We start from the raw sequence: 91,223 nt of genomic DNA, 5'->3' as shown, positions 1-91,223 counted from the left end.
AGATTATGCCTGAAAATGGTTATTGGTGAGATGGTATCACGGATCCAGGAATAACTTAACACAATTGAAAAATAAATTAACACATTATTTAATTTAACAAAAACCAAAGCAAATATAAGCTGTGTAAACTACTACTGGCTAAGGGATGTGGTGGAGGGATCCGGGATGACAGCAAGAAAGCGGCTTATCAACTCGCAGCGGGTGTTCAGGGGAATGGTACGTAACCGGCTCAAGTGGTATGAGTGGCGAACTGAACAACTGATCACCCACGCATTATCGGTCGTGCAATTAGAGGTTGATGCCTATTTTGCTCCCTTTAACTGGCAGTTACCCCGGGTGGTGGCAACATATTTAAAGCGGTGGGACTATCGTATATTGCAGCAGTTTGTCCAGCAGATGTATGACGGTGACGCCTGGGCAGCGGTGGGCCAGCAGGTGTGGCAGAAGACAGGTTTATTAGCATGGGACGTGGAGGGGGGCAGCTGCGCAGCGCCGGAGTTATCCCTGCCGGTTGAAAAACCTGAGATGGATCATTTGCGGGAGCTTTCCCAGCAGTATCACTTGGCCAGTCGCCTGGCTGCGCTGGTCCATCGCTGTGGTGAAATGGCCTGGTCCGCTTCGCTGAACAGGGTAGGCAGCGGCTTTCTGAAAGAGCTGCTAAAAGAGCAGGTGGATGTAAACAAGACAATTTTTCGGCTGATGTGCTGTGAGCAGCGCGTGGAAGACCGGCGTATTGCCCGGGCAATTATCGCTGTCCTGCAGGGCTATATTGGCCATGGACAGCACCGACTGGCGCAGGCCCTGCAGCGCCAGGTAATTTTCCGGATCTATGAGCGACACGACCAGTTGACCGGACGCCTGCAGGGCCGACTGGAGGATTCTTACCATTGTCAGGAGAATTGGCCGATGGAAAACACCAAAAAGCGAGCTTGCTAAAAATTATCTACGTTCCAGGGAGATTACCTACCAAGCTCTATGCAGTTTTAAGCGTAGTACACAACAGGGGGATCCGGAAGGGTCTCTTTTTTATTGTCTTTTCTCCGGGTAGCATTGATCACAGGTCTTCCGGTTCTTGCATTTCCGTGTTCTTGACCAGTGTCTCTATTGTTGTTGAAGGTAGTGGAGTACTCGGGGAAATAAAGGCGGGCCGGGTAACGCTCACCTGCCGGGCGGCCTGCTGCTCTATGTCGGGTTCTACTGTGTCTGGTTGCTCCGGGGGTCTGGCATGGGCAGCTCTTTGCTCCTGTACTTCCGCCCGGGCTTCCGCCAGCAGGTTCTGCCACCCCTGACGGATTGAGTCGGTAAATTCACTAACATGATCCGATAGGTTAAGTACACTGCGGGTAGTAGCTACGGCCAGCGGGCGCAGGCTCTTTCTGGTCTGCCGGTACAGCAACCAGGCCAGGCCAGCTCCTGCGGCAAGGTAAAAATTGCGCCGGTAAAGCATGGTATGAAGCAGTTCTTCCATAGCAAGTAACCACCTTTACTTGAAATTTCATTCACTTTTATTTTGTTTTGCTGGCATTTAACTATACATTAGAATTTAAATCTAAAATCTTTCCAACCAGAGTTGAATACTGATCTAAATATTGTGTTAATAATATTTGTTGATTTTTACATATTGTAGGAGGGTGGATTATGCATCAAGAAACCCAGGTAGAACAAATGTATGATGAATCCCGCCTGCAGGCCATCAAGGAGGAACTAAAGGCCGAACTGCTGGGTGCCCGGGCGGGTGGTCGCTGTCCCGACCGCTCCGGATTGGACTCGCGAACCAGGGAGACTTTGAAAGAAGAAATTCTGGCCGAGCTAAAACGACAGGCAGAAATGCCAGATTACGGGTCGGTGGCCCGGGGCAGGCAGCGTACCAGTCGGCGGGAGCTGCAACGCCTGAAGAATGAACTATTGGCCGAGTTGCGGCAGGAGCTGCGGGAAAACCGGGAATGGGAAGAGTACGAAGATTACGAATCCCGCCGCCCGTATCCTTGGCGGCCAGACGGGGTGGATCGGCGCCTGCTTAATTATCTGCGGGATGAACTGCAGGCTGAAGTGCAGGCCCAGCGCATCTACCAGGAACATTACCAGCGTCATCCTAACCGTCCACCCTACGCCCGGGAGCTGGTCCAGGATTTGCTGGAAGAGAGTCAGGAGCTGGGTTGCACTCCCACCGAACTGTTGCGGGCACTGAAACAGCTGCAGAATCGGGGCACGCTGCGCTATCGTTTGAGCCAGCTGCTCAACTCGAGGGAGGGAGTGGGCTTTAAGTGGGGGCTGAGCGCTTCATTGCTGGCACTTTTCCTCTTGCCTTCGCTAACCAGGAGCATGCGCCCGCTGGCCAAGTGGGTAGCCCGGGAAACCATGGAACTCACCGAGAAAGCACAGCGTGTAGCTGAAAATATTCGGGAAGAGTTTGAGGATATCCTGGCCGAAGCCCAGTTTGATCGGGCCAGGCAGACCATCGATGCCGATCTGGCCGGGGGCAGTGATGGTGCTGGTACAGTAAATACCGAGGACGGCCAGAAATAGGGGGTTGCCGGTTGGCCATTGAGGAACTGAAAAATAAACTGCAGCAGGCGGCCGGACTGCTCCGGGAGGCGGTGGACATCAGTGCCCGGTTGCGCTGCCAGGATTCCTTCAGTAAAGACGTGGGGGAAATCTGGGAAGCATTCCTGAGGGATTTCTGGAGTTATGTACGCCTGAAAAGCCGGGAATGTGGCCAGAATTTGCTGGCAGGTATATCCTTCTGGCGGATCAGCAAATGAACTTGTGGATTCCCGGTATAGCCTGGTTCGGTGCGGGATAAACTTTGCCTGTTGTCTTAAATAGTGGACTACGAGGTGTAGGCGAGTGACAGGAAAGAAAAGTATCTGGCGCTATTACGGCTTCCCCGGGCGGCTGCGGGTATCCATGCCCGAAATATATTACCAGCCGCTATTGGCTCGGGCGGTTACCCGGCGCTTGGAAGGAGTAGCCGGCATCAAGCTGGTAGCAGCCAACCCTCGCACTGGCCGCAGTCTGATACTATACGATCCGCGTCTGATATCTCTGGAAAAGATCCAGCGAGAACTGGCCAGATTGCGACGCGATCTACTGGAAAAACATCCCTCCCGGCTGCCTGGTGAGATAAAAGAGCATCTTCCCGAACCGGAAGATGACCCGCTGGCGACCCAGGCTCTGCGCCTCTGGGGCACAGGAGCGGTGCTGGCCGGCCTGACGGTGCGCCGGGCTGTCAGGGGGACAGCCGCTTATGCTGCCTCCCCCCTGTTGTTTAATTTAAGTACTGCGACTACGCTGATCAGTGCTTATCCCATGCTGTACAGCGGCTTCAGTCATGTAGCCAGAAAGCTGCGGATTAATCATGATTTGCTACTTGGCCTGGCCAGTTTTGCACTGCTGGTTTCCCGGGAAAGCTTACTGGGTCTAACCGTGCTCTGGCTCTCCCATCTCAGCGCATATATTCAGACCTGGGTGCTGCAAAACTCTCAAAACACCCTGAAAAAAATTGCCCGGGCTGCCCGGCGCAGTGCTGTTGACCGGGTGTCAGTACAACCCGGCAGTGGTCGCTTGATTACGGTACACAACGGACAGCGGGTATCGGTGAGCGGCCGGGTGATACAGGGTAAGGCTCTGGTGGATGAAGCGGCGGTGACCGGCAGTCCGCTCTTGATGATGAAACAAGCGGGGGACGGATTGCTGGCCGGATCCTTTATCCGTTTGGGCCAGCTGACCCTGGAACCCGATGCTGCTGCGCCTGATTTGGTTCCGCCCGAACTGGAAAGGGAGTTGCAGAAATCCAGCGTTATTACCCGGGAGCGGGCAGCTGCCAATGAGTATGCCGAGAAAATAACCCGCGTGGCCCTGGTGGCAGCCTCTGCTACATATTTGCTTTCCCGCAGCTTTTCCCAGGCCCTGGCGGTAATCATGGCGGCTACTCCTGCGGCTATCAGTCTGGCAGTGGTGACGGCGTACCGCGCAGGGTTAGTCAATGCTACCCGGCAGGGTATTCTGTTTAAAGACCTGCAGGCCCTGGAATTACTGACCGAAACCGATGCCGTGCTGCTGGACAAAACCGGTGTCCTGACCCATGGTCGTCCTTTGATTCAGGAAGCGGTACCGGTAGGCTGGCAATACACGTCTCATGATATTCTGGAGCTGGCCGCTGCCTGTACTCGTGAACTGGGTCACCCGGTGGCCCGGTCGCTGGTCGAGGCAGTGCCCGAGCAGGTGGTTCGCCGGCACCGGCGCAGTGGTATCCAGGTTATGGTCGGACAGGGAGTCAGTGCCAGTGTGGATGGTCGTACCGTGCTGGTGGGTAACCGCCAGCTGATGCAGGCGCAGCGGGTGGACATTGAACCGGGAGAATTCAAAGCCCGCCGGCTGCATCGGAGCGGCTGTTCTGTAACCTATGTAGCGCTGGATGGTAAACTGGTTGGTCTCATTGGTCTGCGGGACCGGTTACGGTCCAACAGCCGTCGCTTTGTAGAGCAGCTGCGCAACCAGGGCATAGCGGATATTGGTATTATTACCGGTGATGCCCGGGAGGCGGCGGTTGCGCTGGGCCGGGAGCTGAATATCGGTCAGATTTATGCTGAACTGTTGCCGCAGGATAAAGCAGGCATTGTGGCCCGCTTACAGGCCCGGGGTAAAATTGTCACCGTGGTGGGAGACGGATTGAACGACATTCCGGCCCTGGCCCACGCCGATATAGGCATAGTGCTGGGCAGCCAGCCCGAGGCGTTCATGTTGGATGCAGCGCGGGTGGTAATAACTGGACCCAATCTGAGCAAGATTAATCAGGCCATTCATATTGCCCGCCTTTGCTCTGAGGTGGTGCGGCAAAATCAAACCATAGCCGCTGGTGCCAACATTGTGGGCATGGGTTTGGCAGTAGGTAATTATCTCAGCCCAATTATGGCTACGGTGCTGAGCAATTTGAGTAGCCTGGCGGTGCTGCTTAATTCGGCCCGATTGCTAAACCGTCGTCCGGGCACTACTGCATCAAGCCACCATACGCAGTCCGTTTTTCCGGGCCCGTATGCCGGTTCAGTACCACATGGGGCAAAAGGGAGTGGTAGCAATGTAAATGCTCCATTAACCTCCCGGCCAGTGTCGAGTAGTCTTTCTGTAAGAAAACAGAATAATTTTTCAATTATACCTGATAGCCACGCTACTGTCCGCCGCATGTGGTATGAGATGGCTGAAGAGGAAGTAATTACATATTTAGGATCTCACCCGGCTTACGGGCTATCTCTAACCGAATGTCAGCGCCGCCTGCAGATCTGGGGTAGCAACCAAATAGGAGAAGCCCGGCGGCCGTCGGCTGTGGCCCTGTTTTGGGAGCAATTGCAAAACTTGATGAGCCGCCTTTTGCTGGGTGCCAGTTTGGGTTCATTTATTTTGGGCGAATTGACCGATGGCTTTAGCATCCTGCTGGTGGTATTCATGCAGGCTGTGGTAGGAGCTATTCAGGAGTACCGGGCGGAGAAAGCTTTGAATGCTTTAAAACAGTTGGCTGCACCTACCGCTCGGGTAGTGCGTGCTGGCCAGTTGAGGCAGATTCCGGCCGGCCAGCTGGTGCCCGGTGACATCATTCTTTTAGAAGCTGGAGATTTGGTACCAGCTGATTGTCGCCTGCTGGAAGTAGTGGATTTAGCTGTCCAGGAAGATATGCTCACCGGGGAATCTACCCCGGTGGTTAAACAAACGGGTATCTGCCGGGCGGGCGATCAAGGGTTGGCTGTATTAACCAATATGGTATTTATGGGTTCCCGGGTGGTTCGGGGTCGGGGGCGGGCGGTAGTCACGGACACTGGCCGGTACACTGAGATGGGGCAGATTGCAACTATGCTGGCACAGGTAGAAAATGAAACCACGCCCCTGCAAAAACAGCTGCACCGGCTGGGGCAGGAGCTTTCTCTGACCTGTATTGGTATCTGCGGCTTGATCACGGCGGCCGGCATTGCCCGGGGGCAACCCGGTTATGAAATGTTGCGTACCGGGATTAGCCTGGCAGTGGGAGCCATTCCGGAAGGATTGCCTGCCATTGTGACCATTGCGCTGGCCTTCGGAGTACAGCGCATGGTACGGCGCAACGCGGTGGTGCGGCGTCTGCCGGCAGTAGAGACTCTGGCTTATACCACGGTGATCTGCTCCGATAAAACCGGTACCCTGACCAGCAATCAAATGGCAGTTACCCACATTTATGCGAATAACCGGTTATATCTTGTCAAGGGTAATGGTTACAATCCCATCGGATCTTTCTGGCTGGGTGAACAGCGGATAGAGTTGGAAAATGTGGATGAACTGCAGCGAGTGCTGCTGGTAGCCGCGTTATGTAACAATGCCGCTTTGGTCTATCAGCCAGAGATTAAGGAATGGACTGTGCAGGGCGATCCCACAGAAGGTGCTCTGCTGGTGGCAGCCGCCCGGGGGGGTTACGACCCTGTTGTCCTGCAGCAAAAGTATCCCCGGCAACAGGAAATACCTTTTGATTCTGAAAGACGCATGATGGCGGTGGTGGTAGAAAACCAGCGTGGGCAGCGCTTGGTGCTGGTCAAGGGAGCACCCGATGAGGTACTGGAGCGGTGCCGTTACTATAGCTTCCGGCAGGCTGAACAATACTTCAGTCACCAGCATCGCCAGGTTGTCCACAACACTGTGGAACAGATGGCCCGAGATGCTTTGCGGGTGGTGGCCCTGGCCTATAAATTTATACCTGTACGCGAGACACCATACCGGGAGGACGAGTTGTTAAACGATTTGACATTTGCCGGCCTGATGGGCATGCAGGATCCTCCCCGGCCCGATGTGCAGGCAGCGGTGTCCAGCTGTAAGCAGGCCGGGATCAAGGTAGTAATGATCACTGGGGATCATTGTCAAACCGCGCTGGCGGTAGCCCGTCAGTTACGCATATTACAAAATGGTCTGGTGATGAGCGGCCAGGAGATCGATGGTCTTTCTGACAGGGAACTGCTGGACAGGCTGGATCGCTTAGAAGTGGTCTATCGTGCTTCGCCCAGGCAAAAATTGCGTCTGGTGAGGGTATACAAGCAGCGGGGCTATGTGGTAGCCATGACCGGTGACGGGGTGAACGATGCTCCAGCATTGAAGGAGGCCGATGTGGGCATTGCCATGGGCCGCTGTGGCACGGATGTTACCCGGGAGGCATCCTGCATCACTCTCACCGATGACTCCTTCAGCACAATTGTAGCAGCCATTGAAGAAGGGCGGGCCATTAAAGCAAATATTCGCAAGTTCGTTCGTTATGTGCTGGCGGGTAACCTGGGGGAAGTACTGGCCGTATCGGGAGCTGTGTTATTGGGGCTGCCGGTTTGTCTGGATCCTGCTCACATTCTCTGGGTGAATGTGGTTACTGAAAGCATTCCCGCGCTGGCTCTGGGTATGGACCCTCCCGCTGCCGATAGCATGCAGCAGCTACCATCTCCCCGGGAGGAAAACCTCTTCAGCCGGGATGTCAGACGAAAAGTTGTTGGCCGTGGTTTGGGTATTGGAACCACCACCCTGGGGATATATACAGCTAGCCTGGCCTTAAAACCAGGCCAGCTAACCAGGGCCAGGACTCTGGCTCTGGCCAACCTGGTTACCGGACAGCTGTTTAATGTTTTTGACAGCCGGGAATGTCGGGTGCCCAACCGGTTTCTGATGCCGGCGGTAGGCCTATCTGCTGGCCTGCTGCTGGGCGCCATTTATCTGCCGGGTCTGCAAACCATTATGCGTACTGCTCCGCTGAGTTTGTACGAATGGGGAGTGGTGCTTCTGGGAGGTGGTGTACTCAGCCGCTGGGATTGCAGGCTGTGATTACGGGTCGGCAGGTACTGCTGCTCGCCTATGCTTGTTCTGCAGTTGCCGGCCAAATGAATCAGTAGCGAATAATTAATTTTCCTGGATACTGGATACCAAGAACGAAAGGGTAAGTTGTTATGCCAGCGGATCCAACAATTAGTGGGTCCGCTGCTTACTTTTCTAAATATTCTTGACAGCAACTTGTTGAAGTGTTATTATGACAATAAATAATTACATAAATGACTAAATTTAATATTGGACAAGTGAGGTGCATGGCATTGTTTGATTTTATGCTCACATCCGAGCAGCTGGCGCTGCGCGATGAGGTGCGTCAATTTGTGAAAAGCGTACCCCGCCAGCTGGTCCTGGATATGGACGAGGAAAAAATCCAGTTTCCCCGCAGCTTTATTGAGGAGGCCGGAGCGCGCAACCTGCTGGGCCTGCGTTTTCCCCGCGAGTACGGCGGCCGGGGGCTGGACTGGGCCAGCGAGGTGGTGGCGCTGGAAGAGGTGGGTCTGCTCAGTATGTCGCTTTCCTGCCTATACTCCATGCCCAGCATTGTCGGGGAGGCCATCAACAAGTTCGGCACGCCGGCCCAGAAGGAAAAGTTTTTAAAGCCCACCCTGACGGGCCGGCTGGCTTCCGCCGAGGGTCTCACTGAACCGCGGGGCGGCTCGGACTTTTTCGGCGCCACCACGGTGGCGGTGAAAAAAGGGGACAAATACATTTTAAAGGGGCAGAAGCGTTTCATTGTGGGCGCCGAGGGCGCCGATTATTTCATGATTTACGCCAAAACCGATCCGGCCGCACCTTCGCACAAATCGCTGTCTGCCTTTCTGGTGGAAAGAGGGCCGGGCGTCAGAGTGGAGTACATTTATGGCCTGATGGGCACCCGGGGCGGGGGCGCCGGACGTTTGGTGCTGGATAACTGCGAAGTGCCGGCGGAAAACCTGCTGGGTAAAGAGAACGGCGCAGCGGAAATATTCTACCAGATGATGATTCCCGAGCGCATGACCAGCGCCGCCGGCTCCATCGGCATGGCCCGGGCGGCCCTGGAGGTGGCCACCCGCTACACTACCCGCCGCAAGGCTTTCGGTCAGACCATCAACAAGTTTCAGGCGGTCAGCTTCAAGATCGCCGAGAGCATTACCATGCTGGATGCCGCCCGGGCGCTGGTTTACACGGCGGCGCGGGCCGTAGATAACGGGGCGGATGCCGCTCTCTGCCGGCGGCTGGTTTCCGAGGCCAAGAAATGTGCCACCGAAACTGCCTGGGCTGTGGTTAACAATGCTATGCAGGTCATGGGGGGTATTGGCTACACCAGGGTTTATCCCATCGAGCGTCTCTTGCGGGATGCCCGTTTGGCCATGATCTGGACCGGCACCAGCGAAATCATGAACCTGATCATCCAGCACGAATATTACAAGGAACTGGGTGCCCAGGTGGGGAACCGGCGGGATGTGGAGGAAGATGCTCCCGACGCCCACCGCCTGGAGGAAAAAGTATACGAGTAAATGCTTAACATCAGGCGCCCCTGCGGGAGGGCGCCTTAAATATGCCCGCAGGCTGGATGGCCAACCGGTGGGCACAATACCGGAGCAGCGGTGGAACGATATGGGAAAATTCAAACCAATCCCAAATTAATGCAACTTATTATATATATTGTATACTTGGCCCGCAATTGGTTGCAAAAAACCTGTCTTTGTGTATAATTTACACTACGTGAGTAGCATTCGGTGTGTTTGCAAAATAACACCATACATGATCTTATAGCCAGGTTGTTGTAAAGCAACCTGCTTTGTTTTATCAGACTAATTGTATACAAAGACCACCGGTGTGAGGGGAGAAATAAATGGCAAAATTAAAGATTACTGACACCACCCTGCGGGATGGACACCAGAGCCTTTGGGCCACCCGCATGCGCCTGGAGCACATGCTGCCCATAGTAGAAAAAATAGATCAGGTGGGCTTTTACTCGGTGGAGGTCTGGGGGGGAGCCACCTTTGATGTCTGCCTGCGCTACCTGAATGAAGACCCCTGGGAAAGGCTGCGCGTGCTGAAAAAGCACTTTAAAAATACCCCGCTGCAGATGCTGCTGCGCGGCCAGTCGCTGGTCGGCTATCAGCACTACCCGGATGATGTGGTGGAAGCCTTTGTGTACAAAATGGTGGAAAACGGTATTGACATCATCCGGGTTTTTGATGCCTTGAACGACATCCGCAACCTGGCCACGGCCATCAAGGCGGGCAAAGCGGCCGGTGCCCATGTGCAGGCAGCGGTGGTCTACACGGTCAGCCCGGTGCACACCACCGAGCATTATTTGCATACGGCCCGGGAACTGGCCCAAATGGGAGCCGACTCCATTTGCATCAAGGATATGGCCGGCCTGCTGGTACCCTACAAAGCCTATGAACTGGTCAAACTGTTCAAGGAAAACCTGGGCCTGCCGGTGCAGTTGCACAGCCACTACATCGGCGGCCTGGCTGTGGGTGCTTACCTGAAGGCGGCCGAGGCCGGGGTGGATGTGGTGGATACTGCTTCGGTACCCCTGGCTTTTGGTGCCTCCCAGCCGCCGGTGGAAACCGTGGTGCGGGCCCTGAAAGATACTCCATACGACACCGGGCTGAGTTTAAAAGCGCTCTTTGAGGTTGCTAACTACTTTGAGCAACTGCGTAAGGATTTGGGCTACGAGCGGGGAGTTACCCGCATCAATGATATGCGCGTCTTTGAGCATCAGGTGCCCGGCGGCATGATCACCAACCTGGTCAGTCAGCTGGAGGAACAAAAGGCCCTGCACCGCCTGCCCGAAGTGCTGGAGGAGATCCCCCGGGTGCGCCGGGAACTGGGCTATCCACCTCTGGTTACCCCTACCAGCCAGATTGTGGGCACCCAGGCCGTGTTGAATGTGCTGGTGGGCGAACGCTACAAGCTGGTGCCCGGTGAAGTACGGGCCTATGTGCAGGGTTTGTACGGCCGGCCGCCGGCGCCTGTGGATGAGGAGGTAGCGAAAAAAATCCTGGCCGGCAAACCTTCCTACACCTGCCGGCCGGCCGATTTGCTGCCGCCCCGGCTGGAGAAAATGAGAGAAGAAGCGCGGGACATTGCTAAAACCGAAGAAGCCGTACTGTCCTACACTCTTTTTCCGCAGATTTACCGTCAGTTTATCCAGCAAAAGCGGGGTGGCGGGGCTGGACAGGATACTGCTGCCCGGCAGCCGGCCGGCGGACCGAAAGCAAAGAATAACAGTACCGGGGAGGCACGGGAGATGAACCTGCAGGAAGTCAAAGAACTGATCAATCTGGTGCATGAAACCTCCATCAGCGAGGTCAAACTGGAAAATAACGGGATGAAGGTGGTTATCCGCAAGAGCCTGCCGGCAGGCGCGGAATCCGAGGCGGGCAAAAGTGTCCCTCCTGTAGCCCAGCCTGTGCAGGCCCCGGCCGATTCCGCCGCTGCAGCAGTCGACGCAGCGCCTGCCGATACCAGCGGTCTGGTCGAGGTGCAGGCGCCCATGGTGGGTACATTTTACCGCGCTCCTGCTCCCGACGCCCCTCCTTTTGTCCGGGAAGGGGACCGGGTCAAACCCGGCCAGGTGCTGTGCATAGTAGAGGCCATGAAGCTGATGAACGAGATTACTGCCGAGGTGGGCGGCAGAGTGGAAAAAATTCTGGTGGAAAACGCCCAGCCGGTGGAGTATGGTCAGGTGCTATTCTTGATCAGACCGGAGGGGAACTAGGTGCTGGACAAAATACTGATTGCCAACCGGGGAGAAATTGCCGTACGGGTGATCCGGGCCTGTCGCGAACTGGGCCTGAAAACGGTAGCGATTTATTCCCGGGCCGACCGGGACAGCCTGCACGTGCGCCTGGCCGACCAGGCGGTGTGCATTGGACCGCCGCCGGTACAGGACAGCTATCTGAACATGCAGAACATCATCAGTGCGGCTCTGGTCACCGGTGCCCGGGCCATCCATCCCGGCTACGGTTTTCTGGCGGAAAACGCCCGCTTCGCCGCCCTGTGCCAGCAGCATGATCTGATCTTTATCGGTCCGGCACCGGCAGCTATTGCGGCCATGGGAGACAAAGCCGTGGCCCGGGAAACCGTGCAAAAGGCCGGGGTACCCGTGGTGCCCGGTTCGCCCGGCGTCGTGGAAGAACTGGCGCAGGCCCTGCAGGTGGCCCGGGAAATAGGTTACCCTGTTTTGATTAAGGCCGCTGCCGGGGGAGGCGGCCGGGGTATGCGCATTGCTGAAAACGAGGAGGAACTGCAGCGGGCCTGGCAGGCCGCCCGGGCTGAGGCCGGTACGGCATTTGGCAATGCTGCGGTTTATCTGGAAAAATATATCGAGCAGCCCCGGCATGTGGAAATCCAGGTGCTGGGCGACCAGCACGGCAACCTGCTTTATCTGGGGGAGCGGGACTGTACAGTGCAGCGGCGCAACCAGAAGCTGATTGAAGAAGCGCCCTCGCCGGTGGTCACACCTGAATTGCGCCGGGCCATGGGGCAGGCTGCCCTGGAGGCTGCGGCGGCGGTGGGTTATTTCAGCGCGGGTACGGTGGAATTCCTGGTGGACCGGCACCGTAATTTTTACTTCATTGAAATGAACACCCGCATCCAGGTCGAACACCCTGTTACCGAACTGATCACGGGTGTGGATCTGATCAAAGAACAGATTCTCGTGGCCGCAGGGGAAAAACTTTCTATCAGGCAGTCCGACGTGCAGATCAGGGGGCATGCCATCGAGTGCCGCATCAACGCCGAGGATCCGGCTGCCGGCTTTCGGCCCTGCCCGGGGCGCATCAACGCTTACCTGCCGCCCGGTGGTCCCGGAGTTCGGGTGGACAGCTTTATCTACCCCGGATACATCGTGCCACCCTTTTACGATTCACTGCTCGGCAAGGTGGTTGTTCTGGGCGCCGACCGGAGCGAGGCCGTCAGGCGTATGCTGCGCGCTCTGGATGAAATGCAGCTGGAAGGCGTGCCCACCACTATTCCTCTGCACCGGCAGGTCCTGCAGCATGAACTTTTCCAGGCCGGTGCCTACGACACTTCTTTTGTGCAGCAGGAACTGGGTCTTTAAATGTATCGTTGTACGAAAACTGATCATTGGCTATGGCGGCGGGTGTGGGGCAATACAACCACACTCGCCGCACTTTACATTGCCAGATGGCGGAAGGCAGTGATATAATAAACCGAACGCAAAAGGTAAAAAATACTAAATAAGGAGGGCCACGCATGGACAAGGTGGATACTGTGGTCAGGGAGGAGCAAACCCGGCTGGGCTCCATCCGCATTGCCGACGAGGTAGTCAAGATCATCGCCGGGCTGGCAGCCACCGAGGTGCCGGGAGTAGCCGGCATGAGCGGTGGTGTGGTGGGCGGTATTGCCGAGATGCTGGGGCGCAAAAATATGTCCAAGGGCGTTAAGGTGGAAGTAGGCGAAAAAGAAGCCGCTGTGGACATTTTTGTGGTGGTGGAGTACGGTGTGCGCATCCCCGACATGGCTGCCCAGATTCAGGAGAATGTCAAAAACGCCATTGAGAAAATGACCGGCCTGACCGTGGTCGAAGTGAACGTTAATGTGCAGGGAGTGGTGTTCAGCCAGGAAGCGCGGGAAGAAGAACACCGGGTGCGCTGAGGAGTGCGCAACATGGTTTTTTTCGACCGCTTATTGCTCACAGTCTACGTCCTGGTTAACAGCGCCCTGGTGGTAACCGGTCTGGGCAGCTTTTTCAACCGGCGTACCCTGTTGGAGTCGCTTTTTCTCTGGCAGCCCGGATATGTGGACAGCCAGATCCTGCTGGTGCTGTCCCTGGTCTACATACTGGCCGGGGTCAGGCTGGTTTACATCGCCCTGCCGCTGGCCGGGAAAAAAGCCGTGGTGCAGCAGGTGAGCCTGGGCCGGCTGCGCATTGCCCTCAGCGCCATTGAAAGTCTGGTGGTCCGGCACAGCCTGGCCTACAGCACCCAGATCCGGGCGGCGCGGGCAAAAGTGGAGGAACGCCGGGACGGAATTGGACTCAGCCTGAGGCTTTCGGTCACGCCGGAAGCCCGGGTTCCCGAACTGGTGGAGGGGCTGCAAAAAAGCCTCCAGGAGCAGTTGCAGCAAACTATGGGTATTGCGGTGCAGGATATTCAGGTACGAGTCGAAAGTATCGCCGTGAGCAAACCCCGGGTGGAATAATAAAGGAGAGCGAGCTCAATGAACTGGCAGGACATCTGGCATTTACTGAACGAACACCGTGGCAAGGCGCTGGGCATCTTGCTGGGTCTGCTTTTTGGCTGGTTCGCCATTACCTACGGTGTGCTCAAAGCGATTTTTGTGGCCCTCTGTGCGGGGGCGGGTTTTTATATCGGTCGCCAGTTTGATCAGCGCAGCCGGGAAAGCGGCTTTTTTTCCGGCTGGCTGAAAGACAAGTAAATCTGGGAGGTAGACCATGAGCCGCAGACAGGCCCGGGAAGTAGCCCTGCAGGCCCTTTACCAAATCGACATATCCGGTACCGATCCTCTCCTGGCCCTGGATTTGCTGTTGGAAATCTTGCAGCGCGGGCTGCCGGCCGATGATCTGAGCTTTGCCCGCCACAGCGGTTCGGCTGTTTTTCAGGAGCAGTTTACCCTGGAAGGTGAGGACAGGGATTTCGCCTTGGATCTGGTGACCGGTACAGTCAGGCACCTGGAGCAAATTGATGGTCTGCTGGGTCAGTATAGCAAGGACTGGGCCCTATCCCGTCTGGCCCGGGTGGATCACAACATCATGCGCCTGGCGGTTTACGAAATGTTGTACCGTTCCGATGTACCGGGCGGGGTGGCCATCAATGAGGCGGTAGAGTTGGCCAAGGTGTACGGCAACGATGATTCAGCCCGGTTTGTCAACGGTGTCCTGGGCAAAATCTGGCAGGAAAAAGTGCAGGGGCCGTAAGGCCCCGTGTGTTTTTCCGAGCTCGGCCCTGGCTGACGGATATTTCATATTAATTAAATAATCTAACTAATCTTATTGACAGACTATAAATAAAATTTTGTCCATTATCTAATTACCAGCAGGAATAATATCAAATTCCTAGAAATATAAAATCCAGGCGGATTATATACAAGCTTACAGGGAGGGGAAAAGGTTTTTATGTACAGGATAGTGGAAAAAGAAGTGTTTTCACCCATCATCAAATTAATGGTCATCGAAGCGCCCAAAGTTGCCAGATCGTGTAAAGCAGGACAGTTTGTCATCCTGCGCATTCACGAGGAAGGCGAGCGCATACCTCTGACCATTGCCGATTTTGACCGGGAAAAGGGCACTATCACCATTGTCTTCCAGGAAGTGGGCAAGACCACCAAACAGCTGGGCGCCCTGGAAGTGGGCGACTACATCAAGGACTTTGTCGGCCCGCTGGGCGAACCTTCCCACATTGAAAACTTCGGTACCGTGCTGGTAGTGGGCGGTGGCGTAGGTGTTGCCCCGGTGCATCCCATCGCCCGGGAACTCAAGGCGGCGGGCAACCATGTTATCGGCATCATTGGTGCCCGGAGCAAGGACCTGCTCTTCTGGGAAGACAAAATGCGCTTGGCCTGCAGTGAGCTGCATGTGACCACGGACGACGGTTCCTATGTGCGCCAGGGCTTTGTTACCGATGTGATGAAGGAGATCATTGAAGCCCGCGGCAAGGAAAACATCAGCCTGGTGCTGGCCATCGGACCCCAACCCATGATGCGGGCCTGCTCCAACCTGACCAAGGAATACGGCATCAAGACCATTGTCAGCCTGAACGCCCTGATGGTGGACGGAACCGGCATGTGCGGCTGCTGCCGGGTGTCGGTGGGCGGTAAGACCAAGTTTGTCTGTGTGGACGGACCCGAATTTGACGGTCACGAAGTGGACTGGCTGGAGCTGGGCCGTCGCGGCGCCTATTTCAAGGCTGAAGAAAATCTGGCCATGGAACGCTACAGTACCTGCCAGTGCACTTGCGGAGGTGAAAAGTAATGTCCGACGCCCCGAAAGCCAAAAAACAGATCATTCCCACCAAGCATCCCATGCCGGCCCAGGATCCGGTAGAACGGGCCCGCAATTTCAATGAGGTGGCCCTGGGTTATGACGAGGCCACGGCCATTGCCGAAGCCAAGCGTTGCCTGCAGTGCAAAAACGAACCCTGCCGCCAGGGCTGCCCGGTGGAAGTATATATTCCCCAGTTCATTAAGCTGCTGGCCGAAGGTGACTTTGCCGGCGCCATTGCCAAGATTAAGGAGAAAAACGCTCTGCCAGCCGTGTGCGGCCGGGTTTGCCCGCAGGAAAACCAGTGCGAGAAATATTGCACTCTGGGTAAAAAGCACGAGCCGGTGGCCATTGGCCGTCTGGAACGTTTCTGCGCCGACTGGGAGCTGAAGCACGGCGTGAAAATTCCGGAAGTGGCTCCGCCCACCGGGTTCAAAGTGGCCGTGATCGGTTCCGGTCCGGCCGGCCTTACCTGTGCCGCCGACCTGGCCAAGCTGGGGCACAAGGTCACAGTGTATGAAGCGCTGCACGTGGCCGGCGGCGTGCTCATGTACGGTATTCCCGAATTCCGTCTGCCCAAGGCAGTGGTGCAGGCCGAAGTGGAAAACCTGAAGAAGCTGGGCGTGGAAATTGAAGTTAACTCGGTAGTGGGCAAGTTCGCTACTGTGGACGAACTGATTGAAGAACACGGCTACGACGCCGTCTTCATCGGTACAGGTGCCGGTCTGCCCTATTTTATGAACATTCCGGGCGAAAACTCCTGCGGTGTGTATTCGGCCAACGAGTTCCTCACCCGCACCAACTTGATGAAGGCCTACAAATTCCCCGAGTGGGATACCCCGATCAAGATCGGCAAGAAGGTGGCCGTGCTGGGCGGCGGCAACGTAGCTATGGACGCGGCCCGTACCGCGCTGCGCCTGGGTGCCGAGGAGTCTTGGATTGTTTACCGCCGCTCCGAAAAAGAACTGCCGGCCCGGCATGAGGAAGTGGAGCATGCTCATGAAGAGGGCGTGAAGTTTGCCCTGCTCACCAACCCCACCCGCATCATTGCCGATGAAAACGGCTGGGTGAAGGCCATGGAATGCCTGCGCTACGAGCTGGGCGAGCCCGACGCTTCCGGTCGCCGCAGCCCGGTACCCATTCCGGGTTCCGAATTCATCATGGAAGTGGACACCGTGGTGGTAGCCATCGGCCAGGGCCCCAACCCGCTGGTACCCCGCACCACCAAAGGTCTGGAACTGGGCAAGAAGGGCAATATTGCCGCCGATCCGGCCACCGGCGCTACCTCCAAGCCCGGTGTCTACGCCGGTGGCGACGTGGTCACCGGTGCGGCCACGGTTATTCTGGCTATGGGTGCCGGCAAAACCGGAGCCAAATCCATCCATGAATATCTGATGGCCAAAAAAGGTTAAGCGGGGCCGAGTTCCCCTTATGGATCATAGCTGGTGATCTTTGCTGGTGTTGATTATGCCGCAGCAGGAGGCCCTGCAGCATGATTTATACCGTGACACAGCTTACAGTCCACCTCCAGCAATTGCTGGAAAACGACTCCCTGCTGGGTGACATTCAAATCAGCGGTGAGATCTCCAACTACCGGCCCGCCGCCAGCGGGCACCTGTACTTCACGCTCAAGGATGCCAGCAACTGTCTGAAAGCGGTTATGTTTCGTTCCCGGGCCGGCCGGCTAAGTTTCCGGCCGGCCGACGGCATGTCGGTGATTGCCCGGGGGTATGTATCGGTTTATGGACCCGGCGGGACATACCAGCTCTATGTGCAGGACATGCTGCCGGCCGGGCAGGGTGATCTTTACGCGGCTTTTCTGCAGTTGAAAGAAAAGCTGGCCCGGGAGGGCCTGTTTGATCCCCGGTACAAAAAACCTCTGCCGGCGGTGCCGGAGTGTGTGGCTCTGATCACTTCCCCCCGGGGGGCGGTGCTGCGGGACATGGTGCAGATCATGGGCCGGCGCTGGCCCCTGTGCCGGCTGGTGCTGGTTCCGGTTACCGTGCAGGGGCAGACCGCGCCGGACGAAATTGTGCGGGCCATCCGCCAGGTGGACAGCTGGGGCGGCGCACAGGTGATTGTGCTGGCCCGGGGTGGCGGCTCGCTGGAAGACCTGTGGGCCTTCAACAGTGAGGAGGTCGCCCGGGCCATCTTTGAGTGCCGCACACCGCTGGTTTCCGCCATCGGGCACGAGACCGACTATACCATAGCCGATTTTGTGGCCGACCTGCGGGCGCCCACGCCCTCGGCAGCGGCCGAAATGATCGTACCCGATCAGCAGGAGGTGCGGGCCAGGCTGCATACACTCCAGCACCGGACCGGGCGGGTGCTGCGGCAGCAATTGGATAGCTGGCAGTCCCGTCTGGAAGCCAGCCGCAGCAGGCCGGTCTTTCAGCGACCGGTCGATCTGATTTGTGGCCGGCGTGCCCTCCACCTGGACAAATTGCGCCACCGTCTGGGCACAGCCTGGGAAAGAAGGGAACAGGTCGTCCGGCGAAATCTGGGCGAACTGCTGGCCCGGCTGGAGGCCTTGAGCCCGCTGGGTACCCTGGCCCGGGGCTATGCCATTTGTCTGGACAGCGCGGGACAGACCATTCGCTGCAGCGATCAGGTGCAGCCCCGGGACAGGGTGGAAGTCCGGCTGCACCGCGGCCGGCTGTTCTGTCGGGTGGACAGGGTAGAATAGCGGTAACAGGGCACTATTAATATACAGATTTTTTCCACAACAATGCGGGGAGGTAAAACAATGTCCGCAATATTACTGGACGGCAAAAAGGTAGCTGCCACCATTCGGGAAGAAGTCAAAGCCGAAGTGGCCAGCTGGCGGGAACAGGGCGTAGCTCCCAAGCTGGCCGTGGTGCTGGTGGGCGATGACCCGGCCTCGGTGGTATATGCTCGCTCCAAGGAAAAGGCCTGTGGCAATGTGGGCATCGATTTCGAGCTGTTCACCATGCCGGCCAGCACTCCGGAAAGCGAAGTGCTGGCGCTGATTGAGCGCCTGAACGGCGATCCGGCGGTGCACGGGATCATGATCGAGCTGCCCCTGCCCAAGCATATCGACAAGAAAAAAGTGCTGGAAGCAGTGGCCCCGATCAAAGACGTGGACGGCGTGCATCCCATCAACCGCGGTTACATTCTGAGTGGCGGCGACGGGTTATTCCCGGCTACTCCCCAGAGTTGCATCGAGCTGATGCTGCGCAGCGGCATTGAGCTGAAGGGCAAAAACGCCGTGATCGTGGGCCGGGGCGAAACCGTGGGCAAACCGCTGGTTTTCATGCTCCTGAACCAGAACGCCACTGTGACCGTCTGCCATACCAGGACTGCCGATCTGGCCTACCACACCCGTCAGGCCGACGTACTGATTGCTGCTGTGGGTAAAGCCAAAATGATCACGGCCGATATGATCAAGCCCGGAGCCATTGTGGTGGATGCCGGCATTAACGAGATCGAAGGCGGTATTTGCGGTGATGTGGACTTTGAAGCAGCCAAAGAGGTAGCCGGTTATATTTCTCCGGTACCCGGTGGTGTGGGCAGCCTGACCACCGTGCTGATTCAAAAGAATGTGCTCAAGGCCGTGCGCCTGCAGCAGGGCAAATAGCAGCGGGGAGGAATGACTATGAGCGATATGTTTGACCGCTCCTTCCGCCAGATCCTGGCCGTGGCGGCATCGGATGCTCCCACGCCGGGCGGGGGCAGCGTTTCGGCGATGGTTGGGGCGCTGGGTGTAGCTATGACCGCCATGGTGGGCAACCTGACCGTGGGCAAGCCCAAGTATGCCGAAGTAGAAAGCCAGGTCAAAGAGATTACCGCCCGGGCCTACTACATCATCAACCGTTTGGAAAAACTGGTGGCTGCCGATATTGCCGCCTTCGGCAAATTTATGGATGTCTACCGGATGCCCAAAAACACTGATGAAGAGAAAGCCAAACGGGAAGAAATGATGCAAAAGGCCCTCAAGACGGCCACCAATGAGCCCATGGAGATCGCCCGCACGCTGCTGGAGGCGCTGGAGATTACCGAGCAGCTCTCTCACATCGGCAACAAGATGGCCATCAGCGATGCCGGCGTAGCGGCCTATGTCTGTGAAGCGGCCCTGAACGCCGTGCTGCTGAGCGCGGACATCAACATTCCCATGATCACCGATCAGGAATTTGTCCAGCAGGTGCTGGCGGAAAAAGAGCGCCTGGTGCAGCGGGCCCGTGAGCTGAAAGAGGCCGCGGTGGCTAGGGTAAATGAGCGCATGAAATAAAATCGTTATCTGTCCAGTACACCCCGGGGTGACGAGCCCGCGGGGTGTCTGCTTTTTTTCAGGTCAGGCAAAAATGTTCATTTTATGCTATAATATTACTTCAGTAATGAATTGCCAGCCGGCCAGGGGGAGCTATTTAGACCAGTGGTGGAACGATATAATACATATGCTGCATATTTACAAAAAACATATGGCAGCAAGGTTTACAAGCTGCCCGTCAATCTGCCCGGCACCTGTCCCAACCGGGATGGGACCCTGGGGCGGGGAGGCTGTATCTTTTGCGATGAGCAGGGGGCAGGTTTCCAGTGCCTGCCCGGCAGTTATCCGGTGATCGAGCAAATCAGCCGTAACCGGGCGTTTTTTCAGAAACGATTCGGGGCCCGGAAATTCATCGTCTACTTTCAGGCTTTTACCAACACCTATCTGCCCTGGGAAGATTTCTGCCGCAATCTGCAGCAGGCGGCTTCGGCCGGACCGGATATTGTGGCCATTTCTATCTCCACCCGGCCGGACTGTCTGAGCGAACAGCATCTGGCCTTTCTGGCCCGGCTGTCCGGTCAGTATGGCCTGGACATCAACATCGAACTGGGCCTGCAGACGGTGAACTACCATACCCTGCAATTCGTGCAGCGCGGACATACCTTGGCCGAGTACATAGATGCTGTACTGCGGGTGCATAAATATAATTTTGATGTCTGTACCCACCTCATCCTCAACCTGCCCGGCGATACCCTGCTGGACAGCATTGAGTGCGCCAAGGTGGTTTCCGCGCTGGGGGTAAAATTTGTTAAGCTGCACTCGCTCTACGTGGTGGAAGGTACCGTGCTGGGAGAGTTGTACCGGTCAGGGCGCGTGAGCATCATTTCTCTGGATGAGTATATCGAGAGGGTAATTGCTTTTCTGGAACACCTGCACCCGCAGGCCGTGGTGCAGCGCCTGGTAGGCAAGGGGCCGGTGGAAAAGCTGCTTTTTTCCAACTGGGGTATTAGCTGGTGGCGCATCAAACAGCGCCTGGAGGAAGAACTGGAACGGCGCGATACCTGGCAGGGTAAGAAGTGCAACTATTTGAACGGTGCAGTTGGGAAGGCGGGTGAAAACAATGCCGGAGAACCGGCCCAGTTTTGAAGAAGCGCTAAAGGAACTGGAGGAAGTGGTGGCCCGGCTGGAAAGCGGTAACCTGACGCTGGAGAAGTCGCTGGAACTGTATGCCCGGGGTCTGGAACTGGGAAAATACTGCCACGAAGTACTGCAAAATGCCGAACAACAGATCAGTATGCTGCATCTGCAGCAGCAAATTACTGGAAAAGAGCTGGGATATGATGAAGAATGAATATACACCCGGGGAGCAGCGAAACTTTCAAACCCACTTTGCCGCTCTGGCCGGGCGGGTGGACACCGCCCTGGAGCAGTTGCTGCCCGGGGAGGACACGCCGCCGCCCGTGCTTCATACCGCCATGCGTTACAGTACCCTGGCCGGCGGCAAACGGCTGCGCCCCGTGCTGGCCCTGGCAGCCTGTGAAGCAGTGGGCGGGGAGGTGGAGCAAATTCTGCCGGCTGCCTGCGCGCTGGAACTGATTCATACCTATTCGCTGATCCACGACGACCTGCCGGCCATGGATAACGATGATTTGCGGCGGGGGTTGCCCACCTGCCACATTAAATTCGGCGAGGCCATGGCCATTCTGGCCGGAGATGCCCTGCTGACCATGGCCTTTGAACTGCTCAGCGCTCCCGGCCTGCCAGTGCCGCCGCAGCGCCAGCTGGCCGTGCTGCACGAGGTGGCCGTGGCGGCCGGCAGCCAGGGACTGGTGGGAGGGCAGGTGCTGGATATACAGGCCACCGGCCGGGAGACCACGCCGGAGGAACTGGTGGACATCCACCGCCGCAAGACCGGGATGCTCATCCGCGCCGCAGTGCGTCTGGGGGCCATGCTGGGTGGAGCTTCCTCCTCCCAGCTGGCTGCCCTGACCACCTATGCGGAACATTTCGGCTTAACCTTTCAGATTATTGATGACATACTCGATATAACCGGCGACGAGCAAAAGCTGGGCAAGCCCGTGGGCAGCGACCAGAAGAACAACAAAGTGACCTATGTCAGCCTGTATGGACTGGAGGTGGCCCGGCAGAAAGCTCAGGAAAGCCGGCAGCAGGCCCGGGCGGCTCTGGCGGATTTAGGTGAACGGGCCTGGTTCTTGCGAGCACTGGTGGACTTTGTGATCAGCCGGGACCACTGACCGGCGGGCAGTGCCGGCCTGATTCTAGCTGGATGAGGTGGCATGTAATTGGCTGGTAAATCTTCGGCATCCACTGGGTACGCCCTGGGCGTTACCTTGGTATCCTTCAGTCTGGCCGTATTTTTTTTCTGGCTGTCCAACCTGCTGGCCGTTCACCTGCAGAGCATAGTCTTTTCTCTGGTCTTTCTGCTGGTGATCATCCTGATAGGTATTCTGGCCGATATTATGGGCGTGGCCGTGACGGCGGCCAGCGAGGTTCCCCTGCACGCCCGGGCGGCCAAAAAAATACCCGGAGCCACTGCCGGCGTCTATCTCATCCGCCATGCCGACCGGGTGGCCAATATTATGAATGATGTGGTGGGTGACATTGCTGGTACGGTGAGCGGTGCGCTGGGCATAGCCCTGGTAATGCAGATCATCGAACTGTGGCCGGCAGCCCGTCCCTCCCTGCTCAATATGTTCATGACAGCCATCATTGCCGCCCTGACCGTGGGCGGCAAAGCCATGGGCAAGCGGCTGGCTATAGAAAAGGCCGATGAGGTGGTGTTTGCCGCCGGCCGGATGATCGACCGGTTGGAAAGAATAACCGGGTTGTCGTTGACCGGCGGCAAAAAGAATGGTCGCAACGCTCGCTAACAAGGATTAGCGGGCTCTGTATCGAGGGAGAGTGACATATTTGTCCATTTTGCAGCAGATTGATTCTCCGGCCGATTTAAGAGCACTGCCCGCGGAAGATCTGCCTCGGCTGGCCGAGGAGATCCGCAGAGTGATTATTCAGACTGTGGCGCAGAACGGTGGGCACCTGGCTCCCAATCTGGGCGTGGTGGAACTCACTCTGGCCCTGCACCGGGTGTTTACCACCCCTCGGGACAAGATCATCTGGGATGTGGGGCACCAGTGCTATGTGCACAAACTGCTCACCGGAAGACGGGAGCAGTTTGCCTCGCTGCGCCAGTTCGGGGGCTTAAGCGGGTTCCCCCGCCCCCTGGAAAGCGCCCATGACGCCTTTGCCACCGGACACAGCAGCACTTCGGTCTCGGCCGCCCTGGGCATGGCTCTGGCCCGCGACCAGCAAAAAAAGCGGCACCATGTTGTTGCCGTCATTGGCGATGGTGCCCTTACCGGAGGCATGGCGCTGGAGGCTTTAAACCACGCCGGTCACCTGCAGTGCAACTTGATTGTGGTTTTAAACGACAATGAGATGTCCATTGCCCAGAATGTAGGGGGACTATCCCGCTATCTGAGTCGGCTGCGCAGCGATCCCAAATACACCCGGGGCAAGGAAGAGCTGGAAAACATTATTAAGCGCATCCCCAACATCGGCTCGGCCGTACTCAAGATGGCCGACCGGCTGAAGGATGCCTTCAAATACCTGGTGGTACCGGGCATGTTTTTCGAGGAGCTGGGGTTTACCTACCTGGGTCCGGTGGATGGTCACGACCTGCTCGAGCTGATGCGCATCCTGCAGCAGGCCAGGTCCCTGAAGGGTCCCGTACTGGTGCACGTGCTTACCCAAAAAGGGCGCGGCTATCAACCGGCTCTGGACGACCCGGATACCTTTCACGGGGTTGCTCCTTTTAATCCGGAGACGGGCCAGCCGCTCAAAACCTCTCCAATACCCAGCTATACCCAGGTTTTTGGCCAGTTCATGGTGGAAATGGGGCAGCGTATCCCCAACCTGGTGGCCATCACAGCGGCTATGCCCGGTGGTACAGGCCTGAAAGGCTTTGCTGCTCGCTATCCGGAGCGTTTTTTTGATGTGGGCATAGCCGAACAGCACGCGGTAACGCTGGCGGCGGGGCTGGCCAGCCAGGGCATACGGCCGGTGGTAGCCATCTATTCCACTTTTCTGCAAAGAGCTTACGATCAGATTGTGCATGATGTTTGCCTGAGCGGCCTGCCTGTGGTTTTCGCCATTGATCGGGGAGGCCTGGTGGGGGATGACGGTCCCACACACCACGGCGTGTTCGATTTTTCTTACCTGCGTCACCTGCCCAATATGATGATCATGGCACCGGCTGATGAAAACCAGCTGCGGCAGATGCTGTATACAGCACTTATGCATGACGGCCCGGTGGCGGTGCGCTATCCCCGCAGCAGCGGGACCGGTTGTCCGATGGAAGAGCTAAAGGCAATTCCACCCGGCAGCGCCCGGGTGCTGCAGGAGGGAGATCAGCTCACCCTGCTGGCAGTGGGCAGTATGGTCCAGCCGGCCCGGCAGGCGGCAGAGGAGCTGGCCCGGCAGGGCATTGCCACCGCCTGTATCGATGCCCGGTTTGTCAAACCTCTGGACGAAAAGCTGATCCTGCACTATGCCGTCCGCACGGGCCGGATAGTTACCGTGGAGGAAAATGTGCTGGCTGGCGGCTTTGGCAGCGCCGTACTGGAGCTGTTGCAGCAACGCGGTTTGCACCAGGTGCAGGTAATGCGGCTGGGTGTGCCCGATTGTTTCATCACCCACGGTAGCCGGGACATTTTGCTCAAGCAGTGCGGGTTGACCGGCGAGCAGATTGCCGCTGCTGCCCTGGAATTGCTGCAAAAGCGTTCGCACCGGGGTCGTCTTAAGCTGCTATGAACAGTACGGCAGGGGAGAGCGGTACGGCATGACCAAAGAAAAAAAACGTCTGGATCTGCTGTTGGTGGAGAAAGGCTTTTTCCCCAGCCGGGAGAAAGCCCGGGCGGCCATTATGGCCGGTCAGGTTCTGGTGGATGGCCAGAAAGTGAGCAAACCGGGGGCCGCTGTGGCGGCGGAAAGCAAACTGGAAGTGCTGGTCACCCTGCCCTACGTCAGCCGGGGAGGGCTGAAGCTGGCCCGGGCCCTGGAGTTTTTTCATATTAACGTTACCGGGTGTACGGCGCTGGATGTGGGAGCATCCACAGGCGGTTTTACCGACTGCCTGATCCAGGCCGGCGCCGCCAGGGTTTACGCTGTAGATGTGGGCTATGGACAGCTGGCCTGGAGCCTGCGCAATGACCCCCGGGTGGTGGTACTGGAGAGAACCAACATTCGTTATCTGAATCCGGAACAGCTTTTTCCGCCACCCGATTTTGTAACCGTGGATGTATCTTTCATTTCCCTGACCAAAGTTTTGCCCGTGCTGGCCAGTTTGCTGGCTCCCGGTGCGGCGGGGGTGCTGCTGGTCAAGCCCCAGTTTGAGGCCGGGCGTCAGCAGGTAGGCAAAAAGGGTGTGGTGCGCGACCCCCTGGTTCACGAGGCGGTACTGCACCAGATCTGGGAGGAAGTGAACCGGTTGGGCTGGGGGGTGCTTGGTCTGACCTACTCGCCCGTACGCGGACCGGAGGGCAACATCGAGTATCTGCTGTACTTTGCCACCGACCGGCCGGACGCTCTAGCTGCCCAAAATATTCAGCAGGTTGTCCGGGAGGCCCATGCCTGCCTGTAACAGCCTGAGCCGGGTTGGAGAGATAATTATGCAAAAACTGGGCATAATTGCCCATTTGGGAAAGCCGGGAATAGCCGATCTGGTCACTTCCCTGCTGCAGTGGCTGCAGAAACGCCAGGTACAGGTGCTGCTGGTGCAGGAGGCAGCCCGCCTGTTTCCCGGCGTGCGAGTGGTGGAAAACTTGAGCCAGTTGGCCCGGGAAGTGAACGCCCTGGTGGTACTGGGTGGTGACGGCACCATTCTGGGAGCGGCGCGCAGCGGCGCCTTCAACAATCTGCCGGTGCTGGGTGTCAATACGGGCCGCCTGGGCTTTCTGTCCGAGTTGGATCGTCAGGAGTTGTATGACGGACTGGAGGCCATGCTGGCCGGGCGCTACACTATTGATACCCGGATGATGCTGCAGGCCAGGGTGCTCAGGGGGGCAGATGAGGCCGGTTGCTGTGTAGCCCTGAACGACGCGGTGATCACCAAAGGAGCCTTTGCCCGCCTGATCACCATGAAAGTCAGCATTAACGGTCAGCCTGTGGGTACCTATCCGGCGGACGGTCTGATTGTGGCCAGCCCTACCGGTTCCACTGCCTATTCGCTCTCTGCCGGCGGGCCGGTGGTAACACCCGAACTGGAGCTGATGGTGGTTACCCCCATCTGTCCCCATGCCCTGTGGGCCAGACCCATGGTCATAGCGGCGCAGAGTGCGGTAGAAGTGGTCCTGGGTGCGGAGCTCAGCCAGGTCATGCTGACCATGGATGGTCAGCTGGGGCTGGCCCTGCAACCGGGCGACCGGGTGGTGATCACGCGCAGCGATCTGCGAGCCCGCTTCATCCGTCTGAAAAAGCATAATTTTTTTGCTGTAATGCGGCAAAAATTAAGCGAAGGGGAAAGATAAGCGCTATGATTGAACAAGTGGCCAGCGCCGTGCAGTGGGCCAGAATGTTTGTCAGCGGGGCCCTCTACGAGGGGGCGGTAGCAGTGGATGCTACAGCTGGCAACGGTCAGGATACTGTCTTTCTGGCCCGGCAGGTGGGAGATAGTGGTCTGGTATACGCTTTCGATGTGCAGGAACAGGCCATCCAGAATACGGCCGGCCGCCTGCAAGCAGCCGGCCTGGCCAATCGGGTGAAACTGCTGCAGGCCGATCATGCCCGTTTGAAAGAGCATGTCCACCGTCCGGTGCAGGCGGTGATGTTCAACCTGGGTTATCTGCCGGGCGGCGACCGCAACCTGGTGACCCGGCCGCCAACCACCGGACCGGCTCTGGAACAGGCCCTGTCCCTGCTGGCTCCCGGCGGACGCATGAGCGTGGTGGTGTATACGGGACATCGGGGTGCCGGGGGAGAAGCCCGGCTGGTTGCGGCCATATTAGCCGGGCTGGAGCAGAAGGATTATCTGGTGCTGCAGCTGAATTACTGGAATGGACCGCACGACGCACCGGTCATCTACCTCATTGCCAGGCAGGTGTAGCGCTTGAAAGTATTGCGCCAGAAAAAAATTATCGAGATCATCCAGCACCAGGCTATCGAGACACAGGAAGAGCTGGTGCAGGCGCTGAAAAACGCCGGTTTTGCTGTCACTCAGGCTACGGTGTCTCGCGATATCAAGGAACTGGGTTTGATCAAGCTGCCCGGCCAGAATAACAGCTCCTATTATGCCTATCCTACCGGCAATCTGGTTGTGCGCAATCAGGAGCGGTTGAAAAGGCTGTTCTTGAATTCGGTACAGAGCATCGACCACAGTGAAAATCTGGTGGTAATCAAAACCCTGCCCGGGGAAGCCCAGGGGGTGGCTTCGGCCATTGATAATGCCGGCTGGCAGGAAATAATCGGTACGGTGGCGGGGGATGATACCATTTTAATTATCATCAAGCCCAAACGGGCCACTCTGCAGGTCCTGGGCCGCTTTAAAGAGCTGGTCGGGGGGTAAGGAGAGATCGGGGCATGCTCTATTCTCTGGAAGTTGATAATTTCGGCATTATTGATCATCTGGAAGTGGAATTCAGCTCCGGCTTGAATGTACTGACCGGGGAAACCGGGGCCGGCAAGTCCATCATTCTGGAAGCCCTGCAGGCCGGACTGGGGCAGCGGGCGGCCAGTGAGGTGGTGCGCAGCGGAGCGCCTTACGCCCGTGTGCAGATTGCCTGTGCCCTGCCGGAGACTGCCGAAGTGCAGGAACTGCTGGCCGGGGCGGACATTGAACCCGATGAGGACCGCACTCTGCTTCTGCAGCGGGAAATCAAGGCCGGCGGCCGGCAGGTCTATAAAATTAACGGTCAGGCCGTAACCGCCCAGTTTTATCGTCAAATAGGCAGCCAGCTGGTTGACCTGCACGGGCAGCACGAGCAGCAGGCCCTGTTGCAGCCCGCCCGGCACAGCCGCATTCTGGATTTGTTTGCCGGGGAACCGCTGCCCGAATACCTGCAGGAGCTGCAAAGCTGCACCCGGGAATGGCAGCAGGTGCAGCAAAAAATAACCGATCTGCAGCAGCGGAGTGCCGAGGCGGCCCGCCAGCTGGATCTGCTGCAGTACCAGATCGCCGAAATAGATGCCGCCTCTCTGATGCCGGGGGAGGAAGAACAGCTGCAGCAGGAAAGAGACCGGCTTTTGCACGCTGGCAGGCTGGCGGAAGCTGCCACCCGGGCCTACCAGTATATTTATGGCGGCAGCCGGAGCGGCGGGGCGGCTGTAGACGCACTGGCGGCGGCCATCAGAGAGCTGGAAAGCGTCGCTGTTTATGATAGCGCACCGGGGCAGTGGCGGGATCTGCTGACCGGACATCTGTACACCCTGGAAGAAACAGCGCGCGAAATCCGGAAGTACAGTGAACAGCTGGAAAGTGATCCGGCACGGTTGGAGGAAGTGCAGAACCGGCTGGACCAGATCAAAAAGCTCCAGCGTAAATACGGCGCAACAGTGGAACAAATCCTGGACTACAGGCAACGGGTCGAGCAGGAACGGCAGGAATTGCAGAGCAGCGAGCAGCTGCTGGAGGAACTACAGGGGCGGTCCCGGGAACTGGAGGAACGCTGGCGGCAGGCTGCCGCCCGGGTTTCCGGGCTGCGCCGCCAGGCGGCCGGCCGTCTGGAAGACCTGGTGAGCAGTGAACTGGCCGGTTTGGAAATGGCCCATGTAGTGTTTCGAGTTTGCTTTCAGGAAATGGCGGAGATATCGCCGGCCGGCCGGGAGAAAGCCGAATTCTACCTGTCACCACACCCCGGTGAGGAGCTGCGACCCCTGCACCGGATTGCCTCCGGTGGAGAAATGTCCCGCATTTTTCTGGTGCTAAAGTCGGTTCTGGCCGAGGCGCTGGGTGTTCCTACCCTGGTTTTTGACGAAATTGATGCCGGTATCGGCGGGCGCACCCTGCAGGCCGTAGCTGAGAAGATTGCCGATCTGGCCCGGTACCGGCAGATCATCTGTGTCACCCATGCGGCAGCCATCGCGGCACTGGCGGATAAACACTTTTACATTTTTAAGCAGGAAAAGCAGGGCCGCCTGCAGACCATGGTCACGGTTCTGGACCGGGAACAGCGGGTGCAGGAACTGGCGCGCATGCTGGGGGGCAGAAACACTTCACCGGCGGTTTTGGAACATGCCCGGCAAATGTTGAAAAGCAAAATTAGCTAAAATAATAGTTAAATTTAAGCATCAGTTGCAAAACTGGTGCTTATTGTTTTAGATACATTTAACTCGTATATATATATTCAAAATAGCCACAATTAATATTAAATAGTTCCTGTCTTGTGGAGGTGAATAAAAGAACAGGAGGGATAATTTTGCATGGAGAAAAAAAGTCAGTCCGCTTTCATGTACTTATTATGCTCTTCATTGCATGGGCAGTTGTCCTGGGTTTGCAATTTAAGCCATTAAATTGTTTTTCAACACTGCTTAATGTCCAGCTGGGCGACCCTCTCCTGCCTCCCAACCTGCTGCCTCCCCTGCTCCAGAACAATCTCTCCATCTCGGTAGCCGAACAAAAGGTTTCAGCTTCTCCGCACCGCATCCCCCTGGCCAGCCAGGCCGGGCCAGCTACCCTGGAACTCAAGCTGTTTGGTTTCATCCCGCTACCCAGACTGGTGCTCAATGTAGTGCCTCCCGTTTATGTTGTCCCCGGCGGTCATTCCATCGGGGTGATGGTACAGCACCGGGGAATCATTGTGGTCGGAATTGCTCCGATTTTTGATTCGGCAGGCCGGAAAGAATCGCCGGCTCGATTGGCCGGTATTGGGCCGGGCGATGTAATTTTACAAATTAATGGGCAGAAACTGGACAACAGCCGGCAGATGCAGCAGCTGATTGCCCGGTCGGGACGGCAGCGCCTGTTCTTCACCGTGTTGCAGCAGGGCAAAATGAAGAAAATTGGCGTCCAGCCGCTGTATTGCCCGCAGAGCAAAAGCTATCGCATCGGGCTGTATGTGCGGGACGGAGCATCGGGTGTGGGTACACTGAGTTTTTATCACCCGGCATCGGGTACCTATGGCGCTCTGGGCCATATTATTGCCGACCAGGAAACAGGCATTCAAATTATGCCCGAGCGGGGATCGATATTTGAAGCCCGGGTGGTGAATATTAACATAGGGCGCAGTGGTCAGCCGGGGGAAAAAGTGGGCCGGTTTATTCCCAACGGGGCCATTGCCGGCAACATCACCAGCAATACCAACCTGGGCATTTTCGGCCGGTTGGAAAAACCGGTGTTTAATCCATATTTTGCTTCTCCTATCCCGGTGGCTATGAGCTATCAGGTAAAGAAAGGTCCGGCAGAAATGTATACCGTATTGTCCGGCCAGCAAATTCGCCGTTTTCGCGTAGAAGTGGTCGATGTGCTGCCACCTTTTATGCAGAAGCAGGGTAAAGGTATGATCATTCGAGTGACCGATCCGGAACTGCTGGCCACGGCCGGTGGTATTATTCAGGGCATGAGTGGTAGTCCCATCGTCCAGCAGGGAAAATTAATTGGCGTAGTCACCCATGTGTTTTTAAATAAACCAGAGCAGGGATATGCCGCTCTGGCCGAATGGATGGTGGAAAAAGCGGGCCTGTGGCCAAACGGAGTGACCGAAACAGCTGACAGGGCGGCACCGGCCGCCCTGTTTGTATGTAAAAATATGTTAATGATGGAAAAATATAATTATATTTTTTATTGAAGCAGGAATTTTCAAAACACCGTCGAATCAAACTGGATATAAATACCTGTGCAGAGAGAAAAAGATAAATTTTTTATTGCAGGAGGCGGGATTTGATGTTTAAGAAGACCATCAAGCTGCTGATCGCCGATGACAACAAGGATCTCTGCGAAGTGTTGAGAGAATTCATAAATCAACAGGATGACTTTGTGCTGGCGGGAATTGTGCATAACGGACTGGATGCTCTGGAGCAAATTGCCAGAATCAGTCCCGACGTGGTGGTGCTGGATGTGATCATGCCCCATCTGGACGGTATCGGGGTGCTGGAAAGGTTGGGCAGTTTCAGCCCGCGGCCCCGGGTAATCTTGCTCACCGCTTTTGGACAGGAGACCCTGACCCAGCGGGCGGTGCAGCTGGGTGCTGACTACTATCTGCTCAAACCCTTTGACTTTGGTGTGCTGGCCAGCCGTATTCGCCAGCTGGCCGACGTGAGCAGCAATGTCATACCGGCGGCCTACGTGAACCCGGCACCGGCCCGGCCCAAAAATCTGGATGTGGCGGTTACTAATATTATCCATGAGATGGGCGTACCGGCGCACATCAAAGGTTACCATTATTTGCGCGATGCCATACTCATGGTGGTAAACCAGGTCAGCCTGCTGGGGGCTATCACCAAGGAGCTCTATCCATCTATTGCGGAAAAGTACAAAACCACGCCCAGCCGGGTGGAGCGGGCTATCCGTCACGCCATTGAGCTGGCCTGGGATCGAGGCAATGTGGAGATGATGAACAAGTACTTCGGCTACACCATCAATCTGGAAAGGGGCAAGCCCACCAATTCCGAGTTCATAGCTATGGTGGCCGATAAGCTCAGAATTGAAGCCAAAGTTAGCTAAAATGATTCTAACCTGACTTCGGTCAGGTTTTTTTGTAAATAATCATTTCTTGACGGTTAAATTATTTAGTATATAAAATGTGGAGAGTGATCGGGAGGTGTAGCTTTTGTTCATCAGAGGGACGGCGAAACTGGATACCCGGACCAAGAATCTGACTCCGCGCCTGCGACCGGGCGACATAGCAATAATTGATCACGCCGAGCTGGATGATGTAGCCGCCCATGCACTGGTGCAGGCCAGGGTGAAGGCCGTCATCAATGCCGCCCCTTCCTTGAGTAACCGTTATCCCAACCCGGGGCCTCTCACCCTGGTGCAAAACGGCATCGTGCTGCTGGATAATGTGGGACGGGAGATTTTCCAGCTGGTCACTGAAGGACAAACCGTGGAAATTTCTGGTTCACAGATCCTGCTGGGCGGTCAGCCGGTGGCCAGCGGACGTATTTTGACCGAAGATGATATCAGAGCAGCCATGGCCAGCGTTAAATCCAACATGCAGGCCGTACTGGAGGATTTTGTAATCAACACTCTGGAATATGCCCGCCAGGAAATCGGCCTGATCAGCGGTCAGTATCCGCCGCCCCGCCTGAAGACGAATTTTCGGCGCCGGCAGGCCCTGATTGTGGTGCGGGGACAGAATTACCGGGAAGATCTGACTACCATTCGCTCATATATTGATGAAGTGCGGCCGGTGCTGATCGGGGTGGACGGGGGAGCTGACGCCCTGCTGGATTTTGGCCTGACTCCCGACCTGATTGTCGGTGACATGGATAGCGTTTCCGACCAGGCGCTGTGCTGTGGAGCTGAACTGGTGGTACACGCCTACCGGGATGGCCGGGCACCCGGCCTGGGACGAGTACAGCAACTGGGACGCAGCGCTCATATTTATGCCGCGCCGGGTACCAGCGAGGACATCGCCATGCTGCTGGCCTATGAGCACGGGGCGGAACTGCTGGTGGCCGTGGGCACCCATTCCAACGTGCTGGATTTTCTGGAAAAAGGCCGGCGGGGTATGGCCAGCACTTTCCTGGTGCGGCTGAAGGTGGGGTCCATCCTGGTGGATGCCAAAGGAGTGAGCAAGCTGTACCGGTCCCGGCTGACCGGCCGCCATGTGGCCCAGATTGCCCTGGCGGCGCTGATCCCGGTGCTGGCGGCCATTTTTGTTTCTCCTTCGGCCCGGGAGCTTTTGCGCCTTCTCTACATAAATGTGCGGGCGCTGATCGGTATTTAAAACAGGATTCAGACAGGAACCGGATCTTTTAATCAGGCACAAAAGGGGCTGTGCGAATTGATCATCAACCTGCGCTACCATATCGCCTCGCTGGTGGCTGTTTTTCTGGCCCTGGGCATTGGTATTGTTATTGGCGGGGCTATGCTGGGCAACAATACCATGGTGGAAAAGCAAAAGCAGCTTACCGATCGTCTGGAAGCCCAGTTGAGCTCCCTGCGCCAGAAAAACGATGTGCTGGCTGCTCGGGCCAGCACACTGGAAATGGACAAGAATACCTACCAGCAGTTTGCCCAGCAGGCCATGCCGGCTCTGATTGGCGGTCGCCTAAACGGGCGTCAGATGGCCATCATCGAGACTAACAGCTATGGCTTTGCTGAAGGTCTTTTACAGGCTTTGCAAGCTGCCGGCGCCCAGGTGGTATCGGTGACTACGGTTTTGAACGGATTGGAAGTCCGCGACAAAAAGAGCACCCTGGCTGCTCTGGACTGGCGGGACAGTCAGGAGGATCTTACCACTCGCCTGGCCTGGGAGATAGCCACATATATTGCCACCGGCAGGGGAGAAAAAACCATCAAGTATCTGCAGGAGCAGGATTTGCTGCGCACCAGCGGCAAATACGGCCAGTATATCACCGATGTGATTATTGTGGGCGGATCCATGGATGAAAAGCTGAACAAAGCGGCAACGCTGGATATTCCCCTGATCGAGTTTTTCCAGCAGCAAAAAATTGCGGTCTACGGGGTGGAGGAGAGTGTGGCCGCCATTTCTTATATGCGCGAGTACCAGAAAAAACGCATCAGCACGGTGGACAATATTGATACGGTGCCCGGTCAGGTGGCTCTGGTCATGGCCATGACCGGCAAACCCGGACATTACGGGGTCAAATCCACCGCGCAAAAACTGCTGCCCGCCCTGGAGGATACAGGGCCGGCCAATGTGGGGAGCGGAACCAGAAGTGGCAGGAAGTAAAGCAGTATCGGTATTGATTCCGGCCTACAACGAAGCCCGGTATATTGCCGCCACCGTGCGGGCTGCCTGGCAGATTCCCGGTGTACAACAGGTGGTGGTGGTTAACGATGCCTCTACCGACGACACCGGGACGCTGGCCGTGGCAGCCGGAGCACAGGTGGTCAATCTGCCGATGAATGGAGGAAAAGGCCATGCCCTGAATACCGGTTGCCCTGCCCTTGAGGGTGAACTGGTACTTCTCCTGGACGGTGACCTGGGGGAAAGCGCGGCCCAGGCCGACCGTTTACTGGAGCCACTGCAGCGGGGTCAGGCCGATTTAAGCATTGCCGTGTTCCCGGCGGTGGCGGGCAGCGGCGGCTTTGGTCTGGTGAAAGGACTGGCCCGTCTGGGCATTAAGGCGCTGGCCGGTATTGATGTTCAGGCACCGCTTTCCGGACAGAGAGCCCTGACCAGATCGGCACTGCAGTGCGTACTGCCCTTTGCCAGCGGCTACGGTGTGGAAGTGGCCATGACCATCAGAGCGGCCCGCTGCGGCCTGCGCATTGTAGAAGTGCCCGTACCCATGCACCATCGCTATACCGGGCGCAACCTGCCGGGATTTATCCACCGGGGCAGGCAATTTATACAGGTAGCGCGGGCGCTGGTGAACTGCCGGTGATGGTCAGGGCGTTTTTGTATTTGGTCACCGGTTTCCTGATCACCCGCCTGCTCCTGCCCGGGGTGCTGCAGGTGATCAGGCGGGCTGGCTTTTTGCGCCCCAACTACCGGCAGGAAAACATTCCGCTGGGGGCGGGCCTGGTTTTTCTCCTGACCATACTGCTGGCCGCACCGCTGCTGCTGCTCGGGTCTTTACTGAACCGATCGGACCCGGCAACAGTGGACTTCAGAACCTGGCTGCTATTTTTGTTTGGCGCGGCAGTTTTTACCGCCCTGGGTTTGCTGGACGATGTCTGGGGTAGCCGGGAGACAACCGGCCTCAAGGGTCACCTGGGCCGGCTGCTGGCCGGGCACCTGACCACCGGGGGGATCAAGTTCATTTTTGGCGGCAGCGCCGCTCTGACCGCCGCTCTGCTGCTGGGCGGCGGTATTGGAAACGTTGTTGTGAACACACTGATCATTGCCCTGTCAGTGAACCTGCTTAACCTGTTGGATTTGCGCCCCGGCCGGGCCGGCAAGGGCTACCTGCTGGTGGTTGCGCTGCTCCTGCCCCAGACCTGGCCCGGCCTGCCGGCATATTTGCTCCTGCTTCTCACCGGCAGCCTGCTGGCCTACCTGCCGACCGATTTAAAGGCCCGGGCCATGCTGGGCGATACCGGCGCCAATCTGCTGGGCTTTTTTCCGGGACTGGCCGCCGCCACATTGCCGCCGGGCAGCTTTAAATACGCCTTTCTGGCTGTATTGTTGCTGCTGCACCTGATTGCCGAAAAACATTCCTTCAGCCAGATCATTGCCCGCAGCCGCATCTTGAATTTTTTCGACCAACTGGGCAGGGGGTAGGGCTGCAGGGCTGTCCGGCTGCAGAGCGAACTTTTTTCAACACTGCTGTTTCCGGGTTGCCAAGCATAATTTACACCATTTTAACTCCAGGAGCAGGAATTGTGTGAATTGTGTCGAATATAGACTGGCAAAATGCCGGTGTTTACCGCACCGGTTTATTTATTGAGACGGGAGCGAAGAGCATGGCGTGGTTACGCCGGATTACCATATTTACCGGCAATCTGGGCAGTGGTAAAACCGAACTGGCGGCCAGTTATGCCCTGCATTTGCGGCAGGAACACGATCTGCCCACGGCTATAGTGGACCTGGACATAGTTAACCCCTACTTCCGTACCCGGATGATTGAAAGAGAGCTGGGCGCAGTCGGCATCCGGGTGATTTGCCCCCGGGGCCGCCTGGCGGCAGCTGACATTCCTTCACTGTCGGCCGAGATTAAAGCGGTTTTTATTGATCAGCAGTTATACGGAGTTTTTGACGTAGGTGGCGATGATGTGGGGGCCACCGCCCTGGGCCAGTACCGGGATGAACTGCCGGATGGCGAATACCGGCTGCTCTTTGTGATCAATGCCTGCCGTCCCTTCACCCGCCAGCCCGCTGCCATTGAAAAAATTATGGCTGAAATCAGCCAGGCCGCCCGCCTGCCGGTGGATGGCCTGGTCAGCAATACCAACCTGGGTGCTGCCACCGACCTGGACACTTTTCTGGCCGGCCATGCCGTGGTGCAAGAAGTGTCCGCCAGAACCGGCCTGCCCGTGGTTCTGGCCGGAGTGCTGCCGCATCTGCTGTCCGAAGCACGGGCTGCGTTGCCCGGTGTGAAGATATTACCTGTACGCCGCTTCATGGTACCGCCCTGGGCGGACAACTGTTAGGGGAGGGAATTTTTTGCCGCGCGTCACATTTCGCGAAGAAAGATGCAAGGGGTGCGAACTCTGCCGGGCTTTTTGTCCCCGGGGAATCATTAAGATGTCAGACCGGTTGAATGCCATGGGCTTTCACCCGGCCACAGTAGAAGAAGAGGATATGGCCAGGTGTACCGGTTGTGCCACCTGCGCCCGCATGTGCCCGGATATTGTTATTGAGGTGGAAAAGGAGGAGAAGAAGGTTGGCTAAAGTGCTCATGAAAGGCAACGAAGCCCTGGGAGAAGGGGCGGTGCGGGCCGGTTGCCGCTATTTCTTCGCCTACCCCATTACACCCCAGAGCGAACTGCCTCATTATCTGGCCAAACGCCTGCCGGAAGTGGGCGGTGTTTTTTTACAGGCTGAAAGTGAAGTAGCTTCCATCAACATGGTCTTCGGAGCGGCCGGCGCCGGCGCCCGGGTGATGACTTCCTCCTCCGGACCGGGCATCAGTTTGATGCAGGAAGGAATCTCCTATCTGGCCGGAGCCGAGCTGCCCTGTGTGATTGTCAACATGGTGCGGGGCGGTCCCGGTTTGGGCAACATTGCTCCCGCCCAGTCGGACTATTTTCAAGCTACCAAGGGGGGCGGACACGGCGATTACCGGCTGATAGTGCTGGCACCCTATTCGGTGCAGGAGATTATTGATATGATGCAGGATGCTTTTGACCTGGCGGAAAAATACCGCAACCCGGTTATGCTCATGGGCGACGGGGTGCTGGGGCAAATGATGGAGCCCGTGGAACTGCCCGATGTCGAGGTAGGACCAGTTTCCCCGCCACACCGCCCCTGGGCGGCCACCGGCCGGATGGGCCGCACCGTCAAGAATCTAATCAATTCACTGTATATTGTGCCAGAAAACTGCGAGGTGCACAACCAGAAGCTGTGGGAGAAATACCAGCAGATCAAGGACGCTGAACAGCGCTGGGAAGAGTACCACACCGCCGATGCCGAGCTGGTCTTGGTGGCTTACGGTACTTCGGCCCGGGTTTGCCAGGCTGTGGTGGATATGTACCGGGCAGAAGGACAAAAGGTGGGCTTGCTGCGCCCCATCACCCTCTGGCCCTTCCCGGAAAAGCCTTTTGCGGTACTCAGCCAGACCGCCCGGATGTTCCTTACTGTGGAAATGAGCACCGGGCAGATGGTGGAGGATGTGCGGCTGGCGGTGAACGGCCGGTGCCCGGTTTATTTCTACGGGCGCAGCGGCGGCATGCTGCCGGTTGCCCGCGATGTTTATCGGGAAGTGCAAAAACTCTACTGCGGGGGTGAGCAATAATGGCCAAAGTGTTCAGCCGGCCCCGGAGCCTGAAAGATATCCCCTTCCATTATTGTCCGGGCTGTACCCATGGCATCGTGCACCGGTTGGTGGCCGAAGTAATAGATGAAATGGACTGCTTTGACCGGGCTATTGCCGTCGCCCCGGTGGGTTGTGCGGTTTTCGCCTATGATTATTTCGACTGCGATGCCTTCCAGGCCGCGCACGGCCGGGCACCGGCCGTGGCTACAGGTATCAAACGGGTGCTGCCCGACCGCCTGGTTTTCACCTACCAGGGGGATGGCGACCTGGCGGCCATCGGTACCGGTGAGGTAGTACACGCCGCCGCCCGCGGGGAAAACTTCACGGTGATTTTTATCAACAACGCCATTTACGCTATGACTGGCGGCCAGATGGCCCCCACCACCCTGCTGGGTCAAAAGACTACCACCACGCCCTACGGGCGGGACCGGCAGGTGAACGGCTGTCCGGTGCGCATGAGCGAGATGCTGGCCGTCCTGGACGGCACCGCCTATGTGGCCCGAGTGAGCGTGCACAACCCGGCCAATGTGAACAGGGCCAAAAAGGCCATCCGGCGGGCTTTTGAAATACAGATGGCCGGTCAGGGCTTTTCCATTGTGGAAGTGCTCTCGGCCTGTCCCACCAACTGGGGTCTTGCCCCGCTGGAAGCGCTGAAGTGGCTGGAAGAGAACATGATCCCTTACTATCCGCTGGGCGAGTTCAAAGTCCCGGCCGGGGAAGGGGGAGAACAGCATGTTTGAAGCCATACTGATTGCCGGGTTTGGCGGCCAGGGGGTGCTGTCCATGGGCCAGCTGCTGGCCTATGCCGGGATGACCGACGGGCGCCACGTTTCCTGGATCCCCTCCTACGGGCCGGAAATGCGGGGCGGTACAGCCAACTGCGGGGTGACCATATCGAACAGGCCCATCAGCTCGCCCGTGGTCAGCGAGCCCACCGTGCTGATTGCCATGAACCGCCCTTCACTGGAAAAGTTTGAACCAGCGGTGGTACCGGGCGGCCTGATTCTGGTGAACAGTTCGCTGATTGATATCCGGGTACAGCGCAGCGATGTCCGGGCCTACTATATACCTGCCAACGAACTGGCCGAGGAGATTGGCAGCAGCAAGGTGGCCAACAACACCATTCTGGGGGCTCTGCTCAAACTGACCGGGGCAGTGAGCATCCCGGCCGTGGAAGAGTCTCTGAAAAAGGTGCTGCCGGCCCGCCGGCACAATCTGATCCCCATCAATTTGCAGGCTTTGCAGGCGGGTATGGATTTCATTGAGCAGCAAAATCAGCTATTGGCAACACAGGTTTAAAATTACAGCTTATCTGATAAAATATGGACAAACAGCTTTGCGGCCGTTGGAAATGTGTACCCCATCCCCTTCCGGCGGCTGTATTTTTTGCTGGATACCGCGAGAAAGAGGCGATCAACATGGTCAATACCAGACGGTTGTTGCAGCAGTTCCTCTCTCTGGTCAGAATTGACAGTGTGAGTGGTCAGGAAAAAATGCTGGCAGATTATTTGCGGGAGGAAATGGCCAGACTGGGCTTCAGTGTAGTGGAAGATGATGCCGGTAAAAAGATCGGTTATTCCTGCGGCAACCTGATCTGCCGCCTGCCCGGCCACCGCTGCGAGCGGGAGCCGCTGTTGCTGAGCGCTCACATGGACACCGTGGAGCCCGGACGGGGGGTGGAACCGGTTGTGGAGGACGGTCTTGTCCGCTCGCAGGGGGAAACCATCCTGGGTGCCGACGACAAGGCCGGGATAGCAATTATCCTGGAAGCCGTGCAAGTATTGCAGGAACAAAATCTGCCCCGACCGCCGCTGGAAGTGGTGTTCACGGTGGGGGAAGAGCAGGGGCTGCTGGGGGCTCGCCACCTAAATTTTTCGCTGCTGCAAGCCCGCCAGGGCTATGTGCTGGACTGCGATGGTTCACCGGGTACACTGATTGTACGCGCTCCTGCCCAGGACCGCCTCAGCGCGACCATTACCGGCCGCGCAGCTCACGCCGGGATCAACCCGGAGGACGGAGTCAACGCCATATATGTGGCCGCCCGGGCCATCAGCCGGATGAAACTGGGGCGGCTGGACCAGGAGACCACGGCCAATATTGGCACTATAGCCGGTGGTCAGGCGACCAACATCGTACCCGAAACCGTTACTCTGCAAGGGGAAGTGCGCAGTCTTACCGATGCTGTGCGCGAGCAGGTCACGAAGCAGATGGTGTACATACTGCAAAGTACCGCGCAGGAGATGGGGGCCCGGGCCGATGTGCAGGTGGAAACACTGTATTATTCCTTCCACTTGACTCCCGCCCAGCCGGTTGTGCAGCTGGCCGGGCGGGCGGCCCGCACTCTGGGCCTGGAGGTGGTGCACCGCTCTTCGGGCGGCGGCAGTGATGCCAATGTCTTCAACCGGCACGGGCTGGCGGTGGCCAACCTGGGCATTGCCATGCAAAAGGTGCACACCACCCGGGAATGCATTGCTGTGCGCGACCTGGAATTGTCTACCGCCTATCTGGTGGAGATCATCAAGCAGGCGGGGGAAAGCAATTTATGATCAGGTTGCGCCAGGGTATTGTTGAACAGATCAAAAGTGTCCGGCCGGGTGCCATAGAATTGCTGGTACTGCTGGAAGGACGCAGGGAAAAAGCCCTTAACTACGACCGGCTGACCGGTCCGGTCCAGGTCGGTGACCGGGTATTGCTCAATACCACTGCAGTACAGCTGGGGCTGGGTACGGGAGGCTACCATTATGTGCTGGCCAATTTAAGCCGGCCGGTGCCTGATCCACAGCCCGGCGGCCACATCATGAAGATGCGCTATACCCCGCAGCAGGTAAAAGTGCTGGCCATTGAAGAACCAGAACATCCTCTGCACGGTCTGTACCGCCAGACGGAACAGCTGGAGGGCCTGCCGGTGCTGGTGGCATCACTGCATTCGCTGCTGGCACCGCTGGCGGCCGTGTTCAAATACCTGACGCAGGAAAAGTACCGTCTGGCCTATATCATGACCGACGGGGCGGCCCTGCCGCTGGCCCTCAGCCGCAGCGTGGCCGAGCTCAAGGAAAAAGGGCTCCTGGATGTGACCGTCACCTGCGGACACGCCTTTGGCGGCGACCTGGAGGCCATCAACATTTACAGCGCTCTGCTGGCCGCCCGGGGGGCGGGGCGGGCCGATGCCGCGATTGTAGCCATGGGACCGGGTATTGTGGGCAGCAACAGCACCTATGGCTACACTGGCGTGGAGCAGGGAGAAATTGTTAATGCTGTCAACATTCTGGGGGGACAGGCTGTGGCTGTCCCCCGGATCAGTTTCGCAGATCAGCGGGAGCGCCATTACGGGCTCAGCCATCACACCCGTACCGCTCTGGGCCGGATTGCCCTCACGCCGGCCACGGTGGTTTTTCCGGATTTAAGCGGGCCCAAACTGGATCTGGTTCGGGAACAGATCAAAGCGGCCGGATTGGAGAGACGACACCGGGTGATCTTTAAAGATGGCAGTATGCTGGAAAGCGCCCTGGCCCATTATGAACTGCAGGTTTCCACTATGGGCCGGGGGCTGGAGGAAGAACCCGAATTCTTCCAGGCTGCCGCCGCCGCTGCCGCTCATACTGCCACTATGCTCCAGCTCTGATTCCCATTCGCGAACAGTTCGAGAACAGGTTCTACCCGCCGCGCACTTCCTGAAATGTGCTGGCGCAACAATTCCCGCCTGGAAAGAAGGTGTTCTTTTGGCCAATTTTACTGGCGTGTTGCTCACGACTGATGCCAGCGGTGCCGCCCTGGCCGCCCGGCAGGGTCTGGTGGTGGTAATTGTGGATCTAATCGATTTTTCCACTACCATGGAAGCCGCTCTGGATGCTGGTGCGGCTGCGGTCTGGGGCTGTGCCCCCGATACGGCCCGGCCGCCAGTGGAGGTAAACCCCTACCGCACAGCCGCCCTGGCCGCCCGGCAGGCTCTGGATGTCAGTGACGGCCGGCTGATTCTAGTCGCCGAGCCCCGCCTGGGCAGCGAGGAGCAGCGCCGCCGCACCATGCCGACCGTCCTGCGGGCTATTGCCGACAGCGGTGCCCGGGTGGAGTGTGTGCTGCCCAACCTGGGGGCGGAAACCGCCCGCCTGGTTGATTTTCAGGGCAGAGTGGTGCTGGGCGTAACCAGTACCGGGGGAGTAGCTTATGATGCGGCCGTAACCGCCGGAGCCCCCGCTGTTCTAACCGGTACGGTGGCGCGCACCCTGCATCATAAAGGCTTGCAGCCGGCCCGCAACAGTGCCCGGCGGGCTGTGGATGCCGCCCGGCAGCACCGCTGCGGTATTGCGGTGGTGGCCGCCAGTGCCAATTCGCAGGAAGACATCCTGGCCGCCCGGCTGATCATGCAGGAAATATTGGTATTGATCCGCTGAAGGGATATCTGGCGTTACATCTTCGGCAGGACAATGGTATAATTTAACCGGAAGCGATACTGCCGATCTGAGCAACAGATGATATCGGCAGTTTATTAACTGATCGACAGCTAGAAATACCCTTCAGCCAGAGGAGACGAATGCGATATGAGTTATGCTGTTATTTCAGCGGTTCTGGAGCGCATTCCCCAGCTGATCGGCCTGCCCGGCAAAGCGCTGGAAACAATTGTGCGCACGGGTAGCCTGCACAAAATCCCGGCCGGACAGGTAGTCTTTCGCCGGGGGGAGAGCGCGGAAGCCATCTACATTGTGTTGCTGGGCGGACTGACCCTGTACCGGAACGCCCTCTGTCTGGGTGAGGCGATCAGCCAGGCGGGGCCGGGCAGTGTGCTGGGTCCGGTGGCCTTTTTATCTGGCGGTCAGTGGCCGGTGAGCGGGAAATCCTCTGCGGAAACACTTCTATTCAGCTTTGGCTTGGCTACCATCAGCAGGGTGGAACAGGTTTCTGGCGCCGCCGCCAGTGAACTGCGTCTGCGGTTGCGCCAGGCCGATGCGCTGCTGAAAAACAGCGCAGCACAGGTGCCCGGCGATGAGGAGTTGCCCCCGGAACTGTTCTGGCGCAGTTATATCTGTCCCTGCTGTTCCTCAACGGTTTATTCCTGTGCCGTGCGCAGCCGGGCCCAGCGGGTGTCCGGAGTGGAACAGGATTTTTACATTCAGTACGAGGGGCACAATCCACTGTACTATGCGGCCATTGTCTGTGATGCCTGCGGTTATGCTTTTGACGAGGCCGATCGAGAGCCGCTGCGCCCGGCGGTGAAAGAGGTTGTACTCCCTCGTCTGGCCAATCAGTCCCGCTGTGGCTATGCGGGAGTGCGCACCCTGGAAAAAGCCATTGATGCCTATCACCGGGTGATCTACTGCCAGGGCATTGCCGAACGCAGTGCGGCCATTCGGGCCAACTCCTGCCTGAAGCTGGCCTGGATTTACCGGGGAGCGGGCGATCGAGAAATGGAAAACCTCTGGTTGAAACAGGCCCGCCATTTTTTTATGGAAGTTTACGAGAAGGGCCAGTCACTGGGAACCAAACAGGAATTGCGGCTGATGTACCTGCTGGGCGAAATTCACTACCGCCTGGAGGACTTCAAACAGGCCGTGGAATGGTTCAGCCAGATCACCCATCACCCCGGTCACCAGCAATTTCCCCAGTACGCCCGGTTGGCCCGGCAGCGCTGGCAGGAAATCCGCTACCAGCTGAGCGAAATAAACAAGCAAAATCCGGAAAGCAGTCCGTAAGGCCTGGGAGCATTGTCAGGAACCGAAAGGAGTGCTCGGACCATTGGCTATTATGATCGTAGAGGACCATTCGGACAACCAGCAGTTGCTCCTGGCCATCCTGAACCGGGCTGGCTACCGGGACATCGTACTAGCTGATACAGCAAAAAAAGCAATGGAAATACTGGCCGGGCAGCGCGGTGCTGTGGTTGAGGAAGCGGTTGATTTAATATTGCTGGACGTTTTGCTGCCGGATATGGACGGCATCCAGCTCTGCTATCGTTTAAAAGAAAATTCCCGACTGGCGGATATCCCGGTGATCATGGTTACTGGGGTAACCGAACTCAGTTATCTGCAGGCGGCTTTTGAAGCGGGAGCAGTGGATTATATCACCAAACCCTACCGGAAGGAGGAACTGCTGGCCAGATTGCGGGCGGCAATGCTTTTGAAAAAGGAGCGCGACCGCCGCCGGGCCCGGGAGCGGGAACTGGAGGAACTGACACAGGCCTTAAAACTGGCCAACCACCGCCTGCAAATTATGGTCCATCAGGACGGATTGACCGGTATTGCCAACCGACGTTATCTGGAGGAATATCTGACAGTCCTGGAACGGGAACAAAACACAGGGGAGCCTTTTTCCCTGATCATGCTGGATATTGATTATTTCAAGCTCTATAACGACACATGCGGGCACCTGGCTGGTGATGCCTGCCTTAAGCAGCTGGCCCAAAACCTGGCCCGCTTGCTACCTGGTCCCCGGGATTTGCTGGCCCGTTACGGGGGAGAAGAATTTGTCGCCGTCTTGCCCGGAATGCCGCCCGCTCGGGCGGAACAGCTGGCCGGCCAGATGCGAGAACTGGTAAGGGAGCTGGCCATTCCCCACCGGCAAAACCCCCGGGGAGGTATTGTTACCATCAGTCAGGGGGTGGCCGGAATGGAACAGCGCGGTGCACACAGCCTGAAGGTGCTGCTGGAAGCGGCCGATGCAGCCCTGTACCGGGCCAAAAATGCGGGCCGCAACCGGGTGTGCACCACGATAATCGCATAATTCTGGGGGAAGTGAGCAATGATGGAGGAACTGCTGGCTGAACTGCAGCAGGAGAAAATTCTGATCAAGGTTGATGAGGACATTAAAGAGCTCATTCCGGGCTACCTGGTCAACCGCTGGCAGGATGTGATCAGTTTACAGCAGGCCCTGGCCGCCAGGGACTACCGCAGCATTCAATTTATTGCCCATGGTCTCAAAGGTTCAGGAGGTGACTACGGTTTTGAATTCATCAGCCAGCTGGGGTATCGGCTGGAAGAAGCCGCCAAAAAGCGGCAGGCAGAGCCGGTCAGACAACTGATTGACTTGCTGACTGGATATTTGCATAAAATAGAGCTTTCCGATTAAGCAATGTGCCCTGGCGGTTACTTTACGGGGTGTGGGATACAGATGGCTATTTTAATTGTGGAAGATCTCTACGACGATCAGCAGATCCTGGGCGCATCCTTTACCTCACCCCGGGCGTTGCTTACAGCGGCCGACCGGGCCCTTTACCGGGCCAAGCGGGCCGGACGCAATCAGCTGGCTCTGGCCGACCCTGTGGAGAGCGATTGTTAGCAAGGAGGCCGTTGTAATTTGAATGCCCGCATCCCGGAATTTATCCCATGTTGGAAAAGCAGTTTGATGCGCAGTGGCATTGGCCGGACCATGCTGCTCTGGTCACTGCTCATCGCCCTGCTGCCTCTGCTGGCAGTTAGCCTGCTCAACTACTGGCAGATCAGCCGGGCCCTGCGCCAGGATCTGGACCAGAAACTGATTGCGGTGAGCAAGCTAAAAGCGCAGCAGGTGGAGCAGTTCTTTCAGTGCGCTCTGGCCGATGCCGGATTGCTGGCCGGCAACCCGGCGGTGCAGCAGTATCTGATGCAGCCGTCTTTCTCCGGAAAGGGCAGCACCCTGCCGGCCGGGGCACTGGAGCAGCAGGCCAAGGATTTACTGCAACGAACCGGTTATCAGGATCTGCTGCTTTTAGACAGTCGGGGCAACATTGTTTATGCCCGGCGGGAAAAAGGCTGGATCGGCCGCAACATTCTGGAAGAAAACAACAGCAGCCAGCTGGCCCGGGCCTGCCAGAGAGCACTGCGCAACCAGATCGCGGCCCTGGCCGATTTTGAAAAATTGCCTGTCTATAATGATACCGCTGCCGGATTTACCGTGCACCCGGTTGATCACCCGGACGGGCGGGTGCTGGGCTATGTGGCCTTACGTCTGGCTATAGCCCAGCTCAACCAGATCATGCATCAGGACGCCGGCCTGGGACAGGACAGTGAGGTGGGGCTCATTGGCAGCGACCTGCGCCTGCGCAATGACTCTCCTCTGGAAGAGGGCTCCACCGCTCTGGGAAAACCAATTAACACCCTGCAGCCCCGGCTGTGGTACAAAGAGCATGTGCAGGGCAATATGCCCGCCGAAATGGACGAGCAGACCTCAGCCTATACGGGCCGGCGGGGCGTGCCCATTGTGGCCGTGCACCGGCACCTGGAAGTGGACGGCGTCAAGATGGGTATTTTTGCCGTAGCTTCCCAGGCGGAAGCGCTGGGCGCGATCAGAAAGCAGCGCAATATTTGCATACTTCTGTTTTTTGCAGCCGGAGCGCTCATTGCACTGCTGGCCGGTCGACTGGTGCAGGGCCTGGTGCAGCCGCTGCGCCAGCTCAACCACTGGACCAGACAGGTGGCGGCAGGCGATCTGCAGCATATGGCCATAGCCGCGCCGGCCAATGAGCTGGGCCAGTTGCGGGACAGCTTTTCAGCCATGGTGGATTCCTTCAAAGCAGTGAGCGATACCTGTCAGGCGGTGGCCCGGGGAGATTTCAGCCACCAGATCGCCCCCCGCAGTGATCGTGATGTGCTGGCAGCCTCGGTCAATCAGATGATTGAAAAGCTGCGCGGTGTGGTTAGCCAGGCCCGGGCCATTGCCGGAGGAGATTATGCTACCAAGATTACGCCCCTGTCGGAAGATGATCAGCTGGGCCTGGCCATCCAGACCATGGTGGCCGATCTGCGCCGGGTCAGAGAGGAAAACCGGCAGCGCAACTGGCTGAAAAACGGCCTGATGGCGGTGAACGACCAGCTGCGGGGTGAGCTGGCCCCGGCCGAGCTGGCCCAACGGGCGCTCACTGCTCTGGCCACGCACCTGGAGGCCCGGGCTGCGGTTTTTTACTTGTATGATGATCAGAGCCGCCTCCTGCATTTGTTGGCCAGCTACGCTTTTTCCAGGCGAAAGAACATGGCCCTGCAACTATCTGAAGGGGAGGGCCTGGTAGGACAGTCCGTACTGGAGAAAAAGACCATAGTGCTCACCAATGTACCGGCAGATTACTATGTCAATGTTAACTCCGGTCTGGGTGAAACCGCTCCGCATCAGATTGTCATCACACCGTTAGTGTACAATGGTCAGGTAAAAGGAGTGGTGGAGATGGCCACTCTGAGTGAACTGGAGGATGTGCAGCTGGAGTTTTTAGAGCGGGCTGCCGAAAATATTGCCATCGCTCTGGAAACCGCCCGGGCCCGCCAGCGCATGGCCGAGCTGCTGGAAAAGACCCGGCAGCAGGCTGAGGAGCTGCAGGTACAGCAGGAAGAGCTGCGCCAGATGAACGAGGAGCTGGAGGAGCAGACCAGAATACTGAAAGAATCCCAGAGCAGACTGCAGGACCAGCAGGAAGAGCTGCGCCAGATCAATGAGGAGCTGGAAGAGCGCACCGAGATACTGGAAAAACAGCGCCGCATTTTGGAGCAGAAAAACCGTGAGCTGGAGGAAGCCCGCCAGGGGCTGCAACAAAAGGCCCGCGAACTGGAGCTGGCCAGCCGCTATAAGTCAGAATTTCTGGCCAACATGTCTCATGAGCTCCGTACCCCTCTCAACAGCGTGCTGATCCTGGCCAGATTGCTCAGTGAGAACAAGGAAGGAAACCTTACCTCCCGGCAGGTGGAGTATGCCCGCACCATTTACGCTGCCGGTTCTGACTTGCTCAATCTGATCAATGACATTCTGGATCTATCCAAAATAGAGTCGGGGCGGCTGGAATTGAACAGAGAAGCCGTACATCTCCCTAAACTGGCTGCCGATCTGGAAAGACAGTTCCGCTACCAGGCCCGGGAGAAAAACCTGGAATTTGCCGTGGTTGTAAACCCGGACGTGCCCAGTACCATATCGGCCGATCGACAGCGCCTGGAGCAGATTATCAAAAACCTGCTCTCCAACGCTTTTAAATTTACAGAACGGGGCCGGGTTCAACTGGAGTTTACCCTGTCGGATCGCCCTGCCGGAACCAGTGAGCTGCCGGACAGGCTGCTGGCCATTGCGGTCAGCGATACGGGCAAAGGTATTGCTCCCAGCAAGCAGCAATTAATCTTCGAAGCATTCCAGCAGGAAGATGGCACCATCAGCCGGCGTTATGGGGGTACCGGTCTGGGCCTGTCCATTTCCCGGGAACTGGCCCGCCTGATGGGAGGCGAGATCCATCTGGTCAGCCAGGAGGGGCAGGGCAGCACATTTACCCTGTATTTGCCCCTTGAGCCGGCCGGGCAGATGGAGCAGAGTAGCACACTGTCAGATAGTACTGCGGGTTTGCCGCAGCTGCCGGAGAAGACGGTTGAGCAGGTGGCTGCAGTTGCCGGTGCGGACCCACCGGTGGCTGTGAACCAGCATCCGGCGCATGCTCAGCAACCGGTAGAAACATTTGCGGATAACGGGCAGCGCCTGGTATTGATTATTGAGGACGATGCCCGCTTTGCCGGGCTGCTCGCGGATCTGGCCCGGCAGAAGGGATTTCAGACGGCCCGGGCGGAAAGCGGGGAGAATGGCCTGGCTCTGGCCCGGCAGCTGCGACCGGCGGCCATAATTCTGGATATCGGTCTGCCCGGCATTGACGGATGGAAAGTGCTGGAGATGCTGAAAAAAGATCATTTGACCAGACACATTCCGGTACACATCATCTCGGCCCATGATCATTCACTGGAAGCGCTGCGTCAGGGGGCCATCGGTTATTTGACCAAGCCGGTCAGTCCGGAGGATCTGGAGCGGGCTTTCCAGAAGATCCAGGATCTGATCAGCAAACAGGTGAAAAAGCTGCTGGTGGTGGAGGACGACCCGCAGCAGCGGCGCAGCATCCTGGAGCTTATCGGCAACGGCGATGTAGTGACCACCGCCGTGGGCAGCGGGGGAGAAGCATTTCGGTTGCTGAAGGAGAATAAATATGACTGCGTGGTGCTGGATCTGGGCCTGCAGGACATGTCGGGCTTTACACTGCTGGAAAAAATCAAGGCCGACCCGGAGCTCAGGCACATTCCGGTTATCGTTTACACTGGAAAGGAGCTGACCCGGGAAGAAGAAAGCATCCTGAACGCTCTGGCAGAAAGCATAATTGTGAAAGGAGCCAGGTCGCCGGAGCGCTTGCTTTACGAAACCACCCTGTTTTTGCACCGGGTAGAGGCCAATCTGCCTTCTGTGCAGCGTCAGGCGCTGCGAGTACTGCATGAGCAGGATCAGATCTTCCAGGGCAAAAAAATCTTGCTGGTAGATGATGATATGCGCAACGTTTTTGCCCTGCTGAGCATCCTGGAAGAGAAGGGCCTGGAAATTATGGTGGCCCGCAACGGCCGGGAGGCGCTGCAAAAGCTGGACGAGCATCCCGATACCGACCTGGTGCTGATGGACATTATGATGCCGGAAATGGATGGTTACCAGGCCATGCGGGCCATCAGGCAGCAGGAACGCTTCAAAGATCTGCCTATCATTGCCCTGACGGCCAAAGCCATGGTGGGCGATCGGGAAAAGAGCCTGGCCGCCGGAGCCAGTGATTACCTGTCCAAGCCGGTAGATCCGGACAAGTTGATTTCTCTGCTGCGCGTCTGGTTGTACCGCTGAGAACTGAGAAAGGAGGCCAGTCACTGTGGCCGGCAGGCATAATGTGGAAGACATTGAACTGCAGCTGCTGCTGGAAGCAATATATTTACAATATGGCTATGATTTCCGGGATTATGCCCGGGCTTCCGTAAAGCGGCGCCTGAGCCATCGTTTGGTTCTATCTGGCCTGCAGTCTTTTTCTCAGCTGCAACATGCTGTACTGCGCGACAGACAGCTTTTCGAGCAGATAACTCTGGACCTGTCCATCAGTGTAACCGAAATGTTCCGGGATCCTTCCTTTTACAGAGCCCTGCGCCAGGAAGTCGTTCCGGTACTGAAAACCTACCCCTTTGTCAAGATCTGGCATGCCGGCTGTGCCAGCGGGGAAGAGGTATACTCCATGGCCATTCTGCTAACTGAAGAAAATCTGTACAACCGCTGTCAGATCTACGCTACCGATTTCAACGAGTTGGTGCTGCAGCAGGCGCGAGAGGCCATCTACCCCGTGGAAAAAATGAAACAGTACAGCACCAACTACCTGCAGGCAGGAGGCCAATCTACCCTGGCGGACTACTATACCGCCAGTTATGATCTGGCGATTATCCACCAGGAGTTAAAAAAAAATATCCTGTTTGCCGCCCATAACCTGGTTACCGACGGAACCTTTGGTGAAATGCACCTGATTATGTGTCGAAATGTGCTGATTTACTTCAATAAGGAACTGCAGACCAGAGTGGTCAAACTGTTCGTGGACAGTCTCTGCCGGCAGGGATTTCTATGTCTGGGCAGCAAGGAGAGCCTGCGTTTTTCACCTTATTACGACCTTTTTGAAGAAGTGATCCCCCATGAAAAAATCTATCGCAAGAAGATATGAGGCTGTGGTCATCGGGGTATCGGCCGGCGGACTTAGCGCCCTGCGCCTGCTGCTGCCTGCGTTAAAACCTGATTTTTCCTTGCCCGTGGCCATAGTGCAGCACCAGTATCCGAGCGCCGATGACTTTCTGGCCCGATATTTAAACGACCTGTGCTCTCTGCCGGTGAAACAGGCGGAAGACAAGGAAGAATTTAGTCCGGGCACGGTCTATATCGCACCGCCGGATTATCACCTGCTGATAGAGCTGAACCGCACTCTCTCTCTGTCGCTCGATCCACCCGTAAACTATGCTCGTCCGTCCATAGATGTGCTTTTTACCTCGGCTGCCGATGCCTTTGGTCCGGCCCTGATCGGGGTAATTCTCACCGGGGCCAGCAGTGACGGCAGTGCCGGGCTGCAGCAGGTTAAGCACAGGGGTGGCCTGGCTGTTGTCCAGGATCCGGCAACTGCCGAAGTGGACTATATGCCCCGGTCGGCACTGGCCGTAACCAGAGTGGATTACATTCTACCGCTGGAGGAAATTGCCGCACTGCTCAATGATATAAGCAACGGTTTTGTAACCAGATAATGCTTTAAAGAGGGTTATCCGCATGGAAGAACAGGGCCAACAAAACATCTTGATTGTTGACGACCGACCGGAAAACCTGCTGGTGTTGGAAAGCATCCTGGAGGATACCGGAGTGCAAATTTTCAAAGCCACCACGGGCAATGAAGCTCTGGCCATTGTACTGGAACAGGAGCTGGCCCTGGTGCTTTTGGATGTGCAAATGCCCGACATGGATGGATTTGAAATAGCCGAGCTGATGCGGCGCAGTGAACGCTCCCGCCACATTCCCATAATTTTTGTTACCGCTATCAGCAAGGAGCAAAAGCATATCTTTCAGGGTTACGAGGCGGGAGCAGTGGACTACCTGTTCAAACCGCTGGAACCGGAGATTCTCAAGAGCAAGGTCAGGGTCTTTCTGGAGCTGGATAAACAGAAGAAACAGCTGAAAGCCCAGGCTGTGCAGCTGCGGGAGAAGATCAACGAGCTCAACCTGGCCAAAGAGGCCGCAGAAGCGGCCAGCCGGGCCAAGAGCGAGTTTCTGGCCAACATGAGTCACGAAATACGTACTCCCCTGAACTCGATCATCGGCATGGCCGATCTGCTGGCCGAAACCAATCTGAGCAGCGAACAGGCCGAGTATGTGCGCATATTGAAATCAGCCGGGGAGAACCTGCTGCGCTTGATTAACGACATTCTGGATCTCTCCAAAATAGAAGCCGGGCACCTGCAGCTAATCAGCACCGGCTTTCATCTGTCTGAAATTATCAGCCGGCCCTGCCAGATACTGGCAATGCGCGCCCGCCAGAAAGGACTGAGTCTGGAATATCGTATAGAACCAGATGTTCCGGACTACCTGCAGGGTGATCCGGACCGGCTGCAGCAGGTGCTGATCAACCTGCTGGGCAACGCCATCAAGTTCACCGAACAGGGTGGGGTTTCCCTGACGGTATCCCGTTACCAGCCGACCAGCGGGTGCAGCCGGGATGATGAAATTGTTCTGCTGTTCACTGTGTCTGACACGGGCATTGGTATCCCACTGGACAAGCAAGAAACTATATTTGACAGTTTTACCCAGGCCGACACCTCCACCACCCGCCGTTATGGCGGTACCGGGCTGGGTCTGACCATTTCCCGCCGTCTGGTGGAACTGATGGGCGGCCGTATCTGGCTAGAAAGTACACCCGGGCAGGGCAGCAGGTTTTATTTCCAAGTGCCTTTTCGGCCGGGGGAAGAAAAGGGCGCTGAGCTTGTCCGGCCGGCGGAGTCGGAAACCCCGGCCGCTGCAGGGGAGGGACAGGGCAGCGGCCGGCGGCGTATCCTGCTGGTGGAGGACAACCCGGACAACCTGCTGTTGTTCCGGACTTATCTCAAGGAAGCGCCATATGAAATTGAGACGGCCCGTAACGGTCAGGAGGCGGTGGAAAAGGTCAAGTCGCAGCAGTTTAATCTGGTGCTGATGGATATGCAGATGCCGGTGATGGACGGCTATACCGCCACTGCTCTAATTCGCCGCTGGGAAGCTGTCAGGGGGCGCCCGGCGGTGCCCATCATTGCCCTCACCGCCTACGCCCTTAAGGAAGATGAGCAGAAGAGCCGGCTGGCCGGTTGTGATGATCATATAACCAAACCGGTAAAGAAAAAAACCTTGCTGGAGACCATCGCCCGCTACATCTCCCTCTCCGCCCGGGAATAACCCACGTTGCCGGCAACACTGGTTTGCCGGCATAATTTTTCCACCCCGGCATAAGCATGATGTTAGTAAGAAACCGGCGAGGTGGGGGCAGTGCTGCGCTTACTGGCACTTAGGTGGCTCATTTGGCTGTTACTGGTGCTCATCTTTGCCGGTGGAGTATGGGCGGGATACCTTTACCTGGGCAGCATTCCTCCGGCCCGGCTGGATAACGTGGCGGCGTATCTGCTGGCCTTGTTCAAACAGGGGACCAGTGGCGAGGCCCGGGCTGTAGAGCTGCACCGCCTGGTGACCGGTCAAATTATTTTAACCCTGCTCATATATCTGCTAGGGGTTACCGTACTCGCGCTGCCGCTACTCCTGCTGCTGCTTTTCGGGCGGGGCTTTGCCCTGGGTTTTACAGTGGGCTACCTGCTCCAGCAGTATCCCCGGCAGGGCTTGCTGCTGGCCATATGCTCGCTGTTACCCCAGCATTTGTTTTACCTGACGGCACTGTTTCTGGCCGTAGGGGGCGCCGTATCCTTCAGCCTGGTGCTGACCCGGCGCTGGTTCGACAGCCGGCAGCCAGTACTACCCTACTGGTGGGGGTACAGCTGTTTAATGCTGCTGGTCCTGGGACTCAATTTACTGGGTGGGATAGCCGAGATCTATGTTACACCCTGGTGCATCAGCCTGGTGAGTAAATTGATCCTCTGAAAATATCTTTCCGGGAGGTAAAAATATGCTGTTGATTATTACGGCCTGGCGGCGCAAGGTAATGCTCCTGGCTCGCCTGCTGGTAGCTCTGGCCATTATCATTGCCACAATATGCCAGATTGCTGGCCTGATTAAGCAAAATCTTCCTGGCACCGGCTTTTAAAGAGCCGGCTTTGTTTTGTATAATAGATTATACTAAATAGACAGATATAACCAGGGGAGGTGAAGGCCGGAGGGCAGAACTGATCTGTTTTCCGGCACCGGATGCCGTCAAAAGTGTATTTCGCCAACATGCGTACCAGCCACAAGAATAATCTGCTGGATAAGGTGGACAAGCTGATCAAACGCTGTGGTATTGATCAGCTGGTGGCTCCCAGAGATCTGGTGGCCATCAAGGTGCATTTCGGAGAGCGGGGCAACACGGGGTATATTCGCCCGCAGTTCATCCGCCGGGTGGTGGACATGGTGCACCGCCAGCAGGGCAAGCCCTTTATTACCGATGCCAACACGCTTTATGTGGGTTCCCGGGCCAATGCGGTGGATCACCTGGTTACCGCCCTGGAGAACGGTTTTGCCTTTGCCGTGGTCAACGCGCCGCTGATCATTGCTGATGGCCTGAACGGCAAAGATTATATCAATGTGCCGGTGCATTTAAAGCACTTTTCGGAAGTGAAAATCGGCAGCGCTGTCGTTCATGCCGACGCCCTGATTGCGATCAGCCACTTTAAAGGACATGAAGCGGTTGGTTTTGGCGGCACACTGAAAAACCTGGGTATGGGTTGCGGCTGTCGCAGCGGCAAGCAGATGATGCACTCGGATGTGCTGCCCCAGGTCAGTGAAGAAAAATGCATCGGTTGTGCCCGTTGTACTCACTGGTGCCCGGGCGAGGCGATCGCTATTCAGGAGACCAGGAAAGCCCGCATTGACGAAAGCAAATGCATCGGTTGCGGTGAATGTACCGTCACCTGCCCCGAGCAGGCCATCGGCATTAACTGGCGTACCCAGCCCGACATCATCCAGGAAAAAATTGTGGAATATACAGCCGGCGTGCTGAAAAACAAGCAGGGCAAAGCCGGCTTTATAGCCTTCGTTACCAACGTTTCCCCCGATTGCGACTGTTTTTCCTGGACCGATGCGCCCATTGTCCGGGATATCGGTATCCTGGCTTCGCTGGATCCGGTAGCCCTGGATCAAGCCTGTGTGGATCTGGTCAACAGCGAACCCGGTCTGAGCAACTCCCGCCTGGCCGGTCATGAAAATACGGCGGACAAGTTTATGGCCATCCATCCCAATGTGGACTGGCGCCGCCAGCTGGCCTACGCGGAGGAAATCGGTTTGGGCACCCGGCAGTATGAACTGATTGCCATAGATTGAGTTTGTTATGCTGCCATACCTGGAAGAGTTTCTCCATTATCTGGCGGTGGAGCGTGGCATGTCCCGCAATACGGTGCTGGCCTACCGCTCCGACCTGCTGAGCTATCAGAGTTACTGTGCCGGGAAAAACCATCCCATCCTGAATGACGATGCCCGGCCGGCACTGCTGGACTACCTGCGCCATTTGAAGGAAATGGGCTGTCAGACGGCCACGCTGGCCCGCCGTCTGGCCGCCCTGAAATCCTACTACCGTTACCTGGTTCAGGAAAAGTACATAGCGTTCGACCCCACCCGCAACTTCAGCTCGCCCCGCAGCGGCCAGAAACTGCCCCGGGTGCTGACAGTGGAGCAGGTGGAAACGCTGCTGGCCCAGCCCCGCCTGGGACAGCCCACCGGCCTGCGGGACAAAGCCATGCTGGAGCTCATGTATGCCACGGGCATGCGGGTTTCCGAAGTGGTCAACCTGGATGTGGAACACCTGGATCTGGTCCACGGGCTGGTGCGCTGTCTGGGCAAAGGCTCTAAGGAACGCCTATTGCCTGTGGGCAGCGTGGCCAGCCGGTTTTTAACCATGTACCTCCAGCAGGCCCGGCCCAGACTGGCCGCGTCAAAAGATGGCGGACCGCTTTTTGTCAACCAGTACGGCCAGCGCCTTTCCCGCCAGAGCTTTTGGAAGGCCATAAAAAAATACGCGTTAAAGAGCGGTATTGGCAACCAGATCACCCCTCACACGCTCAGGCACAGCTTTGCCACCCACTTGCTGCAGGCTGGAGCCGGGTTGCGCTCGGTACAGGAACTGCTGGGCCATGCCGATATCGCCACCACCCAGATTTATACGCATCTGACCGGTGTTCACCTGCAGCAAGTTTACCGGGAGACCCATCCTCGCGCCCGGCGCCCGTCGGACGGTAAGGAGTGACCTGAATGTCCTTTATTGAACAAGTAGTGCTTTTGGTTATGGATAGCGCCGGAGTGGGCGCTCTGCCCGATGCCCACCTTTACGGCGATGGGGGAAGCAACACCCTGGGCAACCTGGCCCGGGCGGTGGGGGGATTAAACCTGCCGGCATTGAGCTCTCTGGGCCTGGGCCATATTGCCCCCATTGAAGGCGTTCCGCCCGTCAGTCATCCTGCAGCCTGCTATGGCAAAATGGCTGAAAAATCAGCGGGTAAGGATACCACCACGGGACACTGGGAAATAGCCGGGATAATCCTGGAAAAGCCTTTTCCCACTTACCCCCACGGCTTTCCCCCGGACGTGATCCAGGCTCTCACCGAGCGCATCGGTTCTCCGGTGCTGGGCAACAAACCGGCTTCGGGCACTGAGATCATTGCCGAACTGGGAGCCGAACACATGCGTACCGGCTATCCCATAGTCTACACCTCGGCGGATAGTGTGCTGCAAATTGCCGCCCACGAAGAGATTATACCGCTGCCCCGGCTCTATGAAATCTGCCAGATCGCCCGGGAAATCATGACCGGCGAGCATGCGGTGGGCCGGGTGATTGCCCGTCCCTTTACCGGCCAGCCCGGCAGTTTCCAGCGCACGCCGCACCGGCATGATTACTCCCTGCGGCCGCCCCGCCCTCATCTACTGCACCTCTTGAAGGAAGCCGGCCTGGCTGTGCAGGCAGTGGGCAAGATCAACGACATTTTTGCCGGAGATGGCATTACTGCCAGCCATCCCACCAAAAGCAACGCCGAGGGAATGGAAAAGACTCTGGCCTGCCTGCAGGAGCACCGCCGCGGTCTGGTGTTTACCAACCTGGTGGAATTTGATATGCTGTACGGTCACCGCAATGACCCGCCGGGTTATGCCCGGGCGCTGGAGGAGCTGGACCGGTTTTTGCCCCACCTGCTGGCGGCTCTGACGGAAAAGGAGCTGCTAATCATTACGGCCGACCATGGTTGCGATCCCACCACCCGCAGCACGGACCACAGCCGGGAGTATGTGCCGCTTTTGGTTTACGGGCCGGCGCTGCGCCGGGGAGTTGACCTGGGAACGCGGCAAAGCTTTGCGGACATTGCTGCCACGGTAGGTGAGATCTTCCAGATTAATTTGCCCGCCGGTACCAGCTTTGCGGCCAGCATCGGGGCGGTGTAAAGGATGTGAGCACAGTGCGCATGGTGGATTTGATTGTGTACAAGCGGGAAGGTTATGAACACAGTCCGGAGGAGATTGCTGCCATTGTTGACGGCTTTACTGCCGGTACCATCCCTGATTATCAAATGGCTGCCTGGCTGATGGCAGTCTGCTGGCGCGGCCTGACCCGGGCCGAAACCACTGCCCTGACCCGGGCCATGCTCCTGTCGGGTGAGCAGATCGACCTGGGTACCATCCCCGGACGCAAAGTTGATAAACACAGCACGGGCGGGGTGGGTGACAAGACTACACTGGTGCTAATACCTCTGGTGGCGGCGGCCGGTGTACCGGTGGCCAAAATGTCCGGCCGGGGACTGGGTCATACCGGTGGTACCGTGGATAAGCTCAGCGCCATTCCCGGATTTCAAGTCGAACTGCCGGCAGAACAGTTTTTCCAGCAGGTGGCCCGGGTGGGGGCGGCCGTGGCCGCCCAGACCGGCAACCTGGTGCCGGCCGACAAAAAAATGTACACCCTGCGCGATGTTACCGGTACGGTGGAGAGCATACCCCTCATTGCGGCCAGTGTCATGTCCAAAAAGCTGGCGGCGGGGGCCGATGTGATCCTGCTGGACGTAAAAGTGGGCCGGGGGGCTTTTATGAAAGACCGGGAAGCAGCCCGCCGGCTGGCTGACGTAATGGTCCAGATTGGCCGGGACATGGGCCGCACCACCGTGGCCTACCTGACTGCCATGCAAGAGCCCCTGGGTTACGCGGTGGGTAATGCCCTGGAAGTGGCGGAAGCCATCGACACCCTTAAGGGACGGGGCCCGGAAGACCTGCGAGAGCTCTGCCTGGTGCTGGGAGCGGAAATGGTCTACCGGGCGGGCAGGGCGGAGAGCCCGGAGCAGGGCAGGCAACTCCTGCAGGAGCTTCTGGACAGCGGCCGGGCGCTGGCCAAATTCCGGGAGATAATCCTGGCCCAGGGGGGTAATCCACAGGTGCTGGAAAACGCCACTCTGCTGCCCCGGGCGGTTGGGCAGGATGTGGTTCCAGCAACCCGTGCCGGCTGGCTGGAAATTGATGCCCTGCCGGTGGGGCGGGCGGCCATGCTGCTGGGCGCCGGAAGGGCTACCAGAGAGGATTCTGTTGATCTGGCCGCCGGCATTCAGCTGCTGGCCAAAACGGGCTGCCCTGTACAGGCCGGTCAGCCTCTGGCCGTACTGCACTACAATGATCCAGAACGACTGGGCCAGGCCCGGCCTGTGCTGGAACAGGGCATCAGGATAGTAGAGCAACCTCCCCCGCAGTGGCCGCTGGTCATGGAACGTATCTCTGCCGGAGAGTGAACCGGCCTCAATAATCTATGGGGGAAAATTAAGGCGAAGCCCCATTGCCAGATGGCAATGGGGCTTCGCTCTGCGGAGGGCAGGTGAGGGCTTCTTTTCCTTTTATGAGCAGCAGCAGGCAATACAGATAATCAGAATCAGGAGCAGGAAGAAGAAAAACAGACCGATGATCCACCACCAGTTGGACCAGGGTGTGCAGCTTAAATCAGCCATGACTTTGCCTCCTTTGCACAGGGAATTATTTTTAATATATGGTATGATGAGGCAGCAACCCTTGTTACAACCAGTCTTAACATTAAATAGCAGTACGGGAAGGTATATCTTTTTTGGCCACTTACAATACTATACCCGTACAATAAGCGCAAAGGAGGATGCCGGACAAGTGCGAAGGAAATGGCTGACCATTTCAGTTCTGATAGCCACACTGCTGGTAGGAGCCTGCGCCGGATATGCCCGCACCGCTCCCGCCCTGACGGTACCCCAATTGGAAACAACCGCTACCAGCGCCGTGCTCATGGAGGCGCACAGCGGGCAGATACTCTATGCCAAAAACCCGGAACAGCGCCTGCCCATGGCCAGCGTCACCAAGCTGATGACCCTGCTGCTGGCTCTGGAAGCAGTGGAAAACGGCCAGGTTAAACTGGACGACCAGGTTGTGGCCAGCGAACACGCCTGTTCTCTGGGAGGTTCTCAGATCTATCTGGAACCGGGCGAGAAATTCACATTCCAGGAAATGCTCATCGCTATTGCCGTGGGTTCGGCCAATGATGCCAGTGTGGCTGTGGCCGAGCATATTGCCGGCAGTGAAGAGGCCTTCGTACAAATGATGAATGAACGGGCTGCCCGGCTGGGACTCAAAAACACTCATTTTAGCAATCCTACCGGTTTACCCGCCCCCGACCACTACACCAGTGCGGCCGATCTGGCCACCATCCTGAGACAATGTCTGGAGCACGAGCTGTTCATCAAGATCTCCAGCATTTACGAGTATGACTTGCGCGGTGGTGAGTTCAAGCTCTGGAATACCAACAAATTGCTCAAGTGGTACCGGGGGGTGGATGCCGGCAAAACCGGCTGGACCACGGAAGCCAGGTACTGTTTAGCCTCCTCCTGCCTGCGCAACAATTTGCGTCTGATTGCTGTGGTGCTGGGATGCCCCGAACCCAAAAGCCATTTTCGAGAAAGCATCAAACTTTTCAATTACGGTTATGCCGCCTATAAAGCTCTGCCCCTGTTGGCGGCTGGCCAGACGGTAAAAGAGATACCCGTGCAGCGGGGGGCCCGGGACAGTGTGGGCGTAATCAGCTTTAAATCCATTACCCTGGTTTTACCCAAAGCCGATAAAGAATCCGCCTACCGAAAAGAGTGGCGGCTGCCCGCCTATGTGACTGCACCGGTGCGGAAGGGGCAGAAAGTGGGTGAGCTGGTTATTACCAGGGAAAGCAAAGAAGTGGCTCGCTATCCCCTGCTGGCAGCCTACGACGTACCATCCGCCAGCCTGCCGGACATTTTCCGGAAGGCCTGTCGGAAAATGCTGGGACAATAACACCAGTTTCGTTCCAGAATAAATTATTATCATCACCGCCGGCCTGCGGCCGGCGGATTTTTTATCCGGATTGACATGGTACAATTTGATTTAATATACAATATATGGTAATATGTTTAATGGACAAACGAGTTGAGGAGGTTGTAACCTTGGAGATAAATATGGATTATTTCCAGCACATATTAATTGTACGGCCGGCCGGAGAGCTGGATATAGCCGTGGCCGATCAGTGGCGCTACCTGCTTGACGAAGCACTGCGCCGGCACGGGGCCAAAAACTTGATCATCAATTTCAGCAAGGTCACATTCATAGATAGCTCTTGTCTGGGAGTCATTCTGGGGCGTTATAAAAAACTGGCCGCCAGTGGAGGACAGCTGCTGCTAACCGGAATACCGGACGCCATCCGCAGCACTCTGGAAGTATCGGGGCTGCTCAGGTTGATGAAAGAATTTCCCCATGAAAGTGAAGCAATATTTTATTTTGAACTGGGGGGAACATTAAGTGCAACCAATTAACAAAATGAGCATGGAATTTTCCAGTCAACCGGCCAATGTCGCTTTTGCCCGTGTGGCGGTGGCCGCCTTTGCCTCCCAGCTGGATTTCACCCTGGCCGAATTGGAAGAGCTGAAAGTAGCCATATCCGAAGCGGTTACCAACGCTATTGTCCACGGTTACGCCGGTTCCCGGATGGGCACAGTGTGCATCGCCACAGAACTGTATTATGATCGCATCGTGGTGACGATTGAAGATCGCGGCTGCGGAATCAACGATGTTCAGAAAGCTCTGCAGCCTGCCTTTACTACCGATCCGGAACGCATGGGCCTGGGTTTTACCTTTATGCAGTCTTTTGCCGACAGCCTGCAGGTTCACAGCCGGCCCGGACAGGGCACCAGAATAGTGCTGAGCAAAAAAACCTCCCGGGCCATACCGGCCATTGCCGGGCACTGAAGGTAGGGCGAGGATATGAGCAGGCTGGCCAGTATGCACCTGCCCCGTTTTCCCCTGCTGAAGGATGCGGAAATTAAAGAACTGCTGAAAAAAGCCCGTCAGGGGGACTCCAGGGCCCGGGAAAAATTGATCAACTGCAACTTGAAGCTGGTTTTCAACCTGGTACGCCGTTTTCAGAACAGGGGATATGAGCTGGAAGACCTTTTTCAAATCGGCTGTATCGGCTTAATGAAAGCCATTGACAAATTTGACTTGAATTACGATGTCAAGTTTTCCACCTACGCGGTACCCATGATTGTGGGAGAAATCCGCCGTTTTCTGCGGGATGACAATCCGGTGAAGGTAAGCCGTTCTCTGAAAGAGCTGGCCTATAAGATCCAGCAAACCAAAGACATGCTTACCGGCCGCCTGGGCCGGGAGCCTTCGGTCAGCGAAGTGGCCGAAAGCCTGGGAATTTCCCGGGAGGAAGTCATCCTGGCGCTGGAAGCAGCCCAGTCGCCGGCCTCGATTTACGAAACTCTGCACCAGGACGACGGTGACCCTATTTATCTGCTGGACCAGCTGGAGTACAGCGAACAGGGGGACATGCAGTGGCTGGACCGGCTGGCGGTGAAGGAGATCATCAACAATTTGCCCGAGCGGGACAGAAATATTTTGCTCTGGCGCTTTTATGAAGACCGCACCCAGGCCGACATAGCCAGCCGGCTGGGACTTTCCCAGGTACAGGTGTCCCGGCTGGAACGTCAGGCCCTGAAGAAGCTGCGCCAGATCCTCTCCGAGCCGGCCAGTTGCATGCATAATTGAGCGGCCAACGTAAAAAATAAGTATGTCCTAAATTATCCAAGCAGGAGGCGAAATTATGCACATCAAGGTATCAGAAATGGTGGGAGAGTCCACCATTGGCTGGAAGGACGCGGTCCAGTCGGCCATCAACGAAGCGTCCAGCTCCATGAGCGATATTGTCGGAGTGGAGGTAGTTAATTTTACCGCCCATGTGGAAAACGGCCGGGTGGTCAGGTACAAAGCCAACCTGAAGATTGCCCACAAATCTTGAAGCCGGGGGCGCTGTGCAGACAGCGCCCCTTTTGCATAAGCGAGGAATGCCGGGAAAAAATATACGGGAGAGGGGGAGCAATGTAATGCCCGTACTCAAATTGAGTCCTAAACAGTACCAGGATATGGTCAATGCAGTCAAGCCCGGCCCGGCCATCTGGCGCAATGTACTGGCAGCTTTTCTGGTGGGAGGAACCATCTGCGCCATCGGACAGGGGCTGGTGCTGCTCTATCAAAGTCTGGGGGCAGGAAAAACCGACGCTTCTACTCTGGCCTCACTGACCCTGGTTTTTTTATCCGCCCTGTTCACCGGCCTGGGGGTTTACGATGAAATCGGGCGCTTTGCCGGTGCCGGGGCCGTGGTGCCTATCACCGGTTTTGCCAATGCCATGGTGGCGCCGGCCATTGAGTTCCGGGCCGAGGGCCTGGTGCTGGGCGTGGGTGCACGTTTATTCACTGTGGCCGGGCCGGTGCTGGTCTATGGTATTGTCAGCGCCTGGCTGGTGGGGCTTTTTTACCTGATCGGTCAGCAATTGAGGTGATGATATGACCGCGCCCAAAAGAATGGGCCTGGCTACCGTGGCTTTTGCCTCTCCTCCGGTGATCATATCGGCGGCCGCCCTGGCCGGTCCCAAAGAGGGGCAGGGCCCACTGGCGAGTTACATGGATAAAATCATCCCGGACACCTACTACGGTGAAAAAACCTGGGAGAGGGCCGAGCGCAAGATGCTGGAGGAGGTGCTGCAGTTAGCTCTGGCCAAGGCCGGTTTGAGCCCGGAAAGCATTGATTTTATGCTGGCCGGAGACCTTTTAAACCAGCTGATCAGCGCCAATTTTACGGCGAGCAAACTAAATATCCCTTTTTTGGGACTGTACGGAGCCTGTTCCACCATGTACGAAGCTCTGGCCCTGGGCAGTATGTTGATTGATGGGGGTTTCGCCGATTTTGTACTGATCGGTGTTTCCAGCCACTATTGCACCGCCGAGCGGCAGTTCCGCTACCCCCTGGAACACGGCAACCAGCGCACCATGACCGCCCAGTGGACGGTTACCGGTGCGGGGGCCTGCGTTCTGGCCAGACAGGGTCAGGGACCGCGCATCACCCATGCCACCATTGGAACCGTGCTGGATCTGCAGCAGTCCGATCCCGCCGACATGGGCTCAGCCATGGCTCCGGCCGCTACCGAGACCATTCTGCGGCACCTGTTGGATACGGGCCGGTCTTTACAGTACTACGACCTGATTGCCACCGGCGATCTGGGACGTTACGGGCACCAGCTGGTCACCCAGCTTTTGGCCCGGGCCGGACACCAGGTGGGAGACCGCTACCGCGACTGCGGCATGCTGATCTTTTCTCCCACCCAGGATGTGCATGCCGGCGGCAGTGGCTGCGCCTGTTCGGCAGTAGTCACCTGCGGATATATCTACCGCCAGTTACAGTCCGGCATGCTGAAGAATTTTCTGGGTGTGGGGACGGGAGCGTTGCTCAGCACCACCTCCACCCAGCAGGGTGAACATATCCCGGCCATCGCCCACGGTGTGGCCATTACGGCCGGTTAAGAAGGTGAGAGAAAATGCTGCTGCTGTTGCTCAAGGCCTTTGTGATAGGCGGCTTGTTCTGTGTGGTGGGTCAACTGCTGATGGACCTGACCAGCTACCGGATCACACCGGCCCATGTGCTGGTGGGATTTGTTACCGCCGGAGTGTTCCTGAGCGCCCTGGGCTGGTACCAGCCCCTGGTGGATTATGCCGGCGCCGGCGCTTCAGTTCCCCTGACCGGGTTCGGGCACCTGCTGGCCAAAGGAGTGCTGGAAGGTGTGCGCGAGAAAGGAATAGTGGGTCTGTTCAGCGGTGGACTGGCCAGCACGGCCGGCGGCATCACGGCGGCGGTGGTTTTCGGCTACCTGACGGCACTGGCCTTTAAACCAAAGGGCTAGTACAATCACATAAATTTTTCAGCTGAACGTTGCGGGTGTATACCAGTTACCGTTCGGGTTTGGTTTCGAGGTGATAATATCAGCCGGGAGTGATTTTATTTTGGAAGACACAAAACACAAAACCCGCCTCAGCACCAAACTGGAGGAAAACCTGGCTTTTTTACAGGAAAAAATGGCCATCAAGGAAAATTTTGATGTGATCCTGCGGCAGATGACCGTGGGCCGGGTAAAAATCGCCCTGCTGTTTATCGACGGTCTGACCAACGACCAGATTGTCACATTGCTGCTGCGTCACCTGGTCACCCTGCAGCAGGAGGATATCACCCTCAATACTTTTGAAAAACTGTTTGCCGGCCACATTTCCTACACCGAAGTGGACCGGGCGCAGTACCTGGAAGACGTCGTGGAAAAAGTATTGATGGGACCCCAGGCCCTGCTGGTTGATGGACAGGATCAGGCCATTATCATCGATGCCCGCACCTATCCCGTGCGCAGTCCGGAAGAGCCCGACCTGGAGAAAGTGGTGCGAGGTTCCCGGGACGGATTTGTGGAAACCCTGGTCTTCAATACGGCGCTCATTCGCCGCCGCCTGCGCGACCCCAACTTGCGCATGGAAATCGTTACAGTGGGCGAAAGATCGCGCAGCGATGTGGTGGTCTGTTATCTGAAAGATGTGGCCAATCCCGATTTGGTACAGGAGATCAAAGAACGTCTTCAGCAGGTGCGGATTGACGGTATGCCCATGGCCGAAAAAACCCTGGAGGAGCTCATTTCACCCGGTTCTTACTGGAACCCCTATCCCCGGGTGCGCTACACCGAGCGACCCGATGTGGCGGCCGAACATCTGTTGGAAGGGCATGTTCTGCTGCTGGTGGATACCTCCCCCAGTGTGATGATCACTCCGGTAACCTTCTGGCATCACCTGCACCACGCCGAAGAGTACCGGCAAAACCCCACCATTGGGGTTTACCTGCGCTGGGTCAGGTTTGTCGGAGTGCTGATTTCAGTTTTCCTGCTGCCGCTCTGGTTGCTGGCCGTTCTGCAGCCCGAAATCCTGCCACCGGCTTTGAAGTTTATCGGACCGAACAAAGTGGGCAACGTGCCCATCGTCGTCCAGTTTTTGATTGCCGAAATTGCCATTGATATGGTGCGTTTGGCCACCATCCATACCCCCAGCTCGCTGGCTACCGCCACCGGTTTGATTGCCGCATTGTTGATCGGGCAGATAGCCACCACAGTGGGGCTGTTCTCGCCCGAAGTGATCATGTATGCCGCTACGGCCACCGTGGGCACATTCATGACTCCCAGTTACGAGCTGAGCTTTGCCAACCGCCTGGCCCGTCTGTTCCTGCTCTTCATGGTGGCGGCCTTTAAGCTGCCCGGTTTTCTTATAGGCTTTCTGCTCCTGTTCATTTATCTGGTGACCACCCGCTCTTTTGGGGTACCCTATCTCTGGCCGCTGATTCCTTTCAATTGGACGGCACTGAAGACCATCTTGATTCGCACCCCGGTGGCCATGCACAACACCCGTCCCAGCATATTAAAGCCGCAGCAGCCTGTGCGACAGGCGGTGGCGGTTGCCGCTCGCAAACCCGGCTCCCGGCGCTCCCGTTAGCACGTATAACCTCCCCCGGAAACGGTCAATAATACAGGGGGAGGTTTTGCATTTATGAGCACCAGAGTAGGCATACCCCGGTCCCTGCTTTACTATCATTACTACCCGCAATGGCAGGCATTTTTTTCTTTTCTGGGCATCAGCGTGGTGGTTTCTCCTCCGACCAATAAGCAAATTCTGGAGCAGGGTCTGGCTAACAGCCTGGATGAAGCCTGCCTGCCCGTCAAAGTAACTTTTGGTCACCTGGCCCGGCTGGCCGCTCAGGTAGACTTTATTTTTTTGCCCCGCCTGGTCAGCGTCCATCCGCGGGAGTACATTTGTCCCAAGTTCCTGGGGCTGCCCGAGATGGTTCGTCACAGCGGCCTGTCCCTGCCTCCGCTGCTCACACCGTCCATCAATACCTACCGCCGGCCGGATGATCTCATGGCTGCTTACCAACAAATGGGCCGGGCACTGGGGCGGACCGAAAAGCAGATCAGACAGGCGGCGCAGCAGGCCCGGCAGGTACAGCAGGAATATGAAAGGCTGCTGCTGGCCGGTTGGCTGCCCGAACAGGCCATATCTTTCCTGCAGGAAGGGCTATCACAAAAAGACAGGGCAACAGATGCTTTACCCCTGCCGGAGACAGGTGACCCGGGTCGGGGAATTATTGCCGTTATCGGGCATCCCTATCTGGTTTACGACAGCTATCTGAATTTGCAACTCCTGGACAAGCTGAGCCGGCGCGGGTGGCGGGTGGCTGTAGTGGAACAGGTGAACAGTGACCGGATCCAGCAAGAAACCGCCCATCTGCCCAAAAAAATCTTCTGGACACTGGGCCGGTTGCTGATCGGGGCGGGTTATTATTTCCTGGATGCTGCCCATATTACCGGACTGATCCATCTTTCCTCCTTTGCCTGCGGTCCCGATGCCCTGATTGGCGAACTGATTGCCAGCCGGGCCCGCAGCCGGCCGGGGAAACCTTTTATGAATATCGTTATTGATGAACACAGCGGTGAAGCCGGTCTGCTCACCAGACTGGAAGCCTTTCTGGATATGGTCGCCGTAGCAGGCAGCCGGACCGGGGCCAGCGCATGAACAGACAGGGGAGGCGATAAAAGATGCGGGTCACTTTTCCGCATATGGGTAATCTGTGGATCAGTCTGAAAGCCATGCTCACATATCTGGGGGTGCCGGTGGTAGTACCGCCACCGTGCAACAAACAGGCTCTCCAGGCAGGAGCCAAGTGGGCTCCTGAATTTGCCTGTCTGCCTCTCAAACTGAACCTGGGCAATTTCATCCAGGCCCGGGAGATGGGAGCGGACACCATTGTTATGGCCGGTGGCTGCGGTCCGTGCCGTTTTGGCTACTATGCCCAGGTGGAACATGTTATCCTGCGCGACCTGGGCTACGACTACCATCTGGTGGTCATGGAACCGCCGGAAAAACATATCGGAGAACTTCTCCAGAGAATCAAGTACATCACCGGTCAGAAATCCTGGTGGCAGGTCATGCAGGGCATCCGTTTTGGTTTTCGCAAAGCCTGCCTGGTTGATCGCCTGGAGAAAAAAGCTTTTTACCTGCGCCCGCGGGAAAAACGACGGGGAGCTACCGAACAGGCTCTACAGGCGGCCCTGAGCATACTGGATGCGGCCAGTAACTGGGAAGAACTGGAGGAGGCCCGGCAGCGAGCCTGGCAACTTTTGGAGGAGGTACCCACTGTACACCGGCCGGTGCTGCGGGTAGCCCTGATCGGGGAGATTTACACCCTGCTGGAGCCTTTTGCCAACCTGGAGCTGGAAAAAAGGCTGGGCGAGATGGGTGTAGAGGTGGACCGTTCCATCTACCTTTCGGAATGGATTAATGATCATCTCTTTCTGGGACTGGTGCGAGGCATGCGCAGCAGCAAGGCCTTTCATCAGGCTGCCCTGCCCTACCTGGCACATTTTGTGGGAGGGCACGGTCAGGAAAGTGTGGGCAGTGCGGTATACTACGCCGGCCAGGGTTATGACGGAGCTATTCATGTATTGCCATTTACCTGCATGCCGGAAATTGTGGCTATGGGCATACTGCCCCGGGTCAGTCAGGACACGGGTATGCCTGTAATGAGCCTGATTGTGGATGAACATTCGGGGGCTGCCGGTGTGCAAACCCGCCTGGAGGCCTTTGTGGATCTGCTGGCCAGGCAAAAAAGAAGTAAAGGAGCGTTAGCCTGAATGAAAGGGTTTCTGGGAATTGATGTGGGTTCGGTGAGTACCAACCTGGTATTCCTGGATGACGACCGGGTGGTGCGGCAGGTTCTGTACCTGCGCACCCAGGGGCGCCCTCTGAAAACTCTGCAGGAAGGGTTGCAGCAAATGGCCCGGTTGCTCCCGCCCAAAACTGTTGTGCGAGGTGTGGGAACGACGGGCAGCGGGCGGCATCTGGCCGGCGTGATGGTGGGTGCCGATGTGGTCAAGAACGAAATCACCGCCCACGCCGTGGCAGCCAGCGCTGCGGTCCCCGGTGTGCAGACCGTGCTGGAAATAGGTGGTCAGGATTCCAAACTGATTATTTTGCGTCACGGTCTGGTGATAGATTTTGCCATGAACACGGTCTGCGCCGCGGGAACAGGCTCTTTTTTGGATCAGCAGGCCGCCCGGCTTAACCTGCCCGTGGATCAGTTTGGTGAACTGGCTCTGCAAGCTGTTTCTCCCGTGCGCATAGCCGGCCGCTGTGCAGTCTTTGCCGAGTCGGACATGATCCATAAGCAGCAGATGGGACACAGCCTGGCCGATATTGTGGCCGGTCTCTGCCGGGCTCTGGTGCGCAACTATCTGAACAATGTGGCCAAGGGCAAACCGCTGCTGTCTCCCATTGTCTTTCAGGGAGGGGTGGCGGCCAATGCGGGCATGCGCCAGGCTTTTGCTGAAATTCTGGGTGAAAAAATCATCGTACCGCCCAACTATCACGTCATGGGAGCGGTGGGAGCGGCCCTGCTGGCGGCAGAACACGCTCTGACCGGCATACCCAGCCGGTTCAAAGGTTTCCAGGTGGCCCAGCACAGCTTTGCCACCGGCGGCTTTTCCTGCTCCGGCTGCCCCAATAGCTGCGAAATTGTCGAGATCCGGGAAGAAGGGCAGATCATCGCCCGCTGGGGTGATCGCTGCGGCCGCTGGTCCCAGGAACTGGATCAAACCGGCCAGGAACAAGAAATGGAAAAAATCAGCTGAAAAACAGCTGATTTTTTTGTACCCGGAGGAAAATCAAACTACAGGGAGAATGTTGTTTTAGGAAAATATTTTTCCGCTGAAAATAAGCAATCGAATCATCAGATGAGAGGTGAAGGTGATCATGTACCTTTTGCAGGATATACACAATCTGATTGCTGAACTGGTGCAAAGCAGCCCGCATCCGCTGTACAGTACGCCGCTGGTCGGAGTGGCTAGCGCAGATGACCCTTTGTTTGCCCGTCTCCGAGAACTGGTGGGACCGGGGCATCTGCTGCCCCGGGACATTCTGCCCGAAGCGCGCAGTGTGGTGGCCTTTTTTGTGCCTTTCCGCCGGGAACTGGTACTGGAAAATAAAAACCACCCGTATGTGGCGCGCAGCTGGGCGGAAGCCTACATTGTCACCAACCAGTTAATCGAACATATCTGCGCCATGCTGGCCGCTCACCTGGCCAACCGCGGCATCAGGGCCGCCTGGCAGAAACCCACCCACAACTTCGATCCGGAAAAGCTGGTCTCTTTCTGGTCGCACAAACACGTTGCCTATATTTGCGGCCTGGGTACCTTCGGACTGCACCATATGCTGATCACAGCCGCCGGCTGTGCCGGGCGACTGGGCAGTATAGTTCTGGATTGTGAACTGCCGGTTACCCAGCGCCCGGAGCAGGAATATTGCCAGTACAAAAGAAAGGGCACCTGCCAGGTATGTGTCAAAACCTGCCCCACCGGCGCACTAACCGCGCAGGGGTTGAACAAAAAACTCTGCTACATTCATCTTCTGGAGGTGGATGCCCACTACCGGGATTTAAGCCTCTGTGATGTTTGCGGCAAATGTGCCACCGGCCCCTGTGCCTGCTACCAGCACTGACTGTGCCGTGTTGATCACGGCAAATTTTATTGACTGATCGCAATTAATTAATTAGAATTATTTTATGTTTGTATTCACCATAGAAGATTTCCCAGAAGAGAGGAGAATCAGCCGAGATGAGTGAGAGAAAAATTCTGCTCACCGAAAGTGAAATGCCCCGGGCCTGGTACAATATCCAGGCCGACCTGCCCGAACTGCCCCCGCCACCCCTCAATCCAGCCACGCTGCAGCCGGTTACGCCGGAAGAACTGTCGGCTATCTTCCCACCCGATCTGATTGCTCAGGAAGTGAGCACCGAGCGCTGGATTGAAATACCGGAAGAAGTACAGGAAATATATAAAATCTGGCGGCCTTCGCCCCTCTATCGGGCTAAAAAGCTGGAGCAGGTGCTGGATACTCCGGCCAAAATCTTCTTCAAGTACGAAGGGGTCAGCCCGGCCGGTAGCCACAAGCTCAACACTTCGGTACCCCAGGCCTATTATAATAAAAAGGCCGGCATCAAGAGGCTGGCCACCGAGACCGGTGCCGGACAGTGGGGCATTGCCCTGTCCCAGGCCTGTACCTTCTTTGGCCTGGAGTGTACTGTATACATGGTAAAAGTAAGCTATAACCAGAAGCCTTACCGGCGCTCCCTGATGGAGATTTTCGGTTCCACTGTTATTGCTTCACCCAGCGAACACACTGACGCCGGCCGGCGCATTTTAGAGCAGGACCCGGACTCGCTGGGCAGCCTGGGTATTGCCATCAGCGAGGCGGTGGAAGATGCGGCCGGACGGTCCGACACCAACTACGCCCTGGGCAGTGTGCTCAACCACGTCTGCCTGCACCAGACCGTGATTGGCCTGGAAGCCAGAGTTCAGATGGCCAAGGCCGGTTACTACCCCGACGTAGTCATCGGCTGCTGCGGTGGCGGGAGCAACTTTGCCGGCCTGGCTTTTCCCTTTGCCCATGACAAACTGGTACACAACGCCCGGGTACGGCTATTAGCGGTAGAGCCGGTATCCTGTCCCACGCTCACCAGGGGTAAATTTGCCTACGACTACGGCGATGTGGCCGGCCTGGCGCCGGTGGTGCAGATGTATACCCTGGGGGCCAATTTCATGCCACCGGGCATCCATGCCGGCGGGCTGCGCTATCACGGAGACTCTCCTCTGGTCAGTTTGCTGGTACACCAGGGGCTGGCCGAAGCCCGCGCGCTGGGGCAGACAGCCATCTTCCAGGGGGCCACTCTCTTTGCCCGCTGCGAAGGGATCCTGCCCGCTCCCGAATCGGCTCACGCCGTGCAGGCGGCTATTGAAGAAGCCCTGGCGGCCCGGGAGGCGGGGGAGAGCCGGGTGATTCTGTTTAACATGAGCGGCCATGGACTGCTGGATCTGCCGTCCTACGACCTGTTTATGGCGGGCAAACTGGAAGACTACCCGCTGCCCGAAGAAGATCTGCAAAAGGCCTTGCACCGGTTGCCCCGGGTGGAGTAAAACTGCCGAAATGTTGGAAAGAAGCCGCGCCGGCATTTGATTGACACCTGGTTGCAGCACATGTTAAAATTATGACAAATTGCATAGGGTGTACCTCATCTCCGCAGGGGGGTGGGGTAGAGGCGCGGACCGGCAAGAGTACTGCGGGGGATGTCTGCAGGAGAATGAACCCGCGGGAAAGGGCCGTCCGCCGAAGTGCAACAGCTGTCCTGCTGCGGCTGTTGTACTGGGCCGGCATCGAACAGGTGTCGGACTGTCACCCCCGGCTGTCCCGGCCGGGAGTGGAGTGCTATCTCACCGCGGGGAGGAGGGGATTGGTATTGCCTGTTCCAGCGGCCATGCATATATTATTTGTTGGCCGCTTTTTGTTTGGAGCAGCAAGACCTGTGCCGGCATTCAAACGGGCGGGCTACGCTGCTCTTGGCCTGGTTTCTTCATGGTAACCAGTCCATGACACTACCATCCAGGAGGTAATACAAAGCGATGAAGCTGCAAGGTACCATGCAGGCAGGGGCCGACGGCCACCTGTATATTGGCGGTTGTGACGTGGTGGAACTGGCCCGCCAGTTTGGCACACCGCTTTATATAATAGACGAAGCCTGCTTTCGTGATAACTGCCGCCAGTATTACCGGGCCTTTACCGAACGCTATGGCGCCCGGGTCATTTATGCAGCCAAGACTCTGCTCACTCTGGCCATCTGTAAAATAGTCCAGGAAGAAGGCCTTGGCCTGGACGTGGTGTCCGGCGGTGAGCTGTACACAGCGCTCAAAGCTGGCTTTCCCATGGAAAGGGTCTACTTCCACGGCAACAACAAGTCGCCTGCCGAACTGCAGATGGCCCTGGAGGCCGGTGTGGGCCGCTTCATGGTAGATAATCTTTATGAGCTACACCTTTTGAACCAGCTGGCCGGAGAAAAGGACGTGCTGGCCAGGGTCATCCTGCGCATCACCCCGGGTATAGAGGCTCACACCCACGAGTACATCAAGACCGGCCAGATTGACAGCAAGTTCGGCCTGGCCATTCAAACCGGGCAGGCGGCAGCAGGCGTACGGGAAGCTCTGAACTGCCCGCATATCGACCTGGTGGGACTGCACTGCCATATCGGTTCACAGATCTTCGAGCTGGAATCTTATATCCACGCCGCCCGGGTAATGATGGACTTTGCTGGACAGATGAAAGGGGAAACCGGCTGGATGCCCGCCGAGCTGGATCTGGGCGGCGGCCTGGGCATATACTATGTAGCCGGCGATGCGCCCCAACCAGTGCAAGTTTACGCCGACAGTGTGATAGAGGCGCTCCAAGAAAAAGCCCATCAGTATGAGATGCCCGTTCCTACTCTACTGGTGGAGCCGGGGCGCTCCATCAGCGGCCCGGCCGGATCCACGGTTTACACCGTGGGGGCGATCAAGGACATTCCCGGCGTTCGCAAGTATGTGGCCGTGGATGGCGGAATGGGTGACAACCCTCGCCCGGCCCTGTACCAGTCCCGTTACGAAGCCTGCCTGGCCAATAAGATGGATTGGCCGGCCGAAGAGAAGGTATCTATAGCCGGGAAATGCTGCGAATCAGGAGACATGCTGATCTGGGACATCGAGCTGCCCCGGGTGGAAACCGGGGACATCCTGCTGGTCAGTTGTACCGGCGCCTATAACTACACCATGTCCATGAATTACAACCGCCTGCCCCGGCCGGCCATGGTGCTGGTACACAACGGGAAGGCCGACCTGATCCTGGAGCGAGAAACCTACGCCGATTTAATCCGCAACGACCGAATCCCGGAGCGATTGCAGCAGGGTAAATTGCTGCACATGGCCGCCTGGCGTTAAAACACAGCCTGTACCGCGTGGTACAGGCTGTTTGTCTGGGAGGCAATATTTACACTGCCCGGAGCAATCTGGTAGAATATATAAGTTAACAAATTTCGACTGGCGGCAAAGGGGGCAGCAGAACAGTTTGGAAATAATCACGGCCCACACCAACACCGATCTGGATGCACTGGCTTCCATGGTTGCCGCGCAAAAGTTGTACCCGGAAGCAGTGCTGGTTTTTCCGGGCAAGCTCTCCCGCAACGTGGAAGAGTTCATGTCTCTGCATAAAGACATCTTTGAGATCAAGGACATCAAAAGCATTCCTCTAAACAGGGTACAGCGCCTCATCCTGGTGGATACCAAAAACCCGCGCCGCATTGGCAAACTGGCCGAAATTCTGCAAAACAAAGCTTTGGAGATACATATCTACGACCACCATCCCTGGGCGGAGGGTGATGTGCGGGGCAGTGTGGAAGTAGTGGAAAGTGTGGGAGCCACTGTCACCCTGCTGGTGGAAAACATTCGCCGCCGTTCTCTCACCATCTCTCCGCTGGAGGCCACCATTTTTGCCCTGGGTATTTATGGCGATACCGGCTCGTTGCTCTTTACCAGCACCACGCCCCGCGATGTGCAGGCGGTGGCTTATCTGCTGGAAAATGGAGCCAACCTGTCTGTGGTAGCGGAATTTCTGGGGCGTCCCATGACTGACGAGCAGAAAGCCCTGCTGCGCCAGCTACTCATGTCGGCCGAGCGCCACGTGATCAACGGCTGCAAGGTGCTGATCGCCCGGGCCAGCTGTCCGGAGTTTGTGGTGGGTCTGGCTATGCTCACCCACACCATTTCGGAAATTGAACGCCTGGATGTAATTTTTACTGTTGTCCATATGGAAGACCGGGTGCATATTGTGGGTCGCAGCAATGTGAGCGAGGTCAATGTGGCGGAGATTCTGGCCCCTTTTATGGGCGGCGGACATCCCGGTGCTGCTTCGGCCACGGTGAAGAAGGGCGATATCAACGAAATTGCGGAAAAGATTGTGCGCATCATGCAGGAAAAAGTCCGCCCGCCCCTGGCGGCAGCCGATATCATGTCCGCACCGGTCAAAACGGTTTTCCCGGAAACCACCATTGCCGAAGCCAATCAGGTGATGATGCGCTATGGACACACCGGTTTGCCGGTAGTACAGGGACTGGAAGTGGTGGGGGTGATTTCCCGCCGCGATGTGGAGAAGGCCCACCGGCACGGTCTGGGTCACGCTCCGGTGAAGGGTTTTATGACTACCAATGTCATTACCGTGGGACCCAATATGCCGGTTTCCGAGTTGCGCGAATTAATGATTGAAAATGACATCGGACGGGTGCCGGTGGTGCAGGAAGGGCGGCTGCTGGGCATTGTCTCCCGTACCGATGTGCTGAAGACCCTGCACCACGCCGAGGTGAAAAAGCCGGTCAAAACCGTCTACGTTTCGCCCATCCGACCGCAGCTCAATGTTAGCGAGTACCTGCGCAAAGGTCTGGCTCCGGAAACCTGGGACCTTTTGCAGACCGCCGGGGAATTGGCTGAGGAACTGGGTTACCAGTTATATGCTGCCGGAGGTGTGGTGCGCGACCTGTTAATCGGATACGGCAATCTGGACATTGACCTGGTGGTGGAAGGGGACGGAATCACCTTTGCCCGCACGCTGGGTCATCAAATTGGTGTCAAAGTGCGAACACATGAAAAGTTTGGCACCGCCGAGCTGGTATTCAAAGACGGTTTTAAAATTGATGTGGCCACCGCCCGGGTGGAATACTACGAATATCCGGCCGCCCTGCCCCGGGTGGAAACTTCATCCATCAGGCAGGATCTGTACCGCCGCGACTTCACGATCAATGCCATGGCCGTCGCTCTGAATACCGAGCGTTTTGGCGAACTGATCGACTTTTTCGGCGGGCGGGAGGATCTGCAGTTTGGTCAGATCCGGGTGCTCTACAATCTGAGCTTCATTGAAGACCCCACGCGCATCCTGCGGGCAGTGCGTTTTGAACAGCGCTATGGCATGAACATCGAACCTCAAACCCTGAATCTATTAAAAGAAGCTGTGCGGCAAAACATGCTGGACCGGGTCTCCCGCGAGCGCATCTGGGATGAACTGTACCACATCATGCTGGAACCGGCCGCCGGCAAAATGCTGGCCCGTCTCAACTCGCTGCAGATCTGGCCCCAGGTTTTCCCCGGGGTTACCTACTGGGAAGTACAGCCCGTGTTGAACAATCTGCACCAGGCCATCGAGATGCTGGAGGAGTGGGACTGCCCCTTGCCGGCCGAGCAATGGCTGCCCTACATGATTGCCATTCTGCACTGGTCGGATGAGGAAACTGCCCTGCAGATCTGCCGCCGTTACAATTTAAACAAACGCCAGACCGAGAAAATACTGGTTACCCTGGACAGGTGGGGCGATGTGCTGTCCGAAGTTTGGCGCACACCCGAAGAAGGTAACCTGGGCCAGCTGGCCCAGTCGATTATGTCCCTGCCCCGGGAGTCCTACCCGCTCCTGCTGGCTGTGCTGGATGAAGAATGGATGCACCAGCGCCTGCGGCGCATTCTTACTGCCATTGAATACAATAAGCCCCGGCTGGACGGCAAGTATATCCGGCAGCTGGGCATAAAGCCCGGTCCAATCTACCGCCAGGCCCTGCAGGCCCTCTGGCAGGCCCGGCTGGATAACCGGGTAACCAGTGAGGAGGAAGAAAAACAGTTTTTAAAGCAGTTTTTGGGACTGGCCAGTACGGACTAGGGGGAGAAAAGATTGTTCAATATCCATTTTCCCAGCCTGAGCGAGCTGGCCGTCATGCTGCCGGCCATTGTGGTGGGTCTAACCATGCACGAATTCGCCCACGGCTGGGCTGCCTACATGCTGGGCGACAACACCGCCCGGCAGGCAGGCCGCCTGACGCTTAATCCGCTGGCCCACATTGATCCGGTGGGGCTGCTGCTTCTGTTCATAGCCGGCTTTGGGTGGGCCAAACCGGTACCTGTTAACCCCTTTCACATGTACGGCGACCGGCGGCGCGGCATGCTGCTGGTAGCGCTGGCCGGTCCGGCCACCAACCTGCTGGTGGCCCTGCTGGCAGCCGTACTGCTGGGGCTGGGCCTGTGGCGCTGGCCATATCTGCAGGACGTCATGCTCCAGATGGTCACCATCAATGTAGTGCTGGCCATATTCAACCTGCTGCCGGTACCACCCCTGGATGGCTCCAAAATTTTGGCCGGCCTGCTGCCCGGCCGGCAGGAGTGGCTGTGGCAGTTGGAACAGTACGGCACCATTGTCCTGCTCTTGTTACTGTTTACAGGTATACTGGGACGTGTGCTGCAAATCATCATTCTGCCGGTACTGCGGCTGATGATCAATTTCGCTCAGTACATTGCCGGCATGGTGACGTAATGACCACCGGTATGAATTTATTCCCATCAGGAAAGGAGCTAAAACATGCGTGTACTCTCCGGTATTCAACCTTCGGGCAATCTGCACATCGGCAATTATTTTGCCATGATGAAGCGGATGATCGAATACCAGGAAAACAATGAACTATTTTGTTTTCTGGTAAACTACCACGCCCTGACCTCGGTTTTTGACGGCGATGCCCTGCGCCAGCGCACCTTTGAGGCTGCCTGCGATTTTTTGGCCCTGGGGCTCGATCCTGAAAAGTCGGTCTTCTGGGTGCAGTCCGATGTGCCCGAAGTGACCGAACTGACCTGGCTGCTGTCCAATGTTACCGGCATGGGATTGCTGGAACGCTGTCATTCTTACAAGGACAAGCTGGCCAAGGGCATCCCGGCCAACCACGGCCTCTTTGCCTATCCCGTATTGATGGCCGCCGACATCCTGCTTTACGGCGCGGATAAAGTGCCGGTAGGCAAGGACCAGAAGCAGCATCTGGAGGTGGCCCGCGATATTGCCCTGCGCTTCAACCACACCTACGGTGAAACTTTTGTCATTCCCGAGCCCGATATTGAGGAAGATGTAGCCACTATTCCGGGAATCGACGGGCTGAAAATGTCCAAGTCCTATGATAACACCATAGAAATATTTGCCGACGAGCAAACCCTGCGGGAAAAGATCATGCGCATCAAGACCGACCCCACTCCGGTGGATCAGCCCAAACCCATTGAGGGTAATATCCTTTTTGATATATACTGCCTGTTCCTGGACCAGCAGGGGCGGGAGGAGTTGAAAGAACGCTTCCTGACCCCGGGCTTGAAGTACGGTGAGGTGAAAAAAGAACTGTTTGCCGTGATCTGGGAGTACTTTGCTCCTTACCGCCGGAAGCGGGAACAGCTGATCAAAGAAAGGGATACCGTTCTGGAGGTGTTGCGCCAGGGGGCACAAAAAGCCCGCCGGGTGGCTGCCGTTTATCTGGAAAAAGCCCGCCACAACGTGGGCCTGGATTACTGGAATTAAAGCTGTCAGGCTGCTCTGCTGTAAGGAGCAGCTTTTTTCTTTCCCCGGTATAGGGCCGGGCCGGGGTGGAAAACTATACCGGGAGTGTGAAATGTGGTGGTCAAAGCGGGGCTGCTCATCGCCGGGGCAGTACTGGTCATTATCGCCGGCTTGCTGTTTATCCCTTCTCGCTTTCAGATCCAACTCTTTCTGCAGGGCGTGCAGGCAGAGGTGGTTCTGCGCCTGCCGGGAGGGTGGAGAAAAAAAATCATCATCAACCTGCCATCCCGAACTGCCGGTCCTGAGGGAGACGGCAACCGCGGGAATGAACTGAACATAATGCACCGCCTGAGCCGCCAGCTCTGGACCACCGTCTATCCCCGGGTATCGATCAAAGAATTGCACGTCAGCTGTACTCTGGGCCTGGTAAATCATCCGGATCTGACCGGCTGGTTGTACGCCCTCTATTGCGCCGGTCACCAGACCATCAAACAGCTGGTGAGCAGCTGGACAGGACTGACCGGTTGCCGTTTCACCTTCTCCTTATACCCGGTATTTACTGTAAATTGCTTTACCCTGCAGGCCAGTTGCATATTCAAGGCCAGCCTGGCAAATATTATCCGTACAGGCTGGCAATGGCGTAAAACAACTGCCAGTATCCGGCAAACAACAGGAAGGAGGGGGTAACGAGGTGTCCGAACATCCCATAGAAAATTTGATGAAAACAGCCATGGAAAGCATCAAGCAGATGATTGATGTGAACACTGTGGTGGGTGATCCGGTGGAAACACCGGACGGAACCGTGATCATTCCGGTTTCCCGCGTGGCCTGCGGCTTCGGGGCGGGAGGCGGAGAGTACAACTGCCAGCCCGGACCGGGCCAGGAAAAGCAGAACCAGTCCGGAGAAGCTCCCGGTTTCGGGGGAGGCAGTGGTGGTGGAGTAGTGGTGCACCCGGTGGGTTTTCTGGTGGTGAACAAAGGACAGGTGCGGTTTTTATCCGTGGGTCACAACGCCATCTACGATCGCCTGCTGGATGTAGCTCCGCAGTTCATCAATCAGCTGCAGGGACTGTGCGGTTCCCGTCCGGCGCAACCCCAGCAGGAACAGCATCCGGCAATCACCTGAAAGGGTGTGTGCTAAATATTGACCATGGTTTATGGCGAGCGCTGGCGGAGCGTTCGCCTTTGATTTTTCCGACGTCTATAAAAAACCTTTACGGGAATATGTCGAGACAGAACCGCATACATATTCAACACAGCCAGTCCAACAGCTGGCAGAACCATCCTGACCTGGCGAGGGGGCAGGGACAATGGTGAACTTGATCTGGCTGGCCATGATCCTGATCGGCATTGCTGTGGCCGGCTGGCAGAACAACATTCAGGTGGTCACCCAGGCCGCCCTGGAAGGAGCAGCTCAGGGTGTCAAAACCTCTCTGGGGCTGATCGCCATCATTTCTTTCTGGCTGGGCCTGATGAAGGTAGCTGAAGCGGCCGGTTTGGTACAAGCCCTGGCCTGGTTGCTGTCACCGCTGATCCGTTGGCTTTTTCCGGAAATACCCCGCCGGCATCCGGCCATGGGGGCGATCATCCTCAATTTGAGTGCCAACATTCTGGGCCTGGGCAACGCGGCCACGCCCATGGGACTGGTTGCCATGCAGGAAATGCAGCGCTTAAACCACGGTGATCCCCGTACCGCCAGCAAATCCATGTGCACCTTCCTGGCATTGAACACCTCCTGCATCACCATCGTTCCCAGCACCATTATCGGCATTCGGGCCATGCACGGTTCGACCGATCCCACCGCCATAGTGGGCACCACCATTCTGGCCACGGCCTGCGGCATGACCGGTGCCATTATTCTGGATAAAATATTCCGGCGTATCTACAGACACACAGCCTAGGACAGGGAGTATCATCTATGTTTGAATTGCTCAATCAACTATCCCGCTGGGTGGTACCCGGCCTGATGGCCCTGGTACTGCTGGTGGCCTGGCTCAGGCGGGTTAACGTTTTCGAGGTGTTTGTGGCCGGTGCCGAGCAGGGCTTCAGTACAGCGGTACGTACCATCCCCTACCTGGTAGCCATGCTGGTGGCCATCCATATTTTCCGTGCCTCCGGAGCCATGCAACTTATGGCCCGGTCCCTGGCTCCCTGGCTATCCTGGATGGGTCTGCCTCCCGAACTGTTACCCCATGCCATTATGCGCCCTCTGTCCGGTGGCGCAGCCCTGGGCATTGCCACCGATATCATTGCTCGCTACGGTCCGGACAGTTTCCTGGGCCTGCTGGTTTCCACCATGCAGGGCACCTCGGATACTACTTTTTATGTGCTCACTCTCTATTTTGGGTCGGTGGGTATAGTGCGCTATCGCTACGCCGTTTACACCGGCCTGGCCGCCGACCTGATCACCCTGCTGGCCTCACTTCTGGTAGTAAGATTGACTTATACCGCCGCTGGATAAAGCCACTTTGCCGTCATAGTACCTTTCACCCGAAGGCATTATTTTGCTTTCGGGTGGTTTTGTTTTGGCTTCTTGCGGTAAAATATGTTAAAATGCTCAAGGATAAATGTCGCTTTGGAGTGACCGCATATGGAAGAAAGGCTGCAGAAATTCATGGCCCGCTGCGGGGTGGCTTCCCGCCGCCACTGTGAGCAATTGATCGCTGACGGGCAGGTGAAAGTCAATGGCCGGGTAGTCACCGAACCGGGCACCCGGATTAGACCGGGTAAGGACGTGGTGGTGGTCAACGGCCGCCTGCTTCGGCAACCGAAAAAAAAGGTTTACTACATGCTCTACAAGCCGCGCGGTTACCTGTCCGCCGTGGCCGATCCGGCCGGTCGCAAGCTGGTGACCGACCTGTTACCGGACGTAAAACAGCGGATCTACCCCGTGGGCCGACTGGATTACGATAGCGAAGGGCTGCTTCTCCTGACCAATGACGGGGCGCTGACCCGGGCGCTCACCCACCCGTCCAGCAAGGTTTCCAAGACTTACCGGGTCAGGGTGCAGGGCATACCGTCCTGGCGGTCTCTGGAACAGCTGGCCCAGGGCATTGAGCTGGCGGACGGTCTGACCGCACCGGCCACAGTCGGACTGATTGACGTTTTAAACGGCAACGCCCTGCTGGAAATCACCATACACGAAGGGCGCAACCGCCAGGTGCGGCGCATGTGCGAGGCCATCGGCCACCCGGTGCTGCGCCTGAAGCGAATCCGTTTTGGCCCCTTGAATCTGGGCAAGATGAAGGCCGGGGAGTTCCGGGAGTTGAAGAATCACGAAATTAGAGCATTGCTGGCTGCTGCGCGCTTATTATAGCAGGAAATGGTACTGCCAGAGCGAAATATGTACGGGTAACAGAAGTTAATTCTGCAGTGCATCGCGCTAAGTGCTTGGCGGCAGACAAATATCACGCTGCAGATTTTACGGAGGTGTAACTATTGTCCGATTACCAGGCTGTCGAAGGGCCGGCCAGCAGCAAGATTCGCGCCCGTATCCGGCTGGACTTTAAAGGAACTGCCCGGTCCCGCCGGATTTTCGGCGGCAAGTCCATTGAAAAGGCGGCTGAAGAAGCCCGGGAATACAATGTGGCCATGTTTCGCAATATTCCCATTCAAGGGCTGACCATCAACGATATCGATCTGGGCATGGAAGTGTATACGGTTTTTGATGATGTGAGTAATGCCGAGTGTGCCTACGCACCGGTCGTACTGGACGTATCGGCCGACAGTGTGGAGGAACTGCTCAAGCTGGTGACCCGGGAAGATTTTCGCAAAATCGAGATCCTGTCACCACCACAGTTAATGGTTTCCCGTTATGAACTGGAACGGCTTTTTTTCCGGCTATCGGAGGAAATGCGCCATTATCGAAATTACCTGGAACGCAAGTATAACTTGCGTTGAAATATACCGGCGGGAGGTTGTGAGTGTGGCCTTACAGGGCAGTAGAAAAGTGGCCCGGGTGGCGCTGGAGATGGCTCTGAGCGAGGATCGGGAACAGGAGAAGCAACTCAAAGCCATGTTTGCCCGGGAAGGGATCAAAACGGCTGCGGTGGATTACGGCGGGGATTTTGCTGCCTCCATTGCTAGAATCGTGGAGAGGGCGGTGGTGGCGGCCAAGCGGGAAGGGGTAATCCGCGATGTGCACGCCGAGGAGGGAGCGGTTGCCGGAGCAGCGCGTGAAGCCTTGAGCCAGGTACTGACCAAAGCCTTCGGCCTGAATGTGGGGGGTAAAATTGGCATCGCCCGGCAAAACGATCATGTTATTGTGGCCGTGTTTTTCGGTGTGGGCCTGTTACACCTGGACGAAGTGGCCGTTGGCCTGGGGCACCGGGCTGTTTCCTCCTGACAAAAAAGTTTGCTTCCCCGGAACAAATATGTAGTTAAAGGCGTCATTTAAAATAGCATATATGGTGGTAAAGGTTAGTTGCCACCAACCGGGGAGTGACAGGACCAAATGTGGCGCAGAAAACTCATCGGCCTGATGGGAGGTTTCTTCCTCCTTTCCGCCTGTTTCTGGCAGCCGGTGCCCGTCCGGGCGGACTGGGAAACCACCACCGCACGACACCAGACGGAAACTGGCGCGCCGGCTTTCTATTACCAGCAGGAAAAATACCAACCGCTCTGGCCAGTGGACAACCGGGATAAAGACAATCCCCTGATGGCTCTGCCCGATCTGGCCAGTCTGCTGGGTGTGGATTACCGCTTTTACAACGGCAGCAAGCAAATTGTTCTGGAGTGGCACGGCACCTGTTTAACCATGCAAATTAATTCCCGTCAGGCGGCGTATGACGGGAAGTCGGTCGCACTGGCCAGCGCTCCTGCTGATCAGAACGGCACCTTCTACGTACCCCTGGTGGATGTGGTACGCATCCTGGGCGGACAGGTTGCGGCAACGGCAGATGGCTTCACCATAAGCTTACTGCCCGGCGAAGCTGTGCATACAGATGGTCCTCCGGTAGAAGAACCGGTCCGGTTGCTTCCCGCTGCGGCCAGGCTGTACCAGCCAGTTTCGCTCATGCCTACCGACTATGAGCCCCGGGAGATCCAGCAGGGTGACCTGGACGGCGACGGACAACCGGAAGCGGTGCTCAGCTACCGCACCGGAGACGGCAATTACGGTGTGATCATTGCTCGCCGGGCGGACCAAAAGTGGCAGAAAATCTGGCAACAGGAAAACACCTTCCCGCTGGATACGGTGCGGCTGGTCAATCTAACCGGACAGGGCAACAATTTGCTGATCGGACGTACCATCGGCGTTTCCGCCGGGGCGGTGTTGCAGGTTTACAGTATGCAGGATGATCGGCTGGAACTGATCGGCAGTAACTTCTATCACCGGCTGGATACGGGCGACTTTAACGGTGATGGCCGTTCAGAACTGGCTACCTGGCAAAAAGACACCGGGCCCACTTTTATGGTCGAAGTCTGGAGCTGGGATGGCCGGCGTTTTGTACCACAGACTGACTGCCGGGATTATTTTGCCGACCAGGTGGTAGGCTATTACCGCAAGTTGCTCAAGACGCTGCCGGAAGCCCGCTATGTTCATTACTACCTGGCCGATGCCTACATCCGGGCCGGCCAGGAGGAAAGAGCACTGGAGGCCATTGATGGCGCCTTCCAGTTGCCCTACGGCTACCCCGGTAACGAACAGTTTTACATTCTGCGCGGCCACGCCCTGATGGCGGCCGGTGATTATGCCCGGGCCGTCAGCGCCTACCAGGCAGCGGAAAACCTGGTGCCAGAGATACTGCCGGCCGAAGCCCATTACCGGCTGGCCCTGTGCTACAAATATCTGGGGGAACTGAACAGGGCCAGAGAGGAGATGTACGCGGCCATTCGACAGGGCAACAGCTGGCCCGGTTTTAACCAGGCCTGGCAGCAACTGGCGGAGTGGAATAATCTGACCCAATAAATTAATTGACAGATGAACAGAAGTAGGTTATCATTTTAACAAGGTGTGAATTTTCTAATTTGTGCAATGTTGAAAACTGCATAGAGTACGAGCTGAGCTGAGACGAGTGGAGATGAGATTGCCGGCAAATGCCAGGAGTGGCAGGCCATTCCCCGTACCGGATTGAGCCGGTCGGGAGCTTGTTATGTAGAAAAAACCGGCACTCACAGGTGCCGGTTTTTTATTATTATTGGAGGGAACATATGTACTATAACGATTTAACCCACTATTTATCCAGTGCCGGGCGCTATCACTTCATTCCATTGCTCCAGGTAATTCCCCAACCCGCCATCAGCCCCCGCCAGGTGCTGTCGGCCCTGACCGGAACCGGGGAAATATGCCTGCTGGAGACTGTCCAACCCGGTCCGGATAGCTATTCCATCATCGCTGCATATCCCCTGCTCCAGTTGCGCGTATTGCCAGATGGAGTGGCCTGGCGGGAGCAGAGCAGCCCTCAGGAGTACCGGGCGGCAGGCAACCCCTGGACCATCCTGGAAGAGCTGAAACAGCGCTATCCGGTGGCTCCCCTGGACCTGCCGGTACCCTTCTACTGCGGTTTGCTGGGCTGGTGGGGCTATGAAATGGTCGCCCACCTGGAACCGGTGCCGGTACAGCCGGCCCATCCAGCGGAGGAACAGGGACGCTTCATCATGCCCGGTCTGGTCATTATTTTTGCCCATACGTCAAAGCAGCTCTACATTGTGGTCAACACGGTGACCCGGCCCGGTGCCCGGGAGGCCTATCAGCAGGGAATGCGGCGACTGGCAGAGGCATGCTCCCTGCTGAGCGGTGGCCTGCCGGACGTTTCAGGGGCAGGTGGGACAAAACACCTTCTCCGGCCAGTACCGGCTGCACCGCACAGCCCACCGCGGGAGCAGCTGATCCAGATGGTTCAAGCTGCGCGCCGCTACATTGCTGCCGGAGATATCTACCAGGTGGTGCTGTCCCAGCAGCAGGAATACTGCCCTGCAGCACCACCGCTCCAGGTATACGAACGGCTTTGCCGAATCAACCCCTCTCCCTACATGTACTACCTGGCCCTGGGTGACCAGACGATCACCGGAGCTTCACCCGAAATGCTGGTCAGGGTAAGAGGGAAAGACATCACCACCTGCCCCATTGCCGGCACCCGCCCGCGGGGAACCAGGCCCGGGGAGGATCAACGGCTGGCCCGGGAACTGCTTCATGATCCCAAGGAAAGGGCAGAGCATTTAATGCTGGTGGATCTGGGGCGGAACGATCTGGGCCGGGTGGCCTGTCCCGGCTCGGTGCAGGTGGAAAAATTTATGGAACTGGAACTGTACTCCCATGTCATCCATCTGGTCTCACGACTTAAGGCCAGATTGTTGCCCGGCGTATCCCCCCTGGCCGTGCTGCAGGCCTGTTTCCCGGCCGGAACCGTGACCGGTGCGCCCAAGGTGCGGGCCATGCAGATCATCGCGCAGCTGGAACCGCTCCCCCGGGGTGTTTATGCCGGCGCGGTGGGCTACTGGCAGTGGGCGACACCGGAAAACCTGGACACGGCCATTGCCATCCGCACCGCGGTTTTCAGCCGGGACCGGGTGATTGTACGGGCGGGAGCGGGAGTGGTCTATGATTCCCGTCCCGCTGCAGAGTACCGGGAAATCCAGAATAAACTGGGGGCCCTGCTGACCTGTCTGGGGGAGGAAGCAAACTGTGGTGCTGGTGATCGATAATTACGACTCTTTCACTTATAATCTGGTGCACTGTTTTTACCAGGCGGGAGTGGAAAGAGTAGCGGTATACCGCCGCGATGCACTGCCCGCCGACTGGCTGGAGCAGTTGCGGCCACGGGCTCTGGTGATCTCACCAGGCCCCGGCCACCCGGCCGGGGCGCCAGAAACGCTGGCGGCGCTGCGCATCGCCCTGAATAAAATCCCCATTCTGGGTGTCTGTCTGGGCCACCGATGATCGGTCACCTGCTTGGCGGAAAGGTAGTGCGGGCGGCCCGCCCGGTGCACGGCCAGACCTCAGCGGTTTTCCACGATGGCCGGGGGATATTCGCCGGACTGCCCCGGGTGGTCAGTGTGGTGCGCTACCATTCGCTGCTCATCGAACCATCCAGCCTGCCGGCAGCGCTGGAGGTTACCGCGGTCACCGGACGGGGTGAAATTATGGGCATTCGTCACCGCCATTATCCGGTGGAGGGGGTGCAGTTTCACCCCGAGTCGGTACTCACAAAATGCGGCAGGCAACTGATCCACAATTTTGTGCAGGCTTATCTCAGGTAGAATCTAAGGAGGGGATAACTTGCCGGAACTGATTGGCCAGCTGGTAGAAGGGCGAAATTTAGACCTGGAACAGGCCGAACAGCTGATGACAGGGCTGATGAGCGGCCAGTTCACCCCGGCCCAGGTGGGTGCCCTGCTGGTGGCCCTGCGCTGGAAGGGAGAAACCGTGGAGGAGATTGTAGGTTTTGCCCGGGCCATGCGCCGCCGGGCCATTGCCATAGCGCACAATTATGAGGTCCTGGTGGACACCTGTGGCACCGGCGGGGATGGAGCCGGAACCATGAATGTTTCCACGGCCGCCGCTCTGGTGGTAGCCGGGGCCGGCATTGCGGTGGCCAAACACGGCAACCGCTCGGTGAGCAGCCAATGCGGCTCAGCCGATGTGTTGGAGTACCTGGGAGTGGATCTGGAGCTTTCGGCGGAGCAGCTGGCGGCCTGCTTGCGCGAAGTGGGCCTGGTCTTTCTTTACGCTCCCCGGCTGCATCCGGCCATGGCCCACGTCAGCCAGCCACGGCGGGAGATTGGCGTGCGCACCGTATTTAATATTCTGGGACCGCTGTGCAACCCGGCCGGAGCCAATTGCCAGGTAATCGGTGTATATAGCGAAACCTTGCTGGAAAAAATGGCCCGGGCAGTCCAGCTGCTGGGTACCAGGCGCACTTTCCTGGTTTATGGCCAGGGCCAGCCGCGCGGTCTGGACGAAGTCTCGGTCTGTCACCCCACACTGGTTTACGAGGTCACACCCGACAGGCTGAACAGTTTTGTACTGCAGCCCCGTGAACTGGGCCTGGCCGCCCCATCCCTGGAAGGCCTGCGCTGCCACAGTGTGGAACAGTCCGCAGCCATGCTGCTGGATGTGCTGCAGGGCCGGCCCGGAGTGCACCGCCAGGCTGTTCTGCTCAACGCCGCTCTGGGCATACTGGTGGCCGGGGCAGCCGGGGACTACCGGGCAGCCCTGGAGCTGGCAGCGCACAGTATTGACAGCGGCCGGGCCCTGGAAAAGCTGCACAGTCTGGTGCAGTTCTGTCGGAGGGGCAAAAACGAAACTTGTGGGGGGGGAGACAATGCTGCCTCTGATTATTGAACGGATCAGGCAGTACCTGGCCTCTTCCCGCTACTGGCAGCAGCACCGGGAATGGCAACAGCTGTCCCGCCCGAGGCCGCCGCAATCGCTGAGCGCCGCACTGCGCCAGCCGGGGCAGGTGAGTTTGCTGGCCGAAATCAAATATGCTGCTCCGGCCCGGGGCCACCTGGGGCAAAAACGCTCCCCGGAAGAACTGGCCCGGCTGTACGAGCAGGGCGGAGCCAGGGGTATCTCGGTCCTGACCGAGGAACACTTCTTCCAGGGGGACCCGCTGTTTTTGCAGCGGGTGGCCCGGTCCAGCCATTTACCTCTCCTGCGTAAAGATTTTCTGCTGACCCCCGAACAGATTGAGGACAGCTACCACCTGGGAGCCGACGCCGTCCTGCTACTGGCCGGTGTGCTGGGTGCAGAAAGGCTGCCTTTACTCATGGCGGCCGCCGCCCGGTGGGGGATGGAAGCACTGGTGGAGGTGCACACGGCGGAAGAACTGCACCTCAGCCTGAGGGCCGGAGCAGAGTTCATCCTGATCAACAACCGCAACCTGCACAGTATGCAGGTGGATCCGACCACTGTTTTCAGGTTGCGCTCGCTCATCGTTGATCCGCTGGTTACTGTGGTCAGTGGCAGCGGCATCAGCAGCGCGGCAGATCTGGTCCGGCTGGGGCAGGTAACGGTACACGCGGCGCTGGTGGGCACGGCGCTCATGACAGCTGGGAATCCGGCCGGCTTTTTGAGCGATCTGCTGGGTCGGGCAGGAGGTGAGTCCAATGTGGGTGAAAATCTGCGGCCTGGTCGATGAAATGGCTGTGCAGGCGGTAGCCCGGGCCGGGGCCAGTGCCGCCGGGTTTGTGTTCGCCCCATCCCGGCGCCGGGTTACTTTACCGCAAGCCCTGGCCCTGGCGGCATTACTGCCGCCCGGCATTAGCAAAGTTGGCGTATTTGTCAATCAGCCCCTGCCTTTCATCCGGGCGGTGGCCCGAACGGTGGGACTGGACCTGGTGCAACTGCACGGGCAGGAGCCGCCGGAATTCTGCCGGCGGATAGGACTGCCGGTGATCAAGGCGTTCTCTCTTACCACGCCCCATTTTCCGGCCGCAGATATTGAACGTTATGTGCAGGCCGGAGCACGCATTCTACTGGACAGTGGCAGCGGGGGAAGCGGCCGGACCTTTGCCTGGGATATGATCCCGGCCGGCTTTTCCCATCCCTTCATTCTGGCTGGTGGGCTAACGGCACAAAATGTCTGTTCCGCCATCCTGGGCACTGGCGCCAGCGGAGTGGATGTGAGCAGCGGCGTGGAAAGCCGGGGCCGCAAGGACGCGAAGAAAATTGCGGAATTTATAAGGAGGGCTCGGAATTGTTTATAAATCAGCTACCCGATCAGCGGGGTTATTACGGCGCATACGGAGGAATGTTTGTCCCGGAAACCCTGGTTGCCGCCCTTACCGAACTGGCCACGGCCTTTGATCAAGCCTGGCTGGATGCCGGCTTTCAGCGGGAGCTGACCCATTATCTGCAAACATATGTGGGACGACCTTCCCTGCTGTACTATGCCGCCCGGCTGAGCGAACATCTGGGAGGAGCCAGCATCTACTTGAAGCGGGAAGATCTCAACCACACCGGCGCCCATAAAATTAACAATACCATTGGTCAGGCACTGCTGGCCCGGCGCATGGACAAAAAGAGAATCATCGCCGAAACCGGCGCCGGGCAACACGGTGTAGCCGCCGCTACGGCTGCCGCCCTTTTCGGTCTCCATTGCGTGGTTTATATGGGCCAGATCGATGTAGAGCGTCAGCAGCTCAACGTTTTCCGCATGCAACTGCTGGGTGCTGAGGTTCGACCGGTAAAAAGCGGCAGCTGTACGCTCAAGGATGCCATGAATGAAGCCATGCGTGATTGGGTAACCAATGTAGAAAACACCTTTTATATTGTTGGCTCCACGGCCGGACCCCATCCCTACCCATTGATTGTGCGCCGGCTGCAAAGCATCATTGGGCAGGAGGCCCGCCGGCAAATGCTGGAGCAGTGCGGCCGCCTGCCCGATGCGGTGGTGGCCTGTGTGGGGGGAGGCAGTAACGCCCTGGGCATATTTCATGCATTTTTGGATGATCCGGTACAACTGTATGGAGTGGAAGCGGCTGGCAGTGGCCTGGACAGCGCCCGGCACGCCGCCTCCTTGCAGCGGGGCCGCCCGGGAGTACTGCACGGCTCTTACAGCTACCTCCTGCAGGATGAGGACGGCCAGGTGCAGGAAGCCCATTCTATTGCCGCCGGACTGGATTACCCCGGAGTGGGGCCGGAGCACAGTTATTTAAAAGAGTGCGGCCGGGTGCAATATTTTGCCGTTACCGATCAACAGGCATTGGAGGCTTTGCGGTTGCTTTGCCGTACCGAAGGGATCATTCCAGCTCTGGAGAGCGCTCATGCTCTGGCGGCAGCCTGCCGGATGGCCCGGCAGATGGACCGCCGGCAGGCCATCCTGGTCAACCTCTCCGGGCGGGGCGATAAAGATGTAAACACAGTGGCCCGCCACTGCGGGGAGGTGTTATAATGAATCAAAAATTTCGCGTATTGCTGGAAGACCTGCAAAAAGGCAGGCGCAAAGGCTTTTTCCCCTTCCTGATGGCCGGTTACCCCAACCTGTATGCTACTGTTGAACTAGCCGGCATTCTGGCAGACGCTGGCGCCGACCTGCTGGAAATTGGTCTGCCCTTTTCCGATCCGATGGCTGACGGGCCTCTGCTGCAGGCAGCTGCCCGGCAGGCGCTGCAGCAGGGAACCAGAACAGCGGACGTGCTGCGGGTGGTGGATAAAATCGCCTCTCGCACCAACCTGCCGGTGCTGCTCATGAGCTACTACAACCCGGTGCTGCAGTACGGTCTGGAAGGGTTGGCCCGGGATGTCGGAGCCGCCGGAGCCAGTGGCCTGATTGTGCCCGACCTACCACCGGAGGAAGCCGCTCCGCTCAAAGAGCAGCTGCAAGGGCGGGGACTGGAGTTGATACACTTTCTGGCCCCCACCACCCCGCCGGAACGGTTGGAGTGTATTGTTAAGCAGAGTACCGGTTTTCTGTACTGCCTTTCTGTTAATGGAGTTACCGGCCTGAGGCAGGAAATTGATACAATAATGCCGAAAATTATTACTGCGGTGCGGCGGATTTCACCTATCCCGCTGGCCATCGGATTTGGCATCTCCTCACCCGACCAGGCTGCCAGCCTGACCCGTTCCTTTGAGGCGGTAATCGTGGGCAGCGCTCTGGCCAGAGTGATTGCTGACTGCGAGCAAAAGGCCGCGCCAGCAGCGCCGGCAATTTATCGGCTGGCCTGCCAGATGCGCCGGGCTATACAAGTGTGACACACGAGGGGGTAGTAGATTGGCTTCCTGCAAACTGGTCGCCCGCCGGCCGGGCCAGACCGATATGATCATTCAGGTTGCCGGTTGCTCGATTGGTGGTGGAAATGTAGTGGTGATCGCCGGGCCCTGCGCTGTGGAAAGCGAAATCCAGATGCTGGAATTGGGCCGACAGATGAAGGAATGCGGCGTGCACATGCTGCGCGGCGGCGCCTATAAACCCCGTACTTCACCCTATTCCTTTCAGGGACTGGGCGAGGAAGGCCTGCAAATTCTGGCCCGTACCCGCCAGCTGACCGGTTTGCCCGTGATTTCCGAGGTTACCGATGTGCGTGAACTGGATAAAGCGTATCAATATATAGATGTAATCCAAATAGGCAGCCGCAATATGCAGAATTTCGCTCTGCTCAGCGAAGTGGGCCGCCAGGACAAGCCCGTACTGCTCAAACGAGGCCTGGCGGCCACCCTGGAGGAATGGCTGTGGGCCGCCGAGTATATCGCTGCGGCCGGCAACCGGCAGATTATCCTCTGTGAGCGAGGTATCCGCAGTTTCGAGACCTACACCCGCAACACTTTCGACGTAAGCGCCATACCGGCCTTGAAAGAGCTCACCTGTCTGCCCGTAGTGGCCGATCCCAGCCACGGCACGGGACGCGCCTCCCTGGTGGGGCCAGTGGCCAGGGCCGCTCTGGCGGCAGGTGCCGACGGCCTGATGATTGAGGTACATCCCCATCCCGCACAGGCTCTGTCAGACGGGTTTCAATCGCTCACACCGCAGGAAATGCAGCGCCTGATGGAAGAACTGCGTCTAATTGCTGCGGCGGTGGGCAAAAACCTGCCTTAATCGCCACCGGGACCGTACCGGTTAAACCTGTTGCACGGTTTTGCCCGGCGTGATATGATGAATTAAGCAGTCTGGTAGTATGGTCAGTATGGCAGGACGGCAGGGGGAAAATATGACCTCCCGTTCAACACCCCTGACAGGGGTGTTTGTGTTTTTCCCGGGCCGGAAATAAACTGTTTGTAGAATGGAGGACTGGTAGTATTCTTTTCCAGCAATGTGCCATTATAGGTCTGGGACTGATTGGCGGCTCATTGGGAATGGCTCTGCGCCGGCAGGGTCTGGTGGGTACTGTGGCGGGCTATGATCAGGACCCCGTAACCTGCCAGATCGCCAAAGACAAGGGCGCAGTAGATGAGATTTTGTCCGGACTGCCGGGTATAGCTACTGCCGACCTGGTGCTGCTCTGCACTCCAGTCAGCACTACCCTGGCTATGCTGCCCGGAGTAGCCCGCTATGCTGCACCCCGTACTCTCATTATTGATACTGCCAGCACCAAGACCGATATTGTGCAGCAGGCGGCCCGTTACTTTCCACCCGGCGACGATAGAACATTTATCGGCGGTCATCCGCTGGCCGGTTCCGAGAAAAACGGTATCAATGCCGCCCGGCCCGATTTATTCCAACAGGCAGTCTTTGCCCTGGTACCACCCGGAGGGGGATCAAGTGTCCCGGCTCCTCTGCTCCAGCTGCTGGAAGCCCTCAGCTGTCGGCCGTTGTTGCTGGAAGCTGCGGAGCACGACCGGGCGGTAGCCCTGATCAGCCACCTGCCACACCTTGTGGCCTCCTGCCTGGCCGGTACAGCACGGGCCGGCGGAGAACAGGAGCTGCTGCACAGCCTGGCTGCCGGCGGCTGGCGCGACACCACACGAGTGGCCCGGGGCCGGTGCGACCTGTGGGTGGATATCCTGCTGAGCAACGCGGATTATCTGCTGCCTGCCATAGACCTGTTGCAGCAACATCTGACCAGGCTCAAGGAAATGTTGGATCAAAGAAAGAAAGAATCGCTGCAGGTTTATCTGGACGAAGCCAGGCAATTCCTGATGGAATACGACACAAAGACCATTGAGCCTGCGACCGGGTTATCAAGATAATATTTATCCTGAATCCGTGAAATAAATTTTTAAAAACCATTGATATTCTGCGATATTTA

The 91,223-nt window shown here is 57.3% G+C and carries 91 protein-coding genes and 1 riboswitch; of the genes, 90 read left to right on the top strand and 1 reads right to left on the bottom strand.

Annotated elements, in window-relative coordinates:
- Nucleotides 1-165 precede the first annotated feature (165 nt).
- Nucleotides 166-936 carry a hypothetical protein gene (locus tag ACUVTU_RS01745; protein ID WP_445888238.1) on the top strand — a complete coding sequence of 257 codons (771 nt, stop codon included), beginning with the start codon at nt 166-168 and terminating at the stop codon, nt 934-936.
- Between the two features lie 118 nt (nt 937-1,054).
- On the opposite strand, the gene ACUVTU_RS01740 is transcribed toward ACUVTU_RS01745, so the two are convergent.
- Nucleotides 1,055-1,468 carry a hypothetical protein gene (locus ACUVTU_RS01740; protein WP_445888237.1) on the bottom strand — a complete coding sequence of 138 codons (414 nt, stop codon included), beginning with the start codon at nt 1,466-1,468 and terminating at the stop codon, nt 1,055-1,057.
- Between the two features lie 170 nt (nt 1,469-1,638).
- On the opposite strand from ACUVTU_RS01740, the gene ACUVTU_RS01735 reads away from it, so the two are divergent.
- The 89 genes from ACUVTU_RS01735 (at nt 1,639) to ACUVTU_RS01295 (ending at nt 91,164) form a co-directional block, all read left to right on the top strand.
- The gene (locus ACUVTU_RS01735) at nt 1,639-2,526 is read left to right on the top strand and encodes a hypothetical protein (RefSeq protein ID WP_445888236.1); all 888 of its coding nucleotides are present in this window, start codon (nt 1,639-1,641) and stop codon (nt 2,524-2,526) included.
- A gap of 11 nt (nt 2,527-2,537) precedes the next feature.
- On the top strand, nt 2,538-2,762 hold the full coding sequence (locus ACUVTU_RS01730; RefSeq protein ID WP_445888235.1) for a hypothetical protein: 225 nt from the start codon (nt 2,538-2,540) through the stop codon (nt 2,760-2,762).
- An 85-nt stretch (nt 2,763-2,847) separates the two neighbouring features.
- Entirely contained in the window at nt 2,848-7,818 is a 4,971-nt protein-coding gene (locus ACUVTU_RS01725) for a heavy metal translocating P-type ATPase (protein WP_445888234.1), read from the top strand.
- A 263-nt stretch (nt 7,819-8,081) separates the two neighbouring features.
- On the top strand, nt 8,082-9,317 hold the full coding sequence (locus ACUVTU_RS01720) for an acyl-CoA dehydrogenase family protein (RefSeq protein WP_445888233.1): 1,236 nt from the start codon (nt 8,082-8,084) through the stop codon (nt 9,315-9,317).
- Nucleotides 9,318-9,655: 338 nt separating this feature from the next.
- Nucleotides 9,656-11,539 carry an acetyl-CoA carboxylase biotin carboxyl carrier protein gene (accB, locus tag ACUVTU_RS01715; RefSeq protein WP_445888232.1) on the top strand — a complete coding sequence of 628 codons (1,884 nt, stop codon included), beginning with the start codon at nt 9,656-9,658 and terminating at the stop codon, nt 11,537-11,539.
- Nucleotides 11,540-12,883, top strand: a complete 1,344-nt coding sequence (accC, locus tag ACUVTU_RS01710; protein WP_445888231.1) for an acetyl-CoA carboxylase biotin carboxylase subunit — start codon at nt 11,540-11,542, stop codon at nt 12,881-12,883.
- Nucleotides 12,884-13,038: 155 nt separating this feature from the next.
- Nucleotides 13,039-13,440 (top strand): Asp23/Gls24 family envelope stress response protein, encoded by a 402-nt coding sequence (locus tag ACUVTU_RS01705; RefSeq protein WP_445888230.1) that lies wholly within the window; start codon nt 13,039-13,041, stop codon nt 13,438-13,440.
- 12 nt (nt 13,441-13,452) lie between these two features.
- Entirely contained in the window at nt 13,453-13,986 is a 534-nt protein-coding gene (amaP, locus tag ACUVTU_RS01700; RefSeq protein WP_445888229.1) for an alkaline shock response membrane anchor protein AmaP, read from the top strand.
- A gap of 18 nt (nt 13,987-14,004) precedes the next feature.
- Entirely contained in the window at nt 14,005-14,223 is a 219-nt protein-coding gene (locus ACUVTU_RS01695) for a DUF2273 domain-containing protein (protein WP_445888228.1), read from the top strand.
- A gap of 16 nt (nt 14,224-14,239) precedes the next feature.
- The gene (nusB, locus tag ACUVTU_RS01690; RefSeq protein WP_445888227.1) at nt 14,240-14,722 is read left to right on the top strand and encodes a transcription antitermination factor NusB; all 483 of its coding nucleotides are present in this window, start codon (nt 14,240-14,242) and stop codon (nt 14,720-14,722) included.
- Nucleotides 14,723-14,920: 198 nt separating this feature from the next.
- Nucleotides 14,921-15,775, top strand: a complete 855-nt coding sequence (locus ACUVTU_RS01685) for a sulfide/dihydroorotate dehydrogenase-like FAD/NAD-binding protein (RefSeq protein WP_445888226.1) — start codon at nt 14,921-14,923, stop codon at nt 15,773-15,775.
- Nucleotides 15,775-17,196, top strand: a complete 1,422-nt coding sequence (gene gltA, locus ACUVTU_RS01680; RefSeq protein WP_445888225.1) for an NADPH-dependent glutamate synthase — start codon at nt 15,775-15,777, stop codon at nt 17,194-17,196. The genes ACUVTU_RS01685 and gltA overlap by 1 nt, the downstream gene beginning before the upstream one ends.
- Nucleotides 17,197-17,276: 80 nt before the next feature.
- Complete coding sequence (gene xseA, locus ACUVTU_RS01675) at nt 17,277-18,470, top strand: exodeoxyribonuclease VII large subunit (RefSeq protein ID WP_445888224.1); 1,194 nt, start codon at nt 17,277-17,279, stop codon at nt 18,468-18,470.
- A gap of 60 nt (nt 18,471-18,530) precedes the next feature.
- On the top strand, nt 18,531-19,382 hold the full coding sequence (locus ACUVTU_RS01670) for a bifunctional 5,10-methylenetetrahydrofolate dehydrogenase/5,10-methenyltetrahydrofolate cyclohydrolase (RefSeq protein ID WP_445888223.1): 852 nt from the start codon (nt 18,531-18,533) through the stop codon (nt 19,380-19,382).
- Nucleotides 19,383-19,400: 18 nt separating this feature from the next.
- On the top strand, nt 19,401-20,033 hold the full coding sequence (locus ACUVTU_RS01665; RefSeq protein ID WP_445888222.1) for a cyclodeaminase/cyclohydrolase family protein: 633 nt from the start codon (nt 19,401-19,403) through the stop codon (nt 20,031-20,033).
- Between the two features lie 144 nt (nt 20,034-20,177).
- The gene (locus ACUVTU_RS01660; RefSeq protein WP_445888221.1) at nt 20,178-21,158 is read left to right on the top strand and encodes a TIGR01212 family radical SAM protein; all 981 of its coding nucleotides are present in this window, start codon (nt 20,178-20,180) and stop codon (nt 21,156-21,158) included.
- On the top strand, nt 21,133-21,363 hold the full coding sequence (xseB, locus tag ACUVTU_RS01655) for an exodeoxyribonuclease VII small subunit (RefSeq protein ID WP_445888220.1): 231 nt from the start codon (nt 21,133-21,135) through the stop codon (nt 21,361-21,363). Before ACUVTU_RS01660 ends, xseB begins: the two co-directional genes overlap by 26 nt.
- The gene (locus ACUVTU_RS01650; protein ID WP_445888219.1) at nt 21,350-22,267 is read left to right on the top strand and encodes a polyprenyl synthetase family protein; all 918 of its coding nucleotides are present in this window, start codon (nt 21,350-21,352) and stop codon (nt 22,265-22,267) included. Before xseB ends, ACUVTU_RS01650 begins: the two co-directional genes overlap by 14 nt.
- A 48-nt stretch (nt 22,268-22,315) precedes the next feature.
- Nucleotides 22,316-22,903 (top strand): hypothetical protein, encoded by a 588-nt coding sequence (locus ACUVTU_RS01645; RefSeq protein ID WP_445888218.1) that lies wholly within the window; start codon nt 22,316-22,318, stop codon nt 22,901-22,903.
- 40 nt (nt 22,904-22,943) lie between these two features.
- Nucleotides 22,944-24,842: a 1-deoxy-D-xylulose-5-phosphate synthase gene (gene dxs, locus ACUVTU_RS01640; RefSeq protein ID WP_445888217.1), complete on the top strand. Its 1,899-nt coding sequence runs from the start codon at nt 22,944-22,946 to the stop codon at nt 24,840-24,842.
- Nucleotides 24,843-24,870: 28 nt separating this feature from the next.
- The gene (locus tag ACUVTU_RS01635; protein WP_445888216.1) at nt 24,871-25,671 is read left to right on the top strand and encodes a TlyA family RNA methyltransferase; all 801 of its coding nucleotides are present in this window, start codon (nt 24,871-24,873) and stop codon (nt 25,669-25,671) included.
- A gap of 28 nt (nt 25,672-25,699) precedes the next feature.
- Nucleotides 25,700-26,557, top strand: a complete 858-nt coding sequence (locus ACUVTU_RS01630) for an NAD(+)/NADH kinase (protein WP_445888215.1) — start codon at nt 25,700-25,702, stop codon at nt 26,555-26,557.
- 5 nt (nt 26,558-26,562) lie between these two features.
- Nucleotides 26,563-27,132 (top strand): tRNA (mnm(5)s(2)U34)-methyltransferase, encoded by a 570-nt coding sequence (locus ACUVTU_RS01625; protein WP_445888214.1) that lies wholly within the window; start codon nt 26,563-26,565, stop codon nt 27,130-27,132.
- Nucleotides 27,133-27,135: 3 nt separating this feature from the next.
- On the top strand, nt 27,136-27,591 hold the full coding sequence (gene argR / locus ACUVTU_RS01620; RefSeq protein WP_445888213.1) for an arginine repressor: 456 nt from the start codon (nt 27,136-27,138) through the stop codon (nt 27,589-27,591).
- A gap of 14 nt (nt 27,592-27,605) precedes the next feature.
- Nucleotides 27,606-29,291 carry a DNA repair protein RecN gene (recN, locus tag ACUVTU_RS01615; protein WP_445888212.1) on the top strand — a complete coding sequence of 562 codons (1,686 nt, stop codon included), beginning with the start codon at nt 27,606-27,608 and terminating at the stop codon, nt 29,289-29,291.
- A 149-nt stretch (nt 29,292-29,440) separates the two neighbouring features.
- Nucleotides 29,441-30,808 carry a SpoIVB peptidase gene (gene spoIVB, locus ACUVTU_RS01610; RefSeq protein WP_445888211.1) on the top strand — a complete coding sequence of 456 codons (1,368 nt, stop codon included), beginning with the start codon at nt 29,441-29,443 and terminating at the stop codon, nt 30,806-30,808.
- A 95-nt stretch (nt 30,809-30,903) separates the two neighbouring features.
- A complete protein-coding gene (gene spo0A, locus ACUVTU_RS01605; protein WP_445888210.1) occupies nt 30,904-31,683 on the top strand; it encodes a sporulation transcription factor Spo0A in 780 nt (259 codons plus the stop codon).
- Between the two features lie 106 nt (nt 31,684-31,789).
- Nucleotides 31,790-32,911, top strand: a complete 1,122-nt coding sequence (gene steA / locus ACUVTU_RS01600) for a putative cytokinetic ring protein SteA (protein WP_445888209.1) — start codon at nt 31,790-31,792, stop codon at nt 32,909-32,911.
- 57 nt (nt 32,912-32,968) lie between these two features.
- Nucleotides 32,969-33,880 carry a copper transporter gene (locus ACUVTU_RS01595; RefSeq protein WP_445888208.1) on the top strand — a complete coding sequence of 304 codons (912 nt, stop codon included), beginning with the start codon at nt 32,969-32,971 and terminating at the stop codon, nt 33,878-33,880.
- Nucleotides 33,867-34,538 (top strand): glycosyltransferase family 2 protein, encoded by a 672-nt coding sequence (locus tag ACUVTU_RS01590; RefSeq protein ID WP_445888207.1) that lies wholly within the window; start codon nt 33,867-33,869, stop codon nt 34,536-34,538. Before ACUVTU_RS01595 ends, ACUVTU_RS01590 begins: the two co-directional genes overlap by 14 nt.
- Before the next feature lie 20 nt (nt 34,539-34,558).
- Nucleotides 34,559-35,377 carry a hypothetical protein gene (locus ACUVTU_RS01585; protein WP_445888206.1) on the top strand — a complete coding sequence of 273 codons (819 nt, stop codon included), beginning with the start codon at nt 34,559-34,561 and terminating at the stop codon, nt 35,375-35,377.
- A gap of 182 nt (nt 35,378-35,559) precedes the next feature.
- Nucleotides 35,560-36,246 (top strand): hypothetical protein, encoded by a 687-nt coding sequence (locus tag ACUVTU_RS01580; RefSeq protein ID WP_445888205.1) that lies wholly within the window; start codon nt 35,560-35,562, stop codon nt 36,244-36,246.
- A gap of 13 nt (nt 36,247-36,259) precedes the next feature.
- Nucleotides 36,260-36,487, top strand: a complete 228-nt coding sequence (locus tag ACUVTU_RS01575) for a 4Fe-4S dicluster domain-containing protein (protein ID WP_018085107.1) — start codon at nt 36,260-36,262, stop codon at nt 36,485-36,487.
- Complete coding sequence (locus ACUVTU_RS01570; RefSeq protein WP_445888204.1) at nt 36,480-37,550, top strand: 3-methyl-2-oxobutanoate dehydrogenase subunit VorB; 1,071 nt, start codon at nt 36,480-36,482, stop codon at nt 37,548-37,550. The genes ACUVTU_RS01575 and ACUVTU_RS01570 overlap by 8 nt, the downstream gene beginning before the upstream one ends.
- On the top strand, nt 37,550-38,311 hold the full coding sequence (locus ACUVTU_RS01565; RefSeq protein ID WP_445888203.1) for a thiamine pyrophosphate-dependent enzyme: 762 nt from the start codon (nt 37,550-37,552) through the stop codon (nt 38,309-38,311). Before ACUVTU_RS01570 ends, ACUVTU_RS01565 begins: the two co-directional genes overlap by 1 nt.
- Nucleotides 38,304-38,870 (top strand): 2-oxoacid:acceptor oxidoreductase family protein, encoded by a 567-nt coding sequence (locus ACUVTU_RS01560; protein WP_445888202.1) that lies wholly within the window; start codon nt 38,304-38,306, stop codon nt 38,868-38,870. Before ACUVTU_RS01565 ends, ACUVTU_RS01560 begins: the two co-directional genes overlap by 8 nt.
- Nucleotides 38,871-38,989: 119 nt before the next feature.
- On the top strand, nt 38,990-40,117 hold the full coding sequence (locus ACUVTU_RS01555; RefSeq protein WP_445888201.1) for a M20/M25/M40 family metallo-hydrolase: 1,128 nt from the start codon (nt 38,990-38,992) through the stop codon (nt 40,115-40,117).
- Nucleotides 40,114-41,193 (top strand): DUF3866 family protein, encoded by a 1,080-nt coding sequence (locus ACUVTU_RS01550; RefSeq protein WP_445888200.1) that lies wholly within the window; start codon nt 40,114-40,116, stop codon nt 41,191-41,193. The genes ACUVTU_RS01555 and ACUVTU_RS01550 overlap by 4 nt, the downstream gene beginning before the upstream one ends.
- A gap of 97 nt (nt 41,194-41,290) precedes the next feature.
- Entirely contained in the window at nt 41,291-41,962 is a 672-nt protein-coding gene (locus ACUVTU_RS01545) for a hypothetical protein (RefSeq protein ID WP_445888199.1), read from the top strand.
- Between the two features lie 147 nt (nt 41,963-42,109).
- Nucleotides 42,110-43,258, top strand: coding sequence for a DUF2225 domain-containing protein (locus ACUVTU_RS01540; RefSeq protein WP_445888198.1), 1,149 nt, complete (start codon nt 42,110-42,112; stop codon nt 43,256-43,258).
- A 52-nt stretch (nt 43,259-43,310) separates the two neighbouring features.
- Entirely contained in the window at nt 43,311-44,285 is a 975-nt protein-coding gene (locus tag ACUVTU_RS01535; protein ID WP_445888241.1) for a GGDEF domain-containing response regulator, read from the top strand.
- An 18-nt stretch (nt 44,286-44,303) separates the two neighbouring features.
- Nucleotides 44,304-44,630 carry an Hpt domain-containing protein gene (locus ACUVTU_RS01530; RefSeq protein ID WP_445888197.1) on the top strand — a complete coding sequence of 109 codons (327 nt, stop codon included), beginning with the start codon at nt 44,304-44,306 and terminating at the stop codon, nt 44,628-44,630.
- Between the two features lie 42 nt (nt 44,631-44,672).
- A complete protein-coding gene (locus tag ACUVTU_RS01525) occupies nt 44,673-44,840 on the top strand; it encodes a hypothetical protein (protein WP_445888196.1) in 168 nt (55 codons plus the stop codon).
- 66 nt (nt 44,841-44,906) lie between these two features.
- On the top strand, nt 44,907-49,148 hold the full coding sequence (locus ACUVTU_RS01520) for a response regulator (protein WP_445888240.1): 4,242 nt from the start codon (nt 44,907-44,909) through the stop codon (nt 49,146-49,148).
- A 25-nt stretch (nt 49,149-49,173) separates the two neighbouring features.
- Complete coding sequence (locus ACUVTU_RS01515) at nt 49,174-50,001, top strand: CheR family methyltransferase (protein ID WP_445888195.1); 828 nt, start codon at nt 49,174-49,176, stop codon at nt 49,999-50,001.
- Nucleotides 49,973-50,569: a chemotaxis protein CheB gene (locus ACUVTU_RS01510; protein ID WP_445888194.1), complete on the top strand. Its 597-nt coding sequence runs from the start codon at nt 49,973-49,975 to the stop codon at nt 50,567-50,569. Before ACUVTU_RS01515 ends, ACUVTU_RS01510 begins: the two co-directional genes overlap by 29 nt.
- A gap of 22 nt (nt 50,570-50,591) precedes the next feature.
- On the top strand, nt 50,592-52,241 hold the full coding sequence (locus tag ACUVTU_RS01505) for a response regulator (RefSeq protein WP_445888193.1): 1,650 nt from the start codon (nt 50,592-50,594) through the stop codon (nt 52,239-52,241).
- A gap of 90 nt (nt 52,242-52,331) precedes the next feature.
- Nucleotides 52,332-52,934 carry a stage II sporulation protein M gene (locus ACUVTU_RS01500; RefSeq protein WP_445888192.1) on the top strand — a complete coding sequence of 201 codons (603 nt, stop codon included), beginning with the start codon at nt 52,332-52,334 and terminating at the stop codon, nt 52,932-52,934.
- A gap of 25 nt (nt 52,935-52,959) precedes the next feature.
- Nucleotides 52,960-53,097, top strand: a complete 138-nt coding sequence (locus ACUVTU_RS01495) for a hypothetical protein (RefSeq protein WP_445888191.1) — start codon at nt 52,960-52,962, stop codon at nt 53,095-53,097.
- Nucleotides 53,098-53,198: 101 nt separating this feature from the next.
- The gene (locus tag ACUVTU_RS01490; RefSeq protein WP_445888190.1) at nt 53,199-54,308 is read left to right on the top strand and encodes a DUF362 domain-containing protein; all 1,110 of its coding nucleotides are present in this window, start codon (nt 53,199-53,201) and stop codon (nt 54,306-54,308) included.
- A gap of 7 nt (nt 54,309-54,315) precedes the next feature.
- Entirely contained in the window at nt 54,316-55,227 is a 912-nt protein-coding gene (xerD, locus tag ACUVTU_RS01485) for a site-specific tyrosine recombinase XerD (RefSeq protein ID WP_445888189.1), read from the top strand.
- A 5-nt stretch (nt 55,228-55,232) separates the two neighbouring features.
- Nucleotides 55,233-56,411, top strand: a complete 1,179-nt coding sequence (locus ACUVTU_RS01480) for a phosphopentomutase (RefSeq protein WP_445888188.1) — start codon at nt 55,233-55,235, stop codon at nt 56,409-56,411.
- Between the two features lie 5 nt (nt 56,412-56,416).
- Nucleotides 56,417-57,736: a thymidine phosphorylase gene (locus ACUVTU_RS01475; protein ID WP_445888187.1), complete on the top strand. Its 1,320-nt coding sequence runs from the start codon at nt 56,417-56,419 to the stop codon at nt 57,734-57,736.
- A gap of 382 nt (nt 57,737-58,118) precedes the next feature.
- Nucleotides 58,119-59,282, top strand: a complete 1,164-nt coding sequence (locus ACUVTU_RS01470; RefSeq protein WP_445888186.1) for a D-alanyl-D-alanine carboxypeptidase family protein — start codon at nt 58,119-58,121, stop codon at nt 59,280-59,282.
- 149 nt (nt 59,283-59,431) lie between these two features.
- The gene (locus tag ACUVTU_RS01465) at nt 59,432-59,797 is read left to right on the top strand and encodes an STAS domain-containing protein (RefSeq protein ID WP_445888185.1); all 366 of its coding nucleotides are present in this window, start codon (nt 59,432-59,434) and stop codon (nt 59,795-59,797) included.
- Complete coding sequence (gene spoIIAB, locus ACUVTU_RS01460) at nt 59,784-60,230, top strand: anti-sigma F factor (RefSeq protein WP_445888184.1); 447 nt, start codon at nt 59,784-59,786, stop codon at nt 60,228-60,230. The genes ACUVTU_RS01465 and spoIIAB overlap by 14 nt, the downstream gene beginning before the upstream one ends.
- A 15-nt stretch (nt 60,231-60,245) precedes the next feature.
- Entirely contained in the window at nt 60,246-61,034 is a 789-nt protein-coding gene (gene sigF, locus ACUVTU_RS01455) for an RNA polymerase sporulation sigma factor SigF (protein WP_445888183.1), read from the top strand.
- A 55-nt stretch (nt 61,035-61,089) separates the two neighbouring features.
- Entirely contained in the window at nt 61,090-61,284 is a 195-nt protein-coding gene (locus tag ACUVTU_RS01450; protein WP_445888182.1) for a dodecin family protein, read from the top strand.
- An 85-nt stretch (nt 61,285-61,369) separates the two neighbouring features.
- A complete protein-coding gene (gene spoVAC / locus ACUVTU_RS01445; RefSeq protein WP_445888181.1) occupies nt 61,370-61,825 on the top strand; it encodes a stage V sporulation protein AC in 456 nt (151 codons plus the stop codon).
- Between the two features lie 4 nt (nt 61,826-61,829).
- Complete coding sequence (gene spoVAD / locus ACUVTU_RS01440; protein WP_445888180.1) at nt 61,830-62,843, top strand: stage V sporulation protein AD; 1,014 nt, start codon at nt 61,830-61,832, stop codon at nt 62,841-62,843.
- Nucleotides 62,844-62,857: 14 nt separating this feature from the next.
- On the top strand, nt 62,858-63,220 hold the full coding sequence (gene spoVAE, locus ACUVTU_RS01435) for a stage V sporulation protein AE (protein WP_445888179.1): 363 nt from the start codon (nt 62,858-62,860) through the stop codon (nt 63,218-63,220).
- A 100-nt stretch (nt 63,221-63,320) separates the two neighbouring features.
- Nucleotides 63,321-64,835 carry a spore germination protein gene (locus ACUVTU_RS01430; RefSeq protein WP_445888178.1) on the top strand — a complete coding sequence of 505 codons (1,515 nt, stop codon included), beginning with the start codon at nt 63,321-63,323 and terminating at the stop codon, nt 64,833-64,835.
- A gap of 54 nt (nt 64,836-64,889) precedes the next feature.
- Nucleotides 64,890-65,912, top strand: coding sequence for an acyl-CoA dehydratase activase-related protein (locus ACUVTU_RS01425; RefSeq protein ID WP_445888177.1), 1,023 nt, complete (start codon nt 64,890-64,892; stop codon nt 65,910-65,912).
- Between the two features lie 23 nt (nt 65,913-65,935).
- Nucleotides 65,936-67,030, top strand: coding sequence for a CoA protein activase (locus ACUVTU_RS01420; RefSeq protein WP_445888176.1), 1,095 nt, complete (start codon nt 65,936-65,938; stop codon nt 67,028-67,030).
- Complete coding sequence (locus ACUVTU_RS01415) at nt 67,031-68,026, top strand: acyl-CoA dehydratase activase (RefSeq protein ID WP_445888175.1); 996 nt, start codon at nt 67,031-67,033, stop codon at nt 68,024-68,026.
- Between the two features lie 121 nt (nt 68,027-68,147).
- On the top strand, nt 68,148-68,891 hold the full coding sequence (locus ACUVTU_RS01410) for an epoxyqueuosine reductase (RefSeq protein ID WP_445888174.1): 744 nt from the start codon (nt 68,148-68,150) through the stop codon (nt 68,889-68,891).
- Nucleotides 68,892-69,007: 116 nt separating this feature from the next.
- Nucleotides 69,008-70,366 carry a TrpB-like pyridoxal phosphate-dependent enzyme gene (locus tag ACUVTU_RS01405; RefSeq protein WP_445888173.1) on the top strand — a complete coding sequence of 453 codons (1,359 nt, stop codon included), beginning with the start codon at nt 69,008-69,010 and terminating at the stop codon, nt 70,364-70,366.
- 109 nt (nt 70,367-70,475) lie between these two features.
- A riboswitch (Lysine riboswitch) is annotated at nt 70,476-70,666 on the top strand.
- Between the two features lie 183 nt (nt 70,667-70,849).
- Nucleotides 70,850-72,193 (top strand): diaminopimelate decarboxylase, encoded by a 1,344-nt coding sequence (gene lysA, locus ACUVTU_RS01400; protein WP_445888172.1) that lies wholly within the window; start codon nt 70,850-70,852, stop codon nt 72,191-72,193.
- A gap of 127 nt (nt 72,194-72,320) precedes the next feature.
- Nucleotides 72,321-74,948 (top strand): CBS domain-containing protein, encoded by a 2,628-nt coding sequence (locus ACUVTU_RS01395; RefSeq protein ID WP_445888171.1) that lies wholly within the window; start codon nt 72,321-72,323, stop codon nt 74,946-74,948.
- 12 nt (nt 74,949-74,960) lie between these two features.
- Complete coding sequence (locus tag ACUVTU_RS01390; RefSeq protein ID WP_445888170.1) at nt 74,961-75,596, top strand: site-2 protease family protein; 636 nt, start codon at nt 74,961-74,963, stop codon at nt 75,594-75,596.
- Nucleotides 75,597-75,641: 45 nt separating this feature from the next.
- Nucleotides 75,642-76,613: a tryptophan--tRNA ligase gene (trpS, locus tag ACUVTU_RS01385; protein WP_445888169.1), complete on the top strand. Its 972-nt coding sequence runs from the start codon at nt 75,642-75,644 to the stop codon at nt 76,611-76,613.
- A gap of 93 nt (nt 76,614-76,706) precedes the next feature.
- Complete coding sequence (locus ACUVTU_RS01380; RefSeq protein WP_445888168.1) at nt 76,707-77,279, top strand: hypothetical protein; 573 nt, start codon at nt 76,707-76,709, stop codon at nt 77,277-77,279.
- Nucleotides 77,280-77,283: 4 nt separating this feature from the next.
- Entirely contained in the window at nt 77,284-77,718 is a 435-nt protein-coding gene (ytfJ, locus tag ACUVTU_RS01375) for a GerW family sporulation protein (RefSeq protein WP_445888167.1), read from the top strand.
- Between the two features lie 184 nt (nt 77,719-77,902).
- Nucleotides 77,903-78,493 carry a nucleoside recognition domain-containing protein gene (locus ACUVTU_RS01370; protein WP_445888166.1) on the top strand — a complete coding sequence of 197 codons (591 nt, stop codon included), beginning with the start codon at nt 77,903-77,905 and terminating at the stop codon, nt 78,491-78,493.
- Between the two features lie 17 nt (nt 78,494-78,510).
- Nucleotides 78,511-79,053, top strand: a complete 543-nt coding sequence (locus tag ACUVTU_RS01365; RefSeq protein WP_445888165.1) for a spore maturation protein — start codon at nt 78,511-78,513, stop codon at nt 79,051-79,053.
- Nucleotides 79,054-79,182: 129 nt separating this feature from the next.
- A complete protein-coding gene (locus ACUVTU_RS01360; protein ID WP_445888164.1) occupies nt 79,183-79,908 on the top strand; it encodes a pseudouridine synthase in 726 nt (241 codons plus the stop codon).
- A gap of 122 nt (nt 79,909-80,030) precedes the next feature.
- Complete coding sequence (locus tag ACUVTU_RS01355) at nt 80,031-80,492, top strand: hypothetical protein (protein ID WP_445888163.1); 462 nt, start codon at nt 80,031-80,033, stop codon at nt 80,490-80,492.
- Between the two features lie 25 nt (nt 80,493-80,517).
- Nucleotides 80,518-80,937: a HutP family protein gene (locus ACUVTU_RS01350; RefSeq protein ID WP_445888162.1), complete on the top strand. Its 420-nt coding sequence runs from the start codon at nt 80,518-80,520 to the stop codon at nt 80,935-80,937.
- A 108-nt stretch (nt 80,938-81,045) separates the two neighbouring features.
- A complete protein-coding gene (locus ACUVTU_RS01345) occupies nt 81,046-82,500 on the top strand; it encodes a tetratricopeptide repeat protein (RefSeq protein WP_445888161.1) in 1,455 nt (484 codons plus the stop codon).
- 242 nt (nt 82,501-82,742) lie between these two features.
- Entirely contained in the window at nt 82,743-84,236 is a 1,494-nt protein-coding gene (locus tag ACUVTU_RS01340; protein WP_445888160.1) for an anthranilate synthase component I family protein, read from the top strand.
- Nucleotides 84,217-84,471: a glutamine amidotransferase-related protein gene (locus ACUVTU_RS01335; protein ID WP_445888159.1), complete on the top strand. Its 255-nt coding sequence runs from the start codon at nt 84,217-84,219 to the stop codon at nt 84,469-84,471. The genes ACUVTU_RS01340 and ACUVTU_RS01335 overlap by 20 nt, the downstream gene beginning before the upstream one ends.
- Nucleotides 84,468-84,791 carry an anthranilate synthase component II gene (locus ACUVTU_RS01330; protein WP_445888158.1) on the top strand — a complete coding sequence of 108 codons (324 nt, stop codon included), beginning with the start codon at nt 84,468-84,470 and terminating at the stop codon, nt 84,789-84,791. Before ACUVTU_RS01335 ends, ACUVTU_RS01330 begins: the two co-directional genes overlap by 4 nt.
- A 19-nt stretch (nt 84,792-84,810) precedes the next feature.
- On the top strand, nt 84,811-85,875 hold the full coding sequence (gene trpD / locus ACUVTU_RS01325) for an anthranilate phosphoribosyltransferase (RefSeq protein ID WP_445888157.1): 1,065 nt from the start codon (nt 84,811-84,813) through the stop codon (nt 85,873-85,875).
- Nucleotides 85,856-86,674, top strand: coding sequence for an indole-3-glycerol-phosphate synthase (locus ACUVTU_RS01320; RefSeq protein WP_445888156.1), 819 nt, complete (start codon nt 85,856-85,858; stop codon nt 86,672-86,674). The genes trpD and ACUVTU_RS01320 overlap by 20 nt, the downstream gene beginning before the upstream one ends.
- Complete coding sequence (locus ACUVTU_RS01315; protein ID WP_445888155.1) at nt 86,643-87,242, top strand: phosphoribosylanthranilate isomerase; 600 nt, start codon at nt 86,643-86,645, stop codon at nt 87,240-87,242. The genes ACUVTU_RS01320 and ACUVTU_RS01315 overlap by 32 nt, the downstream gene beginning before the upstream one ends.
- A complete protein-coding gene (trpB, locus tag ACUVTU_RS01310; RefSeq protein ID WP_445888239.1) occupies nt 87,239-88,429 on the top strand; it encodes a tryptophan synthase subunit beta in 1,191 nt (396 codons plus the stop codon). The genes ACUVTU_RS01315 and trpB overlap by 4 nt, the downstream gene beginning before the upstream one ends.
- A complete protein-coding gene (gene trpA, locus ACUVTU_RS01305) occupies nt 88,429-89,232 on the top strand; it encodes a tryptophan synthase subunit alpha (protein WP_445888154.1) in 804 nt (267 codons plus the stop codon). Before trpB ends, trpA begins: the two co-directional genes overlap by 1 nt.
- Nucleotides 89,233-89,251: 19 nt before the next feature.
- Nucleotides 89,252-90,073, top strand: coding sequence for a 3-deoxy-7-phosphoheptulonate synthase (aroF, locus tag ACUVTU_RS01300; RefSeq protein WP_445888153.1), 822 nt, complete (start codon nt 89,252-89,254; stop codon nt 90,071-90,073).
- A gap of 257 nt (nt 90,074-90,330) precedes the next feature.
- Nucleotides 90,331-91,164, top strand: a complete 834-nt coding sequence (locus tag ACUVTU_RS01295) for a prephenate dehydrogenase (protein WP_445888152.1) — start codon at nt 90,331-90,333, stop codon at nt 91,162-91,164.
- Nucleotides 91,165-91,223 lie beyond the last annotated feature (59 nt).

The organism is Desulfurispora sp., from assembly GCF_052744395.1.
Note: the sequence above shows the minus strand (reverse complement) of the source record. Positions and strands in the feature narration are given on the sequence as shown.

Bases quoted from the DNA above. Each gene is read 5' to 3' on its own strand.
- xseA (WP_445888224.1), top strand. From the start codon at position 17,277: ATGATTTATACCGTGACACAGCTTACAGTCCACCTCCAGCAATTGCTG.
- ACUVTU_RS01550 (WP_445888200.1), top strand. From the start codon at position 40,114: ATGATCAGGTTGCGCCAGGGTATTGTTGAACAGATCAAAAGTGTCCGG.
- spo0A (WP_445888210.1), top strand. From the start codon at position 30,904: ATGTTTAAGAAGACCATCAAGCTGCTGATCGCCGATGACAACAAGGAT.
- ACUVTU_RS01735 (WP_445888236.1), top strand. From the start codon at position 1,639: ATGCATCAAGAAACCCAGGTAGAACAAATGTATGATGAATCCCGCCTG.
- accB (WP_445888232.1), top strand. From the start codon at position 9,656: ATGGCAAAATTAAAGATTACTGACACCACCCTGCGGGATGGACACCAG.
- ACUVTU_RS01340 (WP_445888160.1), top strand. From the start codon at position 82,743: ATGTACTATAACGATTTAACCCACTATTTATCCAGTGCCGGGCGCTAT.
- ACUVTU_RS01525 (WP_445888196.1), top strand. From the start codon at position 44,673: ATGGCTATTTTAATTGTGGAAGATCTCTACGACGATCAGCAGATCCTG.
- ACUVTU_RS01560 (WP_445888202.1), top strand. From the start codon at position 38,304: ATGTTTGAAGCCATACTGATTGCCGGGTTTGGCGGCCAGGGGGTGCTG.
- ACUVTU_RS01510 (WP_445888194.1), top strand. From the start codon at position 49,973: ATGAAAAAATCTATCGCAAGAAGATATGAGGCTGTGGTCATCGGGGTA.
- trpA (WP_445888154.1), top strand. From the start codon at position 88,429: ATGAATCAAAAATTTCGCGTATTGCTGGAAGACCTGCAAAAAGGCAGG.
- ACUVTU_RS01695 (WP_445888228.1), top strand. From the start codon at position 14,005: ATGAACTGGCAGGACATCTGGCATTTACTGAACGAACACCGTGGCAAG.
- lysA (WP_445888172.1), top strand. From the start codon at position 70,850: ATGAAGCTGCAAGGTACCATGCAGGCAGGGGCCGACGGCCACCTGTAT.
- ACUVTU_RS01705 (WP_445888230.1), top strand. From the start codon at position 13,039: ATGGACAAGGTGGATACTGTGGTCAGGGAGGAGCAAACCCGGCTGGGC.
- ACUVTU_RS01520 (WP_445888240.1), top strand. From the start codon at position 44,907: ATGCGCAGTGGCATTGGCCGGACCATGCTGCTCTGGTCACTGCTCATC.
- ACUVTU_RS01320 (WP_445888156.1), top strand. From the start codon at position 85,856: ATGCTGCCTCTGATTATTGAACGGATCAGGCAGTACCTGGCCTCTTCC.
- ACUVTU_RS01295 (WP_445888152.1), top strand. From the start codon at position 90,331: ATGGCTCTGCGCCGGCAGGGTCTGGTGGGTACTGTGGCGGGCTATGAT.
- ACUVTU_RS01410 (WP_445888174.1), top strand. From the start codon at position 68,148: ATGTACCTTTTGCAGGATATACACAATCTGATTGCTGAACTGGTGCAA.
- recN (WP_445888212.1), top strand. From the start codon at position 27,606: ATGCTCTATTCTCTGGAAGTTGATAATTTCGGCATTATTGATCATCTG.
- ACUVTU_RS01565 (WP_445888203.1), top strand. From the start codon at position 37,550: ATGGCCAAAGTGTTCAGCCGGCCCCGGAGCCTGAAAGATATCCCCTTC.
- trpS (WP_445888169.1), top strand. From the start codon at position 75,642: ATGCGTGTACTCTCCGGTATTCAACCTTCGGGCAATCTGCACATCGGC.
- ACUVTU_RS01745 (WP_445888238.1), top strand. From the start codon at position 166: ATGACAGCAAGAAAGCGGCTTATCAACTCGCAGCGGGTGTTCAGGGGA.
- ACUVTU_RS01665 (WP_445888222.1), top strand. From the start codon at position 19,401: ATGAGCGATATGTTTGACCGCTCCTTCCGCCAGATCCTGGCCGTGGCG.
- nusB (WP_445888227.1), top strand. From the start codon at position 14,240: ATGAGCCGCAGACAGGCCCGGGAAGTAGCCCTGCAGGCCCTTTACCAA.
- xseB (WP_445888220.1), top strand. From the start codon at position 21,133: ATGCCGGAGAACCGGCCCAGTTTTGAAGAAGCGCTAAAGGAACTGGAG.
- ACUVTU_RS01495 (WP_445888191.1), top strand. From the start codon at position 52,960: ATGCTGTTGATTATTACGGCCTGGCGGCGCAAGGTAATGCTCCTGGCT.
- ACUVTU_RS01450 (WP_445888182.1), top strand. From the start codon at position 61,090: ATGCACATCAAGGTATCAGAAATGGTGGGAGAGTCCACCATTGGCTGG.
- amaP (WP_445888229.1), top strand. From the start codon at position 13,453: ATGGTTTTTTTCGACCGCTTATTGCTCACAGTCTACGTCCTGGTTAAC.
- ACUVTU_RS01490 (WP_445888190.1), top strand. From the start codon at position 53,199: ATGCCGTCAAAAGTGTATTTCGCCAACATGCGTACCAGCCACAAGAAT.
- ACUVTU_RS01630 (WP_445888215.1), top strand. From the start codon at position 25,700: ATGCAAAAACTGGGCATAATTGCCCATTTGGGAAAGCCGGGAATAGCC.
- ACUVTU_RS01420 (WP_445888176.1), top strand. From the start codon at position 65,936: ATGCGGGTCACTTTTCCGCATATGGGTAATCTGTGGATCAGTCTGAAA.
- spoVAE (WP_445888179.1), top strand. From the start codon at position 62,858: ATGCTGCTGCTGTTGCTCAAGGCCTTTGTGATAGGCGGCTTGTTCTGT.
- ACUVTU_RS01530 (WP_445888197.1), top strand. From the start codon at position 44,304: ATGATGGAGGAACTGCTGGCTGAACTGCAGCAGGAGAAAATTCTGATC.
- ACUVTU_RS01425 (WP_445888177.1), top strand. From the start codon at position 64,890: ATGAGCACCAGAGTAGGCATACCCCGGTCCCTGCTTTACTATCATTAC.
- ACUVTU_RS01365 (WP_445888165.1), top strand. From the start codon at position 78,511: ATGTTTGAATTGCTCAATCAACTATCCCGCTGGGTGGTACCCGGCCTG.
- ACUVTU_RS01535 (WP_445888241.1), top strand. From the start codon at position 43,311: ATGATCGTAGAGGACCATTCGGACAACCAGCAGTTGCTCCTGGCCATC.
- ACUVTU_RS01330 (WP_445888158.1), top strand. From the start codon at position 84,468: ATGATCGGTCACCTGCTTGGCGGAAAGGTAGTGCGGGCGGCCCGCCCG.
- ACUVTU_RS01580 (WP_445888205.1), top strand. From the start codon at position 35,560: ATGGCGTGGTTACGCCGGATTACCATATTTACCGGCAATCTGGGCAGT.
- ACUVTU_RS01555 (WP_445888201.1), top strand. From the start codon at position 38,990: ATGGTCAATACCAGACGGTTGTTGCAGCAGTTCCTCTCTCTGGTCAGA.
- ACUVTU_RS01540 (WP_445888198.1), top strand. From the start codon at position 42,110: ATGAGTTATGCTGTTATTTCAGCGGTTCTGGAGCGCATTCCCCAGCTG.
- gltA (WP_445888225.1), top strand. From the start codon at position 15,775: ATGTCCGACGCCCCGAAAGCCAAAAAACAGATCATTCCCACCAAGCAT.
- ACUVTU_RS01670 (WP_445888223.1), top strand. From the start codon at position 18,531: ATGTCCGCAATATTACTGGACGGCAAAAAGGTAGCTGCCACCATTCGG.
- ACUVTU_RS01635 (WP_445888216.1), top strand. From the start codon at position 24,871: ATGACCAAAGAAAAAAAACGTCTGGATCTGCTGTTGGTGGAGAAAGGC.
- ACUVTU_RS01650 (WP_445888219.1), top strand. From the start codon at position 21,350: ATGATGAAGAATGAATATACACCCGGGGAGCAGCGAAACTTTCAAACC.
- ACUVTU_RS01740 (WP_445888237.1), bottom strand. From the start codon at position 1,468: ATGGAAGAACTGCTTCATACCATGCTTTACCGGCGCAATTTTTACCTT.
- sigF (WP_445888183.1), top strand. From the start codon at position 60,246: ATGAGCAGGCTGGCCAGTATGCACCTGCCCCGTTTTCCCCTGCTGAAG.
- ACUVTU_RS01345 (WP_445888161.1), top strand. From the start codon at position 81,046: ATGTGGCGCAGAAAACTCATCGGCCTGATGGGAGGTTTCTTCCTCCTT.
- ACUVTU_RS01315 (WP_445888155.1), top strand. From the start codon at position 86,643: ATGTGGGTGAAAATCTGCGGCCTGGTCGATGAAATGGCTGTGCAGGCG.
- ACUVTU_RS01360 (WP_445888164.1), top strand. From the start codon at position 79,183: ATGGAAGAAAGGCTGCAGAAATTCATGGCCCGCTGCGGGGTGGCTTCC.
- ACUVTU_RS01505 (WP_445888193.1), top strand. From the start codon at position 50,592: ATGGAAGAACAGGGCCAACAAAACATCTTGATTGTTGACGACCGACCG.
- xerD (WP_445888189.1), top strand. From the start codon at position 54,316: ATGCTGCCATACCTGGAAGAGTTTCTCCATTATCTGGCGGTGGAGCGT.
- ACUVTU_RS01405 (WP_445888173.1), top strand. From the start codon at position 69,008: ATGAGTGAGAGAAAAATTCTGCTCACCGAAAGTGAAATGCCCCGGGCC.
- spoVAC (WP_445888181.1), top strand. From the start codon at position 61,370: ATGCCCGTACTCAAATTGAGTCCTAAACAGTACCAGGATATGGTCAAT.
- ACUVTU_RS01480 (WP_445888188.1), top strand. From the start codon at position 55,233: ATGTCCTTTATTGAACAAGTAGTGCTTTTGGTTATGGATAGCGCCGGA.
- ACUVTU_RS01370 (WP_445888166.1), top strand. From the start codon at position 77,903: ATGGTGAACTTGATCTGGCTGGCCATGATCCTGATCGGCATTGCTGTG.
- ACUVTU_RS01685 (WP_445888226.1), top strand. From the start codon at position 14,921: ATGTACAGGATAGTGGAAAAAGAAGTGTTTTCACCCATCATCAAATTA.
- ACUVTU_RS01625 (WP_445888214.1), top strand. From the start codon at position 26,563: ATGATTGAACAAGTGGCCAGCGCCGTGCAGTGGGCCAGAATGTTTGTC.
- spoVAD (WP_445888180.1), top strand. From the start codon at position 61,830: ATGACCGCGCCCAAAAGAATGGGCCTGGCTACCGTGGCTTTTGCCTCT.
- ACUVTU_RS01415 (WP_445888175.1), top strand. From the start codon at position 67,031: ATGAAAGGGTTTCTGGGAATTGATGTGGGTTCGGTGAGTACCAACCTG.